At 71.5% G+C, this 115,343-nt stretch carries 81 protein-coding genes (2 of these 81 cut by a window edge); 35 read left to right on the top strand and 46 right to left on the bottom strand.

Annotated elements, in window-relative coordinates; genetic code table 11:
• On the bottom strand, window positions 1–2,181 hold the 5' portion of the coding sequence (locus VAB18032_RS20160) for a CHAT domain-containing protein (protein ID WP_013734753.1). Its footprint begins 495 nt before the window's first position; only the first 2,181 of its 2,676 coding nucleotides appear in the window; the start codon lies at window positions 2,179–2,181; the stop codon falls past the left edge of the window.
• Between the two features lie 146 nt (window positions 2,182–2,327).
• Between VAB18032_RS20160 and VAB18032_RS20155 the strand changes: the two genes are divergently transcribed.
• A complete protein-coding gene (locus VAB18032_RS20155; protein ID WP_013734752.1) occupies window positions 2,328–3,743 on the top strand; it encodes a S8 family peptidase in 1,416 nt (471 codons plus the stop codon).
• Window positions 3,744–3,783: 40 nt separating this feature from the next.
• Here VAB18032_RS20155 and VAB18032_RS20150 read toward each other — a convergent pair whose 3' ends face one another.
• The 4 genes from VAB18032_RS20150 to VAB18032_RS20135 form a co-directional block, all read right to left on the bottom strand.
• Window positions 3,784–4,302 carry a hypothetical protein gene (locus VAB18032_RS20150; RefSeq protein ID WP_013734751.1) on the bottom strand — a complete coding sequence of 173 codons (519 nt, stop codon included), beginning with the start codon at window positions 4,300–4,302 and terminating at the stop codon, window positions 3,784–3,786.
• Window positions 4,303–4,337: 35 nt separating this feature from the next.
• Window positions 4,338–4,967, bottom strand: a complete 630-nt coding sequence (locus VAB18032_RS20145; RefSeq protein WP_013734750.1) for an RNA polymerase sigma factor — start codon at window positions 4,965–4,967, stop codon at window positions 4,338–4,340.
• Window positions 4,968–5,153: 186 nt separating this feature from the next.
• Complete coding sequence (locus tag VAB18032_RS20140; protein ID WP_013734749.1) at window positions 5,154–6,470, bottom strand: ATP-binding protein; 1,317 nt, start codon at window positions 6,468–6,470, stop codon at window positions 5,154–5,156.
• 245 nt (window positions 6,471–6,715) lie between these two features.
• Window positions 6,716–9,742 carry an AfsR/SARP family transcriptional regulator gene (locus VAB18032_RS20135; RefSeq protein ID WP_013734748.1) on the bottom strand — a complete coding sequence of 1,009 codons (3,027 nt, stop codon included), beginning with the start codon at window positions 9,740–9,742 and terminating at the stop codon, window positions 6,716–6,718.
• A 362-nt stretch (window positions 9,743–10,104) separates the two neighbouring features.
• On the opposite strand from VAB18032_RS20135, the gene VAB18032_RS20130 reads away from it, so the two are divergent.
• Window positions 10,105–10,488 carry a nuclear transport factor 2 family protein gene (locus VAB18032_RS20130; RefSeq protein WP_013734747.1) on the top strand — a complete coding sequence of 128 codons (384 nt, stop codon included), beginning with the start codon at window positions 10,105–10,107 and terminating at the stop codon, window positions 10,486–10,488.
• 90 nt (window positions 10,489–10,578) lie between these two features.
• Here the strand turns inward: VAB18032_RS20130 and VAB18032_RS20125 are convergent, their stop codons facing one another.
• The 21 genes from VAB18032_RS20125 to VAB18032_RS20030 form a co-directional block, all read right to left on the bottom strand.
• The gene (locus tag VAB18032_RS20125) at window positions 10,579–11,994 is read right to left on the bottom strand and encodes an MFS transporter (protein ID WP_013734746.1); all 1,416 of its coding nucleotides are present in this window, start codon (window positions 11,992–11,994) and stop codon (window positions 10,579–10,581) included.
• On the bottom strand, window positions 11,991–12,458 hold the full coding sequence (locus VAB18032_RS31865; RefSeq protein ID WP_013734745.1) for a hypothetical protein: 468 nt from the start codon (window positions 12,456–12,458) through the stop codon (window positions 11,991–11,993). The genes VAB18032_RS20125 and VAB18032_RS31865 overlap by 4 nt, the downstream gene beginning before the upstream one ends.
• The gene (locus tag VAB18032_RS30205) at window positions 12,455–13,294 is read right to left on the bottom strand and encodes a 4'-phosphopantetheinyl transferase family protein (RefSeq protein WP_013734744.1); all 840 of its coding nucleotides are present in this window, start codon (window positions 13,292–13,294) and stop codon (window positions 12,455–12,457) included. Before VAB18032_RS30205 ends, VAB18032_RS31865 begins: the two co-directional genes overlap by 4 nt.
• Complete coding sequence (locus tag VAB18032_RS20115; protein ID WP_013734743.1) at window positions 13,278–14,432, bottom strand: acyl-CoA dehydrogenase family protein; 1,155 nt, start codon at window positions 14,430–14,432, stop codon at window positions 13,278–13,280. The genes VAB18032_RS30205 and VAB18032_RS20115 overlap by 17 nt, the downstream gene beginning before the upstream one ends.
• The gene (locus VAB18032_RS20110; protein WP_013734742.1) at window positions 14,429–15,091 is read right to left on the bottom strand and encodes an acyl-CoA dehydrogenase family protein; all 663 of its coding nucleotides are present in this window, start codon (window positions 15,089–15,091) and stop codon (window positions 14,429–14,431) included. The genes VAB18032_RS20115 and VAB18032_RS20110 overlap by 4 nt, the downstream gene beginning before the upstream one ends.
• A complete protein-coding gene (locus VAB18032_RS30200; protein WP_013734741.1) occupies window positions 15,088–15,984 on the bottom strand; it encodes a hypothetical protein in 897 nt (298 codons plus the stop codon). Before VAB18032_RS30200 ends, VAB18032_RS20110 begins: the two co-directional genes overlap by 4 nt.
• Before the next feature lie 2 nt (window positions 15,985–15,986).
• Window positions 15,987–16,253 carry an acyl carrier protein gene (locus tag VAB18032_RS20100; protein WP_013734740.1) on the bottom strand — a complete coding sequence of 89 codons (267 nt, stop codon included), beginning with the start codon at window positions 16,251–16,253 and terminating at the stop codon, window positions 15,987–15,989.
• An 85-nt stretch (window positions 16,254–16,338) separates the two neighbouring features.
• Window positions 16,339–17,607 carry an alanine racemase gene (locus VAB18032_RS20095; RefSeq protein WP_013734739.1) on the bottom strand — a complete coding sequence of 423 codons (1,269 nt, stop codon included), beginning with the start codon at window positions 17,605–17,607 and terminating at the stop codon, window positions 16,339–16,341.
• Window positions 17,600–18,982 (bottom strand): preATP grasp domain-containing protein, encoded by a 1,383-nt coding sequence (locus tag VAB18032_RS20090; protein WP_013734738.1) that lies wholly within the window; start codon window positions 18,980–18,982, stop codon window positions 17,600–17,602. The genes VAB18032_RS20095 and VAB18032_RS20090 overlap by 8 nt, the downstream gene beginning before the upstream one ends.
• Before the next feature lie 34 nt (window positions 18,983–19,016).
• Entirely contained in the window at window positions 19,017–20,003 is a 987-nt protein-coding gene (locus VAB18032_RS20085; RefSeq protein WP_232510830.1) for a 3-oxoacyl-[acyl-carrier-protein] synthase III C-terminal domain-containing protein, read from the bottom strand.
• Window positions 19,937–21,256: a glutamate synthase-related protein gene (locus VAB18032_RS20080; RefSeq protein WP_013734736.1), complete on the bottom strand. Its 1,320-nt coding sequence runs from the start codon at window positions 21,254–21,256 to the stop codon at window positions 19,937–19,939. The genes VAB18032_RS20085 and VAB18032_RS20080 overlap by 67 nt, the downstream gene beginning before the upstream one ends.
• The gene (locus tag VAB18032_RS20075) at window positions 21,253–22,269 is read right to left on the bottom strand and encodes an asparagine synthetase A (RefSeq protein WP_013734735.1); all 1,017 of its coding nucleotides are present in this window, start codon (window positions 22,267–22,269) and stop codon (window positions 21,253–21,255) included. The genes VAB18032_RS20080 and VAB18032_RS20075 overlap by 4 nt, the downstream gene beginning before the upstream one ends.
• Before the next feature lie 296 nt (window positions 22,270–22,565).
• Complete coding sequence (locus tag VAB18032_RS20070; protein WP_013734734.1) at window positions 22,566–22,772, bottom strand: MbtH family protein; 207 nt, start codon at window positions 22,770–22,772, stop codon at window positions 22,566–22,568.
• A 34-nt stretch (window positions 22,773–22,806) separates the two neighbouring features.
• Window positions 22,807–36,354, bottom strand: coding sequence for a non-ribosomal peptide synthetase (locus tag VAB18032_RS20065; protein ID WP_013734733.1), 13,548 nt, complete (start codon window positions 36,352–36,354; stop codon window positions 22,807–22,809).
• A gap of 220 nt (window positions 36,355–36,574) precedes the next feature.
• Window positions 36,575–41,380, bottom strand: a complete 4,806-nt coding sequence (locus VAB18032_RS30195) for a condensation domain-containing protein (RefSeq protein ID WP_232510899.1) — start codon at window positions 41,378–41,380, stop codon at window positions 36,575–36,577.
• A 149-nt stretch (window positions 41,381–41,529) separates the two neighbouring features.
• Entirely contained in the window at window positions 41,530–43,341 is a 1,812-nt protein-coding gene (locus VAB18032_RS20055) for a non-ribosomal peptide synthetase (protein WP_013734731.1), read from the bottom strand.
• Window positions 43,342–43,348: 7 nt separating this feature from the next.
• Entirely contained in the window at window positions 43,349–44,383 is a 1,035-nt protein-coding gene (locus tag VAB18032_RS20050) for a TauD/TfdA family dioxygenase (RefSeq protein WP_013734730.1), read from the bottom strand.
• A 29-nt stretch (window positions 44,384–44,412) separates the two neighbouring features.
• On the bottom strand, window positions 44,413–45,237 hold the full coding sequence (locus tag VAB18032_RS20045; RefSeq protein ID WP_198408914.1) for a thioesterase II family protein: 825 nt from the start codon (window positions 45,235–45,237) through the stop codon (window positions 44,413–44,415).
• Window positions 45,238–45,294: 57 nt separating this feature from the next.
• Window positions 45,295–51,618 carry a non-ribosomal peptide synthetase gene (locus VAB18032_RS20040; protein WP_013734728.1) on the bottom strand — a complete coding sequence of 2,108 codons (6,324 nt, stop codon included), beginning with the start codon at window positions 51,616–51,618 and terminating at the stop codon, window positions 45,295–45,297.
• Between the two features lie 146 nt (window positions 51,619–51,764).
• Window positions 51,765–52,001, bottom strand: a complete 237-nt coding sequence (locus VAB18032_RS20035) for an acyl carrier protein (RefSeq protein ID WP_013734727.1) — start codon at window positions 51,999–52,001, stop codon at window positions 51,765–51,767.
• Window positions 52,002–52,095: 94 nt separating this feature from the next.
• Entirely contained in the window at window positions 52,096–53,148 is a 1,053-nt protein-coding gene (locus VAB18032_RS20030) for a beta-ketoacyl-ACP synthase III (protein WP_013734726.1), read from the bottom strand.
• 311 nt (window positions 53,149–53,459) lie between these two features.
• On the opposite strand from VAB18032_RS20030, the gene VAB18032_RS32135 reads away from it, so the two are divergent.
• The 3 genes from VAB18032_RS32135 to VAB18032_RS20020 are packed head-to-tail and all read left to right on the top strand — an operon-like array spanning window position 53,460 to window position 55,953.
• Window positions 53,460–53,633, top strand: coding sequence for a hypothetical protein (locus tag VAB18032_RS32135; protein WP_013734725.1), 174 nt, complete (start codon window positions 53,460–53,462; stop codon window positions 53,631–53,633).
• Between the two features lie 59 nt (window positions 53,634–53,692).
• Window positions 53,693–54,550 carry a 2OG-Fe(II)-dependent halogenase WelO5 family protein gene (locus tag VAB18032_RS20025; protein WP_013734724.1) on the top strand — a complete coding sequence of 286 codons (858 nt, stop codon included), beginning with the start codon at window positions 53,693–53,695 and terminating at the stop codon, window positions 54,548–54,550.
• A 50-nt stretch (window positions 54,551–54,600) separates the two neighbouring features.
• Window positions 54,601–55,953 carry an aldehyde dehydrogenase family protein gene (locus tag VAB18032_RS20020; RefSeq protein ID WP_013734723.1) on the top strand — a complete coding sequence of 451 codons (1,353 nt, stop codon included), beginning with the start codon at window positions 54,601–54,603 and terminating at the stop codon, window positions 55,951–55,953.
• Window positions 55,954–55,972: 19 nt separating this feature from the next.
• On the opposite strand, the gene VAB18032_RS20015 is transcribed toward VAB18032_RS20020, so the two are convergent.
• On the bottom strand, window positions 55,973–56,692 hold the full coding sequence (locus VAB18032_RS20015) for a helix-turn-helix transcriptional regulator (RefSeq protein ID WP_050814769.1): 720 nt from the start codon (window positions 56,690–56,692) through the stop codon (window positions 55,973–55,975).
• A 551-nt stretch (window positions 56,693–57,243) separates the two neighbouring features.
• Here VAB18032_RS20015 and VAB18032_RS20010 point away from each other — a divergent pair.
• From VAB18032_RS20010 to VAB18032_RS19995, 4 genes are all read left to right on the top strand, one after another.
• Complete coding sequence (locus tag VAB18032_RS20010; protein WP_013734721.1) at window positions 57,244–57,735, top strand: peroxiredoxin; 492 nt, start codon at window positions 57,244–57,246, stop codon at window positions 57,733–57,735.
• A 61-nt stretch (window positions 57,736–57,796) separates the two neighbouring features.
• Window positions 57,797–58,255: an SgcJ/EcaC family oxidoreductase gene (locus tag VAB18032_RS20005; RefSeq protein WP_013734720.1), complete on the top strand. Its 459-nt coding sequence runs from the start codon at window positions 57,797–57,799 to the stop codon at window positions 58,253–58,255.
• Window positions 58,252–58,737, top strand: a complete 486-nt coding sequence (locus tag VAB18032_RS20000; protein WP_232510829.1) for an SgcJ/EcaC family oxidoreductase — start codon at window positions 58,252–58,254, stop codon at window positions 58,735–58,737. Before VAB18032_RS20005 ends, VAB18032_RS20000 begins: the two co-directional genes overlap by 4 nt.
• A 31-nt stretch (window positions 58,738–58,768) precedes the next feature.
• Window positions 58,769–59,254 (top strand): SgcJ/EcaC family oxidoreductase, encoded by a 486-nt coding sequence (locus VAB18032_RS19995; RefSeq protein WP_013734718.1) that lies wholly within the window; start codon window positions 58,769–58,771, stop codon window positions 59,252–59,254.
• Window positions 59,255–59,464: 210 nt separating this feature from the next.
• On the opposite strand, the gene VAB18032_RS19990 is transcribed toward VAB18032_RS19995, so the two are convergent.
• Genes VAB18032_RS19990 through VAB18032_RS19980 form a run of 3 tightly spaced genes read right to left on the bottom strand, consistent with a single transcriptional unit; the run spans window position 59,465 to window position 67,331 of the window.
• Window positions 59,465–61,102, bottom strand: a complete 1,638-nt coding sequence (locus tag VAB18032_RS19990; RefSeq protein WP_013734717.1) for a (2,3-dihydroxybenzoyl)adenylate synthase — start codon at window positions 61,100–61,102, stop codon at window positions 59,465–59,467.
• Window positions 61,099–66,270, bottom strand: coding sequence for a type I polyketide synthase (locus tag VAB18032_RS19985; RefSeq protein WP_013734716.1), 5,172 nt, complete (start codon window positions 66,268–66,270; stop codon window positions 61,099–61,101). Before VAB18032_RS19985 ends, VAB18032_RS19990 begins: the two co-directional genes overlap by 4 nt.
• A gap of 11 nt (window positions 66,271–66,281) precedes the next feature.
• Entirely contained in the window at window positions 66,282–67,331 is a 1,050-nt protein-coding gene (locus tag VAB18032_RS19980) for a methyltransferase (protein ID WP_013734715.1), read from the bottom strand.
• A 155-nt stretch (window positions 67,332–67,486) separates the two neighbouring features.
• On the opposite strand from VAB18032_RS19980, the gene VAB18032_RS19975 reads away from it, so the two are divergent.
• From VAB18032_RS19975 to VAB18032_RS19965, 3 genes are read left to right on the top strand one after another with little or no spacing between them, the layout of a single operon-like run.
• Entirely contained in the window at window positions 67,487–68,821 is a 1,335-nt protein-coding gene (locus VAB18032_RS19975; RefSeq protein ID WP_013734714.1) for a nucleotide disphospho-sugar-binding domain-containing protein, read from the top strand.
• 4 nt (window positions 68,822–68,825) lie between these two features.
• Window positions 68,826–70,154, top strand: coding sequence for a nucleotide sugar dehydrogenase (locus VAB18032_RS19970; protein WP_013734713.1), 1,329 nt, complete (start codon window positions 68,826–68,828; stop codon window positions 70,152–70,154).
• Window positions 70,151–71,140, top strand: coding sequence for an NAD-dependent epimerase/dehydratase family protein (locus VAB18032_RS19965; RefSeq protein WP_013734712.1), 990 nt, complete (start codon window positions 70,151–70,153; stop codon window positions 71,138–71,140). Before VAB18032_RS19970 ends, VAB18032_RS19965 begins: the two co-directional genes overlap by 4 nt.
• A gap of 54 nt (window positions 71,141–71,194) precedes the next feature.
• Here VAB18032_RS19965 and VAB18032_RS32950 read toward each other — a convergent pair whose 3' ends face one another.
• The 4 genes from VAB18032_RS32950 to VAB18032_RS19950 form a co-directional block, all read right to left on the bottom strand.
• Window positions 71,195–72,046, bottom strand: coding sequence for an SAM-dependent methyltransferase (locus VAB18032_RS32950; protein ID WP_013734711.1), 852 nt, complete (start codon window positions 72,044–72,046; stop codon window positions 71,195–71,197).
• Window positions 72,043–73,545: a class I adenylate-forming enzyme family protein gene (locus VAB18032_RS32945; RefSeq protein WP_013734710.1), complete on the bottom strand. Its 1,503-nt coding sequence runs from the start codon at window positions 73,543–73,545 to the stop codon at window positions 72,043–72,045. The genes VAB18032_RS32950 and VAB18032_RS32945 overlap by 4 nt, the downstream gene beginning before the upstream one ends.
• A 6-nt stretch (window positions 73,546–73,551) precedes the next feature.
• A complete protein-coding gene (locus VAB18032_RS19955; RefSeq protein WP_013734709.1) occupies window positions 73,552–73,821 on the bottom strand; it encodes a phosphopantetheine-binding protein in 270 nt (89 codons plus the stop codon).
• 73 nt (window positions 73,822–73,894) lie between these two features.
• Window positions 73,895–74,818: an alpha/beta hydrolase gene (locus VAB18032_RS19950; RefSeq protein WP_013734708.1), complete on the bottom strand. Its 924-nt coding sequence runs from the start codon at window positions 74,816–74,818 to the stop codon at window positions 73,895–73,897.
• A gap of 159 nt (window positions 74,819–74,977) precedes the next feature.
• Here VAB18032_RS19950 and VAB18032_RS19945 point away from each other — a divergent pair, with 159 nt between their 5' ends.
• The 14 genes from VAB18032_RS19945 (at window position 74,978) to VAB18032_RS19880 (ending at window position 91,197) form a co-directional block, all read left to right on the top strand.
• Window positions 74,978–76,048: an alpha-hydroxy acid oxidase gene (locus VAB18032_RS19945; protein WP_013734707.1), complete on the top strand. Its 1,071-nt coding sequence runs from the start codon at window positions 74,978–74,980 to the stop codon at window positions 76,046–76,048.
• Between the two features lie 16 nt (window positions 76,049–76,064).
• Window positions 76,065–78,167 carry a glycosyltransferase family 2 protein gene (locus VAB18032_RS19940; protein ID WP_013734706.1) on the top strand — a complete coding sequence of 701 codons (2,103 nt, stop codon included), beginning with the start codon at window positions 76,065–76,067 and terminating at the stop codon, window positions 78,165–78,167.
• Window positions 78,164–79,432: a nucleotide sugar dehydrogenase gene (locus tag VAB18032_RS19935; RefSeq protein WP_043721370.1), complete on the top strand. Its 1,269-nt coding sequence runs from the start codon at window positions 78,164–78,166 to the stop codon at window positions 79,430–79,432. Before VAB18032_RS19940 ends, VAB18032_RS19935 begins: the two co-directional genes overlap by 4 nt.
• A 114-nt stretch (window positions 79,433–79,546) precedes the next feature.
• On the top strand, window positions 79,547–80,254 hold the full coding sequence (locus tag VAB18032_RS19930; protein ID WP_013734704.1) for an alpha/beta fold hydrolase: 708 nt from the start codon (window positions 79,547–79,549) through the stop codon (window positions 80,252–80,254).
• A gap of 9 nt (window positions 80,255–80,263) precedes the next feature.
• Window positions 80,264–81,331, top strand: a complete 1,068-nt coding sequence (locus tag VAB18032_RS19925; protein ID WP_013734703.1) for an ABC transporter ATP-binding protein — start codon at window positions 80,264–80,266, stop codon at window positions 81,329–81,331.
• Window positions 81,331–82,107, top strand: a complete 777-nt coding sequence (locus VAB18032_RS19920) for an ABC transporter permease (RefSeq protein WP_013734702.1) — start codon at window positions 81,331–81,333, stop codon at window positions 82,105–82,107. Before VAB18032_RS19925 ends, VAB18032_RS19920 begins: the two co-directional genes overlap by 1 nt.
• A gap of 151 nt (window positions 82,108–82,258) precedes the next feature.
• Window positions 82,259–83,179 carry a hypothetical protein gene (locus VAB18032_RS19915; protein ID WP_043721367.1) on the top strand — a complete coding sequence of 307 codons (921 nt, stop codon included), beginning with the start codon at window positions 82,259–82,261 and terminating at the stop codon, window positions 83,177–83,179.
• Between the two features lie 80 nt (window positions 83,180–83,259).
• Complete coding sequence (locus VAB18032_RS19910; protein WP_013734700.1) at window positions 83,260–84,096, top strand: alpha/beta fold hydrolase; 837 nt, start codon at window positions 83,260–83,262, stop codon at window positions 84,094–84,096.
• Window positions 84,097–84,244: 148 nt separating this feature from the next.
• A complete protein-coding gene (locus VAB18032_RS19905; RefSeq protein WP_013734699.1) occupies window positions 84,245–85,051 on the top strand; it encodes a hypothetical protein in 807 nt (268 codons plus the stop codon).
• Window positions 85,048–85,977, top strand: a complete 930-nt coding sequence (locus VAB18032_RS19900; protein WP_013734698.1) for a 3-oxoacyl-[acyl-carrier-protein] synthase III C-terminal domain-containing protein — start codon at window positions 85,048–85,050, stop codon at window positions 85,975–85,977. Before VAB18032_RS19905 ends, VAB18032_RS19900 begins: the two co-directional genes overlap by 4 nt.
• A gap of 33 nt (window positions 85,978–86,010) precedes the next feature.
• On the top strand, window positions 86,011–86,904 hold the full coding sequence (locus tag VAB18032_RS19895; RefSeq protein ID WP_013734697.1) for a hypothetical protein: 894 nt from the start codon (window positions 86,011–86,013) through the stop codon (window positions 86,902–86,904).
• Between the two features lie 179 nt (window positions 86,905–87,083).
• Complete coding sequence (locus tag VAB18032_RS19890) at window positions 87,084–88,382, top strand: aminotransferase family protein (protein WP_327039829.1); 1,299 nt, start codon at window positions 87,084–87,086, stop codon at window positions 88,380–88,382.
• Between the two features lie 26 nt (window positions 88,383–88,408).
• Window positions 88,409–89,602 carry an acyl-CoA dehydrogenase family protein gene (locus tag VAB18032_RS19885; RefSeq protein WP_013734695.1) on the top strand — a complete coding sequence of 398 codons (1,194 nt, stop codon included), beginning with the start codon at window positions 88,409–88,411 and terminating at the stop codon, window positions 89,600–89,602.
• A gap of 14 nt (window positions 89,603–89,616) precedes the next feature.
• The gene (locus VAB18032_RS19880; RefSeq protein WP_013734694.1) at window positions 89,617–91,197 is read left to right on the top strand and encodes a GMC family oxidoreductase; all 1,581 of its coding nucleotides are present in this window, start codon (window positions 89,617–89,619) and stop codon (window positions 91,195–91,197) included.
• Window positions 91,198–91,266: 69 nt separating this feature from the next.
• Here the strand turns inward: VAB18032_RS19880 and VAB18032_RS19875 are convergent, their stop codons facing one another.
• Window positions 91,267–92,481 carry a class I SAM-dependent methyltransferase gene (locus VAB18032_RS19875; protein WP_013734693.1) on the bottom strand — a complete coding sequence of 405 codons (1,215 nt, stop codon included), beginning with the start codon at window positions 92,479–92,481 and terminating at the stop codon, window positions 91,267–91,269.
• Window positions 92,482–92,611: 130 nt separating this feature from the next.
• On the opposite strand from VAB18032_RS19875, the gene VAB18032_RS19870 reads away from it, so the two are divergent.
• The 3 genes from VAB18032_RS19870 (at window position 92,612) to VAB18032_RS19860 (ending at window position 95,347) form a co-directional block, all read left to right on the top strand.
• Complete coding sequence (locus VAB18032_RS19870) at window positions 92,612–93,754, top strand: DegT/DnrJ/EryC1/StrS family aminotransferase (protein WP_013734692.1); 1,143 nt, start codon at window positions 92,612–92,614, stop codon at window positions 93,752–93,754.
• Window positions 93,754–94,602, top strand: a complete 849-nt coding sequence (locus VAB18032_RS19865; RefSeq protein ID WP_013734691.1) for an alpha/beta fold hydrolase — start codon at window positions 93,754–93,756, stop codon at window positions 94,600–94,602. Before VAB18032_RS19870 ends, VAB18032_RS19865 begins: the two co-directional genes overlap by 1 nt.
• 133 nt (window positions 94,603–94,735) lie before the next feature.
• Window positions 94,736–95,347, top strand: a complete 612-nt coding sequence (locus VAB18032_RS19860) for a copper resistance CopC family protein (RefSeq protein ID WP_013734690.1) — start codon at window positions 94,736–94,738, stop codon at window positions 95,345–95,347.
• Window positions 95,348–95,447: 100 nt separating this feature from the next.
• Here VAB18032_RS19860 and VAB18032_RS32130 read toward each other — a convergent pair whose 3' ends face one another.
• The 3 genes from VAB18032_RS32130 to VAB18032_RS19850 are packed head-to-tail and all read right to left on the bottom strand — an operon-like array spanning window position 95,448 to window position 98,229.
• The gene (locus VAB18032_RS32130) at window positions 95,448–95,624 is read right to left on the bottom strand and encodes a hypothetical protein (protein WP_013734689.1); all 177 of its coding nucleotides are present in this window, start codon (window positions 95,622–95,624) and stop codon (window positions 95,448–95,450) included.
• On the bottom strand, window positions 95,621–96,991 hold the full coding sequence (locus VAB18032_RS19855) for a TfuA-like protein (protein WP_013734688.1): 1,371 nt from the start codon (window positions 96,989–96,991) through the stop codon (window positions 95,621–95,623). The genes VAB18032_RS32130 and VAB18032_RS19855 overlap by 4 nt, the downstream gene beginning before the upstream one ends.
• Entirely contained in the window at window positions 96,988–98,229 is a 1,242-nt protein-coding gene (locus VAB18032_RS19850; protein WP_043721363.1) for a YcaO-like family protein, read from the bottom strand. The genes VAB18032_RS19855 and VAB18032_RS19850 overlap by 4 nt, the downstream gene beginning before the upstream one ends.
• Window positions 98,230–98,397: 168 nt before the next feature.
• Between VAB18032_RS19850 and VAB18032_RS19845 the strand changes: the two genes are divergently transcribed.
• Window positions 98,398–99,666, top strand: coding sequence for an MFS transporter (locus tag VAB18032_RS19845; protein ID WP_148272320.1), 1,269 nt, complete (start codon window positions 98,398–98,400; stop codon window positions 99,664–99,666).
• Window positions 99,663–100,706, top strand: a complete 1,044-nt coding sequence (locus tag VAB18032_RS19840; protein ID WP_013734685.1) for a class I SAM-dependent methyltransferase — start codon at window positions 99,663–99,665, stop codon at window positions 100,704–100,706. Before VAB18032_RS19845 ends, VAB18032_RS19840 begins: the two co-directional genes overlap by 4 nt.
• On the opposite strand, the gene VAB18032_RS19835 is transcribed toward VAB18032_RS19840, so the two are convergent.
• Both VAB18032_RS19835 and VAB18032_RS19830 read right to left on the bottom strand, forming a co-directional pair.
• The gene (locus tag VAB18032_RS19835; protein WP_081476163.1) at window positions 100,666–101,337 is read right to left on the bottom strand and encodes a MerR family transcriptional regulator; all 672 of its coding nucleotides are present in this window, start codon (window positions 101,335–101,337) and stop codon (window positions 100,666–100,668) included. The two genes, VAB18032_RS19840 and VAB18032_RS19835, sit on opposite strands and share 41 nt — an antisense overlap.
• Window positions 101,338–101,486: 149 nt before the next feature.
• On the bottom strand, window positions 101,487–102,374 hold the full coding sequence (locus VAB18032_RS19830; protein ID WP_043725077.1) for a helix-turn-helix domain-containing protein: 888 nt from the start codon (window positions 102,372–102,374) through the stop codon (window positions 101,487–101,489).
• 585 nt (window positions 102,375–102,959) lie between these two features.
• On the opposite strand from VAB18032_RS19830, the gene VAB18032_RS19825 reads away from it, so the two are divergent.
• Window positions 102,960–104,531 (top strand): DUF4139 domain-containing protein, encoded by a 1,572-nt coding sequence (locus VAB18032_RS19825; RefSeq protein WP_013734682.1) that lies wholly within the window; start codon window positions 102,960–102,962, stop codon window positions 104,529–104,531.
• Window positions 104,532–104,534: 3 nt separating this feature from the next.
• Here VAB18032_RS19825 and pdxR read toward each other — a convergent pair whose 3' ends face one another.
• Complete coding sequence (pdxR, locus tag VAB18032_RS19820; RefSeq protein ID WP_013734681.1) at window positions 104,535–105,956, bottom strand: MocR-like pyridoxine biosynthesis transcription factor PdxR; 1,422 nt, start codon at window positions 105,954–105,956, stop codon at window positions 104,535–104,537.
• Window positions 105,957–106,003: 47 nt separating this feature from the next.
• Here pdxR and VAB18032_RS19815 point away from each other — a divergent pair, with 47 nt between their 5' ends.
• Window positions 106,004–107,356 carry an FAD-binding oxidoreductase gene (locus tag VAB18032_RS19815; RefSeq protein WP_013734680.1) on the top strand — a complete coding sequence of 451 codons (1,353 nt, stop codon included), beginning with the start codon at window positions 106,004–106,006 and terminating at the stop codon, window positions 107,354–107,356.
• Window positions 107,357–107,400: 44 nt separating this feature from the next.
• Here VAB18032_RS19815 and VAB18032_RS19810 read toward each other — a convergent pair whose 3' ends face one another.
• Window positions 107,401–107,706, bottom strand: a complete 306-nt coding sequence (locus VAB18032_RS19810) for a hypothetical protein (protein WP_013734679.1) — start codon at window positions 107,704–107,706, stop codon at window positions 107,401–107,403.
• 128 nt (window positions 107,707–107,834) lie between these two features.
• On the opposite strand from VAB18032_RS19810, the gene VAB18032_RS19805 reads away from it, so the two are divergent.
• A complete protein-coding gene (locus VAB18032_RS19805) occupies window positions 107,835–108,710 on the top strand; it encodes an alpha/beta fold hydrolase (RefSeq protein WP_013734678.1) in 876 nt (291 codons plus the stop codon).
• A 181-nt stretch (window positions 108,711–108,891) separates the two neighbouring features.
• Complete coding sequence (locus VAB18032_RS19800; RefSeq protein WP_043721360.1) at window positions 108,892–110,064, top strand: alcohol dehydrogenase catalytic domain-containing protein; 1,173 nt, start codon at window positions 108,892–108,894, stop codon at window positions 110,062–110,064.
• A 50-nt stretch (window positions 110,065–110,114) separates the two neighbouring features.
• On the opposite strand, the gene VAB18032_RS19795 is transcribed toward VAB18032_RS19800, so the two are convergent.
• From VAB18032_RS19795 to VAB18032_RS19780, 4 genes are all read right to left on the bottom strand, one after another.
• Window positions 110,115–111,299, bottom strand: a complete 1,185-nt coding sequence (locus VAB18032_RS19795) for a serine hydrolase domain-containing protein (protein WP_013734676.1) — start codon at window positions 111,297–111,299, stop codon at window positions 110,115–110,117.
• A 77-nt stretch (window positions 111,300–111,376) separates the two neighbouring features.
• Entirely contained in the window at window positions 111,377–113,902 is a 2,526-nt protein-coding gene (locus tag VAB18032_RS19790; protein WP_013734675.1) for an FtsX-like permease family protein, read from the bottom strand.
• Window positions 113,903–113,905: 3 nt separating this feature from the next.
• On the bottom strand, window positions 113,906–114,679 hold the full coding sequence (locus VAB18032_RS19785) for an ABC transporter ATP-binding protein (protein ID WP_013734674.1): 774 nt from the start codon (window positions 114,677–114,679) through the stop codon (window positions 113,906–113,908).
• Window positions 114,680–114,791: 112 nt separating this feature from the next.
• A protein-coding gene (locus VAB18032_RS19780; RefSeq protein ID WP_013734673.1) for a response regulator crosses the window boundary here: on the bottom strand, window positions 114,792–115,343 show its 3' portion. The gene runs 108 nt beyond the window's last position; only the last 552 of its 660 coding nucleotides appear in the window; its start codon lies off the right edge, out of view — the gene reads right to left on this strand; it ends in the stop codon at window positions 114,792–114,794.

Below are 115,343 nucleotides of genomic sequence, written 5' to 3'. Positions count from 1 at the left end.
GGCCTGCACCTCGGCTACCGCACCGTCCAGGTTGGGGCCGGCCACCAGCGCGACCCGCTGTCCCGCTGGCCGGGACTCGGCCGCTCGTCGGCTCCGCGCCCACATGGTGGCCGACGGCGCGCCGCACACCGGACCCGGGTGCAGCGGGGACCAGGGCACCCGCAGCAGCTTCGCGGGCGGCACCACGACCAGCGGTGCCCCCGGTGGCACCCCGAGTGGCGCGATGAGCAACTCGGCGAGGGTGTCCAGGCAGGTCCGGGCGGCCGAGCGGGCCTGGTCGGTGTAGCGGCCGCCGTGCAGCAGCCGCCGCAGCGCGAAGTGCAGCGCGACGGTCTCCTGTTCCACCCTGGACAGCGCGCCGAGCTGGATCCGGCGGGTCCGGTGCGGACCGACGAGGACCGCGACGATCGTGTCGTCCACCGTCGCGAACTCGGCGAGCCACTCGCCGTCGAGCAGATCACGGAGTTGGCCCGCGGTCACGATCTCGGCCGACCGCGTCGTCTTCCCGTCGCGGCCCCACGATCGTCGCCGGATCTGCGCCTCCAACGCGGCCTGACGGGCCAGCAGGGTGCGCGGTAGTGGGCCACGTTCGCGCCGCGCCGCCCGCAGTTCCTGCTCGACCGTACGCAGCGCGATCACGAGGTCGTCGAGGTCGTCGTGAGCCGCGGGTTGCACGGTCAGCAGGGCAGCGGCCCGGGTGCGTTCCAGCCAGTGCAGCACCCGACTCGGGGGAGCGGTGCGCAGCAGGTGACGCAGACCGAGGTCGCCGAGTTCCACGCCGTGCCCGGCGGCCAGCACCCGCAGTTCCACCGAGGGCAGCGCCGCGCGGTGGCGGGCGAGGTCGGCCAGGCCGGCCCCGCAGTGCCGCACCACGGCACCCGCGTCGGGCGCTGCCCGGCGGGTCGCTGCTTTCTGGCGGTACGCCGATGTCGTGCGGGGTCGAGCGGTGGCGTCGGCCAGCAGGGCCAGCGCCAACCGTCCGCGTAGCCGCACCAGCAGCGGTTGCCCGTCCGCCAGGGCACCGGCCGCTGCCAGGTGGCGTCTGCCTCGCCGCTGGTCGTCCGTGGCCAACGCCGCCCGTCCGGCCACCAGATGCGCCTCCACCGCGTTGGCCCGTAGACCGAGTCGATGCAGGGTGGCCGCCGCGTGACCGAGTCGACGTACCGCGATGGTGGTGAAACCGTCCGCGACGGCGTCCGCCTCCACGGCGGTGACGACGGCCCACGCCGCCCAGGCGGTGCGGCGTTGCCGCCGGAAGTCACGCACGGCGCTTGTCGCGTCGGCGCGGGCCGTGTCGATGTCGCCCAGCGCCAGCGCCAGCCGGGCACAACGCAGCCGCGCCTCCGCGGCCATCAGCCGGGCACCGTGCCGTTCGAGGTCGGTGGCGGCCAGCCGGGCTACCGTCGCGGCCTCGTCCAGCAGACGCAGTTCGGCAAGCGCGTCGGTGTAGTCCAGATAGTGTTCGCCGAGCGGCAGCCCGGCCGCGGTGTAGAGCCGGCCGGCCTCGGCGAACCGGCGCAGACTCTCGGTGAACCTGCCGGCATGGAAGCTGGACCAGGCCCGACTGTTCTCGATGACCGCCGACAGCATCGGTCCCAGCTCGCTCGCCAGCGAGGCCGCCCGGTCCAGGTAGGCCAGCGCCGCCTGCGGACGACCGAGCTGGGTCTGCGCGTACGACAGGTTGTTGGCCGCCTTCACCCAGATCACCGGCGGGCAGGCGGACTCGGCGAGCACCACCCGGTACTGACGCGCGGCCGAGCGCACCCGACCGGCGTTGTGGTCCAGGATGGCGAGCTGCATGAGCAGTTCGGGACGCTGCTGCGGGGACACCAGGCCCGCCGCCCGCCGCAGATCCCGGGTTGCCGCGGGATACCGGCCGAGTTCCTGCAGCGCCACCGAGCGGGTGAGGAGCACCTCCCCGAGGCGACGGTGCAGGCCACGGCGGGTGGCCAGCCGGGCCGCGGAATCCAGCAGACGCTTGGCCGTCTCGTTGTCCAGTACCGCGTGGCGGGTCCAGGCCAGCGCCCGCAGACCCACGATCAGCGCCTCGTCGTTTCCCGCCCGGCGGGCGAGGTCGACGATTTCCCTCGCCGTCGCGGTGTATCTCGCGGGGTCGAGGACGACTCTGGAGTACGCGGCATCGGCCTCTGCCACGAGATCCGCGCAAAGCTCAGCGGTCATCGTGGGACCGCTCGTCGCCGTACGTCAATGTCCGCAGTCTATCCGTACCCAGCGTCGGGTTATTGCTGGTGGTACCGCGAGCCGTGACCGAATCTGATTGCCGTCACCGCACCGGGACCACCACGATCCTCAATAGGAGCGTCACTGTGACCATCAAGCCCAGGCATCCTTCGGCATCGGCCCCGGACGAGTTCCCGGAGCACCGCTCCGGGAAGCAGCTGAAGATCGACGCCGCCCACGTCCGCCGGCAACTACAGGTGATGCTCGTCGACGCGAGACGCGGGCGCACCAGCGAGATCATCGACCAGATGCGGGAGCGGCAGGAGCGGGCGCCGCGGCAGTTCGCCCTGCCGTTCGACAGGTATCCGGTGACCGACCTGGCCGGACGACGGACCTACGTCCTCGTCGCGCGGGGTCAGCTGGTGGTCGACTTCGAAGCGAGCCGACCGGAATCCGACCCGCAACGAGTGCTGCGCCGGTTGGGCTACCGGCCGTGGCAGCGCGGCTGGTCGCCGGAGCGGCCCACCAGGGTGTTCGAAGGTCGCAAGACCCCACAGGAGTTGGCCGGTGACGTCGGCCAGTTGACGAAGCTGGGCATCACCGCCGCGCCGCACCTGGTCGTACCGCTCGGACACATCATCAAGGGCGACGACTATCCGTTCGCCACCGCCGCCCTCGGCGACTTCCCGCAGACCGCGGCTGCCGGCAGACCGGGCGCCCCGGCGGTACGGGTGGCGGTCATCGACACCGGCATCACCCCGGAGGACCGGACCGACAGCTGGCTGGACAGCATCGACCGGCGGTCGGACAACACCGAACTGCTCGACGTACTGCCGGTCGTCAACGGCCGCGCGGGGGACGGCCGGCTCGACTGGTCGGCCGGGCACGGCAGCTTCGCCGCCGGCATCGTGCAGCGGGTGGCGCCCCGCTGTGAGGTGCGGGCGTACCGGTTCACCCGCAGCGACGGGCTGGGCACCGACAAGGACGCCGCCGAGGCGATGTTGCGCGCCGTGCACGAGGCCGCCGCCGACGGCGTACGGTTGATCATCAACGCCTCGATCGGTACGCCCGCGGTCGACGGTGTGCCGCCGCTGGCCCTGCAGAGCGCGGTGCGGACGATCGTGGACCGGTTCCCGGAGGTCCTGATCGTGGCGAGCGCCGGGAACAACGGCAGCAAGGATCCGATGTATCCGGCGGCCTTCGACGGTGTGGTCGCGGTCGGTGCGCTGACCGCGGACCTGCAACCGGCCCCGTTCTCCAGCCACGGCGACTGGGTCGACTGCTCCTGCGTCGGCGTCGGCGTGGTCGCCACGTTCGTGACCGGCACACTGCCGCCGGTGCCGGACCCGGCGGTGGCCGACTACACGTTCCCGGCGAACTCCTGGGCGGTCTGGAGCGGCACGTCGTTCTCCGCCCCACAGATCAGCGGTCTGGTCGCCAGGGCCTGCCTGAACGATCCCAAGCTGACTCCCCGGGACGCGTGGGACGCGTTGCTGGCAGGGCGGCACACCCTCCCCGACTACGGGCGGGTACTGCGGGTGCTGCCGGGCACGCCGCTCTGAGGACCACGGCTGCCGGCCGGCGTCACGCCGGCCGGCACCGTCAGTCCAGTCTCACCCAGGCCGTGGCGATCGCGCTGCGTCCGGGGCGATGCCAGGTCAGCCGCATCAGCCCGACAGCGACCGCCGCCACGACGAACCGACCCTGGTCGTCGGCGTCCACCGGGGCGGCGGCGTCACCTCCGGGCTGCCGTACCTCGATCCGGGCCGCCCCCGGCGGATGCAGCTGGCCGAGCAGCCGCCGGTACCGGCCGGAACCGCTGACCTCCACCTCGACCGCCTGCGGGGTGTCGTCCGTGCCCTCGACCTCGAAGGTGAGCAGCCGGGGGAGGGTGCCCTGCTCACCGGCGCGTACCGCGGACCCGACCGGGTCCAACGCCGAGTCGGCCACCAGCGCCGCCAACTCGGTGTCGACCTGGCGCAGACCGAAGCTCTGCTTGGCCAGCTCCACCGCCGTGGCCGGCGGTGGGTCCGCCGCCCGGATCAGCTCGCCGAGGGGGGCCAGCAGCCGATCGTCCGCCCCCGGCGCCGGCGTCTGCGGCCCCGTGTGCTCGTCGTCCACGATTCCTCCCTCAGTGCTCGGGTTGCCGTTTCCTCCTACGAGTCGCGAAGCGCGTCACTGATACCCTCCGCGTCGAGGAGGCGGCGTAGTCGTGCCAGGCACCGCCCCCGGATCGGGCCGAGACTACCCACCGGCATCTCCAGCGCCGAGGCCACCAACTCGTAGGAGACCCGGTCACCGTCCGGATCGATCAGCAGCAGTCGCAGGATCCGTTGGCAGCGGGCGTCGAGCCGGCCGAACTCACGCCACAGCCGGGCGTTGCGGTCCGCGATCAGCACCGGCTGGTCGGCTGACGAGGACGGTCCGCGCAGGCGATCCAGCAGCCGGTCGTCGTCCGTGGGCCGGACCCGCTTGGTGGGCCGCAGCAGACCCAGGCACTCCCGGCGGCAGGTGGTGCCGAGCCAACCGGGCAGGCGAGCCGGATCCTGGATCGTGTCGAGATTCTCCAGCAGTCGCAGCCAGGTGAGTTGGAACGCGTCCGCCGCGTCGGCCGAACTCAGCCCGAACTGCCGGCAGATGGACCAGATCAGCGGGCTGAACCGGTCCACGAGGTCGTTCCAGGCCACCTGATCGCCGGCGGCGGCGAGCTGCAGCTGGTGCGCGATGTCCTGCTGCCCAGCGGCCACCGGTCGGGGCGAATCCGCTTCGGTGTGCCGCTGTCTCATGCGAAGCCTTCCGACGTGCCGGCCGCGCAGCTGTCAGTGGGCGAGCGGGACTCCGGCCGCACACACGTCGAGGTGAGAGCTGAGCAGACCAGCGGATCCTATCGGATGCAATGGATGCGACGAGGACAGGTTGCGGACGGGCCGGGGGCACGCCGGGTGGCGTGCCGCCGCGGCCGCACCGCACCGTCAGACCCGGACGTCGAGAGCGCAGAGCTGGGCCGCGCGTACCAGGTGCAGGATCCGGAACCGGGACTGGCCGCCGGTGTACCAGGGGCGGACCAGACCGCGCAGCACCAGAGCGCGGACCGCACGGCCGCTGTCGGGCAGGCTGCGGCCGGTCAGCGCCATCACCTCGGCCAGGTCGAAGGTCTCACCCTGGCCGCAGAGCGCGTCGAGCAGGTCGCGTTCGGCGGTGGGCAGGGTGCTCAGCCGGCGTTCCAGGGCGTCGCGCAGGCTGGTGCCGCCGTCGGGGCCGGCGAGGTGGTGCAGCAGTCCGGACGGACCGTCGTGCAGGCAGTGGTGCAGGGTCGCGATGTCGTAGACGACGAGCCAGGAGGCGGCGGCGTGGATGGCCTGCGGTATCCCGTCGAGGCGGCGGCAGATCTCCGCGATCAGGGCGGTCTCCCGGGCATCCGGGTCGACGTCGGGACGGTACCGGCGGGCCCGCTCCATGAAGATCCGGACGGCGGGCGCGTGCGCGTCGAAGGGTTCGCCTTCGTCGGCGACGGCCAGCGGGTTGAGCAGGAAGTGTCGCTCACCGGGCACCCCCAGCGGGAACGCGGCGGTGACCAGGATGCGCAGGCCGGGGCAGTCGCGCAGCAGCTGCACCAGGCGGCCGGGGTGGGCGACCTCCCGCACCCCGTCGAGCACCAGCAGCGGCGGCCGGTCGGCGACGATCTCGACGAGGGCGGCGATGGCGTCCGTGCCGTCCGCGGGGTGCGTACTGTCGCCGAGCAGTTGGTCGGCGGCGGCGCGTACCAGGGTGGAGAGCCGGTCACCGCTGGTCGGGCCGGTCACCGGACACCAGAGCACCGGGGTACGGTCCGCCGCGTGCATCCGGGTCGCCACCTCGATGGCCAGCCGGGTCCGGCCGACCCCGTCTATCCCGACGACGGTCACCAGCCGTTCGGCGCCGGTGGCGAGTTCGTCGACGATGACGGCGGTCTCCGGTTCCCGCCCGAGCTGCACGTCGATGGCGAAGGGGGGCGCCGGCGGGTCGGCCTCGTAGCCGGCCTTCACCGCCCAGCTGGTCCGACCCTCCCCGGCGGCCGACTCCAGGTCGGCGCGGGCCCGTGCCCCGAGCCGCAGGCCGTCGGCGATCAGCCGGACGGTGTCCTGGCGCGGTCGGCGGGCCCGGCCCTGTTCGAGGTCGCGGATCGCCCGGACGCTGACGGTGGACAGGTCCGCCAGTTCGCGCTGGGTCAGCCCGATACGCATGCGATGTTGGCGTACCAGTAATCCGAACAGTGGCACGGTGTCGCCGGTCGGCAGGTCGATGCTCATCTGGTGTCCCACTCCCTATCACGATGTCGTGGCGCGGGGGTAGCGCGCCTGGAAGCGCCGCCCGGCACCGCTCACGACACCGGGACAACCGCCGTCACACACCATGGTCGGGATCTCACTATCGGCCGGCCATCATGCCGCCAATCGGCAGCATTTTCGCAGCTCAGGGTGGATTTCCCAGGGGTTTGTCGAGGGTGGGCGCGCCGCTGGTGCGCCGCGCCGTGATAACCGTGATAGCGGCGAGGTCAGCCGGCGGACGGGTCCGCGGCGGTCAGCTCCTGCGCCAGCCGTTCCGCCTCACGCAACTCGGCCCGCATGCCCCGGGCCCGGAAGGTCTCCGTGGCCTGTTCCAGCAGCCCGCCGGCCTCGGCGAACTCGCCGGTGTGGAACAGCAGCCGGGCCAGGTCGAGGCGTACCAGCGCCGCACCGCCGAGGTCGATGATCTTCTCCCGTACGGTCAGTGCCTGCGTGTACGCCTCGCGGGCCTGCTCGTGGCGGCCACTGGCCTCGTACACCTCACCGAGGTTGCGCAGCAGGTGCCCCTCGCCGATGATGTCGCGGCTGCGGCGGACCATTTCCAGCACCCTGGTCAGCACCTGTTCCGCCTGCGCGTGTTCACCCCGGCGCAGCAGCACCTGCCCCGCACGGCGCAACGCGTGCGCCTCCCCGTGCGAGTACCCGACGGAACGGAAGGCGGCCAGCGCCTCGTCGAGCTGCTCCTGCGCCATGGCGGTGTGACCGCGGCGCATCCACACGTACGCGCTCTGGGTCAGCACCGTCGCCCGGCCGATCACGTCCCCGACCCGATCGAAGTCACGGGCCGCCTGCTCGTAGAGCACGAGCGCGCGGTCGTCCTCACCGATCTGCCGGTCCAGCAGGGCGAGATCCCGGCGGCACAGGGCGAGGCCGTGCAGATCCTCCAGGTCGTCGAAGATCTCCAGCGCCGCGGTCAGCGACTGCCGCGCCTCGTCCGGCTGCTGCCGGCTCAGGTGCATCGTGCCCAGCGACGCGAGGACGGCGGCGATGCCGCGTCGGTTGCCCGCGTCCCGGGTGGCCTCCAGTGCCCGCTGGTGCGTCCGTTCCCACTGGTCGAAGTAGCCGCGCGCCTCGAACAGGGTGACAAGCGTGGTGGCCAGGTTCCAGGAGAGCTCGTGCAGACCCGCGTGGGCGGCCTGCTCGACGGCCAGGCAGAGGTTGGGCTGCTCGCTGTCGAGCCATTCGAGCGGATCGGTCAGCAGGTTCTCCACGTAACCGGCCGGCGGATGCCACCGCATGCCGTCGCCCTGCAGCAGCGTGTAGGCGCCGCCGTAGATGCGGGCGTGCGCCTGCTCGGCGATCGACAGCCAGCCGCCGATCATCCGTTCGGTCGCCGCGCGCTGCACGGCTTCGCCATCGTGCAGGGTGAGCTGTTCGCGGGCGAACAGCCGGATCACCTCGTGGAACCGGTAGCGGAACTCCCCGGTGCGCTCGATCGCCACCGCGTCCAGCATCTGCACGTCGACCAGGGGCTCCAGCAGGTCGGACGGGAACGGCCGGTCGTCGTCGAGCAGGGCACCCGCGATCCAACCCGGCACCGTCGGCCCCTGCGCCAGGCTGAACAGCCGCAGCAGCCGCCGGTCGGGGCGGCGTAGACCGTCGTGGGTCAGCGACAGGCTGGCCCGCATCGTCATCTCGCCGTGCGCGAGCTCATCGAGCCGGTGCCGCTCGTTGGCCAGCCGGTGCACCATCGACGCGAGGTTCCAGTGCGGCCGGGCGGCCAGCCGCGCGGCCACGATCCGCAACGCCAGCGGAAGCCCGCCGACCGTACGGACCAACGCGATGGCCGCCTCCTTCTCCTGGCTCACCCGCTCGACGCTGATCACCCGGCCCAACAGTTGCAGGGCCTGCTCCTGGTCGAGCACGTCCAGCTCGACCCGCTGGGCGCCGGGCAGCGCGGTCAACCTCGACCGGCTGGTGACCAGGACCGCACAGCTGCTGCTGCCCGGCAGCAGCGGCATGATCTGGGCCTCGTTCGCGGCGTCGTCCAGGACCACAAGCATCCGGCGGGAGGCCAGCAGCGTCCGGTACATCTCGGCGCGTTCGTCGGTGCTGTCCGGTATCACCGGGCCGGGAATGCCGAGGGCCCGCAGGAACCGGCCGAGGGCGTCCTTCGCGCTGACCGTGTCGACGCCGACCCCCCGCAGGTCGCAGTAGAGCTGACCGTCGGGGAACCGCTGGGCGCCGAGCCGGTGCGCGACATGGGTGGCCAGTGCGCTCTTGCCGATGCCGGGTTTGCCGGCGATGACCACGAGCCCGAGTGCCCGCTGCCCGTCGCCGCCGACCAGCGCGGCCTCGATCGTACGCAGGATCGGCTCGTTGACGACGAAGTCCGCGGTGTCGGCGGGCAGCTGGTGCGGCTGCTCCTCGCCGTACGGGGACAGCGGCGCGGTGGGAACCTCGGGGACGCGCGGTGCCGCGGTCACCGGGGCCGGCGTCGCCGGCAGGTGCAGGGCGGGATCCCTGGTGAGAATGGCGGTCTCCAGTTGCCGCAGCTCCTCACCCGGCTCCAGCCCCAACTCGTCGTTGAGCAGCTGCCGGCCGGCCCGGTAGATGTCGAGCGCCTCCGCCTGCCGGCCGGAGCGGTGCAGCGCCAGCATCAGCTGTCCGCGCAGCCGCTCGCGCAGCGGATGCTCGTGCAGCAACTGGCTGATCTCACCGACCAGCTCGTGGCCGCGCCCGAGGTTCAGTTCCAGACCGAGGTACGTCTCGATGGCCGCCAGCCGCTCCTCGTCCAGCCGCAGCCCCCGGGTGCGCAGGGCGTCACTGGGTACGCCGCTGAGGCAGGGTCCCCGCCACAGTGCCACGGCGGCGCGCAGCCGCTCGGCCGCCTCGGCGAGCCTGCCTTCCTTGACCAGCACCCGCGAGGCCATCACCTGCCGGTTGAACACCTGCAGGTCCACGCTGTCGTCGTCGGTGCGCAGGAGGTAGCCGGGGGCGCGGGAGATCACCGAGGCGCTGACGCCCGCCTCGGTGAAGCTCTTGCGCAGGCGTGACACGCAGATCTGGATCTGGGTGCGGGCGGTGTCCGGTGCCTCGTCCGGCCAGACGAGGTCGAGCAACCGGTCGGTGTCGACGAGTCGGCCCGCTTCCATGAGCAGGCAGGCGAGGATGACTTCCTGACGCCCCGGTGGGATCCGAACCGTCTTGGTCGGCCCGTCGACCTGTAGCGGACCGAGAACGCGGAAGACGATTCCAGCCTCAGCGACCGGGCTGGCGAGGATCAGGTTGCGCATGGTACTCCCGGGCCGACACTGTTTCTGTCGAAACAGTGCACTCCATTGAGGATGCATTTGTCCAGCAGTCGAAACGAATGCGCGATGCTTCTATTGCTATCTATGGATATTGCCCGTTTCTGTTGTATTTCTGCAGCTCTGCAGGCTGTCGCCCCGCGGGAACGGCGTGAAAATGCAACTCCCGCACGGCGTGCCGCCGCCGTTACCGTAGGCGGAACCACCCGGACCACCCGCCGGCACGGATAGACACGACGGCGAAGAAAGCGCCGTGATAGGCGGGAGTTGTCCGTCTCGTGGAGATTGTGTTCGCCGGCCGCACACACGGGTGGGGGCCAGCTAGCCAGACAAGAGGAGACCGCCGGATGACCTGCCATGGGGGTTCGCTGAAGTACAGTGCCGCCACTGCGGTCGGGGTCGACCACGTGCGCCTGTCGTACCACTATCTCAACATCGGCGACATTGACGGATACGGCTCACTGCTCGACGAGAACGTGCAGGTCCAGCGACCGGACATGGCGCACGGCTGCGGGCGTAACGAGGTGCTGCGTACCCATGCCCTGGTAGCCGGGCCGCCGAGCCACCACCAGATCTACAAGGTGATCGCCGACGGTGACGGTGTCGCCGTCACCGGCCGGTACACCGATCTGCCGGGTCGGACCACGCTGGACTTCGTCGACGTGTTCACCCTGACCGACGAGGGGATGCTGCTGGGCTACCGGCGCTTCTACTACGTCGCACCGGACTGACGGGTCAGCGGCCGGGATCCGGGGCGTCAGCCCACGGATCCCGGCCGCTTCACCATGCGGGGCACCAGGTCACGGTGCACCCGCGTCGGGTCATGCGGTGCGACTCGCGGCGACCAGGACCTGGTCGGCAGGGTCGCGATCGGACCCCTCGAAGGCCACCGGCACCGGCTGGGCCTCGGGCGTCGGCTGCGAATCCGGAGTCGGCTGCGCCTCGGCGGTGGCCGGCTCGGGCTCGGGGGACGGTGCCGCCGTGTCGGTGCCGCCCAGGCTCTCCGGTCCGGGCGGCGGCTGACGCAGTGCCCGCAGCGCCGCCACCGGCGCGGCCAGGGCGACGAAACCGCACACGAACCAGGTGGCGGTCACCCCGATCACGGCGGAGAGCGCGCCGAAGACCACGATCGACACCGGAACGGTGCCGATGCCGGCCAGCGTCAGCATCGACATCGCCGTGCCCATCCGGGCACGCGGAGAGGCCTGCTGGTAGACGGTGACGATCGCCGGGCCGTTCAGGCCGGCCATCAGACCGACCAGCGCGCCGACCGCGGCGAGGGTGAACACCGAGTTCATCGCCGCCATCGCCAGGATGCCCAGACCGATGCCGACGCCCGTGACGACCAGGCGCACCATCAGCGGGATGCGGTGGGCGAGCAGGGCACCGGTCACCCCGGCGGCGATCGCGCCGCAGCTGAACGCGACCACGACCACGGCCACCGAACCGACACCCCAGCCCCGGCCGTCGACGATCAGCGGCAGGGCCACCTCGATCGGCCAGCCGAAGGCCATGTCGAGCAGGAACGCGCAGATGAACAGCCAGCGCAGGCGGCCGTACGTGCGCAGCAGGCGGATGCCGTCGCCGGAGCGTCGGAGCATGTTCTCGCCCGGCGTCCGGTCACCACCGGCCATACCACGGGTGACCACCCACATCGCGGCGAACGAGACACCGCAGGTCGCCGCCACCACCGCCATCGCCTCCCACAGCTCACCGGTGGCGATCAGCCAGGCGCCGATCGGGGTCCCGATGATCGGCGCGAGCCGGGTGACCAGGGACGACAGTGAGTTCGCCCGGGCCAACTGCTCGCCCTGGGCCAACCGGGGCATCAGGGTGCCGGCGGCCGGGCTGCCGATGCCCAGCAGCACCCCCTCGATGGCGGCGACGACCACCAGCGGCCAGAACCACGGCGTGGTGAAGACGACCACCGCGCCGGCGGCGAGTAGCACAGCGCGGGCGGAGGTGGTGCGCAGCAGGACGAACCGGGCCCCCAACGAGTCGGCGATGGGGCCGGAGAAGACCAGCGTCAGGGCGCGGGGGACGGTGCCGGCCAGCATCAGGGTGGTGATCGCGCCGACGCCGCCGAGTTGGACCGCGGTCCAGGCCAGGGCGACGAGCAGGACGTAGTCGGCGGTCAGCGACAGGCCCTGGCTGGCGGTCAGGGTGATGACCTTCCGCCACTGCACCGCCGCCTGGACTCCGTCGGGTGCGGTCTTCGGCAACTCGGTTGATGTCATCGGAGTTCCTCGCTCTGGTAGGGAGTCGCTGGTCGGGGCCCGGGCGGTGGCGTGGTGTCCCGGCTTTGCCGGTCCGGCGGGTAGGGCGGCGGGAGCAGCACGCTTCCGCAGCCGCCGTGCAGCGCGTTCTCGACGGCCCGCCGTGCGGCGAGGCGTTCGGCGGCGGCGTCCACCGGACCGGGAGCGCTGACCCTCAGACTGCCGCCCAGATCCGAGCGCCCCAGGCGGGCCAGTGCCTCCGCGGCACCCCGCAGCGCCGCTTCGTGCCGAGCGGGCGTACAGGTCAGGACGGGTATCGCCGAGGGGGTGAAGCGGACCCGCGGCGCAGCGCTCGGCGGGTACGGTCCACCGGCGGGCCGTCGGGTGCCGCACCGGTCGTCGTGCTCACCGCAACGGCTCCGGCCCGGCCTGGTGGAGTTGGTCGGCCGGCATCGCCGGCCGGTGGGTTCCGGATGGTGTCTCATGCGGCCCTCCTCGAAAGGTCGGGCGGGGACGAGTCCTCGTCTCCCGGTGGTCGGGTGATCTCGGGTCGGTCCGGCGGTTGGCCGGTCGGTCCATCGGTGCGGGCGCCGTACGGGTAGCCCCGCCAGTCCCACTCGAACATCCGTAGCCGCCGGGGCCGGTCACCGACGGTGGCCAGGGTGGCGACGAAACCGGGCGGGGCGGGCAGGTCCCGCAGCGACCAGCGCTGCCCGACGAAGGCGCCGGAGCCCTCGACGATCCCGGGTACCAGGACGCCGAGGCGCAGCCCGTCCAGCAGTCGCCCGCCGCTGGCCTTCACGCACGCCTCCTTGCGGGACAGCAACCGGTGATAGGCGGCGTTGCGCGTCGCGTCGTCGGGCTGGGCGGCGACCTCGGCGGCCTCCTCGGGCGGCATGAACCGGGCCGCGAGGGCACCGGCCCGCACGTCGTCGCGGATCTGCTCCACGTCCACCCCGACCGGCTCGTGCAGGCGAACGGCGAGCAGGGCGTGCCCGCCGGACCGGCTCAGACTCCACTGCCACCGACGCCACTCGCCGTCGAAGTACGGCTTGCCGTTGGGACCGCGCGCCCAGTGCAGCGCGTAGCCCGCGACGTCGAGGTAGCTGCCCAGCACCGACCGCACCGCCCCGTGCGCCGCCACGAAGCGGTGCGCCGCCTGCTCGTCGCGCAGCCGGTGCGCGCGCCGCATCTCGTCGGCGTCGAGCAACGCGATGAACGGGTCGACGATCTCGCGTTCGACGTCCAGGACGATGTGCCACACGTCGGTGCCCGGCGGCGTCCCGACGTCGACCCAGACGGGCTTACCCGGCGCGGACATCGGTCAGCCGTCCCTGGAGATAGCCCTCGGCGAGGGTGAGTCGCTGAATGTTGCCGGTGCCCTCCATGAACTCGAAGGCCCGCGCGTCGCGCAGGAGCTTGTCCAGCATCGGGTGCTCCCAACGGGCCCCCGGTCCGAGCAGCCGCACCGCCGTGGTGGTGATCTCCTCGGCCAGCCGGGTGGCACGCAGCTTCGCCGCGGCCGCGAGTGTGCCGTCGCGTGGATCCGCGTCCACGGCGCGGGCGGCGGCCAGCACCAGGGCGCGGGTGCCGGCGAGGCGTTGCTCCCAGCCGGTGAGCAGGTGGCGCTCGTCGGTCCGGTACCGGCGGCGCTGCGTCACGACCAGGTCGTACGCGGCTTGGGCGACGCCGAGCGCGAGGCAGGACACCACCGGGCGGTACCGGTTGAAGGTGCGGGTGGCCGCCCACATGCCCTGCCGGGTGGCGGAGCGCTGCCGGCCGAGAATGTCGGCCTCGGTGAGCGGTACGTCGACCATCCGCAACTCGCTGAGCTGCAAGCCGCGTAGACCCAGCGTGGACAGCGGTGCGGCGGTGAACCCGGGCAGGTCGGTGTCGACGAGTACCGCCACCACACCCAGTGGACCGGCGTTGCGGCGGGCGAAGACGACGCCGAGGCGGGACCGCACACCGTTGCCGACGTACCGCTTCGTGCCGTGCAGCCGGAAGTCGTCGCCGTGGCGGCGCAGCGTGGTGTGCATGCTGCCCGGGTCGGAGCCGTGCGCCGGCTCGGTCATCGCGAAGAACGTCCAGGTGGGTTCGGTGGCGACCGTCTCCCAGTACCGTTGCTGCTGGTCGTCGTCGGCGAGGTCGGCGATGACCGACGCGGACATCGACGGGCCGGGCAGGGCCAGCACCGCGGCGGCGTCGGCCCGGGCCAACTCCTCCAGGACGACGACCCGTTCGACGCAGGTGTCCAGCAGGACGGGCCGGCCGTCGACCCGCAGCGGGTCCGGGTTGTACTCGGCGGGCAGGCCGGCGAAGCGGCGCCACGGCAGTCCGCAGCCAGGTGCCGAGACCGCGAGATCCGGGTTCCGGTCGAGATCCAGTGCGGTGGGGCGCAGCAGGTCCGCGTGGGCGCGGGCCTGCGCACGCAGGTCGGTGAGAAAGTCGGTGCTCATGGCGCCTCCTCGTGCGGGGGCGGGTAGGTGTCGGCGAGCAGTTCCGACACGCGCAGGTGGCTGCCGGGCCCGTCGGTCAGAAAACCGGCGGCACCGAACAGGTGCAGGCAGCTACGACCGGTCTCGTCGAGCGCGCGGTGTACCTGGTGCAGATCGGCCCGGGTGTCCAGCAGTGCCTGCGCTTCGGCGATGCCGGTGGCCGCGTCGGCGAGGATCCCCCGGACCATCGGCAGGTTCAGCGTGACGACCCCGGCGACGGTCCGGCCGCGCAGGTGCGCGGCGGCCAGGTCGAGCAGCCGGGTGGTCAGGCCGAGGCGGATCCAGGCGATCCCGGCCGTCCAGGCCGCCCCGGTGTCCGGGTCGGGGCCGCCGTCCGGCACCCGCCAGGCGATCAGCTCCCCGTCGCTGGTGACGACCCGGTCCAGTACCGTCTGCCCGTACGGCTGCGGCCGTGGACCGTCCGGTGTGGCGCACCGGTCGCTGGCGGCGTAGACGGCGGCCGGTAGGAACGTGTGGCCGCCCGGTCCGACCGGCACCACCCCGGGGCTGGTGTCCGCGTGGAGCGCGCCCAGTGCCGTGACCGCCCCTGCGGTGTACGCGAGTGTGCGGTACCGCCGCAGGTCGGCGGCGGTGGCCGGCGTGCTGACGGTGATGGTCATCGGACCAGTTCCCTCACCTTCTGGGGACGGTGCCGCAGGGCGGGCGGCGCGACGACGCCGGCCGGTTGCCACGGCGTCTCGGGGCGTTGTGCCGGCAGGGTGACGGTGACGGCGCACCGGTACGGCAGCACCGGATCACGGTCGGCGACCAGGACGTGGCCGCCGTCCGGCGGGCTGTCGAGCAGGTCGGCGAGGGCCAGCCACACCCCGGCGCAGGGGTGCCCCGGTTCGGCCCACCGGACAGGTACCCCGGCCGGCAGGTCGGCCAGGCCGGTGCCGGCGACGAGCAGGTCGACGTCGGTCTCCATCGCCGCAGCCGCCCCGGTACGGGTGACCATCACCGTCGGTACGCCGAGCCCGATGGTGCCCTCTGCTCCGAGTAGCAGTGCCACCACGACGTCCTGCACCGGCCGGACCGCCGCGTCGTCGGGCGGCAACGTCGACTGCTCCATGATCAGGATCAGGGCTCGGGTGGCCGCGCCGGAGCGCAGGTACCGGTGGGCGATCCGCAACGCGGTGAACGGGCCCGCCACCCCCTGCTCCGACACCCCGAGCATGATCGGGTCGCCGGTCAGGACGTGTGACAGGACCGGCCCCGGGAAGCTCTGGTGCCGGCAGTCAGGACTGGCGTCCACCGTGATCGCCAGGTCGACGCCGACGAGTTCCGGGCCGAGTTCCGCGACGACCGTACGGACCATGTCGTGGTAGCTGACCATCGGACCGTCGGTCAGCCAGGACACGTCGGTGAAGTCGCCGTACAGCGCCGACATGCGTTCCAGCAGGTTGCTCCGGTCGTCCGGATCGCACGGGATCTGCGGCGGGGTGAACGTGCGGGTGACGATGCGTTCCAGCGTCGGGCCGGCTCGTCCGTCGGGTTGTCGCAGGGCCGACATGGTCAGCGGCTCTCGGCGAGGAAGGCGGCCAGCGATCCCACCGACTCCAGGTGGGCCTGTTCCAGGCTCTCCGGGTCGACCTGGGTGTCCAGGGCGTCCTCCAGCGTCATCAGCAGGGCGAGGACGCTGGTGGAGTCCAGGTTCAGGTCGTCGAAGAGTCGGGTCTCGACGGTGACGTCGGTGAGTTCCTGGCGCAGCACCTCCTCGAGCGCGGTGACGATGACGCTGACGATCTGCTCGTTGCCGGTCTCGACGGTGGTGGCGTTCATTGCGGGCCTGCCTTTCGGGCGTGAGGTTGGGGAGATGACGCGGTAGGAAAGAGGGCGGTGCAGGTGGTGCGGAGTCGAGCCGGGGTCAGCGGAAGTCGTGCAGGATCTGCGCGGCGAGCATGCTCTCCACGTCGTCGCGGGTGCGGACCAGCCGGGGCTCGCCCTCGTGGATCAGCACCTCGGCCGGGTAGCCGTGGCTGAGGAAGTGCACAGGCGAGGCGGTCGGGCCGTACGCGCCGGAACGCTCCACCCCGATCACGTCGCCGGGGCGGACGTCGGCGGGAAGCTCGACGGCCTTGCCGATCGTGTCGTTGGGGGTGCAGAGCGGCCCGGTGACGTTCCACTTCACCGGCTCGGCGGTGCTGTCCCGGTTGAGCAGCCGCATCGGGAAGTTGCGTTTGACGAACGAGCCGATGCCGACCGCGGCCATGTGGTGGTTCGTGCCGCCGTCGGCGACGGCGAAGCGCTCGCCCATCGATTCCTTCACGTACCGCACCTGCACGGCGTAGGTGCCGCTGTGCCCGACGAGATAGCGGCCGAGCTCCATCACCAGGACGGTCCGCGGGTGGCGGGCGTGGAACGCGGCGAAGACGGGGTTGAGCTGGTCGGTCAGTGCGGCGACGTCGAGGTCCTGCTCGCCGGCGAAGTACGCCACGCCGAGCCCGCCACCGACGTCGACGACCTCCAGGTCCACCGCGAGGTGTTGGCTGAGCCGTTCGGCCAGGTCGAGGATCCGCGCGGTGTTCTCGACGATCATCGCCTCGGAGAGGAACCGGGTGCCCAGGTACGCCTGGAAGCCGCACAGCCGCACCGACGGGTGCCGGCCGGCGAGGTCCGACTCCGCCAGCAGGGCGGCCTCGTCGATGCCGAACTGGCGGGGCTTGCCGCCCATGGTCAAACCGCTGCCCTTGACCGCGAAGCTCGGGTTGACCCGCAGCACCACCCGGGCGGTGGTGCCCAGCTCCGCGGCCAGCTCGTCGATCAGGGCGAGTTCGCCGAGCGACTCGCAGATGAGGGTGACCTCACCCTTCAGGCACGCGGTGAGCTCGGTGCGGCTCTTGCCGGGGCCGAGGAACATGATGTCCTCGGCGGGGACACCGGCGCGCTCCGCGGTGACCAGTTCGGTCAGGGAGGAGACCTCGGCGCTGGCGCCCAGCGAGTGCAGCAGCGCGCAGACGCTGATGTTGGGGTTGGCCTTCAGCGAGTAGAACATCCGCACCGCCGGATGCAACCGCTCGCGCAGTTGCTGGTACCGGTCGGTGATCGTCGCGCCGTCGTAGACGTACAGGGGTGTGCCGAACCGTTCCACAAGTTCGGTGACGGGGACACCGCCCAGCGCGGTCGACTCAGACATGGACGGTCTCCTTCTGGACAGCCGCGACAACGGCGTTGTCGAGGTCGGTCAGCTCCTGTTGGGTACGGGCCAGCAGCAGCCCGTACAGGCGTCCCACGTACGGGCGGGTGTCGCCGGGTTCGGGGGTCGCGGCGTTGACCGTGGCGAAGTTGTTCACCACCAGGCCGGTGCCCCGGTCCCGGTCGAACAGCAGGTCACCGAGGCGGTCGCGGAAACGCGCGAAGGTGACCGGCCCGGTCAGCCGTAGGTCGTACTGGCGGGCCAGAGCGACGCTGTCCGGGCCCATGAAGCGCTCCTGCAGCCCGGTCTGGTACGTCGACATGTTGTTCCGGGCGTTGATCTCCAGCACCGGCAGCAGTCCGCCGTCGGTGGTGGTGATGGCGTCCACCCCCACCACGCCGTGGAAGCCGTCGGCGGCCAGCCGCGCGCCGAGCCGTTCACCGGCGATGACGAGTTGCGCGGCGTGCTCGGTGGAGAGTCGGGCAGGGAAGCGGTGCCCCTTGTGGACTCCGTTCTCGGTCAACGCCTCCTTGACGAAGTCGAACCGGACCGAGCCGTCCCGGGCGACGGTGAAGTGGTAGTTGAGGTCGAGCGCCTTGTCCGCCCACTCCTCGATGACCAGGGCGACGCGCTGGTCGCCGGTGCGGTCCGCCCGTCGGGTGACCATCCGGACGAGCTGGTCCATCCGACGGGTGTCATCGACGACCATGATGCCCTTGCCGGAGACCCCGTACGCGTCCTTGACCCCGACCCGGCGGCCGGCGGCGACGGCGCGCGCCGCCTCACCGGCCGCGGCGACGAACTCGTCCACGGTCTCGCACTCCCAGCCCACGGCCTGGGGAAGCCCGAGGTCGGTCGCCACGCGGCGGCTGTAGATCTTGCTGTTGACCGCCTTGACCACCGACACCGCCGGCAGTGCCGGGGCAAGCCCGGTCAGCTCGCACAACTGCTGCTCCAACGCCGACATGCCGTGCGGCAGCAGGTACGCCCCCTGCCCGGCCAACGACCGCAGCGCGGCCAACAACCGGGGCGAGCGCAACGCGTCCTCGCTGACCGTGGCCGCCGGGTCGTACGCATCGGTGAGCAGGATCCCGGGAAGCTCGATGCCCAGCCCCTCCAGGTAGTCCAGGTAGTCGGGGTCGGGGGCGGACTTCAACACGACGTGATCGCCAGGGCCGGCCAGGAGGACGGCGAACTCGTCCATCCGATTGACGATCGCCGTGGACGCCCGACCGCCGAAGACCGGCAGCCCCACCTCGTCGCGGGCCCACTCGTCCTCGACCTCGAAGTTGCCCAGCAGGACGAACGGAGTGCCGGTGGCTCCGGTGCAGGCACTCTTGACACCCTCGAGGAACGTCGGATCCGGAGGTGACATCGGCTGTTTCCCTTTCTGCCGGCGGGTCGACGGCTCAGTGCCGCAGTACGGCGGCGGTGAACGTCGCGCCGAGCCCGACGGCGGCCATCAGGTACAGATCGCCCGGGCGCAGCCGGTCGGCCGCGCGGGCATGGACGTAGTTGACGAATGGATCGGCACCGAAGCAGTGCCCGGTGACCGCGATGTTGTCCAGGTAGACCCGTTCCAGCGGCACGTCCAGCAGGCGGCAGGTCCACGACCAGGACAACATGTTGACGTTGTGGGGCAGCAGCAGTGCCAGGTCGTCGATGTCGACCCCGGCGTTGCGGCACGCCTGGCGGATCACCTCGGCCAGCACCTCGTTGTGGTCCTTGACGAAGTCCGGGTGCAGGGGCTGCGGTGGGACCGACTCGGCGAACTGGCCCAGGGTGCGGGTGGCGACGCCGAGCAGCCGGTCCCGTTCACCGTTCGCGGTGACCAGGCAGGCGGCGGTGGCCTCGCCCATCACGGTGCTCTCCGGGATGGTCTCCAGGATCGGGGCGAAGGCCTTCTCGCCGGTGAGCACCAGGGCCAGGGCGTCCGGATCGCCGTCTGCGGCGAGTAGCTGTCCGGCGAGATCCACGGCGAGCAGACCCGCGGCGCAGGCGTGCTGGGTCAGGGTGAACGCGACCGCGTTCGGTAGGCCCAGCGTGACGCAGACATCCTCCAGCAGGGTCTCCCCGGCCCGGACCGCCGGCACGATGGTCCGGCCCAGCACCACGTAGCGGACCCGGTGTTCGTTGCCGCGCAGCTCCGTCAGCGAATCGACCGCCGCGACCAGCAGCGGTCGCAGGTCCTGCCCGGGGTCGCGGAGCACCTTCTGCAGCCCGAACAGGCGCCGGTAGGTCCACAAGCGTTTCGGGTCGGCGTCGACGCAGATGTCACCGATGTCCACGCTGCGTGCCGGCAGGTGGCATCCGACGTCCAGCAGCGCGGTCATGCCGCACTGCCGATCGGTGCGGTACGCGCCGGCCACGCGGCCGTCGGGGCGGCTGTCGGCCACCACAGATCCTCTGCCGTCAGGGCGTCGGCGCGATACTTGCCGACCGCGCTGACCAACAGCCGGGCCTCCAGCGCCAGGGCCTCGACCAGGCGGATGAGCCCGTTCTCGGGGTCCTCGTCGACGGCGAGCAGCGCGGCGCGACCCAGCCCGACGGCGGTGGCGCCCAGCGCCAGCGCGCGGACCGCCCGGCCGCCCTCCCAGATCCGGCCGGTGGCCAGCAGACAGCCCTGGGGGTGGCCGATACGGCGCAGGCACTCGCCCAGCGGCAGTCCGACCTGGTCGAGGAACGCCCGAGGCGCCCACCCCGTGCCGCCCTGCGCGCCGTCGACTGTCACCGCGTCACTACCGGCCTGCCAGGCGGTCGTCGCGGCCTGCGCGACGTCACGTCCGGGGTGGAACTTCACCCACACCCGGGCCCGCGGGAAGTTGTTGCGCATGAACCGGACCTGCTGGCGCAGGATCTCCTCGGTGAAGGTGCCGGGGGTGGCGCAGCGCAGCCACCGATCCGGACCGAGGACGTCCCGGACGGCGAACTGACCGGCCAGCCGGGCGGCTTCCTCGGCGTCCACCGCGGTCATCCCACCCAGTCCCGGCTTCGCACCCTGACCGGTCTTGAGTTCGAAGCCCAACCGACCCGAGTCGCGCAGCTCGCGCACCGACGTGTCGCTGTAGACGAGGTTCCACACCTCGGAGTCGGCGTCCTCGGTGCTCTGCTGCACGACCACCCCACCGACGCCGGGCGGGCACTCCTGCGCGTAGGCGCGCAGCCGGGCCAGGATCGGCGACTGCGCGGCCTCGGCCCGCCGGTACCCGCCGACCGGCACCATGTTCTCGCCGATCACCATCGGGATGCCGAGCCGGCCGGCCTGCCGGCTGGCCGCGATCCCCGCGTCACCGGAGGCGACCCGGGTCGAGCCGAACGCCGAGACGTACACCGGCAGCGGTGACCGGAAGCCGCCGATGACGGTGTCCAGGTCCACGTCGTCGTGCAGCGGCTCCCGGCCCAGATCGATCAGCTTCTCCAACCGCCGGGGCATGAACACCGGCGGCACCAGGCGGGCCTGGTCCAGGTCGTCGGAGACGGAGGCGGGGCCGGGCGATTCCTCGTCGCCGGCGCCGTGCAACTGTCGGCCGTACGTGTCGACGGGCGGGAACACCGCGGCCACGCCCTCGCGGGCCCGCTGCCGGATCAGCCCCTCGGGCAGCCCCGGCGCGTAGACCCCGCCCCGCTGCGTTGCACCCTCAGCGCTCACGGCGAGACCACGCCGGGAAGCTTCGGGTACGCGCTGACCTGCCAGAGCGCGTCCAGGCCGGTCAGGAACCGGACCAGGCGCTGCAAGCCCATGCCGAAGCCGGCGCTGGATGGCAGGCCCTCCCGCATCAGCCGCAGGTACCAGTCGTACTTGGCCGGGTTCTCGCCGCTCTCCCGCATCCGGGTCACCAGGGTGGCGTAGTCCGCCTCCCGCTCGCTGCCGCTGACCAGCTCCCCGAAACCGCCGTGGGCGATCAGGTCGAAGTTGCGCAGCACGCCCGGGTCCTGGGGGTTCTCCCGGTCGTAGAAGCCCCGCGATCCCTTGGGGTAGTCGGTGATGAAGAAGGGCCGGTCGGCCTCCCGGGACAGGATCTCCTCACCCGCCCAGTTGATCTCGGCGTCCGGGCTCTGCGGGTGACCCTGGTCGCGCAGCCGCTGGACCGCCTCGGTGTGGGTGCAGCTGTCGAACTTGCCGGTCAACAGTTCGGCGAAGTCGAGCGGGTCACGGCCCAACTGCCGCAGCACGTCCGGCACGGTGTCGAACACGTGCGCGACGACGTGGGTGAGCAGCCCGGCGGCGGTGTCCATCGCGTCCTCGCGGGTACCACCGGCGATCTCCACGTCGATCTGGTGGAACTCCACCAGGTGCCGGCCGGTGTCCACGGTCTCCGGCGGTTCGACCCGGATGTTCGGAGCGATGTAGAACAGCTTCGGGAAACCGCGCAGCGACGCCTGCTTGTAGAGGATCGCGCTCGTCATGATCTTGTACGTGTGGCCGTAGAAGTCGACGTCGAGGGCCTTGGCGCCCCGGGCGCCCGGGTCGGTGACCGGCCCGATCAGCGGGGGCAGCAGCTCGGTGAAGCCCTGACCACGCAGAAACTCCCGCGCGGCGTACAACGCCTCCTGCTGGACCGCCATGGCGGCCCTGGTCTTCTCGGCGATCAGGTGCTCGCCGAGGAGACCGGGATAGGCGGCGGCTTTTCTCACCGCCACCGTTTGCTCTGCCTGGTACATCTCGCCTCCCGGGGTCTTTGCTCGTACCTGGTTACGACGGCCGGCAGCGCCGACAGCAGACGTGTCGAAGTGTGCGAATCACGCACCGGAGATTTGCGCCGGCTCGCGGTCGACCCATTCGGTCGCGCTATTTCCCACACGTCGAATATAGGAGTGCCCGGTGGCGGCAGACGGTAGTTGGACGGGCAGAAAGGTGGGCAGTCGAAGCGGCAGTGACCGGCGTGTGGACACGACTGAGCGGCCCCTGCTCACGAGGTGAGCAGGGGCCGCTGGAGGTGATCTGACCTGGCGTTTCCTTACGCGTACTGGGCCACCAGGCTCCGCGGTCGGATGTCGGTCCAGGAGCTCTCCACGTACGCCAGGCACTCCGCCCGGCCGGCCGGCCCGAAGGCCGTCTGCCAGCCGCCGGGTACGGCGGCGAAGACCGGCCAGAGGCTGTGCTGGGCCTCGGCGTTCACCAGCACCAGGAACGTGCCGTTCTCGTCGTCGAACGGATTCGCCATGTCATTTCCCTTCTCGAAGGTTTCCGGAGTTCTCTTATGCCAATTCGGCAAGTCTTGCGGCGAGCTTCTCGCCGATTTCCGCGAGTGGTTCCCGTTCGGTCATCCGAAGATGAGTGGTGGCCACGTCGTGCCACTCGATGACGCCGCTGAAGTGCTCTTCCCACAGTTTCGGTGCCGGGCCGTCGGCCACGCCGGCCCGGCCGGCGGAGAAGAACAGCAGGTCACCGGCGACCACCCCGGGCCGGTACGCGGCCATGATGTCGGCGTGATTGACTGCGGCCCGGACCAGGGCGTGGACCTCGCCGGGGGTGAAACCGGCGAGCACCGGGTCGCGACGGCGCAGGACCTCGACCACCGCCGCCGGGTCGTACCGGTCGAGGAGCCCGTCCGGCAGCTCACCGGTCTCTCCGTCGTCGTCGCCGAGCAGCATCAGCATGGTCTCGCGCTCGGTGCGCGGCCGGGCCGCCTCCTCGACGGACACCGGGTAGGCGTCCATCATGGCCAGCAGTTCGACCTCTTCGCCGGTCTGTTGCAGCGCAGTGGCCATCGCGTGTGCGACGACCCCGCCGAAGGACCAGCCGAGCAGCCGGTACGGGCCGTGCGGTTGCACCCGACGGATCTCCGCCAGGTACTCCTCGGCCAACTCGGGTACTCCTGCGGCCCGGTAGCCGGGCAGGCTCAGCGCCCGGGTCTGCAGGCCGTAGATCGGCTGCTCCGGGCCGAGGTGCCGGGCGAGTCCGGCGTACGACCAGCTCATGCCGGCGCCGGGGTGGACACAGAACAGCGGGCGGTGTCCACCGGACGGTTGCAGCGGCACCAGGACCTCGGAGGTTTCCCCGCGCCGCGTGCCGTCGAGCAGCCCGGCGGCGGTCGGCCGGTCGAACAGGTCGCGGACCCGGATGTCGAGGCCCAATGTGTCGCGGATCCGGCTGACCAGCTTGGTGGCGAGCAGTGAGTGTCCGCCGAGTTCGAAGAAGTTGTCGTCGACGCTGACCGCTGCGACGTCGAGGGCTTCGGCGAACAGGCCGCACATCAGGTGTTCGTCGGGGGTCCGGGGGGCTCGTCCGCTGCGTTGTCCCTGCTGGGGGGCGGGTAGGGCACGCCGGTCGAGTTTGCCGTTCGCGGTGACGGGGAGTTGGTCGAGTACCACCACCGCGTTCGGCACCATGAAGTCGGGCAACGTGCGGGCGGTGAGCTGACGTACGGTCGCCTCCCAGTCGCGTGGGGCGGCCGCCTGGGTGGGGACGACGTAAGCGACGAGTCGCTTGTCGCCTGGCCGGTCCTCGCGGACGATGACGGCGACCTGCCCGATGCCGGGGTCCTCGCCGATGGTGGCTTCGATCTCGGCCGGTTCGATGCGGAAGCCCCGGATCTTGACCTGACCGTCGGCTCGACCGATGAAGCGGAGTCGTCCCTGGCTGGTCCAGGCGACGAGATCGCCGGTGCGGTACATGCGAGCGCCGTTGGGGTCGTACGGGTCGGCGACAAAGCGCTCGGCGGTCAGCCCCGGCCGTCCGAGGTAGCCGCGGGCGACCTGGTCGCCGGCGAGATAGAGCTCGCCGGTGGCGCCGGGGGGTACGGGGTTGAGGTGTTCGTCCAGGACGTAGGTGCGGTTGTTGTCGAGGGGACGGCCCAGGTGGATGCCGGGGAACTCGCTGCGGTTGGTGTCGAAGCGCTGGTGGTGTGAGGCGAAGGTGACTTCGGTGGGGCCGTAGCTGTGGACGACGACGGTGTTGGGGCAGTGGTCGAGGACTCGCTGCATGGCGGCTGGTGAGGCGGTGTCGCCGCCGGTCCAGACCTCTTCGAGTCGGGCCAGGGTGTCGAGTCCTTCGTCGGCCATGATGTGGAACAGGCCCATGGTGAAGTAGGCGGCGGTGATCTGGTGCCGGGTGATGGTGTCGGCTAGTTCTGCCAGGTCGGCGCCTTCTCCGGAGGCGATGACGAGTTCGCCGCCGAGGAGTAGTGGTACCCACATCTCGTAGGTGGAGGAGTCGAAGCCGTAATTCGAGTGGACGAGCATCCGGCGGTGGTGGGCGGCGTTCCAGCACCGGTCGGCGGCGAGTTCGCGGACGTTGTGGTGGGTGACTCCGACCCCCTTGGGCCGGCCGGTGGAGCCGGAGGTGAACATGACGTACATCAGGGAGCGGTCGTCCAGGGGCAGGTTCGGGTCGTCGTCGCGGCCACCGGTCGGGCCGTCGAAGGGCACGATCACGGTGCCGTGCTCCCGCTCCGCGTCCAGGGCCGGGTTGGTCTCGGCGTGCCGGTCGACCAGCAGCACCGGAGCCGCCGAGTCCGTCATGATCGTGCGTACCCGGGCCGGTGGGAGGGTGGTCCCGACCGGCACGTACGCCGCACCGCACTTGAGGACCGCCAGGCTGGCCGCGATCAGGTCCGCACCCCGGTGCATCAGGACACCGACGGTGGACTGGGGTGTGACGCCGGCCGCGATCAGACGGTGGGCCAGCAGGTTGGCGCGTCGGTTCAGCTCGGCGTAGCTGATCCGCTGCTCGCCGAAGGTGACGGCGATGTGGTCGGGGGTGCGCCGGGCCTGCTCCTGGAAGGCTTCGTGGACGCAGCCTCGGGTGGCGGGGACGGTGGTGTCGTTGTAGGCGATGAGGAGTTGGTGGCGTTCCTCAGCGCTGAGGAGGTCCAGTTCACCGACGCGCTGTTGCGGGTCGGCGACGGCCGAGTGCAGCAGTCGGGTGAGTCGTCCGGCGAGGAGTGCGGCGGTGTGCTCGTCGAACAGGTCGGTGGCGTATTCGAGGGCGCCGTCGAGTCCGGCGGGTGCGCCGGTGGCATCGGTCAGCTCACCGACGGACAGGGTCAGGTCGAACTTGACGGTACCGATGGCCAACGGGATGTCGCTGCCGGCGAAGGGTGAACCCGTGGTGTCGGTCGGAGCGGTGTTGTTGACCATCAGCATGATCTGGAACAGGGGGTGGTGTGCGGTGGTGCGGGTGGGGTTGAGTTCTTCGACGAGGCGTTCGAAGGGGAGGTCCTGGTTGTCGTAGGCGGCGAGGTCGGTGTCGCGGACGCGGGTGAGTAGTTCGGTGAAGGTGGGGTTGTCGGTGAGGTTGGTGCGTAGGACGAGGGTGTTGACGAAGAAGCCGACGAGGTTGTCGAGGGCTTCGTCGGTGCGTCCGGCGACGACGGTGCCGATGGGGATGTCGGTGCCGGAGCCCATTCGGGACAGCAGGGCGGCGAACGCGGCCTGCAACACCATGAACACCGACGTACCGGTGGTGCGGGCCACCCGCAGCAGCGCCGCATGGCCGGCCGCGTCCAGGGTGAACCGGACGGCGTCGCCACGGTGGCTGGCGCGGGCCGGCCTCGGCCGGTCGGCCGGGAGGTCCAGTACCTGCGGCGCGTCGGCGAGGGTGGTGCGCCAGTAGTCGAGTTGCCCGGCGAGCAGGCTGTCGGGGGCGTTCGCGTCGCCGAGGAGATCGCGTTGCCAGCGGGTGTAGTCGGTGTAGCTGACCGGCAGCGGAGTCCAGTCGGGTGCGTGGCCGGCGGTGCGGGCCTGGTAGGCGATGGTGAGGTCGCGCAGCAGGGGCGCCATGGAGGCGCCGTCGCCGGCGATGTGGTGGAGGACGACGACCAGCACCTGGGGAGCGCCGGTGGGTCGGAAGAGCCAGGTCTTCAGCATCGGATCGGTGCTGAGGTCGAAGACGTGTCCGACAGCGGCCTCGACGGCCGCGGGTAGCTGGTCGGGGGTGAGGTCCCGAACGGTCAGTCCTGATCCGGGGTCATCGAGGATGACCTGGTGGGGTTCGCCGTCGATGGTGCGGAAGACCGTACGCAAGGCGTCCTGGCGGTGCAGGACGTCGGTCAGGGCGGCGGCCAGGACGTCCGCGTCAAGATCGTGCTCCAGTTGGAGTGCGACGGGGATGTTGTAGACAGCGCTGGGGCCGTTGAGTTCGTTGATGAACCAGAGCCGGTGCTGGGCGTACGACAGCGGCACCGGACCGGTCGACTCGGTTGCCACCAGCGCGGGCCGTACGGGCGTGCCGGCCAGCTCCCGGATGCGGTGCAGCAGTCCGGCCGGGGTCGGAGCTCCGAACACGTCCCGCACCCCGATCTCGGTGCGGAAGACCACCCGGATCCGGTTCACCAGTTTGGTGGCGAGCAGTGAGTGTCCGCCGAGGTCGAAGAAGCCGTCGTCGACGCCGACTGCGGGGACTACCAGTGCCTCGGCGAACAGGTCGCACATGAGGTGTTCGTTGGGAGTACGGGGGGCACGTCCGGTGCTCCGGCCGTATTGCGGTGCGGGCAGGGCGCGACGGTCGAGTTTGCCGTTGGCGGCCAACGGCAGCCGCTCCAGCACCACGAAGGCGGCCGGCACCAGATGGGCGGGGAGTGTCTCGGCGGCGGCGCGGCGCAGCTCGCCCTCGTCCAGCTCCGACCCCTCCGCAGCGGGCGTCAGGTACGCCACGAGCCGTTTGTCGCCGGGCCGGTCCTCACGGACGATCACGGCCACCCCGCCGACGCCAGGCTGTCGGGCGAGCACCGCCGCGATCTCACCGGGCTCGATGCGGAATCCCCGGATCTTGACCTGGTCGTCGGCCCGTCCGACGATCGCCACCGCGCCGTCGCGGGTCCAGCGGGCCAGGTCGCCGGTGCGGTACATCCGGGCGCCGGCCGGATCGAACGGGTTGGCGACGAAGCGCTCGGCGGTCAGCGCGGTCTGGCGCAGGTACCCGTCGGCCAGCCCGGTACCGGCGACATAGATCTCGCCGGTGACGCCGACCGGGACCGGCCGCAGCTCATCGTCGAGGATGTAGCAGGCGCGGTTGACAAGTGGCGCACCGACCGGGACCGGCGCATGGTCAGGCGGTGCCTGGACCTGGTGGCAGTTGGTGAAGATCATGCTCTCCACCGGCCCGTAAGCGTGGATCAGGCGCTGTCGGGGCAGCAGGCGGCGGGCCCGGGCCAGGTGCTCCACCGAGGGCGCCTCACCACCGGTCATCACCTGCCCGACGGCGGCGAGCGTGTCGGGGTACTCGTCGAGCATGACGTTGAACAGCCCGGCCGACAGCCACATGGTGGTGATCCCGTGGCGGGCGACCAGTTCGGCGATCCGGGCCGGCTCCGGCCGCTGGCCGGGGTGCAGCACGCAGCTGGCGCCGTGCAGCAGCGGGCCCCAGAAGTCGAGCGCGAACGCGTCCCAGGAGACCGGCGCGCTCTGCAACCACACCTGATCCGGTCCGAAGTCGACGAAGTCCTGGCCGGTGAGGGTTCCGACGATGGCCCGGTGGGACGCGAGCGCCCCCTTGGGCGTTCCGGTGGATCCGGAGGTGAACATGATGCAGGCCGGGTCTGCGGGGTCGCCGGCAGGTAGGGCGGGCTGATCCGCAGGTGGCACACCGGGGACGGCGCCCGCCTCGTCGACCAGCACGGTGACTGCGGGACGCGCGGTGCCGAGCCGACCGGCCAGGTCGTTCGCGGTGACCAGCGCGGCCGGTGCGGCGTCGTCGGCCAGGGCGGTCAGCCGGGCGTCCGGAAATTCCGGATCGAGCAGGGCGTACGCGGCACCGGCGCGCAGCGTGGCGAGGACGGCGACGGCCATCGGCAGGCCACGCTCCAGCAGCACACCCACGATGTCCCCGCGCCGTACGCCGACCGTCACGAGATGCCGGGCGAGCCGGTCGGCGGCGATGTCGAGTTCGGCGTACGTCATCCGGGTGTTGCCGTCGATCAGCGCGATCCGGTCCGGGCCGGCGGCGACCTGGTGGGCGAACACCTCGGTGACCCGCAGGTCCGGTGCGGAAACCCCGGTGTCGTTGAAGGCGCTCAGCAGGGTGTGACGCTGGTCGGCGGTGAGCAGGTCGTGCCGCCCGACGGGGGCGTCGGGTTCGGTGGCGAATGCGCCGAGCAGCCGGATGAAGGTGGCGCAGAGGTCGTGGACCGTCTCGGTGTCGAAGAGGTCGGAGGCGTACTCGAGGATGCCGTCCATCCCGTCGGGGCCGCCGGTGGGGTCCTGCCGTTCGGCGACGGAGAGGGTCAGGTCGAACTTGACGGTGCCCACCTCGAACCCGACCTCGGTGCCGGCGAACGGGGATCCGTCGGAATCGGCCCCGACGGCGTTCCGGACCATCAGCATCACCTGGAACAGCGGGTGATGCGCGGTGGTGCGGGCCGGGTTGAGCTCCTCGACGAGACGCTCGAAGGGAATGTCCTGGTGCTCGTATGCGGCCAGGTCGGTCTCCCGAACCCGGGCCAGCAGTTCGGTGAAGGTGGGGGCACCGGAGACATCGGTCCGCAGCACGAGGGTGTTGACGAAGAACCCGACCAGGTCGTCGAGGGCCTCGTCGTCCCGACCCGCCACCACAGTGCCGATGGGGATGTCGGTGCCGGAGCCCATCCGGGACAGCAGCACCGCGAAGGCGGCCTGCATCACCATGAACATCGACGTGCCGGCGGCACGGGCCACCTGACGCAGCGCGGCATGGGTAGCCGGGTCCACAGTGAACGGGACGCCGTCGCCCTGGTGACTGGCCCGCGCCGGGCGGGGCCGGTCGGCGGGCAACTCCAGCACCTGCGGTGCGCCGGCCAGGGTGTGCCGCCAGAAGTCGAGCTGCCGGGCCAGGAGGCTGTCCGGGTCGTCGGCCGCGCCGAGCAGATTCCGCTGCCAGAGGGTGTAGTCGACGTACCGTACCGGCAGGGGCGCCCACTGCGGTTGCTGTCCCACGGTCCGCGCTGCATACGCCGTCGACAGGTCCCGCAGCAGCGGTGCCATCGACATGCCGTCACCGGCGATGTGGTGCAGGACCACCACCAACACCTGGGGCGCACCGGCCGGGCGCAGCAGCCAGACCCGTACGGGGATCTGCGTGGCCAGGTCGAAGACGTGGCCGGCCGCCGCATCCACCGCCGCCGGCACCTCGTCGGGGGTCAGGTCCCGCACGGTCACCTCGGGGCGTACCCCGTCGAGAACGACCTGATGGGGCTCGCCGTCGGTGACCTGGTAGACGGTGCGCAGCACCTCCTGCCGTTCGACGACGTCGGCGAGGGCCGCCGCCAGGACGTCCGGGTCGATTGCCTGGTCCAGTCGGATGGCGACGGGGATGTTGTAGATCGCACTCGGGCCGTCGAGTTCCCCGAGGAACCAGAGACGGCGCTGCGCGTAGGACAACGGCACCGGGCCATCCGGTGCGGACGCCACCAGCGCAGGCCGCACGGGCGTACCGGCCAGCTCACGGATCCGGTCGAGAAGCCCCAGCGGGGTCGGCGTTCCGAAGACGTCCCGGACACCGATCTCCGCTGCGAAGACCGCCCGGATCCGGTTCACCAGTTTGGTGGCCAGCAGGGAGTGTCCGCCGAGAGTGAAGAAGCCGTCGTCGATGCCGACCGTGGAAACTCCGAGGACCTCGGCGAAGAGGTCGCACATGAGCTCCTCGTTCGGGGTGCGGGCGGCACGGCCGACGCGCTGCTGCTGCTGGGGGGCGGGCAGGGCGCGGCGGTCGAGTTTGCCGTTGACGGTGACCGGTAGCTGATCGAGGACCACCACCGCCGAGGGGACCATGTAGTCGGGCAGGGTCCGTGCGGTTCGTTGCCGTACGGCCGCCTCCCAGCCGGCGTCGGTCCGGGCGGCTACCCCGTGAGCGGGCGCGATGTACGCGACGAGCCGCTTGTCGCCGGGCCGGTCCTCGCGGACGATCACGGCGACCTGACCGATGGCCGGGTCCGCGGCGATGGTGGCCTCGATCTCGGCGAGTTCGATGCGGAAGCCGCGGAGTTTGACCTGTCCGTCCGCGCGGCCGACGAAGCGCAGCTCGCCCCGGCCGTTCCAGGCGACGAGGTCACCCGTGCGGTACATCCGGCCGCCGGCCGGGTCGAACGGGTCGGCGACGAAGCGTTCGGCGGTCAGTCCCGGCCGGCCGAGGTAGCCGCGGGCGACCTGCTCGCCGGCCAGGTACAGCTCGCCGGTGCCGCCCAGGGGCACCGGGCGCAGCCGCTCGTCGAGCACGTACGTGCGGTTGTTGTCCAGCGGCCGGCCCAGGTGGACCCCGCCGAACTCGCCCCGGTCGGTGTCGAACCGCTGCTGGTGGGAGGCGAAGGTGACCTCGGTCGGGCCGTAGCTGTGCACCAGCACCGTGTCCGGGCAGTGTTCCAGCACCCGCGCGACGGCGGCGGGGGAGGCCACGTCACCTCCGGTCCAGACCTCCTTCAACCGGGCCAGGGTGTCCAGCCCCTCGTCGGCCATGATGTGGAACAGGCCCATGGTGAAGTAGGCGGCGGTGACGTCGTACCGGGTGATGGTGCGCGCGATCTCCGCCAGGTCGGCGCCTTCCCCGGCCGCGATGACGAGTTCGCCGCCGAGCAACAGCGGCACCCACATCTCGTAGATGGAGGAGTCGAAGCCGTAGTTGGAGTGCACAAGCATCCGCCGATGGTGTGCCGCGTTCCAGCAGCGGTCGTTGACGAGTTCGCGAACGTTGTGGTGGGTGACACCCACGCCCTTGGGTCGACCGGTGGAGCCGGAGGTGAACATGACGTACATCAGGGACTGGTCGTCCAACGGCAGGTTCAGGTCGTCATCGCGACTGCCCGTCTGATCATCAGTGGGGCTGTCGAAAGGGACGATGACGGTGCCGTGTGTGTGCTCTTCGGCCAAGGCGGGGTTGGTGCTGGCGTGGCTGTCGACCAGGAGTACGGGGGCGTTCGCGTCGGTCATGATGGTGCGTACGCGGGCTGGTGGCAGGGTGGTGCCGACCGGTACGTAGGCGGCTCCGCACTTGAGTACGGCGAGGCTGGCGATGACGAGGTCGGCGCCACGGTGCATGAGGACGCCGACGGTGGACTGTGGTGCGACGCCGGCCGCGACGAGTCGGTGGGCCAGCCTGTTGGCGCGTCGGTTCACGTCGGCGTAGGTGAGTTGTTGTTCGCCGAAGGTGACGGCGGTGTGGTCGGGGGTGCGCCGGGCCTGTTCCTGGAAGGCGTCGTGGACGCATCCCCGGGTGGGCGGGACGGTGGTGTCGTTGTAGGCGACGAGGAGCTGATCACGCTCCTCGTCGCTGAGCAGGTCGAACTCGCTGACGCGTCGGCGCGGGTCGGCCACGGCGGCGGTCAGTAGCCGGGCGAACCGGTCGGCCAGCATCGCGGCGGTGTGCTCGTCGAACAGGTCGGTGGCGTACTCGAGGGAGCCGTTCAGTCCGGCGGGGGCGCCGCTGGTGTCCACCTGTTCGCGGATGGAGAGGGTCAGGTCGAACTTGACGGTGCCGATGTCGAAGGGGATCTCCGTACCGGCGAAGGGCGATCCGTCGGGATCGGGCTGGGCGGTGTTGCCGACCATCAGCATGATCTGGAACAGGGGGTGGTGTGCGGTGGTGCGGGTGGGGTTGAGTTCTTCGACGAGGCGTTCGAAGGGGAGGTCCTGGTTGTCGTAGGCGGCGAGGTCGGTGTCGCGGACGCGGGTGAGTAGTTCGGTGAAGGTGGGGTTGTCGGTGAGGTTGGTGCGTAGGACGAGGGTGTTGACGAAGAAGCCGACGAGGTTGTCGAGGGCTTCGTCGGTGCGTCCGGCGACGACGGTGCCGATGGGGATGTCGGTGCCGGAGCCCATTCGGGACAGTAGGGCGGCGAACGCGGCCTGCAACACCATGAAGATGGTCGTGCCACTGCCATTGACGAGTCGCAGCACCGCCCGGTGCAGGTCCGCGTCGAGCCGGAACGGCACCGCACCCCCGCGGTGGCTCGCCCGGGCCGGGCGGGGCCGGTCGGCGGGCAGGTCGATGACCTGAGGGGCCCCGGTCAACGTCTCCCGCCAGAAGGTCAACTGCCGATTCAGCAGGCTGTCGGGGTCGTCGGCGTCGCCGAGGAGGTCGCGTTGCCAGAGGGTGTAGTCGGTGTAGGTGACCGGCAGTGGGGTCCAGTCGGGCGTGCGGCCTACCAGGCGGGCCTGGTAGGCGGTGGTGATGTCACGCAGCAGGGGAGCCATGGAGGAGCCGTCCCCGGCGATGTGGTGCAGGACCACGACCAACACCTGGGCGGCGTCGGCGGGGCGCAGCAGCCAGGTCTTCAGCATCGGGTCGGCACTCAGGTCGAAGACATGTCCGACGGCGGCTTCGACGGCTGCGGGTACCTCATCGGCGGTGAGGTCGAGGACGGTCAGCCCTGAAGCGGGGTTGTCGAGGACGACCTGGTAGGGCTCGCCGTCGACGGTGCGGAAAACGGTACGCAGCGCCTCCTGGCGGTGGATGACGTCGGCCAGGGCGGCGGCCAGAACCTCCGCGTCGAGGTCGTTGTCGAGTTGGATCGCGACGGGGATGTTGTAGATGGCGCTGGGGCCGTTGAGCTCGTTGATGAACCACAGCCGGTGCTGCGCGTACGACAACGGCAACCGCTCCGTCGGCGCCGCGGCCACCAGCGCGAGCCGCTCCCGAGCGGTCAGCTCGCCGAGCCGGTGACCCAGCGCGGCAGGGGAGGGGGCGAGGAAGATGTCGCGGATGCCGACCTCGACGTCGAGTACCGACCGGATCCGGTTGACCAGCCGGATCGCGAGCATGGAGTGTCCACCGAGGGCGAAGAAATCGTCGCCCGGGGCCACCGTGGTCAGGCTCAGCACCTCGGCGAACAGGTCACACAGGACCGGGGTACGGGGAGAGCCGTCGTGCCCGCCGACGAATGCGGGGACCCCGACCGGGCGGGTACGGGCGGCGCGGCGCCGCTCGTCCAGGCCCGCCTGCTCGGCGTCGGTGAGCACGTCGAGGGTGCTGACCGGGGTGCTCGGGTCGGTGGTGGCGGCCCGCAGCAGCCGCAGGTACGTCTCCAGCATCAGGGCCGCGGTGTCGGCGTCGAACAGGTCCACGTCGTACTGGAGCCAGATTTCGACCTCGGCGTCGTCGGCGGTGGCGATGCAGGAGAAGCTGAGGTCGAACTTGGCGGTGTCGAGGCCGGCCGGGGCGATCCGGCCGTCGAGGTCGAGGATCCGCAGCTGGTCCGGGGTGGACGTGTTGACGGTCAGCATCACCTGGAAGAACGGATGGTGCGCCAGCGACCGGACCGGGTTGAGTCGCTCCACCAGCAGGTCGAACGGGACCTCGGCGTGCGCGTACGCGGCGAGATCGTTGTCGCGTACCCGGACGACCAGGTCGGCGAAGCTGGGGTCGTCGGAGAGGTCGGTGCGCAGCACGGCGGTGTTGACGAAGAAGCCGATGAGGTCGTGCAGCGCCTCGTCGCCGCGTCCGGCGACGGGGGTACCGACCGGCACGTCAGGGCCGACGCCGAGCCGGGTGAGGGTGGCCGCGAGCGCGGCGTGGAAGAGCATGAACGCGCTGGCCTGGTGGGTGTTGCCGAGGTTGCGCAGGCGCTGGTGGGTGTCGGCGTCGAGGACCGCGCACAGCGAGGCGCCCCGGTGGCCGAACTCGACCGGGCGGGGCCGGTCCAGTGGCAGATCGAGCACGGCCGGCAGGTCGGCGAGGGTTTCGCGCCACCAGGACAGGTGCCGCGCCATCAGGCTCTCCGGCTGGTCGGCGTCGCCGAGCAGTTCCCGCTGCCAGAGGGCGTAGTCGGCGTACTGGACGGGCAGCGGCTCGAAGTCCGGTTCCGTTCCGGCCAGGCGGGCCCGGTAGGCGATCTCCAGGTCGCGCAGCATCGGGGCCAGTGACCAGCCGTCGGTGGCGATGTGGTGCACCAGCACCACCAGCACCGAGCGCTGCGGCGTGTCGACGAGCAGCAGGGACCGCAGTGGCGGCTGCGTCGCGATGTCGAAGGTGCCGTCGACGAACTCGGCCAACCGGGTGTCGACGTCGTCGCCATGGCAGTCCTGCACGACCAGCAGCCGGGGGTCGGGGTCGTCGAGGATCCGCTGGACGGGTGTGCCGTCGACCGAGGGGTACACGGTGCGCAGCACCTCGTGCCGGGTCACCAGGTCGGTCAGCGCAGCGGCCAGTGCCTGCTGGTCCGGCACCCCGTCCAGTTCGATCACCAGCGGCATGTTGTAGGTCGCGGTCGGGCCCTCCATGGCGTGGAGGAACCACAGCCGGTGTTGGGAGTAGGACAGCGGGATGAGTTCCTCGCCGGGCTCGGGCAGGTACTCGGCCGACCCCGAGCCGGCGTACGGCTCGGCGGCGGTGGGGCCACCCGGCCCGGACGCCGGAGTGGCCCGCAGCGTGCCCCGGTCGATCTTGCCGGTGCTGCTGCGGGGCAGGGCACCCACGAGCCGGACCACGCCGGGCACCGCAGCGGCGGGCAGCCGCTGCGCGAGATAGCCGCGGACCTCGTCCGCGCTGACCGTGCCGGCCACGTACGCCACCAGGCGCTTCATGCCGTTGCCGAGGTCCTGGGCGACGACGGCGCATTCGCGCACCCCGTCGAGGCCGAGCAGGACCGACTCGACGGCCGCCGGATCGATCCGGTGCCCGTTGATCTTGACTTCGTCGTCGAGGCGGCCCAGGTAGTCCAGTTGACCGTCGTCCCGGACCCGGACCCGGTCACCCGTGCGGTAGGCGGGCTGCCCGCCGAGGGTGGTGAACCGGTCAGCGGTCAGTTCCGGGCGACCCAGATAACCGTCAGCGAGCGCGCCGCCGAGCAGCCACAGCTCACCGTCCACGACGGCGGCCCGCACCCCGGGCAGGGGCAGCCCGATCGGAACCTCGTCGGCGTCGTCGTGCCCGGACAGGTCGGCCACCGTCGCGACCACGGTCGCCTCGGTCGGCCCGTACGTGTTGAGCAGCCGTACCCGGTCGCCGACGGCCTGCCGCCAGCGGGCCACCCGCTCGGGTAGCGCCGCCTCACCACCGATGATCACGGTCCGCAGGGTCGGGGGCAGTTCGGCGACCCCGGTGGCGAGCGCGTACGCCAGCTCGTGCCAGTACGCCGTCGGCAGGTCCAGCACGGTGATCCCGTGGCGGACACAACCGGCCAGCAGCGCCGGTACGTCGAGCATGTCGTCGTCGCGCAGCACGAGTGTGCCGCCGGCGGTGAGGGTCAGGAAGATCTCCTCGACGCTGGCGTCGAAGTGCAGGGGGGCGAACTGGAGCATCCGGTCGTCGGCGGTGACACCGTACCGGCAGGTCGCTCCGGCGACGAAGTGTGCCAAGGCGGCCTGTCCGACGAGGACGCCGTTGGGCGTTCCGGTGGAACCGGAGGTGTAGATGACGTAGGCCGTACCGGCTGGCACGCCTGCCCCGCTGAGCACCACCTCGCCCTGCGCGATCACCTGGGCCAGGGCCGGCGGCGTCCCCGCGCAGGCGTCGGCGAGGATCGCCTCGTTGCGGGCGGCCGGCGCGGCCGGGTCCAGCGGCAGGTACGCGGCCCCGGTACGCAGCACGGCCAGGACCGAGACGATCGCCTCCACACTGCGGGCCCGGCAGACGGTCACCAGCCGGCCAGGTCCGGCACCCTCGGCGTGCAACAGTTCGGCGCGCAGCGCGACAGCCGCGTCCAACTCCGCGTAGCTGAGGCGGGTCGCCCCGGCGACCAGGGCCGGGCGGTCCGGGTCGACGGCGACCCGCTGCGCGAACGCCTGCGACACGCCGACGACCGGCCCGGTGAGCGGCCCGCCGTTGAGGACCGTGCTCGCCCGACGGTCGTCGCGGCCCGGCCCGGCCTGGACAACCGGTTCCGCGTAGTCGATCGATGGCATTGCACTTCCTCCTGCGGTTTGCGGACGGGGTGGGCCCCGGACGGTCGCGTGTCTAACTCCAAAGTGGACAGAACTGGTGCCGCGTCCGGCCGTCGACTGCCGGCGGAGAGGGCCCGCCGGAAGGAAAAAGCCCCGGCGGTGCGCTGACATCAGGCTAGTCAGCACACCACCGGGGCAGCGGCAGTCGGCGCGGCAGGATGCTCCCGCCGCCGGGGCAGGTCTACCGCACGCCGGCTCGACGGCGCAGGGTCGGCCGGGCCGGCGTCACGGTGGCCGTCAGCCGTTCCACGAGCGCCGCCACGGTCGGCGCCTGGAACACGTCCCGGATCGTCACCTCGACCGACAACGTCGACCGAATCCGGTTGACCAGTCGCACCGCCAGCAGCGAGTGCCCGCCGATGCGGAAGAAGTTGTCGTCGAGACCGACCGGACGCCCACCGAGCAACTCCGAGAAGATGTCCCGCAGCACCTCCTCGCGCGGATCCCGGGCGGTCTTCCCGGCACCGGTGTCCTCCGGGTCGGGCAGCCCACGGTGATCGAGCCGACCGTCTCCGGTGAGCGGAACCGTCGTCAACACCACGACCCGCGCGGGCACCAGGTGCTCCGGCAGAAGCTGCGCGACATGCCGCCGCACCTGCGCGACATCGACCGACGACGTCGTCGGCACGACGTGCGCCACCAACTGCTCGCCACCATCGGCGTCTGCCCGGACGGACACCACCGCCCAGCGCACCGACGGATGGCTGATCAACGCCGTACTCACCCGCTGCGGGTCGACCGGCACCCCGTTGCAGGTCGGCGCGGCGACCGGCCCGTGCACCCGCAGGCCACCCTCGGCGGACCAACTCGCCGAGGTGCCGGTGGCGAACATTCGGCCACCGCCCGCATCGGCGACGAAGCGGGCGGCGGTGGCACCGGGCCGGTCCGGGTAGCCGTCGGCGAGTCCGGGACCGCACAGGAACAGCTCGCCCCGGACCCCGGCGGGCACCGGCCGCAGCCGATCGTCGAGGACGTGACAGCGCAGCCCGTCCTGCGCCACCGGCACATCCGGACCGACCGGCGGTGTGTCGACCACCCGGCCCAGCGCCCACCATCCGCCCTCGACGCCGCCGTACCCGTGCACCAGGCGCAGCGTGGGATGACGATCACGGGCCAGGGCCAGGTGGGCCGCCGCCGTACGACCGGTGACGAGGATCTGCCGTAGCCGGGTCAGCACCTGTGGGTGTTCCTCGACGAGCAGCGCGAACAGCTCCGCGGTGACCGTGAGGCTGGTGACGCCCTGCTCGGCGACCAGCCGCGCCAGCCGGGCGGCGGACGGCGGGGCCGGTGCCGGCAGCACGCATGTCGCTCCGGTGCTCAACGCGGACCACAGCGGCATCATGAACTCGCCACCGGCCGGTGCGGCCCATCCCAGCCAGACCTGAGCGGCGTCGGTGTCGAGTCCGGCGCGCCGTGCCGCGCCGACCAGTGCCCGATGCGGATATCGCACCGCACGCGGCCCGTCCGCGTCATCGACCACCAGTACGACGGCCCCGTCGCCGGGGTCGCGTGGCCCGGGCGGTGGGGCGGCCGGCCGCTCACGCCAACCATCCACGTCGGTCAGCACCGTACGGCCGACCCGCAGCCCGGCCAGCCGGGTCGCCTGGTCCGACGTGGTCACCACCGCGGCGAGCACGACCGTACGGATGTGGGCGGCCAGCCTGTCATCGCGTGCCGCCGGGTCGAGCGGCAGGTACGTCGCCCCGGCCCGCAGCGCGGCGAGCACGGCCACTGCCAACGTCGGACCCGCCTCCAGGAGCACACCGACGGTGTCCCCCCGACGTACGCCGCGCGCGGCCAGGTGCGCGGCGAGCCGGTCGGCGTCGGCGTCCAGTTCGGCGTACCGGATCCGGTCGGACCCGGACACCACCGCGACGGCCTGCGGGTTGTCGGCGGCGTGCCTCGCGACCAGGTCGGCGAGCCCGACCGACTCGGCCCGGCAGCCGTGTTCGGCCGCGGGGCCGTAGCGTCGGCGCTCGGCGGGGGTGAGGACGTCGAGGTCGTCGATCCGGGTGCCGGGGTCCGCCGTCACCGCACGTAGCAGCTGGACGAAGCGGTCGGCCAGCAGCTGCGCCGTGGCCGGGTCGAACAGGTCGGCGGCGTACTCCAGCGCACCCTTGAGGCCCTTGGGCGTACCCCCGTCGAACTCCTCCCGTACTCCCAGGGTGAGGTCGAACTTCGCGGTGCCGGTGTCGAACGGGACCTCGGTGCCGGCCAGCGCGCTCGGCCCGGCCGCGCCGTTCTGCACGCTGCCGGTGTTCTGCAGGACCAGGGTGACCTGGACCAGCGGGTGGTGTGCGGTGGACCGGTTCGGGTTGAGTTCCTCGACGAGGCGTTCGAAGGGGAGGTCCTGGTTGTCGTAGGCGGCGAGGTCGGTGTCGCGGACCCGGGCGAGCAGCTCGGTGAAGGTGGGGTCGCCGGAGACGTCAGTACGCAGGACGAGGGTGTTGACGAAGAAGCCGACGAGGTTGTCGAGGGCTTCGTCGGTGCGTCCGGCGACGACGGTGCCGATGGGGATGTCGGTGCCGGAGCCGATTCGGGACAGCAGGGCGGCGAACGCGGCCTGCAACACCATGAACACCGTCGTACCGCTGTCGCGCGCCGTACGCAGCACCGCACGGTGCAGATCCGCGTCCATTCCGAACGGCACCACGTCACCGCGGTGGCTGGCCTGGGCCGGGCGGGGCCGGTCTGCGGGCAGGTCGAGGACCTGCGGTGCCCCGGCGAGCGTGGTGCGCCAGAAGCCGAGCTGCCGGGCCAGCGCGCTGTCCGGATTTCCGGCACCGCCGAGCAGATCACGCTGCCAGAGCGTGTAGTCGGCGTACTGCACGGGCAGCGGCTCCCAGCCCGGCGCCGTACCGGCCAGCCGTGCCTCGTAGGCCACGGCGAGATCCCGCAGCAGCGGGCCGGTCGACCAGCCGTCACCGGCGATGTGGTGCACCAGGACCACAAGCAGTTGACCGCCGTCGGACAGGCGCAGCAGCCACACCCGGAACGGGATCTGGGTGCCGAGGTCGAAGACGTGTCCGGTCACCGCGTCGATCACCCCGGGCAGGTCGGCGACCGGCACGTCCAGCACGGTCACCTCGGGCTGGGCCCGATCCAGTACGACCTGGCACGGCTCACCGTCGATGACCGCGTACACGGTCCGCAGCACCTCGTGCCGGTCCGCCACGTCCCGGACCGCCTCGGTCAGCGCCGACGCCTGCACCGGTCGGTGCAGGCGCAGCACCACCGGGATGTTGTACATCCGGCTGGCCCCACCCATCTCGTCGAGGAACCACAGCCGGCGTTGCGCGTACGAGAGCGGCAGCAGGTCCGGCCGGACCGCAGGAGCCAGGGGCGGGCGCGCCCCGGTCCCGGCCAGGGTCCCGATCCGGCGGTCCAGGCCGGCGACCGTGGGGTCCACGAAGAAGTCCCGCAGCCCGACCTCCACGCCCAGCACCGCCCGGACCCGGTTGACCAGTTTGATGGCGAGCAGGGAGTGCCCGCCCCGGCGGAAGAAGCTGTCGTTGCGGCCGATGCGGTCCACGCCCAGCGCGTCGGCGAACAGGCCGCAGAGGATCTCCTCCCGCAGGCTCGCCGGCCCGTCGTCCGGCAGGTCCGGTCGGCGTACCCCTGCGGGGGCGGCCCGGGCGATCCGCTCGGCGAACCCGGCACCCTCGGTGTCGGTGACGACCTGAAGGGCCCCGACCGTGCTGGTCGGGGCGAGGGCCACGGCCCGAAGTAGCCGCAGGTAGACCGCGAGCATCGACTCCACAGTGGCCCGATCGAACAGGTCCACCGGGTACTGGAACTCCACCTGCACACCTGTCGGTGTGCTGTCGGAGTCGCGCAGCTCGGTGCAGTAGACGGTCAGGTCGAACTTGGCCACCTCGAGATCGACCGGGAGGGTCCGGGCGGGCAGGTCACCGAGGCGCAGGTCGGTCGGGGTGTGCGCACCGACGGTCAGCATCACCTGGAAGAACGGGTGCTGTCCCGGTGCCCGGACCGGGTTGAGCTGCTCCACCACCAGGTCGAACGGCACCTCCTCGTGCGCGTACACCGCCAGGTCCGCGTCGCGGACCCGGGCCAGCAGGTCGACGAAGGTCGGGTCGCCGGCGACGTCGGTGCGCAGCACCACCGAGTTGGCGAAGAAGCCGACGAGATCGTGCAGGGCCTCGTCGGAGCGACCGGCGACCGGAGCGCCGATCGGTACGTCGGTGCCCGCCCCGATCCGGGTCAGGGCAGCGGCCAGGGCGGCCTGCATGGTCATGAAGGTGCTGGCCCGCTGGGACCGGGCGAGGTCGACCAGGCGGCGGTGGGTGTCGGCGTCGAGGTGGCCGGTGACGGTGCCGCCGCGCCCGGAGGCGCCCGTCGCGCGGGGTCGGTCGAACGGCAGCGGCAGCGCCGACGGGGAACCGGCCAGGTTCTCCCGCCACCAGGCCAGTGACCTGGACAGTTCGCTGTCCGGGTCGTCCACCTGCCCGAGCAGTTCCCGCTGCCAGAGGGTGTAGTCGGCGTACTGCACCGGCAGCGGTTCCCAGTCCGGCGCGGCACCGGCCAGCCGGGCCCGGTACGCGGTGGACAGGTCCCGCAGCAGCGGGGCGATCGACGCCCCGTCGGTGGCGATGTGGTGCAGCAGCAGCACCAGCACCGACTCGTCGGGGCGGGCGACGAACAGCCGGACCCGCAGCGGGCCCTGCTCGGCCAGGTCGAAGGTGCCGGCGCAGAAGCGCCGCACCTCGGCGTCGACCTCTTGCGGTGCGCACCGCTGGACCGGGACCGCGACGGTGGCCGTGGGCAGGACCCGCTGCACCGGCTCGCCGTCGGCCATCGCGAAGGCGGTACGCAGCACCTCGTGCCGGTCGACCACGTCGGTGAGCGCCGCCGCCAGCACCTCGGGGTCGGGCACCCCGGACAGGGCCAGCACCACCGGCGCGTTGTATGTCGACGACGGGCCTTCCAGCCGGTTCAGGAACCACAACCGGCGTTGCGCGTACGACATCGGGATCACGGGAACTCCTCCTGCTCGGCCACGACCCGACTACCGCCGCGCAGCCGTGGAACTCACGAAAGTCAATGTCCGGTTAGGGGTCGGCGTGCGAGCCGTCCGAGCAGCGCCGGTACGGCTCGCACGCCGGTGGTACGTGCCGGTCAGGCCGAGGCCGACGGCTCCAGCCGGGCTTCGATGGCCCGCGCCAGGTCCCGCAGTCGCGGGTTCTCGTAGACGGCGCGGATGGGCAGACTCAGGCCGAGTTCCGCGCGGACCCGGGAGACCAGCTTGATCGCCAGCAGCGAGTGGCCACCGAGCTTGAAGAAGTTGTCCTCGGCGCTGATCGACGGCTGCCGCAGCACCTGGGACCAGACCCGGGCGATGAGCTCCTCGACCGGGCCGGTCGGGGACACACCGGTCGGCACCTGCGGTGCGGGGGTGAGGGTGGGGGCGGGCAGGGCCGCCCGGTCGAGCTTGCCGCTGTTGGTCCGCGGGAAGCGGTCGACGGCGACGAACGCGCCCGGCACCATGTAGCCGGGCAGGCTGCGCGCCGTCCACTCGCGCAGGGCGGCGGCGTCCACCGGCGCGGACGGCCGGTAGTAGGCGACGAGCAGTTGCCCGTCCTCCTCGTGCACCAGCACGGCCGTCTCGGCCACCGCCGGGTGGGCGCCGACCACCGACTCGATCTCACCCAGTTCCATTCGGTGGCCGCGTACCTTCACCTGGCTGTCGACCCGGCCGAGGAACTCCAGCCGGCCGTCGGGCAGCTGTCGGCAGCGGTCCCCGGTGCGGTACATCCGGGTGCCGTCATCGGAGTCGAGGTCGGCGACGAACCGCTCGGCGGTCAGGCCGGGGCGGCGGCGGTAGCCGCGGCCGACCCGCGACCCGGCCAGGTAGAGCTCCCCGACCTCGCCGGGGGTGACCGGGGCCAGGGCGTCGTCGAGCACCCGCAGCCGCAGGCCGGGCAGGACGGTGCCGATGTGCGGGGCCCGGTCCGAGGTGATCCGGCCGACTGTGGCGTCGACTGTGCACTCGGTGGGCCCGTACGCGTTGACCGCGCGCAGGATCCCGGCGTCGACCAGCTCACCGAGCCGACCCCACAGGGTCGGGCTGATCGGTTCGCCACCGACGATCAGGGTCAGCGGCCGACCCTCGGCACCGCGCGGAGAGGCGGCCAGGTGCTCCAGCAGCAGCTCCAGATGCGACGGAGTGATGTCCAGGTCGGTGAGGGGATGCTGCTCGACGAGTGCGCCGAGCAGCGCCGGGTCGGTGCGGGTCTGCTCGTCGAGCAGCACCACCGTGTCGCCCCGGCACAGCCGGATCCACTGCTGCACGGAGGCGTCGAACGACGGCGAGGCGTTCCAGCCGACCGCGCCGGGGCCGGGGCGTACGACCCCGGTGGACTCCAGTTCGGTCAGCAGCGACGCGAGCGCGCCCCGGCTGATCTCGACGCCCTTGGGTCGGCCGGTGGAGCCGGAGGTGTAGATGACGTACGCGAGGGTGGCCGGGCCGACCGGCACGGGCGCGTACCCGCCGGTCGGCGTGTCGTCCGGGGTGGTCAGCGCCGCCAGGGACACCTGCGGGGTCGACGCGGTGAGGGGCTCGGTGTCCCCGTCGACGATCAGCAGGTCGGCGCGGGCGTCGTCGACGAGATAGCGGCGCCGGTCGACGGGCAGCTGCGGGTCGACCGGCAGGTACGCCGCGCCTGCGGTCATGGTGCCGAGCAGGGCCGCCACCAGGTCGACGCCGCGGGGCAGGCCGAGCGCGACGACGCTCTCCGGACCGACGCCGCGGGCGGCGAGTCGGCCGGCGACGACGCCGACGCGCTCCCGCAGCTGGCCGAAGGTGAGGCTGGTGTCGCCGTGGACGACGGCCACCCGGTCGGCCGGCACGTCGGCCAGCCGGTCGAGCAGGTCCGCTGCCGCCGCGACGGTGGGCTCGGCCACCGGGGCGTTGATCAGTGCGCTGGTCATCGTCGGCTCACTTCCCGTCCGACACGGTGGTGGACGGGGGAGTCTGCGGGGCGCAGTCGGCCAGGGCGACCGGGTCGCCCATCGCCACCAGGATCTTGCGGGCGCCGGAGAAGGCCTCCCGCCCGTGCGCGTTGAGGATGTTGTCGACCATCAGCAGGTCGCCGACCTGCCAGGTCTCGCGGACGGTCACCTGCTCGTACACCGCGGCGATGCTCTCGACCTCCTCCCGGGTCAGCGCCGAGCCGTCACCGACGTACGTGTCGAAGGGCAGCCCGTCGTCGCCGTAGGTGTCCAGCAGCACGTCGCGCACGTCCGCGTCGAGGGTCCACCGGTTCCAGAAGGCGTAGTGGTTGAACCAGGACTGCTCGCCGGTGACCGGGTGGGTGACGATCGCCGAGCGACGCTGCCGGGTGCGCAGCTCCTCCTCGTCGAGCCACTCGTAGCCGATCACGTTCTCGTCGCAGTAGGACTGCACGTCGGCCGGGTCGTCGCTGGCGAAGCTGGTCTGCCAGGGCAGACCGGCCAGCTCCGAGTAGTTGCGTACCAGCAGCCAGCCGTGCGCGGCGAAGCGCTCCCGCAGGTCGGCGGGCATCAGGCGCAGCGCCTCGCGCATGTCGCCGACGGTCGTCGCGCCGCCCTCCTCGGGCGCGACCACACACCCGAACAGCAGGGTGCCGGGGAAGTCGAGGGTGTAGCTGTTCTCGTTGTGCAGCCGGATCGGCTGGGCGGCGGGCAGGTCGGTGGAGGAGAAGACGCCCTGACCGAAGTCGGTACGCGGGGTGGCCTTCTCCCGGTAGCCGGTCTGCTGCGGCATCAGCACGTCGCGGACCCGGGCGAAGTCGGTGGTGTCCCCGACGGGCAGGCCACGGATCATCAGGCTGCCGCAGTGCAGCAGTTCGGCGCGGATCGCCGCGCGTTGTGCGGTGAGCCACCCGACGGCGTCGTCGAGGTCGTCGAACGACGGGGTGACGAGGATGGTCGGCTTGCCCGGTTCGTGCCGTACGTCGAGGTGGGCTACGGGCGCTTGGGCGGTGAGGGACATCGAGATCCTCCTGAACGAGGTGGAGTGGGTCAGGCGAATTCCGGCCGCACGGCGCAGCCGTCGAGGACACCGGTGACCAGGGTGAGAAAGTCTTCGAGCTGGTCGTTGAAGTAGAAGTGGCCGCCGGGCAACACGTGCGTGGTGACCGGTCCGTCGGTGATCTCGGCCCAGCGGCCGAGGGCGTCGGCCGGCACCACCGGGTCGGTGCTGCCGCCGAAGACGACCACCGGGCAGGCAAGCGGTGCCGCCGGTGGGCTGTGGTAGGCGTCGTCGATGGCGAAGTCGGCCCGGATCGAGGGCAGCACCAGTTCCCGCAGCTCCGGCTCGTCGAGGATGCCGTTCTCCGTACCGCCCCGTTCCTTGATCGCGGCGACCAGCGCTTCGTCGTCGAGGTTCTCCGGATGCACCGGGCTCGGGTTGACCAGGAACGGTGCCCGGCAGGCGGAGACGACCAGGGCGCGGGGCGGGCGGCCGGCCTCGGTCAGGGCGCGGGCCACCTCGTACGCGACGAGGGAACCCATGCTGTGTCCGAGCACGACCAGGTCGTCGGTGTCGGCGGGCAGGCTGGCCAGGACCGGGTCGACCAGGTCGGCCATCGTCTCGGGCAGCGGCTCACTGAACCGGGCACCACGACCGGGGTACTGCCCGACGAGCAGGCGTACCCCCTCGGGCAGCAGGTCCCGCCAGGGTGCGTACGCGTGTGCGTTGCCACCGGAGTGCGGCAGCACCAGCAGCGACGTGTGGTGCGGGGCGTCCCCGGTGCCGCCGGGCAGCACCCAGACGACGTCGTCGGGGGCGGGCGACGGATGCCGGTCCGGCATCGCGCCGGCCGGGTCGAAGTGGGCATGGTCCACGATGCGCTCCATTCCTGGACGGCTTCACGGTCGGTGGTGCAGGGAATGCAGGTGCGGTCAGGTGCTCTGCGGGCTGCTCGGCAACGCCCTGCCCGCTTCGGTGCGCCGGCGCAGCGTGGGTCGGCTGCGGGCCGGTGCGGCCGAGGGCAGTTGCGCGGCCAGGGCGGCGATGGTGGGGGCCTGGAAGATGTCGCGGATGGTGAGTTGGGTGCCGAGGATCGCGCAGACGCGGGCGGCGAGTTTCGCGGCGAGCAGGCTGTGCCCGCCGAGGTCGAAGAAGTCGTCGTCGATGCTGACGGTCGGTACGCCGAGGATCTCCGCGTACACCCCGCAGAGGATCTCCTCGCGGGCGTCGCGGGCCGCCCGACCGGTCCCGGCGGTGAACTCCGGCTCCGGCAGGGCCCGCCGGTCGAGCTTGCCGTTGGCCGTCAGCGGCATCCGGTCCAGCGGGATCACGGCGGCGGGCACCATGTGCTCGGGCAGCCGCTGCCGCAGCCACGGTCGCAGGCCGGCCGGGTCGGTGTCGCCGACGACGTAGGCGATCAGGCGCATCGTCCCGGTCGGGTCGGGTACGGCGATGACGGCGGCCTGCGCCACCTGGTCGTGGCCGCGCAGCACCGACTCGATCTCGCCGGGCTCGACCCGGAAGCCGCGCACCTTCACCTGGCCGTCTAGGCGGCCGGCGAACTCCAGTTGCCCGTCGACAGTCCACCTGGCCAGGTCGCCGGTGCGGTAGAGCCGGTCACCCGGCGCACCGAAGGGGTCGGGGACGAACCGCTGCGCGGTGGTGCCGGGCTGGTTGAGGTAGCCGTGCGCGAGGCCGATCCCGGCCAGGTACACCTCGCCGACCACACCGACCGGTGCCGGCCGCAGTGCGTCGTCGAGCACGTACGTCCGCTTGTTCGCCACCGCCCGACCCACCGGCAGGCTGCTCGTGTCGGTGAAGTCGTCGGGCACCGGGTACACGGTGCTGAACCCCATCGACTCGGCCGGCCCGTACGCGTTACCGACCCGCAGGTCCGGACACCGGGCCAGGATGCGGGCCACGTGCGTCACCGACGACGTCTCGCCGCCGGTGAAGGCGTACCGGACCCCGTCGAAGGCCTGCGGGTACTCGTCGACGAGCAGGTTGAACAGGCCCGAGGAGAGTTGGAGCATGGTGACGCGGTGCTCGCGCACCAGGGTGGCGATCAGGGCCGGTTCGGGGCGCTGCCCCGGTTGCAGCACACACGTTCCGCCGAACAGCAGCGCGCCCCAGAACTCCAGCGAGAACGCGTCCCAGGACACCGGTGAGCACTGTAGGAACACCTGGTCCGGGCCGAAGTCGGCGTAGCTCTGGCCGGCGAGGGTGCCGACCAGGGCGCGATGCGAGGTCAGGATGCCCTTCGGCGCACCGGTGGAGCCGGAGGTGAACATCACGCACGCCACGTCGTCCGGGCCGACGGGGACACCGGGGTCGGTGGCCGGCTGCGCGGCGATCAGCGCGGCGTCGGTGTCCACCCGCACCACAGGCGCGTCGGTGGTGATCCGCTCGGCCAGCGCGGCGCGGCTGACAAGCGCGGCGGCGCCGGTCTCGGTGACGATGCGGTGCAGCCGCTCGTCGGGGAACTCCGGGTCCAGCACCGCGTACGCCGCACCGGTCTTCACCACCGCGACGACCGCGACCGCGAAGTCCGTGCCGCGTTCCAGCAGGACGCCGACGAGGTCGCCGCGACGCACCCCGGCCGCGCTCAGGTGCCGGGCCAACCGGTTCGCCGCGGCATCCAGCTCGCCGTAGGTCAGGGCCATCGTCTCGTGGCGCAGCGCCACCGCGTGCGGGTCGGCCGCCACCTGGGCGGCGAACCGGTGCGCCAGCGACTCGTCGGCCACGTCGACGGCGGTGGTGTTCCAGTCGTGCAGGACCGCCGACCGTTCCACCGGGTCGAGGGCGTCGACCTCGTCGACCGGGCGGGACGGGTCGGCCAGCACCTGCCGCAGGGTGCGCTCCAGGGCGGCGACCAGCCGTTGCACGGTGGCCTCGTCGAAGATGGCCGTGCGGTAGACCAGGCCGCCGCCGATGCCGTCGGCGCCCTCGTCGCGCAGCAGGAACTCCAGGTCGAACTTTGCCGCGCCGGTGACGACGACACTGCCGCGTTCGCAGCGCAGACCGGGCAGGTGCAGCTCGGCGTCGGTGGCGTCGTCGAAGCCCAGGCAGATCTGGAACAGCGGGTGCCGGGCCAGCGAGCGTACCGGGTTGAGATCCTCCAGCAGCAGGTCGAACGGAAGTTCCTGGTGGGCGAAGGCGTCCAGGTCGGCACCGCGTACCCGCACCAGCAGGTCGGCGAAGGAGGGATTGCCGGAGGTGTCGGTGCGCAACACGATCGTGTTGACGAAGAAGCCGACAAGTGGGGCCAGGTCCTCGTCGGAGCGGCCGGCGACCGGGGTGCCGATGGCGATGTCGGTGCCGGCACCGAACCGTCGCAGGGTCAGGGCCAGCGCGGCCTGCAGCACCATGAAGGCGGTGCAGCGCTGTTCCCGCGCCACCTCGCGGACCCGGCGCGCCACCTCGGGGTCGATCCGTACCGCCACGGCGTCGCCGCGGTGGTCGGCCACCGCCGGTCGGGGCCGGTCCAGCGGCAGCCCGGTCTCCTCGGGCAGTCCGGCGAGCGCCTGCCGCCAGTAGCGCAGATCGGCGTGGTGCGTGCTGTCCTGGTCGTCGCGGTCGCCGAGCACGGCCCGTTGCCAGAGCGCGTAGTCGGCGTACTGCACCGGCAGCGGCATCCAGTCGGGAGCCCGGCCGGCCCACCGGGCGGCGTACGCGGTGGCTAGGTCACCCAGGAGTGGGCGCAGCGACTGTCCGTCGGTGGCGATGTGGTGCAGCAGGATCAGCAGCTCGTACTCCTCGTCGCCGAGCGCGAAGAGGGTGACCCGCAGCGGCGCTTCGGCGGCCAGGTCGAAGACGTGCCCGGCGGCGGCGACGAGCTGCCGGTCGAGGTCCTCGGCGGTCGCCTCGCGCCGCGTCACGGTGACCGGCGCCGGTGCCAGGAGCTGTTGGTACGGCCGGCCGTCGACCGCGGCGATGACCGTCCGCAGCACCTGGTGCCGGTCGACCAGGTCGCCGAGCGCCGCGGTGAGGGCGTCGACGTCGAGGGCCCCGCGCAGGCGGAAGGTCATCGGCACGTTGTAGGTGGTGCCCGGTCCCTCGATCGAGTCGATGAGCCAGAGGCGGCGCTGCGCGTACGACAGCGGCAGCTGATCGCCGTGCGTCGCGGCGACGAGAGGGGGTCGGGTCCGGGCCGTGCCGGTGGCGGGCAGGCCGGCGGTCAGGGCGGCGACGGTGGGGGACTGGAAGATGTCGCGGATGCTCAACTCGACGCCGAGCACGGCGCGTGCCCGCGCGGCGAGCCGGGCGGCGAGCAGCGAGTGCCCGCCCAGGTCGAAGAAGCTGTCGTCCACCCCGACCTCGGTGATCCCGAGGACCTCCGCGTAGAGGCCGCACAGGATCTCCTCCCGGGCGTCGCGGGGGGCCCGACGGGTCGTCGCGGTGGCACCGAACTCCGGCTCCGGCAGGGCCCGCCGGTCGACCTTGCCGTTGGCGGTCAACGGAATCCGGTCCAGCAGCACCACGACGCTTGGCACCATGTGCTCCGGCAGCCGCTGACGCAGCCACCCGGTCAGGGCGGTCCCGTCGGTGCCGGTGCTCCTCGGCACCACGTACGCGATCAGGCGCAGGGTGCCGTTGCCGTCCGGCGATGCCAGCACCACGGCCTGCGCGACGTCGGCGTGGCCCAGCAGGGTCGCCTCGATCTCGCCGGGTTCCACCCGGAAGCCGCGCACCTTCACCTGGCCGTCGATCCGGCCGACGAACTCCAACTGGCCGTCGGCCGACCAGCGGGCCAGGTCGCCCGTGCGGTACAGGCGTTCCCCGTCGCCACCGAAGGGGTCCGCCACGAACCGCTGCGCGGTCACTGCGGCCTGGTTCAGGTAGCCGTCGGCCAGCCCCACCCCGGCCAGGTAGATCTCGCCCGCAACACCGACCGGTACCGGTCGCAGGTGACGGTCCAGCACGTACGCTCGCTTGTTCGCCACCGCCCGACCCACCGGGACACCCACGCCGGTGATATCCGCCGGCACGTCGAACGTGGTGGTGAAGCCCATCGACTCCGCCGGCCCGTAGGCGTTGGCCACCCGCAGGTGCGGGTGGCGGGCCGCCACCCGGGCGACGTGCGGACCGGAGGAGGGCTCACCTCCGGTGAACGCCACCCGGACCCCGGCGAAGACCTCGGGATACTCGTCGACCAGGACGTTGAACAGCCCGGAGGACAACTGGAGCATGGACACCCCGTGCTGGGGCACCAGCGCGGCGATCACGGTGGGATCGGGACGCTGCCCGGGATGCAGGACGCAGACGCCGCCGAACAGCAGCGCCCCCCAGAATTCCAACGAGAACGCGTCCCACGACACCGGTGAGCACTGCAGGAACACCTCGCCGGGCCCGAACGACGCGTACCGCTGACCCTGCACCGTCCCCACCAGGGCCCGGTGCGGGGCCAACACCCCCTTCGGTGCCCCGGTCGACCCGGACGTGAACATCACGCACGCCACGTCACCCGGGTCGATCCGCGGCTGAGGGTCGCCGGTGGCGTGACCGGCGATGGCCGCAGCATCGGTGTCCACCCGCACCACCGGGCAGGCCGCGTCGATGCGCGACGTCGACGCCTCGCGGGTCACCAGCGCCGAGGCGGCCGTCTCCCGCAGGACGAAGCTCAGCCGCTCGTCGGGAAAGTCCGGGTCCAGGATCGAGTAGGCGGCACCGGTGCGGGTCACCGCGACCACGGCGACCGCGAAGTCGATGCCCCGCTCCAGCAGCACCCCGACCACGTCGCCCCGGCCGACCCCGATCGAGAGCAGGTGGTTCGCCAGTTGCCCGGACCGCTGCGCCAACTCCCCGTACGACAGGACGACCCCGCCGCAGACCAGGGCCGGCGCCTGCGGACTCGCTGCCGCCTGCGCGGTGAACAGCTCCGCCAACGACCGGTCAGCCACCGGCACGGCGGTGGCGTTCCACTCCCGCAGCACCAGCTCGCGATCCGCCGCGTCCAGTGCCTCGATCTCGGCGACCGTGACGCCGGGGCGACCGGTCATGTTCGCCAGGATCCGGTGGAAGGTGCGCTGGTACGCGTCGAGGTCCAGCGTCTGGGTGTACGCGGTGTCGGTGCTGACGTCGATGCGCAGACCGCCCTCGGGATGGTGGGTGACGGTCAACCCCACGTCCTCGATGGTGCCGCCGGTGGACAGCAGGTGGTACCGGGCGGGCAGACCCGCGAAGTCGTCATGGTCGTCCCCGGCCACAAAGTTGATCACCGGCCCGAACTGGCGTCCCTGATCGGCGGGCCAACCCAGGTCGCGTCGCAGGTCATCGCCGTCGTACCGCTGGTGCCACTGGGCACGCAGGGCCAGCGCAGCGACCCGGGCCGCCAGTTCCTCAGCGGTCTGCGCCGGGTCGACGCGGCAGTAGAGCGGGAGGATGGTCGCCATCATCCCGGGTGTGGCGGCCGATCGGGGGTCCAGCCGTCCCGGTAGCGGCAGCCCGAGCAGGACGTCGTCGTCGCCGGTCCACATCCGCCGGTGCAGCACTGCGGCGGTGATCAGCGCCTGCTGCCAGGTGGTGCCGGCCCGCTGCGCGAACTCTCGGAGCCGGTCGAATCCCGGCCCGTCCAACCGGGTCACCTGCCGGGTGACCCGGTTGGCGGGTTTACCTGCCGGTGCGGGCGGGGCGTACGCCACGTCGGCCATCAGCTTGCGCCAGTAGGCGGCGTCCCGCTGCTGTGCCCGGGATCCGACGTACCGGTCCTGGTCGTCGAGCATCGCGGTGAACGAGCCGAGCGGTGCTCCAGCCCCGTCACGATCGGTCACCAGAGCGGTGTACAGCTCGGCGGCCCGCCGCCGGAGGATCGTCGCGCTGTAGCCGTCCTGGACAAGGTGGTGTGCCCGCAGGTACCAGAGGTGGTGCTCCGGGCCCAGCCGGTAGATCTCGTGCTGGAACAGGCGGTCGTGCTCCAGGTCGAGAGGCCGGTTCAGGTCGTCGTGCATGTGCCGCAGCGCCACGGCCCGGGGGTCGGCTTCGGCGCTGAGGTCCACCAGGCGGGGGGCGAAGTCCGGTGCCGGCCCGAGCTGCTGTGTCGGCGTGCCGTCCACCTCGGTGAAGCGCAGCCGCAACGTCTCGTCCTCACCGACCAGCACGCACACCGCGGCGATCAGCGCGTCCGGGTCGAGTGGCCCCTGGATCTCCAGGTAGCCGCCCATGTTGTGGACCGGATTACCCGGATCGATCCGTTGGGCGTACCAGACGCCCAGCTGCGCCGCGTTCAGCGGTCGCGAGCCGGCGGACGGATCGGACATGGTGAAACCCCCATCTGGACACGGAATGCGGAAACGGAACGGACGACGACCGGCGACCGTCCACCGCGACCGCCCCGATACGTGCGGAGGCGGGCGGGGTCACCGATGCCATTGCGGCCTGCGGTGGACGGTGTCGAGAGACCCGGTCACCGCGTCTTGTGCTCCACGAGATCGAGGATGTCCTGGACGCTCTGCACGGTGGCGAGTTCGTTGTCGCTGAATTCGACGTCGAACACTTTCTCGATCTTGACGAGGATGTCGACGAAGGTCAGCGAGTCGATGCCGAGATCCTGACTGATCCGCAGGTTCGGGCCGATGGCAACCTCGACGTCCGGCACCTGCTCCAGGACGATCTCGCTGACCTTCTCCAGGGTGTTGGGCATGTCTCTTCCTTTCTTCGGGGCCACTTTCGTGAAGTGCCTGTTCACGTGAAGGTGGTACGGCCGCCGTTGGCACGACGGCCCCGCGCGGCTGTGCTCAGCGGACCGTCTGCGTCGGGGCCAGGGTCAACTCCGGCCAGGTGAGGCCGGCCGCCGCCCAGGTGGCCCCGCCGCCGAACGCCGCGAGCAGCACCTTGTCGCCGGCCGTCAACGCGCCGGACTCCACGGCGTCGACCATGGCCAGCGGGATGGAGGCGGCGGAGGTGTTCGCGACCCGGTCCACGTTGATCACCGCTCGCTCAGGTGCGATCCCGATCTCCTCTGCGGTGGCGGTCAGGATGCGCCGGTTGGCCTGGTGGGCGATCAGCCAGTCGACGTCGTCGGGGGTCCAGCCCAACCGCTCCAGCACCGAACGGGAGACGGTGCTCATCCGGTTGATCGCGTGCTTGTAGACGGCCCGGCCGGACATGGTGAAGTAGCTGCTGTCGATGTCGACGGGCACCCCGGCGGCGCGTTGCCGCGAGCCACCGCCCGGCGTCTTCATGATGTCCAGCAGGTCACCGTCGCTGCCGAGCTGCTGGACGGAGACACTGCCCGTCTCGCCGAGGTGGCCGGCCCGCACGACCACGGCGCCACCACCGTCACCGAAGATCGGCCCGGTGATCTCGTCGTCATGGTTGAGGATCGACGAGATCGCGTCGGCGCCGATGACCAGACCCGTGCGGTACGCCCCGGTGGCGAGCATCCCGGTGCTTACCGACAGCGCGTAGACGAACCCGGAGCAGGCGGCGTTGAGGTCGAAGGCGGCGATCCCCTTGAACCCCAGCCGGGAGGCGACCGACGGTGCGGTCGACGGAAACAGGTGGTCCGGCGTGCAGGTCGCCAGAATCAGAAAGTCGATGTCCGGGTTGCCGCAGGAGTCGAGGGCCCGTCGGGCCGCCTCCACGGCGAGGTCTGAGGTGGCGCCCTCCGGATTCAGGACGAACCGTTGCTCGATTCCCGTGCGGTCCCGGATCCAGTCCGTGGTGACACCGAGTCTTGCAGCTATCTCCTCGTTCTTGACCACCTGATCCGGCACGTACGCACCGAGCCCGGCGATGACGGCCGTCCTGGTGGTGCTCTCGTACTCGACATGCGACGACAAGGCCACCCCTCCTCTACTGTCGTCCGGTGAGCCGGCCGGCTCCCGGCGGCCACGCCCTGCTGGGTCGTGTTGCCAGTGAACCCGCGGTCGGTGCCGTCGAGCGGCAGTTGTCCCGGCACCCTCGCAGCAGCTACGTCACCGTCCCCGCCCGACCGCAGTGTCCGCGTCGTCGGCGCCCCCCCCGATGGCCGGCCGCCGTGCCGGCGGTCGGTGAAGGGGGTGATAGCGCCGGGATAGTTCCGGGGATAAGGCCAGGATTCCGACCGTTGTTAGCTTCTTTTCAACGCCACAGGGAAACACCGAAAAAGGAGCCGACAATGGGCCGCACCGTCAAGATCTTCGCTCTCGCCGCCACGACCGCAGCCCTCGTCCTCTTCGGTGCCTCGGTGGCACAGGCCGACACCACGGCCCCGGCCACCGCCACGGTGGTTCCCTCGTCCCCGTCCCCGTCGCCCACCGCCACCACCGCCGGCAACAACCCCTGGGACTGATCCCGGTATCAGCGCCCCTCACCGATCCGTCTACCCCCACACAATCGAGGAGTACAGAAATGACGAGCTCGCTGAGCCTCCGCCCCATTACCGGCTGGTCCGGAAACAAGGACTACTTCACTTTCCGGGAATACGACAAGTTCGACCCGGAAGCGGTAATCGACGTTCTCGACGGTAAAGTCGCCGGTGTCATGTTCCGCGGCATGGTCGCCCCGGAGGTCGCCGCCAACATCTCCCAGCGCTTCTGGGACAGCCCGCACCGCAAGGTCCGCGGCGTCGAGGCGCCCGGCTACTACATCGGCGCGTACACCTGGAACAAGCCCACCGGGCAGTACCTGGACGAGGCCGAGGAAGCCAACCCGATCCTGCGCGACCTGCTGGACGTGCCGAACGACCCGATGAAGGAGTTCTACGCCGGGCTCGGCAGCTCCCTGGCCAAGCGCGGCGCCGTCGTCCGGCCCGCCGAGCACGAGGGCCGCAGCGCGGCGATCGCCCTGTTCCGCTCGTGGCACGGTCGGGGCGCCTTCGCCCTGGAGCCGCACGACGACGACTCGCAGTGCTCCGACCCGCAGATGGCGGACTTCGAGCGCAACCGGGTGTTCGGCAACCCGATCGCCGCACTGAACATCTGCCTGGAGAACGAGGGCGGCGGTGGCCGGCTCGTGTACTGGAACATCCAGCCGGACCTGGAGAGCAAGCGTCGGCTCGGCGTGGAGTACACCGGCTCGCCGTACCCGCACGAGTGCCTGGTCGACGTCGAATCCAAGTGGATCGACGTGCACGCCGGTGACGTGTACGTCTTCAACGGCGCGCACGTGCACGCGGTCGAGCCGAACACCACCGAGCGGCAGACCCGCACCACGCTCGCCGCGATGATGGCGTACGCGGACCCGCAGAACGTCGTCACCTGGAGCTGAGCCGACCCCTGCTCCGTCCGTACGAAATGGCCGTCCGTGAGGTGAGGAAGATGTCAGCTGTCCACGACCCCAGAACCGGTGACGTGGTCGGTCACCTCACCCTCCTCACCTCCGACGGCGTACCCGAGATCGCGAACCGAGCGTCAGTGGCGTTGCCCGGGTGGTCCGCCGTTGCGGTGACCACCCGGTGCACCATCCTCAGGGAACTGGCCCGGCTGATCGCGCAGCGCCCCGCCGACCTGGGGGCGCGGTTCGCCCTGGAGACCGGCAAGACCGTCGCCCAGGCCGAAGCCGAACTGGACCGCGCCGCGGAGACCTTCGCCTGGACCGCCGAGGCGGCCGTCCGGGCGACGGCCGGGCGGACGATCGCAGCCGGCGACGGGCTGCACCGGCAGGTCCTCGTCGACCCGGTCGGCCCCGTCCTCGCCATCGTGGCGAGCAACTTCCCCGCCGTCGTGCTCGCCCGCAAACTGGGGCCGGCGCTCGCGATGGGATGCACCGTCGTGGTCAAGGCCCCGGAGACGACCCCGTCGGTGGTACGGGAGATCGCCGACCTGGCCACCAAGGCAGGGCTGCCTACCGACGTGTTGCAGGTGGTGCACACCGACCCGGTCGGCTCGGCGGCGCTGGTGGCCCGAGCCGAGTTCCGACTGATCACCTTCACCGGCTCGCACCGCACCGGGCAACTGGTCGCCGCCGGTGCGGTCGGTCACCTGGCCGAGTGCGTCCTGGAGTTGGGTGGCCACGCCCCCGCCATCCTGCTCGACGACGCCGACCTGGCCACCGCCGTACCGGCCCTGGTCGCGTCGAAGTTCAGCTCGGCCGGGCAGAGCTGCGCGGCGCCGAGCCGATTCCTCGTCCACGAGCGGATCCACGCGGAGTTCGTCGACCGGTTCAGCGCGGCGGTACCCGGCCTGGACCACGAACCCGGCGGCACCATGGGACCCCTGCACACCGAGGCCCGGCGGGACGAGGTGCACGCGCTGGTCCTCGATGCCGTGGACCGGGGTGCCACCGTGATCACCGGTGGCCGGCGTCCCTGCGGACCGGGCTGGTACTACCCGGCCACCGTCCTGACCGACGTGCCGGCGCAGGCGCGGGTGCTGCACGAGGAACCCTTCGGCCCGATCGCACCGGTCCTGCGCTTCACCGACGAGGACCAGGCGGTGGCGACGGCCAACGCGACACCGTTCGGCCTGGGCGCATTCGTCTTCGGTGGCCAGGCGCGGGCGACCGCCCTGGCAGAACGACTTGACGCGGGCCGGGTGTCGATCAACTGCGCCACCGGCGCCGACCCGATGTCACCGCTGTCCGGTCGCGGACTGAGCGGGTACGGCTACGAAGGCGGACTGGAAGGCCTGGCAGCGTTCGGTCGACTCAAGGTGCTCCAGCGTCCGGTGTGACCCGTCGCCTGCCCGTCGGCTATCCGGCGCGGCGGGCGAGCACCTCGCGGGCGGCCTTGCGGGCGTCCAGCAACGCCATCAGCACCGGCGGGTCGAGCAGGGTCATCGGGCGCAGCCCCAACTCGGCGTGGACCGCGCGGCCGCGTACCCGCAGCGGGCCGTAGACCCCCACCGCCAACCCGTCGGCGCCGGTGTACGCGTGACTCGCCGCCTCGTCGAGGTCGGTGGTGCCGACGAAATGGGCGAGAAGATACCAGTCACCGTCGGGTACGTCGGTGAGCGCGAACCGGCCGGGACGGTCGAGGAGTGTGCAGCGCACCGGCCAGCCGGCGGGCATCCGGTCGGCGAAGAGACCGACGAAGATCAGACCGGGCGGCGATCCCGGAGAGCGGATCTCGCCGTGCACCTGCCCGCGCCCGCCGCGTGCCGCGGTGGTGCCGATGACCGGCGTGAAGCCCTGCTGGCGGCGGAAGGTGGTGGGGGACAGGCCGACGTGCTGTGTGAAGCGGGTGCTGAAGGTGCCGACGCTGTTGTAACCGACCTGCAGGCTGATGTCGGAGACGTAGAGCGAGGTGTCCAGCAGCAGTCGCTTGGCGTGCTGCAGGCGCAGGGCGGACAGGAAACGACCCGGCGAGACGCCCGTGGCGCGGTGAAACATCCGCGCAAAATGGAACTTGCTGAACATCGCGGCCCGGGCCATGTCGTCAATGGTGACGGGGTCGGCGAGATTGTCGTACATGACGGCGATGGCCCGCTCGACGCCCTTTTCCGCGGGGCTCTCCGTGACGTATCGGTAAAGTGACCGGCTCGGGATGTTCACTGCGCGTGAGCTCCTCACTGTAGCGATCACTTAATGATGTGTTTATAGATCATTAGGCCGCCCGATGCTACCGGTCGTCCCTACCCGGGTCAATGTCCACACCGGCGTCACGCTCGGCGTGGTGGGCCGGTTGGTGTCCTGCTCGGTGCGGGCCGTGGCGGTTGCCGCCGCCCATCTTGCCAGGGTCGAGCGCGCGGAGAGCACGAATCAAGGAGACTTCGGGCGTCCTCACCGGCAGGATGCTGATAGCACAGCATCGATTGTCAGGAATGTCGTTGCGTGCCGGGCCGAGTCTTCCCTGACGCGCGATTTACGGCGGGCGTCCGTGCGCCGTTCGGAAAGGGAATTCCTTGCCGTCGCAAATATCGGTCCGGTGTGCCGGCTTTTCGTCGAAGATCGTGCCCGTGCCGGTCGGTGTGCCGTTCCCGATCACCCACATACCGACCCTCCCTGACCGACGAGGAGCGACGATGACCATCGAAACGGGTACCGCTGCACCCGACTTCACCCTGCCCGACCAGCGCAACCAGCCGGTCCGTCTGTCCGACTTCGCCGGTCGACGCGACGTCCTGCTGGTCTTCTTTCCGCTGGCCTTCACCGCCGTCTGCGAGGGCGAACTGTGCGCGGTCCGGGACAACCTGACCGACTTCCTCAACGACCAGGTCCAGGTGTTGACCGTGAGCGTCAGCCCGGCGCCGGTGCACGCCGCCTGGGCAGCGCAGGAACGCTTCGAGTTCCCGATCCTCTCCGACTTCTGGCCGCACGGCGCGGTCTCCACCGCGTACGGCGTCTTCAACGAGCAGATGGGGATCGCCAACCGTGGCACGTTCGTCATCGACCGCGAGGGGATCGTGCGCTTCGCCGAGATGAACGGACCCCGTGACGCCCGCGACCAGGCGGGCTGGCGTCGGGCGTTGGCCGCGGTGAACGACGCCCGGCCGACCGCGCAATCGAAGAGATGAGACCCGGCCGGTGACACCGGACGATGAGTAAGCAGCCTCCCGACCTGCTAAGGAGACTCCCATGCCGACAAGTACCGAGTCCGCCCTGGACGCCTACTACGGCTCATTCACGAGCGAGCGGGAAAAGGCGGCACTGAGCGTGCCGCTGCGTCTCGTCGCGGCCTGGGCGAAGAACGACGCGGACGGTGTCGCCGCGGTCTTCACCCCCGACGGTTCCATGATTCTCCCCGGCGACGTGTACAAGAAGGGCCGCGACGAGATCCGCGCCTTCATGGCCGCCGCCTACGCCGGCCCGTTCAAGGGCACCGGAGTCACCGGCGCCCCGGTGGACGTCCGGCTGATCAACGACGACGTCGCCCTGCTGCGTACGCACGGCGGAATCCTCGCCCCCGGCGAGACCGAGATCGCCCCGGAGCTTGCGGTGCGCTCCACCTGGGTCGTCGTGAAGCGCGACGACCAGTGGTACCTGGCCAGCTACCAGAACAGCCCGCGTGGCGAGGGCGCCACCCTGCGCTGGTGACAGAAGGACCGGAGGAGGACCACCGAATGTCCAACAAGGCCGCATCTCTGGTCGACCAGGCCAAGAAGTGGGCGACCAACTACGGCGACTTCCCCAACGGCGCGGAGGGTGCGGCCTTGACCGCGTCGTTGCGGGTACGGGCGGCGTGGGACGACAACGACGCGGACGCCGTCGCCGACATGTTCGCCGAGAACGGGAGCCTGCTCCTCGGCGACGAGCAGCTCAACGGCCGCGAGCGGATCCGGGCGTACCTGACCGACTGGTTCGCCGGCGCCTACAAGGGCGTACGCATGGTGGACCGGCCGATCGACGTCCGACTGCTCACCGACGAGGTGGCGGTGGCCGTCACCGAGGGTGGCCTGGTTCTGCCCGGTGAGGACGAGCCGCTCCCGCATCACAAGAGCCGGTCGACGTGGGTGTTAGTCCGCTCGGACGGTGACTGGACGGTCATGTCCCTGCAGAGCAGCCCGATCGGCAGCTGATGAACCGACAGGCGGAGAAGAGGACGACAGAATGACCACTGTGGCCACGACGACGTGGGGATCCGCTGCGGCACTGCTCGCTGCGACCGGCACTCGTGAGGACACCGACTACTACCGCGGTTTCACCGCCGAGGACGAGAAGGCGGTGCTCACCGTACCGATGCGCATCCAGGCGGCCTGGGCCGCCAACGACGCCGACGCCTTCGCCGACGTCTTCGCCTCCAACGGCAGTCTGCTGATGGGGGACCGTCAGCTGACCAGCCGGGAGGAGATCCGTTCCTACATGGCCGAGGCGTTCGCCGGCGGCTTCCGGGGCGCCCGCGTCAAGGGGTGGCCGATCGAGGTCCGGTTCCTCACCGCGGACGTCGCTCTGGTGATCACCGAGGGTGGGATCATCCCGCCCGGCCAGGACCAGGTCGCCCCGCAGGACCTCATCCGCGCCACCTGGGTGGTCGTGCGGCGCTCGGACGGCACTCTGGAGCTGATGTCGCACCAGAGCAGCCCGGTACGGAACTAGCTCGACACGGCGGTGACGCCGTCGGGGAGACCCGGCGGCGTCACCGCTTCGTGTGCCCTGACCGTGCCGCGGGGGAGCGGCCGGCTGACCGGTGTCGACCAGGTGTGGGAGCGGCCGACCGTCCAGTGTCGACCGGGATGGGGGCGGCCGACTGGCCGGTGTCGACCGGGAGTGGGAACCGGCGGGTGCCCGGTGTCGAGCGGGGTGGGGTCAGGCGGTGGCGACCAGTCGGCGCAGCGCGGCCTTGTCCGGCTTGCCAACCGGGGTGTGCGGCAGCTCGTCGAGGACGGCCAGCCGCTCCGGCACCTTGAAGGCGGCCACCCCGCGCGCCGCGAACGCCTCGGCGACGTCGGCCAGACCCAGCTCGTGGCCCGGCAGGAGCCGGACGAACAGGAAGGCCCGCTCGCCGACCTCCGGGTCCGCGACCGGCACCACGGCCGCCTCGGCCACCGCCGGCAGCTCCTGGACGAGGGTCTCCACCTCGGCCGCCGAGATCTTCTCACCGCCCCGGTTGATCAGGTCCTTCACCCGGCCGCAGACCACGACCTCACCACCCGGCGTACGGCGCACCAGGTCCCCGGTGCGGTACCAGCCGTCGGGCGTGAACGACTCGGCGTTCTGTGCGGGGACCCCGTAGTAGCCCCGCGGCGTGTACGGACCCCGGGTCCACAGCTCGCCGATCTGCCCGGAGGGCACGGCGACCCCGTCGGCGTCGACGATGAGCAACTCGTCGTACTCGCTGATCGGGGTGCCCTGCGTCCGGTGGGCCACCTCGTCGGGGGCGTCCGGCCGGGTGTAACAGATCAGCCCCTCGGCCATGCCGTACACCTGCTGGAGTCGGCAGCCCAGCGCGGGGCCGATCCGCGCCGCCACCTCGGGCGCCAGCGGGGAGCCGCCGACCTGCACGTGACGCAGGCTCGACAGGTCGTACCCGCAGTCCGCGGCGGCCTCCATCCAGCGCAGGGCGACCGCCGGCACCGCCGAGGTGACCGTGACCCGTTCCCGCTCGATCGCGGCGAAGACCGCCTCCGGGCGTGGCGAGGGCAGCAGCACCACCCGACCACCGACGCTCAGGGTGCCGAGAATGCCCGGGTTGGCCAGCGGGAAGTTGTGCCCGGCCGGAAGCACGGTCAGGTAGACCGTGTCGGGGCCGAACTCGCAGGCCGCGACGACCTGCCGAATGTTGTACTCGTAGTCGTCGTGGGTCCGGCTGATCACCTTCGGCACGCCCGTCGTCCCACCGGACAACAGGAACAGCGCCACCTCGGCCGAGTCGGGGGCGGCCCGGTCCAGCCGGTCCCGGCGGGCCGCGACGTCACCGGGGGGCGTGGCGGGTCCACACAGGTCGATCCGCCCCGGTACGGTGTCCCCGCCGGCCACCAGCACATGCGCCGGATGCGGCCAGGCGGCCACCACCCGGTGGGCCAGGGCCTCGTGGTCGTAGTCGCGCCACCGCGCGGGCACGATCAACGCCCGGGCCTCGACGTGCGCCCCGATGGCGGTCAACTCGTACTCGCGGTGCGGCGGCAACATCATCACCGGCACCACGCCGAGTCGGAAACAGGCGAGCGTGGTGAGCACGAACTCGGCACAGTTGGGCAGTTGGACGAGCACCGCGTCACCCCGACCGAGTCCGAGACCGGCCAGGCGCTCGGCGAGCTGGTCGGTGCGGACCGCGAGTTCGTGATAGCTCAGTCGGCGGTCGCCGTCGACCACCGCGATCCGGTCACCGTGCCGCTCTGCCCACTCCCACAGGTAGGACCCGAGCGGCCGGCCGCGCCAGCAGCCCGCCGCCCGGTACACCTGCGCCACCTCCGTCGGCCACGGCACCACCCCGGACGGGTTCACTGCGCCTCCTCCGCCACCGCGCCGACCAGATCGGCCAACAGTTCGGTCACCGCGTCCACGCTCGGCCGCTCCCAGAAGATGGTGGCCGGCAACGACATGGCGAGCCGGCGTTCCAGGTTCCGTCGGATCCGGACGGTCATCACCGAGTCCAGGCCGAGTTCGGTCAGCGGCTGCCGGTCGTCGATCTCCGCTGCGGACAGGCCGGTGGTCGCGACCACCTCGCCGCGTACCGTGTCGGCCAGGAACTCCCGCAGCGTCCCGCCGGCCAGCTCGCGCCAGGCCTCGCTCTCCGTCGGCGGCGCGGCGGCGGCCGGCGCGGTCAGCTCGCTGAGCAGGGCCGGCCGCTGCGTCCCGGGGGCCGGTGGCAGCGTTCGCAGCACCACGGCGTGCTCCCGGTCCTGCCGGGCGGCCAGCTCCCAGGCGCCGAGGGCCTCGGCGGCGCTGATGTCGCCGGTGCCACGCGCGGCCAGCTCCAGGTCGATCACCTCGCTGGAGGTGGACATGCCGAGCCCTCGCCACGACGTCCAGGCCAGGCTGAGCGTGCCGACGTCACCGGCCGCGCGACGGTGGGCCGCGAGCGCGTCGAGGAAGGCGTTGCCGGCGGCGTAACTCGCCTGACCGGGCAGCCCGAGCAGTCCGCCGCAGGAGGAGAAGAGCACGAACAGGTCCAGTTCGCCGGGCGGGAACCGGTGGTGCAGCGCCAGCGCCCCGTCGACCTTGGGACGCAGCACCGCGCGCAACGAGGGCTCGTCGAGTTCCAGCAGGGTGCGGTTGTCCAGCACCCCGGCGGCGTGCACGACGCCCCGGATCGGCGGCAGCCCGAGCGGTGCCGAAGACGACAGTTCCGCGAGCGCCGTCGGATCGGCGACGTCCACCTGGGCGGTCACCACGGTGACCCCGAGTCGTTCCAGCGCGTCGATGGCGTCGACCACGGCCCGATCCCGCGCATCGGTGAGCGTGTGCCAGGTGTCCCGGGGCGGCGGGGTGTGGCGTCCGGCCAGCACGAGCCGACGTGCGCCACGGTCGGCCAGCCAACGGGCCACCGTCAGGCCGAGGGCACCGAGCCCACCGGTGATCAGGTATGTCGCCTCGGGGCGGCAGACCAGCGGGGGACGGGTCGATGGTTCGGTGAGCGGGCGGAGCCGGGGCACCGTCACCCGGCCGTCCCTGACCGCGACGAGCGGGTCGGCGGGCCGGCCGCCGAGCAGGCCGACGAACGTGCCGAGGTCGGCCGGATCGGTGCCGACGTCGACAAGCGCACCCCACAAGGTGGGATGCTCGCCGGCCACGATGCGGCCCAGCCCCCACAGGGCGGCGTGGCCGAGCGCCGACGGGTCCACACTCTCCCGGACCCCCTCGGTCACGCACCAGAGTCGGGTGCCGTCCGACCGGGCCTCGGCGAGACGCTGCGCGGTCTGCGCGAGCAGCCAGGCCGCCTGGGCGGCCGGCTCGCCGCCGACACCGGGCCCCGGTACGACGATCACCGTGCCGGCAACTGTGGACGGCAGCTCCGCCGGCCCGCTGACCGTGCTCCAGTGCACCCCGGCCACCCGCAGTGCCGCGGCCACCCGGTCCCGCAGGGCGCTCGGCGGGCCGACCAGCAGCACCCGCGCCGGTGGCCGGTGCCCGCCCTGGTGTGTTTCCGCAGGTGTCCAGGCGACCTCGTGCAGCAGGTTGCGGGGATCGGTGACCGCGTCGCTGTCCTGGTCGAGGGTGCCGTACCGCAACCGGTGCAGCCGGCCGAGGACCACCCCGCCGAGTTCGGCGATCTCGACGGTCAACGTGTCGTCGTCGGCACGATGGACCACGACCCGGACCCGCTGCGGGGCGACCGGGCCGAGGCTGACCCGGCCGATGTGCGCCGGCATGCGCAGGATGGGCGGCCCGTCGAAGGCCACCGAGGCGATCGACAGCGCGGCGTCGAGGACCGGTGCCCAGCCTCCCGCCGGATCTCCGGCGTCCACGAGGGCGGTAAGCGTCCGGCCGTCCCGGCGCAGCTGCTCGACCCGCCAGTGGAAACCCATCGCGGCGACACCGAGTTCGGCGAGGCGGTCCACCACGTACGTGGTGGGCAGCCGCCCGCCGGTCGGTACGGACAGCACCGGCTCGGGGTCGACGACGGCCGGCGCTGCCACCACCACCGCCGTCGTGTGGGTGGTCCAGGCGGACTCGTCGCCGTCGGCGATCCGCGAGGACAGTCGGACGATCCCGTCCTGATGCACCACCTGCAGGTACCGGGCGGCCGTCACGCTGACCGGCACCCGCAGGGCCACGTCGGTCAACTCGGGGCGCGCCCCCACCAGCGTCTCGGCGGCGGTCAGGAAGGTGTGCAGCAGCACCGCGGCCGGCAGGATCTCCACCCCCCGGACCGGGTGGTCGCCCGGGTACGGCCGGGAGTCCCGGTCGAGGTAGGTCATCCAGGCGTGCGCCGGTGTCGCCCCTCGCACGGTGATCCGGCCGCCGAGCACCGTGTGGCCCTCGGGGTCGTGCTGCTCGGTCAGGAAGGACCGCACCGACGGCTCGTCGTACCAGAACGGGCGATGCTGCCAGGCGATCGGCGGCAGGGCGGTCGTCGACCCGGTCGGCCACGGTCCCGCCCAGTCCAGCGGTGCGCCGTGCCGCCACAGCCGGCCCACCGCGCCGAGCAGGCTCTCCCGTTCCGGGCGGTGCCGGCGCAGCGTGTGCGCCACCAGGGTGTCCTCGACGCCGAGCAGGTCGAGCGTCTCGGCGATCGAGTGCGTCACGACCGGGTGCGCGGACACCTCCAGGAACAGTCGGTACCCGTCGGCCGCGGCGGCCTCGACGGCCTGCGCCAGACGCACCTGCTCGCGCAGATTGGCCGCCCAGTACGCGCCGTCGCGCGGTGCGGCGGTGCGGCTGTCGGTCGACGCCGTGGAGTAGACCGCGACGGTCGGAACCTCGGCCGGCGGCAGGTCGGCGCAGGCGGCGGCGAGGTCGGCGGTCAGCTCGTCCATCTGCGAGCTGTGGAAGGCCACGTCGGAGTCGACCATCCGGACGTCGAGGCCCTCGTCGGCCCACCGGCGACTGACCGCGCGGACCGCTGCCGCCGAACCGGAGATCACCGTCGCGACCGGCGAGGCGGCGATCGCCACGCAGACGTCGCCGTCGTCGGTGAGCCGCTGTTCGGCCTCCTCGGGTGGCAGGTCCACCATCGCCATCGCGCCCTGCCCGGCCACCCGACGCAGCAGCACCGAGCGTCGGCAGACGAGCCGGGCCCCCTGTTCCCGGGTGAGCAGGCCGGCGGTGACCGCCGCGGCGATCTCACCCACCGAGTGTCCGAGCACCGCGGCCGGGTGCGCGCCGTGTGCGCGCAGCACCGCGGCGAGCGCCACCTGGACCGCGAAGATCAGCGGCTGGATCACGTCGACCGGGTGGGCGGTCTGCGCCCGCAACGCCGCGCCGGGCGAGACGTCCAGCTCCGCCTGGAAGATCGGTTCGAGTTCGTCGAGCACCTCCGCGAACACCGGTTCGGCGTGCAGCAGCTCGCGACCCATCCCGATCCACTGTGAGCCGTGACCGGAGAAGACCCAGACCACGCCCCGACCGGCCGGTGCGGAGGCGCGGCCGATCTCGCCGACGCCGCTCGGGGCGGCCAGCGCGCGCAGCCGCTCGACCAGTTCGGTGCGGTCCGCGGCGACCACGGTGGCCCGGTACGGCAGCTCGTCGCGGCGGCGGGCCAGGGTGTACCCGACGTCGGCGAGGGCGGGCGGGTGCGGGCGGTCGAGCCGGTCGGCCAGGCGGGCGGCGTACTGGCCGACGGCGGCGGCGGACGCGCCGGAGAGGGGGTACAGCGCCGGCTGCGGTGTCGCCGGGTCGGGCACGTCGGTGGCCGATTGCTCGTCGGCGGCTGGCTGCTCGTCGGCGGCCTCCAGGATGACGTGGGCGATTGTGCCGCCGTACCCGTAGCCGCAGACGCCCGCGCGCCGGGGACCCTCGGTCTGCACCCAGGGGGTGAGTTCGGTGACCACCTTCAGGCCGGCGGTGTCCCACGGGATGGCCGGGTTCGGGGTGTGCACGTGCAGGCTCGGCGGGATGACGCCGTGTCGCAGCGTGAGCACTGCCTTGATCAGTCCGGCCACTCCGGCGCCGGCCTCCAGGTGCCCGATGTTCGTCTTGGCCGAGCCGATCAACAGGGGTCGGTCGGCGGGGCGTCCGGCCCCGAGCACCGCCGACATCGCCTGCGCCTCCAGCGGGTCGCCGGCCCGGGTCCCGGTGCCGTGCGCCTCCACGTAGCCGACGGTCGACGGGTCCACCCCCGCGTTCTGGTACGCCCGGCGGAGCAGGTGGGCCTGGGCCTGCGCGCTCGGGGCCATGATCCCGTCGGTGCGGCCGTCCTGGTGCACCGCGCTGCCCCGGAGCACGGCCAGCACCCGGTCACCGTCGCGCCGGGCGTCGGCCAACCGCTTGAGTACGACGACCCCGCCGCCCTCGCCCCGGCCGTACCCGTCGGCGGCGGCGTCGAACGCCTTGCTGCGACCGTCGGGGGCGGTGGCGCCGGCGGCGTCGAGCACCAGCGACAGACCCGGTGCGGCGATCACCAGGACCCCGCCGGCGAGCGCCACCGGGCACTCCCCGTTGCGCAGCGCCTGCGCGGCCAGGTGCACGGCGACAAGCGACGACGAGCAGGCGGTGTCCAGCACCATGCTCGGGCCCCGCAGATCCAGCAGATAGGAGACCCGGTTGGCCACGCCGCAGTAGCCACCGCCGACGCCGGTCCACGCCTCGATCCGGGGCAGGTCCTCCAGCATCCGCCGGCCGTAGTCGTCGGCGCCGACGCCGACGTAGACGCCGGTGTCGGTGCCGGCCAGCTGTCCCGGCGGAATCCCCGCGTGTTCCAACGCCTCCCAGGCCAGCTCCAGCACCATCCGCTGCTGCGGGTCCATCAGCGTGGCCTCCCGTGGGGTGACGCCGAAGAAGTCCGCGTCGAAGCCCGCGATGTCGTCCAGGAACGCGCCCCGGCTGGTCGCTGACCGCACGGCCGTGGCGTGCTCCCGGCCCTGCTGGGCGTACCAGTCCCAGCGGCCCGCGGGCAGGTCGCCGACGGCGTCGCGCCCGTCGCAGAGCATCTCCCAGAAGGCGTCCGGGGAGTCGATCCCGCCGGCGAAGCGGCAGGCCATTCCGACGATGGCGATCGGTTCCAGCGACACCGGGTCACCGCCTACTTGCGGCCGACGACGAGAGCGTGACTGAAGCCGAGGTCGCGGTGCTCCTCGACCTGGCGGAAGCCCGCGTCGCGGACGGCCTGTGCCATGTCCCGCGCCGAGTACGTCATCCCCTCCCCGGAGGCGAGCGTCAGGAAGTACGGCGACACCAGCCCGGCGCTCATCGGCCCGGTGCCGTCGTCGCGGGAGACGAAGCTGTAGACCAGGCAGACTCCGCCCTCCGGCAGCGCCTCCCAGCACCGCCGTAGCAGCTCGGTGTTGCGCTCCAGCGACCAGATTTCGAAGATGTGCAGGTAGCAGATCGCGTCGGCGTCGGTCGGCAGCGGGTCGGTGAGCAGGTCCGCCGGTTGGAAGGCCACCCGCGACGCGACGTCGGGATCGTCCACCCGTTCGGCGGCCAGGGTGGTGACCGTCGGCTGGTCGAAGACGGTGACCCGCAGGTCCGGATACCGCTTGGCGATCGCGACGGCATTCGTGCCGTCGCCGCCGCCGAGGTCGACGACGTGGCGCAGGCCGGAGAAGTCGTAGAGCCCGAGCAACTGCTCCAGCGCCTTGGCCGAGGCGTCACCCATGTTCGCGTAGAACACCTGCTGGAGTTCGGGGTACGCGGTCAGCCGCTGGTACAGCGTGTCGCCGGGTGAGTCGAAGTGACGCAACCCCACGTTGCGGTTCTCCCGTACGGCGTCGGCGAGATCACCCATGGCGGGATTGATGACCCGGGCCTGGATGTCGACAAGCGGGCCGAGGAACCGGTGCGAGTCGCGCAGCAGCTTGCGGCGGACCATCGGCGTGTTGACGTGCCGGCCCTCGTGCACCTCGACCAGCCCGAGGCTGCTCAACCCGAGCAGCAGCACGCGGGCGGCCTGCGGCTGGACGTCGAGCGCGGTGGCCACCTCGTCGACGGTCAGCCCGATCGCCGTTTTCTCCAGGCGCTCGAACAGCTCCAGTTCCAAGGCGGTCCGGAGCAGCTCGAAGGCCGTCGTGCCGTGCACGAGCAGCCGCACGTAGTCGGCCTGGGAAAGCGTGATCGTGTCGCTGGTTGGCATGGCGCTCATCGTGGTGGCGGGGCCGCGACGGGCGCACCTTCAAGAATGCGCGGCTGGCCGACCAGGCTTTCCGCAATATCGAAGGTGCCCACGGTGGAGGGCCAGCCGAGACTGACATGCGATTCATGTCTGCACTGCGACCAGAAGGAGCCCCGATGCGCGTCGCGTTCGTGGTCTGGCCCGCCCCGGCCCACCTCTATCCCGTCGTACCGCTGGCCTGGGCCCTGCGGTCGGCCGGGCACGAGGTGTACGTGGCCTCCCACCCCTCGATCGGCGACGCCGTCACCGGCCAGGGCCTCCCGTTCGCGCCGCTGTGTGCCCCGGACGCGATGCCGCATCCGCTGGGACCGGGCGGGGTCTGGGGGCGGGAGCGGGCGGACGTCGGCCAGATCACCGCGGCCCTGGACCTGCCGGTCCAGGACATCGGCACCTGGATGACCTTCAGCCAGTTCCTGCTTCCCACCATGTGGGACTTCATGCCGTACAAGGCGTCACCGGAGACGCCGATGCCGGCCATGGACGGCCTTGTCGAGTTCTTCCGCGGGTGGCGTCCCGACCTGGTGATCTGGGACCCGTGCATGCCGGGTGCGGCGGTGGCGGCCCGCGCGGTCGGTGCCCGGCAGGCCCGGTACACCGGCCCGGACCACGTCGGCTGGAGCATGGACACCTTCATCCGGCTCGCCGGCGACCTGGGCGCGTCGCGGGTGGACAACCCGCTGGTCGAGACGGTACGGCCGATGGCCGAGCGCTACGGCGTCGACGTCGACCGGGAGCTGCTGCTCGGCGAATGGACCATCAACCCGATGCCCTCGTCGATCAACATGCCGGTCGACACCCGGGTGCTGCCGGTGCAGTGGATCCCGCACGTCACCCAGGAGGCCATTCCGCCGTGGCTGTACCCGGTGCCGGAGCGGCCCCGGATCGCGGTCTCGCTCGGGGTGTCCACCCGCGCGTACATGGCCGCGGACTGGAGCCACGTCGGGTTGCTGCTCGACGCGCTCGGCGAACTCGACGTCGAGGTGGTCGCCACGCTCAACGACGTCCAGCTCGCCCAGGTGACCCGGGTGCCGGAGAACGTACGGCTGATCGACTACTTCCCGCTGGACCAGCTGATGCCCACCTGCTCGCTGCTGATCCACCACGGTGGTCTGGCCAGCATGGTCACCGCGGCGTACTCGCGGGTGCCGCAGCTGGTGGTCGACTTCCTCGACCTGCAGATCGGCGTGACCACCTCGGAGGACGGTGTGGTCACCGGCTCGCGGTACCCGCTGGCCCCGGTCACCGGCGGCTTCGTCACCGCGCACGGCGCCGGCGAGGTGCTCGACCTCAGCAAGCCCGGCGTGGACGTGATCCGTGACCAGGTGGCCCGGGTCGCCACCGAACCGGCGTTCCGCGAGGGCGCCGCCCGACTGCACGAGGAGCTGATGCTCTCGCCGACACCCGGCGGCATCGTACCGATGCTGGAGCAGTTCGCCGCCCGGCGGCGGTGACGCGATGTCGGAGGTGACGGTCGGGGTTCTCGGCCTCGGATACGTGGGCCAGTGCGTCGCGGCCACCCTTGCCGACCGCGGGATGCGCGTACGCGCCGTGGACATCGACGAGCAGGTGGTGGCGGAACTCAACGAGGGATACAGCCGCTTCGCCGAGACCGCGCTGCTCGACCGGGTGGCCCGGTCGGTGCAGTCCGGTCGCCTGACGGCGAGCGTACGGGCCGAGGACCTGACCGACACCGACGTGGTGCTCATCGCGGTGGGCACCCCGGTACGCCCCGACGGGACACTCGACGACACGCAGCTGCGCGGCGCCTGCACCACCCTCGGGCAGCACCTGCGGCCCGGGCAGCTGGTGCTGCTCAAGAGCACCGTGCCACCGGGCACGACACGCCGCCTGGTGCGTCCGCTGCTGGAAGCCGGTGGCCTGACGGCAGGTACGGACTTCGACCTGGCGATGACCCCGGAACGCCTGGCGGAGGGGAACGCGCTGGCCGACCTGGAGAGCATCCCGATGATCGTCGGTGGGCTGACTCCCCGGGCCACCCGCGCCGCCGCGACCTTCTGGCACGACGCTCTCGGTGTGCAGGTCATCGAGCAGGACTCGCCGGAGGCGGCCGAGATCGCCAAGCTGGCCGACAACTGGTGGATCGACCTCAACATCGCCCTCGCCAACGAGCTGGCTCGGTTCTGCGCGCTGTACGAGGTGGACGTGCTCGACGTCATCTCGGCGGCAAACACCCTGGCCAAGGGCGGTGGGACGGTCAACATCCTGCTGCCCAGCATCGGGGTGGGTGGCTCCTGCCTGACCAAGGACCCGTGGATGGTGCACCGGTCGGCCGCGGATCACGGGCTGGAACTGCGTACCCCGGCGGTGGGTCGGCAGGTCAACGCGGAGATGCCCGGCTGGACGGCACGGTTGCTCATCGACGAGCTGGCCGCCGCCGGCCGGCAGGTGGCCGGCGCCCGGATCGCCGTGCTGGGGCTGGCGTTCAAGAACGACACCGGTGACCTGCGGTCCACCCCGGTCCAGCCGCTGGTCGCGGAGCTGCAACGGGCCGGCGCCGAGGTGAGTCTCTACGATCCGCTGATCGACGAGGCCCGGATCAAGGAGACGTTCGGCGTCCGTCCGGCGAGCAGCCTCACCGAGGCGGTGCAGGACGCGGTCTGCGTGGCCGTCCTGGCCTACCACCGTCCGTTCCGGGACATCGACTTCGCGGCCCTGCCGGTCGCCCCGTCCTGTCTGGTCCTCGACGGTCGGGCCTACTTCCCTAAGGAGACCGTCGTGCGGCTGCGTGAACTCGGCTACCGATACCGCGGTGTGGGGCGATGAGCGGCGCCCGCGCGGTCGTCACCGGCGGCTGCGGGTTCCTCGGCAGTCACCTGGTGGAACGGCTGGTCGCCCAGGGTGACGAGGTGACCGTCTTCGACGCGGCGCCCCCGCCGCCGGAGCAACGGATCGCGCGTCAGCACAGCCGGCACGTCACCGGCGACGTCCGCGACCCCGAGGCGCTGGCCGCCGCGATCCGACCGGACGTCGACGTGGTCTACCACCTGGCCGCTGTCGTCGGCGTCGACCAGTACCTGTCCCGCCCGCTCGACGTCATCGACATCAACTTCACCGGCACCCGGCGTGTGCTGGAGCGGGCCGCCGAGGTCGGCGCGCGGGTGGTCGTCGCCAGCACCAGCGAGGTCTTCGGCCGCAATCCGGCGGTCCCCTGGGCCGAGGACGCCGAGCGGGTGCTGGGCCCGACGACCGCCGACCGTTGGACGTACTCGACGAGCAAGGCCCTGGCCGAGCACCTCACCTTCGCCTTCGTCCGCCAGCACGGCCTGGCCGCGACCGTGGTGCGGTACTTCAACGCGTACGGCCCCCGCCAGCGGCCGGCGTACGTGGTCAGCCGGACCGTGCACCGGGTGCTGAACGGACGTTCCCCGGTGCTCTACGACGGCGGTCGGCAGACCCGCTGCTTCACCTACGTCGACGACGCGGTGACCGGCACCCTCGCCGCCGCGGCGAGCGCCGACGCGGTGGGGGAGGCGTTCAACATCGGCAGCATGACGGAGACGACCATGGCCGAGGTGGTCGCGGTCATCCTCCGCCTCACCGCGAGCACCGTGCCGGTGACCGAGGTCGACACGGCGCAGCGGCTCGGCGCGGCGTACGAGGACCTGTCCCGGCGCATCCCGGACAACGCCAAGGCGCGCAAGGTGCTCAACTGGTCGTGCGACACGCCGCTGGAGGACGGCCTGCGTCAGCTGGTGGCCTGGGCCCGGGCGAACCCGGACTGGCTGGCCCTGCCCGACCAGGGCGCCTGATCGGACCGACGAAAAGGGGCCGGGCATCGTCGCCCGGCCCCTTCGTCGTGCGTCCTACTTGACGCCGCTGACCAGGTAGATCCGCGGCAGGATCGAGATGTTCGTGGGCGAGGCGTGCTCCGGCCACCGGCCGTAGTTGGCCGACGGGTTGCCCGGCTCGACCACCTCGACGCCGCTCCAGCCGGCCGACCCGAGGAAGGCGGGCAGGTCGTCCACCCCGAACTGCCAGGGGCTGTTGGCCTCTTCGAGCCGCTTGAGGAACTGCCGGGTGTACGGGAACTTGAAGATGCCGGTGCCGACCAGGTCGGCGGCGACACGGCTGCCCGGGGCGGACAGCTCGGCCGCGTCGCGCAGCACCTGCCGGGCACCCTCCTCGGGCAGGTAGAACAGCACCCCCTCGGCGAACCAGGTGGTCGGGCGGGAGGGGTCGTGACCGGCGGCGGCGAGCGCGCTGACCCAGTCGTCGCTGAGGTTCACCGGGATCGTCCGGCAGTCGACCCGCCGCTTCGCGCCCGACCCGGCGAGCCGGCTCTCCTTGTACGCCAGCACGGCCGGCTGGTCGATCTCGTAGAGGGTGACGCCCTCCGGCCAGTCCATCCGGTACGACCGGGTGTCCAGTCCGGCGCCCAGCCCCACGGCCTGCGAGCCGGGCGGCAGGTTGGCCAGCAGGTCGTCGAACCAGCGGGTGCGGATGGCCAGGTACGGGTTGCCGTCGTCGTTGGCGTGCGGGGTGTGGAAGTGGGTCAGCAGGGACCGCCCCTTGTCGCCGGCGAGCAGCTCCGCGTACGGGTCGTCGTACAGGCGGTCGGGGCGGCGGCTCTCCCGGGCCCGGTAGGCGGCCATCCACAGTGCGGTGTCGCCGACTCCGCCGAGGTCGTACGCCTGCTCAGACATGGTGCTCGTCATCGTGTGCTCTCCTGTCGGGTGATTGGGGATGGGGTCGGCGGCTGACGGGTCGCCGCCAGCACCTCCTGCCGGTCGACCTTGCCCATGCCGGTGCGCGGCATCCGCTCCAGCACGTGCAGGTGGTGCGGCACCTCGTAAGGCATCAGCGCACCGGCCCGGCAGTACGCCAACACCTCGTCGACGCCGGTGTCGGGGTTGAGGACGACGGCCGCCTGGATCTCCTGCTCGCCGTCGTCGCGTTCCATGCCGAAGACGAAGACGTCGCGGACCGCCCGGTGCTGGCCGAGCAACCGCTCGACCCGCTGCGGGCTGACCTTGCGACCGCCCACGTTGATGAAGGCGCCCTTGCGGCCGAGCACGGTGAGGAAACCGTCCGGGTCCAGCCGCACCATGTCACCGGTGTCGTAGTAGCCGTCCGGGGTCAGGTGTGGTGTGTCGCTGCCCGCGTAGCCCTCGAACAGGGCCGGCCCGCGGACCAGCAGCCGACCGGTCGTACCAGGCTCGGCGTGCGCCGGCTCCTGGTCCGTCGGGTCGGTGATCGCCTCGACGCGCAGGCTCACGCCGGGTGCCGCTCGGCCCACGCTGCCCGCCGGCCAGTCCTGCACCGCGTACGGCACGCAGGCGACCAGACCGGCCTCGGTGATGCCGTAGATCTGCCGCACCGGCACCCGCAGCGCGGCCCGGGCCTCGGCGTCGGCGGCGGCGTTCATCGGCCCTCCGGCGGAGAGCGCGATGCGCAGCCGGGGCGGCGCGGGCCGGGTCCGCAGCACCGGTGACAGCAGCCGGTACACCATGGGCATGCCGAGCAGCACCGAGGCGCCCTCGTCGAGACCGGCCAGCACCGACCGGATGCTGAACCGCGACAACGTCATGAGCGTCGCCCCGGCCAGCAACGCGCAGAGCGTCCCGGCCAGCCCGTACGAGTGCGGTAGCGGCACCGTCACCAGGACGATGTCGTCCGCGGTGACCTCGAACAGATCCCGGTACGCCACCGCGCCGGCCAGCACACCGGGCAGTGTCTGCCGGGCCGCCCGCGGCTCACCCGTCGAGCCGGAGGTCAGCTGGTAGATCCGGCTGGACCGGCTCGCGTGGGGACCGGCCGGGCCGGTGTCGGCCCGGTATTCGGTGTAGTGCCACCGGTACGCGAACTGGTCCCCGGCGGCGGTGAGGGCCGCCGGTGGGCCGATCAGCGTGTCCGCGCCGAGCAGGTGGACCGCGGAGCGTGGGTCGGCCAGGTGGGAGGTCTGCTCCTCCAACAGGACGATGTCCACGCCGGCCTCCAGGAGCCCGAGGAGGGTGGCGATCCCTGCCGCGGTGCCGTCGAGCACCAGCACCACAGGGGTCTCGGGCGCCTGCCACCCGGCACGTCGGGCCGCCGCCATGGCGTCCGCGGACAGCTGCGCCCAGGTCGTGTCGACCCAGGACCCGCGGGTGGTGGCGGTCCGCACGGCCACCGCGTCCGGTGCGTCGGCGCGGATGCGGCACAGGTCGCTGAGCATCGTGGGTCAGCTCGCGGAGGCGTACGCCGCTGCGGCGAGAGCCCGCGGCGTGGCCACCTCGAACACCTCCTCCAGCAGGCGCGCTTGAGTCTCCGGCGTGCCCAGCCGGTCGGCCCAGCCGTCCAGGCGGGCCAGACGCTGGAGCATCTCCACCGCGCGCAGCGAGTCGCCGCCGCTCTTGAAGAAGTCCTCGTCGGCGCCGAGTGGCTCGCGGACCAGTACCTCGCCCATCACGCGGCCGATCCGGGCGCTCAGTTCTGCCGGGTCGTTGTTCATGACTCGTCCCTTCGATGCGTGGTTGCCTTGGGGGTGCCACCAATCTGCCCTCCGCCGTGCGGCGAGGGAATCTTCAGACGTGCGCATCCCCACGTAACGCGGCGCGCAGGCCGGCGACCGCGAGGGTTTCGGCGCGGCGGCCCACCGGCACCAGGTCGCCGAGGCCGAACAGGCCGTGGAAGAGGCCTTCGACGAGGTGCGTCTCGACGGGCACACCGTGTTCGGCGAGCCGGACCGCGTACGCCTCACCCTCGTCGCGCAGCGGGTCGTGCTCGGCGAGCAGGACCAGGGCGGGCGGCAGTCCACCGAGGTCGGGGGCGCGCAGCGGCGACGCGTACGGGTGCTCCCCGTCGCTTGGGTGCCGCAGGTACCGGGCCACGTACCAGCGCATGTGCTCGGCGGTGAGCAGGGAGTGGGTGTCGTCCCGGGTGCGGGGTGCCAGGCAGTCGGTCACCGGGTAGACGAGCAGCTGGTACGCGATCCGGGGAAAGTCGAGGTCGCGGGCGCGCAGACAGGTCGCGGCGGCCAGGGCGCCGCCCGCGCTGTCACCGGCCACCGCGAGCCGGTCGGGGTCGCCACCCCACTGCGCCACCCGCCGCTGCACCCAGCAGGTGGCCGTGTAGGCGTCGTCCGGCGCGGCCGGGAACGGATGCTCCGGTGCCAGGCGGTAGTCCACCGACACCACAAGCATTTTCGCCCGGTCGGCCAACTGCCGGCACACCCCGTCGTGCGTGTCGAGACCGCAGAGCACCCAGCCGCCACCGTGCAGGTAGACCACCACCGGCAGCGGCCCCGTCGGCCCGGCCGGGCGATAGATCCGGACCGGGACGCCGTCCGCGGTCAGGTTCGTCACCTGGGCCATCTGGGGCCCACGGGGATAGCGGGCGCGGTCCTGGATCCGGCGTGCCTGATCCGGATCGGTCACCGTGGCGCCCAGGTCGGGATGGGTGGCGCGCATCCGGCGGAGGAACGCGGCCGTGTACGGATCGAGTGTCACCGAACACCTCCGCCGTCCACCGTGGCAGAACCGCAGCCGTGCGGACACTGCGCGGGCTGCGCATTCTCGGAGAACAAGAGCAACGCCGGGGCAGGCACAGTCGTCGGTAACGATCCCGGTGGCACCGCGCCGGGACCGGGTCTCCGACCGGAGGACACGATGCCAGCCGTACCAACCCGTTTCGTCCGCGCCGAGGACTTCGCCGCCGTCGCCCAGGCCGTGCTCCCCACCGACGTGTGGGACTACGTGGCCGGTGGGGCGGGGGACGAGCGCACCGTACGGGCCAACGAAGAGGCATTCCACCGGCTGACGCTGGTGCCCCGGATGCTGATCGACGTCGGCACCCGGACGCTTCACACCACGGCGCTCGGCGTGCCGCTCGCCGGTCCGATCGGTGTCGCGCCGACGTCGTACCACACCATGGCGCACCCCGACGGGGAGCTGGCGGTGGCCCGCGCCGCCGGAGCGGCCGGGCTGTTGAACATCGTGAGCGTCTTCTCCAGCACCACGCTGGAGGACGTGGCCAAGGCGGCCACCGGTCCGCTCTGGTTCCAGCTCTACTGCCTGCGCGACCGCGGCCTCACCCGCAGTCTGATCGAGCGCGCCGAGGCGGCCGGCTACCGGGCGATCGTGCTCGGCGTCGACCTTCCGGTGATCGGCTACCGCGACCGGGACATCCGCAACGCGTTCCGCCTCCCGCCGGGCGTACGACCGGTCAACCTGCCCGTCGGCACGGAGCAGGACCCGACCCTCGCCGACCTCAACGCCGTCCTGGTCGACCCGCGGCTGACCTGGCAGGACGTCGAGTGGATCCGCAGCGTCACCGATCTGCCGCTGGTGGTCAAGGGGATCGTCGCGCCCTCGGACGCCGAGCGTGCGGTGCAGCTCGGGGCGAGCGGAGTGCTGGTCTCCAACCACGGCGGGCGTCAGGTGGACGGCTCGGTCGCCACCATGACCGCGCTGCCCGACGTCCTGGACGTGGTGGGCGGATCGGCCGAGGTCTACCTCGACGGCGGGGTCCGGCGCGGCACCGACGTGCTCAAGGCGGTCGCGACAGGCGCCCGGGTGGTCTTCGCGGGCCGCCCGGTGCTGTGGGGTCTGGCCGTCGACGGCGAATCGGGCGTACGCGCCGTGCTCGACCTTTACCTGCGCGAACTCGATCTGGTCATGGCCACCTGCGGATGCCCGGACGTGGCGAGCATCGGCCCTCATCTACTGCGCAACCCCTGACGTCAACGGAGGTCTGGTGAACCCGTTCCTGGGCAACCCTGCTGAACCCCTTTACCACCGGATGTGGACGGAGCTGAACCGTCGGCAACCGGCCGAGACCGCGACCGAGAGCCCGCTGCTGGCCCTGGGCCGCAGCTCCGATGTGGACCCGCTGCTGCCGGAGCAGGTCGACGACGCCCGTCGGGTCCTGCTGGACCGGGCGGCACTGATCGATGACGGTCGCACCGAGCTGCGCGACGACGTCCTGGCCGGCCAGCGCCGCGTCGTCGAACGGTTCCTGCGCGGCCGGCGGGCCCGCTTCGGCGAGGAGCAGAGCCGGCCGCTGCCCGACATCGACGCCCTGATCCGAGAGGGCCGGGACATCTTCATCGTCATCAAGTTCATGGACGAGGCGCCGCACCTGGCCGCCACCATCGACTCGCTGCTGCACCAGGAGGGCATCGACCTGCACCGGCTGGTGGTGGTGATGGTCGACAACAACTCGTCGGACGGCTCGGACGCCATCGTGGCGAAGGCGATCGAGACCAACCCCGGTCCGGCCCGGCTGGTCAGCCTGCCCCAGCAGATGCCCGGTGCCGGCAACGCGGCCCGGTTGGGAGTGGACACCTGCATCGCCACCGTCTACGAGATGTGCCGGCGGGACCAGCGCTGGGAACGGTTGCAGACCGCCACGATCGCGGTGTCCGACGGGGACACCGTCTACCACCCGGACACCCTGCGGTCGATCGCGGCGATCTTCGACGACAGCCCGACCGTCGACGGCGTCATGCCGTTCCTGACCTACAAGTTCACCGCCGCGCTGCGGCTGTTCCGGCACTACCGGCCGGCGTTCGCCGAGCCGCTCCGGCTGCGCGCCGCCGGCCTGGACCCGTGCGCGGTGCCGGTCGACCTGGCCACCGTACGCGCCCACGCGGAACTGCCCCGGGGTAAGCGGCGGCGCACCGGCGACGCGATGACGGTGACGACGGCGGACGGGACGACGATCACCGTGCCGCTGGCCGGCGTCGACGAGCACGGTCGACGCTTCGGGGCGCTTGTCGACCCGTCCGGCCGGCGGGCCTACCTGTTCGAGGATCGGACGCTGGTGCTGGACCGGGCCCCGGTGAGCGGGTTCGACGCGGCGCTGGTCTTCCTGGAGAACGGCGGGGTGGACCGGGACGAGAAGTGGCGGTGGCACACCCTGATCGGGCACGACCTGTTCCTGTTCTGGGCGTTCGCCGGGATGGGTCTGCCGGAGACCATGGTCTTCCCGGACAGCAGCGACGCGCTCAAGACGTTCCGGGTCTGGAGCTTCGCCATCGGCGGTCAGCACCAGTTGCGCCGCCCGGGCCTGCGGATCGCGACCGGCAGCGACTACCAGTCCGGCCGGGTGCTGCAGGCGGTCGGTTGCTGCCTGCGACTGGGCCCCGCCGAGGTCTTCGCGGAGACGGAGACCGACCGGCTGATCAAGATGGTGCGCAACTTCTTCCACCGGCAGACGGTCTTCTACGGCGAGACCCGCAGCGCCGCGTTGGAACGAGCCACCGGCCTCTACCTGCACATGACCCGGATCCAGGGTGAGATCGAGGAGGAGATGCGGGCCTACCCGGACGTCATGTTCGAGCAGACCGCGTTCCCGGAGCGGGTGCTGTTCCCGCTGCGCTGGATGTTCCAGAACGCGATCCGGTTCTACGCCCACGGCCCGCAGCAGCGCGACATCGTGCGCGAGCGGGTGCTCCGGCGGATCTTCACCCCGGAGACGGTCGAGAGCATCGAGCGTGAGGTGCTCACCGAGGCGACCCTCACCGAGCTGGCCACGGCGGCGTTCAGCGACAAGCAGGTGGTGGCCGAGCAGGCCGCCGAGCGGATCATCGCGGCCCACTACCCGGAGATCATGGCGTTCTACGTGGCGACCCTGCGCGACTTCTGCGAGGCCGAGCAGGTCCGACCGGAGCACTACGAGTGGCTGCTCGACGGGCTGACCGAGTCGCGTAACGCGGTGGTGGAGCAGCCCCAGCCGGTGGACCCGGCCGACGTGTGGAGCGGCGCGGAGTTCGACATCGACGTGGCCCGCGGCCAGGTCGTCCGGATGCACCAGGCAGGTGGGACCGTGCCGGCCGAGGAGGGATCGCTGGCATGAGAGCGGACGTGACGGTGTGCGGCCTGGGTTACGTCGGGCTCGCGCTGGCCCAGCAGATGAGTACCAGCGGCATGGTGGTCATCGGTTACGACGTGGATCCGGTGGTGACGGCCGAGCTTGCCGCCGGCCGCTCGCACATCGACGACGTGCTGGACGACGACCTGACCGCGATGAGCATCGCGGGATTCACGGTCAGCAGCGACCCGGCCGCGCTCGGCGCGTCGGACGCGGTGGTGATCTGTGTCCCGACGCCGCTGGACGCCGAGGGCGCCCCCGACCTCGGGGCGGTACGGTCGGCGGCCGCCGCGGTGGGCGCCCGACTGCGTCCCGGCATGCTTGTGGTGCTGGAGTCGACCTCCTTCCCGGGCACCACCGACGAGGTGGTGCGGCCGATCCTGGAGCAGACCTCCGGCCTCACCGCGGGAGTCGATTTCCACCTGGCGTTCTCCCCGGAGCGGATCGACCCCGGCAACCGGGTCCGCACCATGGCCAAGACTCCGAAGGTGGTGGGTGGCTACACGCCCGGCTGCCGGACCCGGGCGATCGAGCTGTACGGCAGGTTCGTGGAGAAGGTGGTCCGGGCCCGGGGCACCCGCGAGGCCGAGATGGCCAAGCTGCTGGAGAACACGTACCGGCACGTCAACATCGCGCTGGTGAACGAGATGGCGATCTTCTGCCACCGGTTCGGCATCGACATCTGGGACGTGGTCGACTGCGCCGCCACCAAGCCGTTCGGCTTCGAGCCGTTCCGGCCGGGGCCGGGCGTGGGCGGCCACTGCATCCCGGTGGACCCGCACTACCTCGCGTTCAAGGCGCGCTCGGTGGGGCTGGAGAGCACGCTTATCGACGCGGCCGAACGGATCAACGCCGGCATGCCCGCGTACGTCGTCGAACGCTGCGCGGACCTGCTGCGCACGCACGGCGGCGAGTTGGCCGGGGCGCACGTGCTGCTGCTCGGGGTGACGTACAAACCGAACATCCGCGACGTGCGGATGTCGCCGGCGTACGACGTGGTGCGTGACCTGCGGGCGCGCGGCGCGCGGGTGAGTTACCACGATCCGTTCACCCCGCGCTTCACCGTCGACGGCGAGCCGGTGCCGGCGACCGCCGACCTGACGGCGGCGCTGCGTGCGGCGGATCTGAGCCTGCTGCTCCAGGACCACACCGCCCACCAGCCCGAGGTGCTGACGGCCCACGCCCGGCTGCTGTTCGACGCGCGTGGCGTGCTGGCCCACGCCGGGGACCCGCACGTCGAGGTGCTGTAGTGGCTGCCCCGGCCCCTTCTTCCAGGTTGCTCAGTGTCGTGGCTGTCCTTTACCCCGCCACCCGCCTCTGATTACGTGGTTTCGCTCCGGCATGCCCGCAAAGAGAGGACCGGCATGGCCACCTACGTCTTGCTCCACGGTGCGGGCTCAGACTCCTGGTTCTGGCACCGGGTGATCCCGCTGCTGCGCGCCCGCGGGCACGACGTGGTGGCCCCGGACCTGCCCTGCGACGACGACTCGGCCGGGCTCGACCGCTACGTGGACGTGGTCGTGGAGGCGATCGGCGAGCGTCGGGACCTGGTCGTGGTGGCACAGTCGCTGGCCGGCTTCGTCGGGCCGTTGGTGTGCGCCCGGCTGCCGGTCGACCTGCTGGTGCTGCTGAACGCGATGGTGCCGCGACCCGGCGAGTCCGCGGGACAGTGGTGGGCAGCCACCGGCGCCGACGCCGCCCGGCGCGCCCAGGACGTGCACGACGGCCGCGACCCCGACGCGCCGTTCGACCCGATCACCACCTTCCTGCACGACCTGCCACCGGATGTGCTGGAGGAGGCGCTGCGGCACCCACCGCGTGAGCAGTCCGACGGGTTGTTCGCCGATCCCTGGCCGCTGTCCGCCTGGCCGGACGTGCCCACCCGGTACCTGCTCTGCCGCGAGGACCGGTTCTTCCCCGCCGAGTTCCAGCGCCGTCTCGTCCGCGATCGCCTGGGGATCGTCCCCGACGAGATGGACGGCGGGCATCTCGCCGCCCTGAGTCGGCCGGACGAGGTCGTCGAGCGACTCGAAGCGGCCCGGGCCCCGCGCCCCACCGTCTCCCATCCGTAGGAGGACAGCGTGTCCGTCACCACCCGCAACCAGACCGAGCCACCCGGTGCGAGGGCCGAGGTCGGGACCGGCATCGAGGCGGTCGATCTGGTCAAGAGCTACGCCCCGCCGGCCGCCCGGGGTCGCGGCCGTAACGCCCCGCCGCCGGTGCCCGCCCTGCGCGGGGTCAGCTTCGCCGCCCCGCAGGGCACCATCCTGGGCCTGCTGGGTCCCAACGGCGCCGGCAAGACCACCGCGGTCAAGATCCTGACCACCCTCTCCACCCCGGACTCCGGCACCGCCCTGGTGGCCGGCATCGACGTCGCCAAGAACCCGACAGCGGTACGCCGGGTCATCGGCTACGTCCCCCAGAAGCCCAGCTTCGACCCGAACCTGACCGGCCGGGAGAACCTCATCCTCCAGGCGCGCATCTACGGCGCGAACCGCGCCGACGCGGGGCGGGACGCCGACGCGATCCTCGCCCGGTTCGGCCTGTCGGAGGCGGCCGGACGGATCACCCGCAAGTGGTCCGGGGGCATGCAGCGCAAGCTCGACGTGGCGATGGCGTTGATCCACTCGCCCAAGGTGCTCTTCCTCGACGAGCCGACCACCGGCCTCGACCCGGAGGCACGCAGCGAACTGTGGACGGCGATCGCCGACCTGACCCGCGCCGGTGACCTGACCGTTCTGCTCACCACCCACTATCTCGAAGAGGCCGACCGGCTCGCCGACCACCTGGTGATCGTGGATCGGGGCACGGTGGTGGCCAGCGGCTCGCCCGAGCAACTCAAGGACGGGCTGGCCGGCGACACCATCCACGCCGGAGTCGCCTCGCCCGACCTGGTCGAGTCGGCGCGGGCGGCGCTGCTGGGCGTCGACGGCATCGACGAGGTCACCGTGGACGGCACCGACCTGTACGCCCGTGCGGCCAGCGCCAGCCGGGTGCTGGCCGGCGTGGTCGCCGCGTTCGAGGCGGCCGGCGTACCGCTGGCGACCGTGACCGCCGCCCGGCCGTCGCTGGAACAGGTGTATCTGCACCACGCGGGCCGTTCGTACCGGTCCGCGCAGGAGGACCGGCGCGAGGAGGAGTCAGCCTGATGATCACGACGTTGCGCCACTCCAACTACCTGACCGGCCGCTCGATGCGGATCCTCGCTCGGCAGCCGGCATACCTGTTCTTCACGCTCATGCAGCCGATGGTGTGGCTGCTGCTGTTCAGTCAGCTCTTCAGCAGCGTCAGTGACATGCCGGGGTTCGGCGGCGGCTCCTACATCACCTTCCTGACGCCGGGCGTGATCGTGATGACCGCGATCATGTCGGCGAACTGGGCCGGGACGATGTTCATCGACGACATGAAGACCGGCGTGATGGACCGCAGCCTGACCTCGCCGGTGAGCCGGTCCGGCATGATCAACGGGGCGCTGTCGTACTGGGCGGTGGTCACCGTCGTGCAGGCGCTCATCGTGTTCGGGGTGAGCCTGCTGATCGGCGCCCGATTCGACGGCGGCGTGGTCGGCGTGCTGCTGGCCATCGTCTCGGCCACCCTGTTGGCGCTGATCTTCGCGGCGTTCTCCTGCGCGATGGCGCTTGTGGTGCGCTCCCAGGAGACCCTGATCGGCATGTCCATGTTCCTGGTGCTGCCGTTGACCTTCCTCTCCACCGTACTGATGGCGCCGGCCCTGCTGCCGGGGTGGATGCAGACGGTGGCGAAGTTCAACCCGGTGGACTGGGCGGTGACGGCCGCCCGGCAGGCGCTCGGCGCGGACCCGCAGTGGGGTGTCGTCTTCGGCCGCCTCGGTCTGCTGCTGCTCCTGCTCGTCGTGATGGCTCGGCTAGCTACCGGTGCGTTCCGCGCCTACCAGCGCGCGGTCTGATCCGCGCTCGTGCCGGATATCCCGGTCGCCGTGTCGGGCGCGACCGGGATATCCGGCTGCCTCCGGCACGGCGACACTCGGGCGTCTTCCAGGGTGCTCTATGCGTCCCGGCCTCGTGACGCACGCCGCGCGGCTGCCCGAAACTCGGAGCATGACGCTCACCTATCTGGGCAACAGCCCCTACTGCGCAGCGAACTCGCTGTCGATTCTCTTCGGCGACGAGGGTCCCGGTCCGGCGGTGCTGGAGATCGCCGGCGGCTCGCCGTTCGGCCTCGCCATCCACGGCGACGACATCATCTACTTCTCCTCGCCGGCCTGGCGGCCCGAGTTCGGCATCAACAACGCGATGGAGCTGGCCGGCTGGGAGTGCGACCGGATCCACGGTTCGCCGACCGACGCGGTGGCGGTGCTCCGCCAGGCCACCTGGGACAAGCCGGTGCTGGCCGGCCCGGTGGAGATGGGCCTGCTGCCCTATGTGCCGGGCCTGGGTCAGGCCGTCGGCGCCGACCACAACATCGTGGTCATCGGTGTCGAGGGCGACACGGTGCGGGCGCACGACGTGATCGGGTGGCCGTTCGTCACCGTCGGGGTGGACGCGCTGTTGAAAACCTGGGAAGGCAACACCTTCGCGTACGAGGCCGACGCGTACGCGGTGCGGTTCAACTTCCGGCGGGTCCGCGAGGTCGACCGGGAGACGGTGCTGCGGGCGGCCATGCACACCGCGGTCGACCTGCTCTCCGCGCCGGGCATCCCGGAGGCGGCCGAGCGGGCGGCGCAACTGGTCGAGGGGGACCTGAAGTCGATGCAGTACAAGTACCTCGTCGAGTTCCAGGTGCAGGCGGGCGCGCGGCGGCTGGCCGACGCCGCGATGCTCTACCGTCGACTGGGCAGCCACGGCCCGGCCGAGATCCTGGAACGCCAGGCGCTGCTGGTGGGTTCGCTGCAACTCGACCTGATGACCCAGGAGTACGGCCGTGCGGCGGCGACCTTCCGCGCGCTCGGGCCCACCTACGCCGAGCTGCGGCAGGCCTTCGTCGAGGCGATCGATGACCAGCCCGGCCCGGCCACCTGAGTAACACCAGCAAATCGGTCGGGGTCGAGGATCCCGGCGTTTCCGTAGCGTGCCAAGGCGGCACTGATCAAGGAGTCAACATGTCGAACGGCGAGAAGATCATCGAAGCGAACGGGGTCGACCTGTGTGTGCAGACCTTCGGCAAGCCCGATGATCCGGCCATCCTGCTCATCCATGGTGCCTCGGCATCCATGCTCTGGTGGGAGGCGGAGCTCTGCGAGCGGCTCGCCGCCGCCGGTCGGTACGTGATCCGGTTCGACAACCGCGACACGGGGCACTCGACGAACTACCCGCCCGGCCGCCCGGAGTACTCGCTGCCCGACATGGCCACCGACGCCATCGGCATCCTGGACGCGCTCGGCGTCGACCGTGCCCACCTGGTGGGCCGGTCGATGGCCGGAGCGATCGCCCTGGTCGCCGCAGACCGGTACGCCGACCGGGTCGCCTCCCTGACCCTCGTCTCGACCACCACCGGCGACCACGACCTGCCGCCGATGTCGTCCGACTTCATCGAGTACACCAGCTCCGGCGGCCCGAACCCGGAGGACCACGAGGCGGTTGTCGAGTTCATCGTCGGTCTCCAGCAGCGCTACTCCGGCCCGTCGGTCTACTTCGACGAGAACGCCGCCCGCGCCCTCGCCGAGGCCGACGTCGACCGCACCGACAACGTGGCGGCGTGCCTGGTGAACCACTTCGTCATCGACACCGGCAGCCGCATCGACTTCGGCAGCGTCGCCAAGCCGACCCTGGTCGTGCACGGCGAGCTGGACCCGATCTTCCCCGTCGAGCACGGCCAGGCCCTGCAGAAGGCGATCCCCGGGGCGAACCTGCTGGTGCTGGAGAAGGCCGGCCACGAGGTGCCGCCGCAGACCTGGGACGTGTTCGTCGCGGCGCTCGTGGAGCACACCGCCGGCTGACCGGCGTCACCAGCAGCGCGGGCCCCGGGAGTCCTCCCGGGGCCCGTCGCCGTCACCCCGTGCGTAGCAGCGCAATCCGGAAGTGGATCCGGCCGGTCCGACGGCGGGATGCTGAGGCCCGATCCGGCACGCACGGAAGGAGCATCACGTGACACGCCCACTTGGACGGAACTTTCTGCTCTTCAGCGGGCTGCTCCTGCTGGCCGGGAGCATGCTGCAGATGAACGGCGGCCGGCGGCATCCGGCCATCACCGAGGAGATGGGCACGTTCGGCAGCGACGAGTTCATGCTGTCGTTCGCGAAGCTGATGGTGAACGAGAAGGACTGGCAGCTCTACCACGAGCAGATGCTCGCCGGGCCCCTGCTGTGGGCCATCGGGTGCTGGGCGGTCATCCTGCTGGCCCGACAGGTCGGCGACAGCCGCTGGACCCCGATGGGTTTCATCGCGCTGGCAATGGGCGCGGTGCTGTGGGTGCTGACCTACATGTACGACGGCTGGGTGTCACCCGAGACCGCCAAGGCACTGCTCGCCGCCCAGGGCGACGAGACACTGGCGGCGGCGATCACCCAGACCTACGCGTCGGGGCAGTGGTTCACCATCCGGGTCGGCATCTACTCCTGGCTGCTCGTCGCCTTCGGCACGGCCCTGCTCTCGATCGGCGTGATCAACCTCGCCCGAAGCTACTCGCGCGGCATCGGCAAACCGCTGGCCTGGTTCCTCGGCGGGTTCGGCCTCTTCCTCGGCCTCTGGTCGCTGGTCGGCTGGCTCAGCGGAAACTACTACCCCGGACCGATGGTGAGTCTCTGGTGGCTGCCGGCCAACATCGCCACGCAGTTCTGGTTCACCGGCCTGTCCATCCTGGTCCTGCTGCACGCCTTCGGTCTGCACCAGCGCGGTGACGCGACCCCGGTGTCGCCGGCACCGACCGAACAACCGGTCGCGGAGCGCGCGTGACGTCGATCCTCGCCGTCGCCAGCTATCTGCCACCGCGCAGCGTCGCGGTGGCAGATCACCTGGCGGAGCTCGGGATCGAGGTCGACGCAGGGCTGTACCAGCAGTACTACGGCTTCGGTCGGATCCGCCGGGACCCACCGGGCAACCTCGCGGAGCAACTGGTGGCGGCGGGGCGGCGGCTGGACCGCCTCGCCACCGACGCGCCGCGGGTGCGGTACCTGGTCCACGCACCGACCATCGCGCACACCGCCCCCTATCCGCACACCCCGCTGTGGCAGGCACGCGCGGAACTGGGCCTGCACCAGGCGCTGCCCTTCACGCTGAGCCAGCACGCGTGTGCCTCGGCGCTGCTCGCGATCGACACCTGCGGTCGCCTGCTCGCCGCCGACGGCGACCCGGACGCCCTCGCGCTGCTGCTCACCGGGGAGAAGACCTTCACCGGCGTGGCCCAGTTCATCGCGGACTCCGCGGTGCTGGGCGAGGGGGTGGCGGCCGTCCTGATCGGTCCGGGCGGCGACCGCGACCGCGTGCTGTCGTACGCCACCCGCACGCTCGGGGAATTCCACGAGGCGCCCGAGCTGAGCCCTCGGCTCCAGGAGGAGTTCCAGGGGCGCTACACCGAGGTGCTGGCCGAGGTCATCCTCGCCGCCACCCGGCAGGCCGGGCTGACCACCGCCGACATCACCCTCGTCCTGCCGCACAACGTCAACCGGATCTCCTGGTGGCGGGTGCTGACCCGGGCGGGACTGCCGAAGAGCCGGCTCTTCCTGGACAACCAGGCCGAGCTGGGCCACTGCTTCGGCGCCGACCCCTTCCTCGGCTACCAGGCGGCGCTCGCCTCCGGCCGGCTGCGCCCGGGTGACCACTACGTACTGACCGCCGCCGGGTTGGGGGCCACGCTGGCGGCGACGGTCGTCCGGCACTGACCAAGGAAGGCCCCGGATGATCAGGACAGCACCGTGTACGTGACCGGGCCGCCGACGGCGGGACCCGGCGGCCCGGACGAGCGTTTCCCGCTGCCGCTGGCCGGGGTCGTCACCCGCTCGTACCCCCAGGGGCGGCCGTTTCGCGCGCCGGGCGTACGGATCCTCACCGACCTGGGCGTCGCCCACGGGCTCACCGTCGACGTCGCCGACTACCAACGACGCACCCGGAGCACCTATACCGAGATGGTGGCCGACCTGGCCGGCGAGCTCGCCTCCGCCGACCGGCCGATCGGGCTCGTGGTGCTGGCCCACGGCACGCCGGACGCCGAGACCCAGTGGCCGTCCTGCTGGCTCGCGGCGGCCTTGCCGGGGGAGCCGCTGAGCTTCGCGGTGGCCGACCACGGGATCGTCACCCCGTTCCTGGCCCTGCGGGTGGCCGCGGCGTACGTCGGGTCGCACGACCTGTCCCGGGCGGCGGTGGTGGTCCTGGAGCAGACGGCGCTGTTACGCGATCCGGCTGCCGGCGAGGCGCCGGAACCGACCGAGAACCGCGCCACCGCGTTGATCTTCGACCGGGCCGGGGACCTGGGCGAGCTGCGGGTGCAGCTGCGCACCGGGGTCTGCACCGAATCCGCCACCGGGCTGGTCCGGGCGCGACTGGCCAACGGTGACCCCGGCGAGGCGCTGGTGGTCGGCGGCGCGTTGGCGCGGGGCGTACCGGTTTCGGCCGCCGGGGCGGGCAGGGCCGTGGCCGCCCCGGCCGGGCTGCCGTGCACCGGACCGTGGACCGCCTTCGCCGCCGGGGTGGCCGGCTGGCGCCGCGCCGCCGTCGACCGGGTCCGCCTGGTCGATCACGAGCCTCGGCTCGACACGGTGGGCGAGTGTGTCGTTGACCTGGCCCGGCCGCAACAGGTTCGGCACGCATAGACAAGCGCATGTTCGAAGAGGACCGGGATATCCGGCCGTTGCCACCATGTCGGTCAGCCCACTCATGTGAGGAGAAGGGTGTGACGATCACTCCCAACAAGCTCGCCCAGCCCACCATTGCGGGCGGGGCCACCGCGGCCGAACTGGCCGACCTGGACCGCCGCCACCTGATCCGCTCCATGCCCAACGGTGCTGTCACCGAGCGCGTCGTCATCGTCCGCGGCGAAGGCTGCACGGTGTGGGACGCCGACGACAACGAGCTGCTCGACGCCGCGGGCGGCGGGGTCTGGCACTCACCGATCGGCCACGGCCGACGGGACATGGCCGAGATCGCCGCCGCGCAGATGTCCCGGATCGAGTTCTTCACCAGCCTGTACGAGTTCAGCAACGATCAGGCGATCCGGCTCGCCGCCCGGCTGGCCCAGCTGGCACCCGAGGGCATCGAACGGGTCGCCTTCAGCAGCGGCGGCTCGGAGGCGGTGGAGACCGCCATCAAGGCGGCCCGGCTGTACCACCACCGGCGGGGCGAGCCCGACCGCACCTGGATCCTGGCCCGGCACTACGCCTTCCACGGCGCCACCTACGGCAGCGGTACGGCGACCGGTTTCCCGCCCATGCAGTTCGGTGTCGGGCCGAACCTGCCGCACGTGGAGAAGCTGTCGCCGCCCTACCTCTACCGGGCCGACCAGCTCTACCCGGATCAGGACCCGACCGACTTCCTGATCGCCGAGCTGGAGGAGACCATCGCCCGGATCGGCGCCGGCAACATCGCCGCGATGCTCGGCGAGCCGGTGATGGCGGGTGCGGGTGTGCTGGCGCCGCCGGCCGACTACTGGCCACGGGTGCGTGAGGTGCTGAGCCGGCACGGCATCCTGCTCATCGCCGACGAGGTGGTCACCGCCCCCGGCCGGCTGGGTGAGTGGTTCATGTCGGACAAGCTCGGCATGCAGCCCGACATGATCACCATGGCCAAGGGGATCGCCGGCGGTTACGCGCCGCTCGGGGCCACCCTGATGCGCGACGAGATCGCCGACGCGCTGCTGCGCGACGGCGGCTTCTTCCACGGCTACACCTTCCAGGGCCACCCGGTGGCGTGCGCGCTGGGCCTGGCCACGCTGGACATCATCGAGCGGGAGGACCTGCTGGGCAACGCCCGTCGCATCGCCGGCTGGCTGCGTTCCGGGCTGGCACCGGCGGTGGACCTGCCGGTCGTCGGTGACCTGCGGGTGGAGGGCACGCTGGCGGCGCTGGAGCTGATCAGCGAGCCGGTGCACCGTACGCCGATGGGCTGGGACCAGGTCATCGCGGTCGCCTTCGAGGTCCGTCGGGCGCACGGTGTGATCGTCCGGCCGTACGGCTCCAACCTCGTCCTGGCCCCGCCCCTGGTGCTCACGGAGGCGGAGGCCCGCCGGGCGACCGCCGCCACGGTGGAGGTCCTGCGTCGGCTGCACCCCGACGGCACGCTCGCCCCGTGCTGACGCGAGCCCACCCACCGAATCGACCGATGGAGGACGCCGTGACCCTGGCCACCGCACCCACGCATGCGGAACTGGTCCGCCGGACCGCTGAACTCGTTCCCCTGCTGCGTCAGCACGCGCCGTGGGCCGAGGAGCATCGCCGGCTGCACGAGGAGACAATCGAGGCGATGGCCGCCGCCGGGCTGTACCGGATGCGGGTGCCGGCCCGCTACGGCGGCTTCGAGTCGAGCGCCGAGACCCTGGTGGAGGTGGCGGCGGAGCTGGCGCGCGGCGACGGCGCGGCGTCCTGGACCGCCTCGGTCTGGTGGATCCCCACCTGGATGGTGGGTCTGTTCCCCGACGAGGTGCAGGACGAGGTGTTCGCCACCCCGGACGTGCGGATCTGCGGGACGTTGAGCCCGAGCGGGATGGCCGCACCCACCGATGGGGGCCTCACGCTCAACGGCCGGTGGCAGTTCATCAGTGGCGCCTGGCACAGCCACTGGCAGGAGATCATCGCGATGTCGCCGACACCGGACGGCGGCATGCAGCCGCTGATGATGCTGGTGCCGATGTCCGACCTGCAGATCGTCGACGACTGGCACACCTCGGGCATGCGCGGCTCGGGCAGCGTGAGCACCGTGGCCCAGGACGTCTTCGTGCCCCAGCACCGGGTGATGCCGCTGGGCGCGATCCTGCAGGGCCAGTACGCCTCGAAGGCCAACGCGGACTCGCCGATGTTCCGGGCGCCGCTGCTCGGCGTCGCCAACGCCTCCTCGGTCGGCACCGTGATCGGTCTGGCCCGGGGCGCGATCGAGCTGTTCCTCGAACGGCTTCCCGGACGGAAGATCACCTACACCGGGTACGAGAGCCAGGCCGAGGCGCCGATCACCCACCTGCAGATCGCCGAAGCGGTGATGAAGAAGGACGAGGCCGAGTTCCACGGCCACCGCATCGCCACGTTCGTCAACGAGCGGGGGCGCACCGGCGAACCGTGGACGGTGCTGGACCGGGCCCGCTCCCGGGCCGACGTCGGCTCGGTGTGCCGCCTGGGCCGAGAGGTGGTCGACCTGCTCAACCAGGCCAGCGGCGGCTCCTCGATCTACCTCGACGTGCCGATCCAGCGGATGGCTCGGGACATGCACGCCGTCACCATGCACGCGCTGCACTATCCGCCCACCAACATGGAGCTGTACGGCAGAGTCCTGTGTGGACTGTCGCCGAACACGCTCTACATCTAGAGCTGGAGGACACCATGTACGACTATGTGGTGGTCGGTGCGGGCTCGGCCGGCTGCGTCATCGCGAACCGGCTGACCGAGGATCCCGACGTCACGGTCTGCCTCATCGAGGCGGGCGGCGACGATTCGGCCCCCAACATCAAGGTGCCGGCCGCGTTCAGCAAACTCTTCCGCACCGAGTACGACTGGGACTACTCCACCCACGACGAGCCGGCTCTGGCCGGTCGCCGGGTGTACCTGCCGCGCGGACGCGGGCTCGGTGGTTCCAGCTCGATCAACGCGATGGTGTACGTGCGGGGCGACCGCACCGACTACGACGGCTGGGGCCAGCCGGGGTGGTCCTACGACGAGTTGCTGCCGTACTTCCTGCGCTCCGAGGACAACGAGCGCGGCGCGTCGCCGTACCACGGTGTCGGTGGCCCGTTGCGGATCTCCGACGGCCGGTCCCGCAACGTCAGCTGTGGTGCGTTCATCGAAGCCGCCACCGAGGCGGGCTACGCCGCCAACGACGACTTCAACGGCCCGCAGCGGGAGGGCTTCGGCTTCTTCCAGGTCACCCAGCGCGACGGGCGCCGGTGGAGCACCGCCGACGCCTTCCTGCGGCCCGCGCTGGACCGGCCCAACCTGGTGGTCGAGACGAATCTCCAGGTGCACCGGGTGCTGATCTCCGGCGGGCGGGCCACCGGGGTGACCGGGCGACGGCACGGCGCCGAGGTGACCATCGAGGCCGGGCGCGAGGTGATCCTGGCCGCCGGGGCGTACAACTCGCCACATCTGCTGATGCACTCCGGGATCGGGCCGGCCGACCTGCTGCGGGCGTTGGGCATCGAGGTCGTCCTCGACCAGCCGGAGGTCGGGCAGAACCTCCAGGACCACGTGCTGATCCCGCTGAACTACGTGCACTCCCAGCCGGTGAGCCTGCTGGTGTCGGGTGCGCCGGAGAACGTGCAGCTGTTCATGGAACAGGGGCAGGGGCCGCTGTGCTCCAACGGCCCGGAGGCGGGCGGCTTCGTGCGTACCCGTGCCGACCTGCCCGGACCGGATGTGGAGTTCTTCGCCGCGCCGATCATGTTCGTGGACAGCGGCCTCGCGCCGCCCACCGCGCACGCGTTGTCCTGCGGCCCGGTGCTGCTCACCCCGGCGAGTCGGGGAGCGGTGACGGTGGCCTCGGACGACCCGACCGCGAAGCCCCGCATCCAGCACAACTACCTCACCGATCCGGCGGACGTCGAAACCGCGGTCGCGGCGGTCCGGATCGGCATGGAGATCGCCCGGCAGCCGGCGATGCGACCGTACGCCGAGTCGTTGGACCGGGCGCCGGCCTCGGAGTCGGACCGCGACCTGGCCGACTACGCCCGCCGGTACGCGCACTCGATCTTCCACGCCGCGGGCAGCTGCGCCCTGGGCCGGGTCGTCGACCCGCAACTGCGCGTGCTCGGCATCGACGGGCTGCGGGTGGCGGACGCCTCGGTGCTGCCGACGGTCACTCGGGGCAACCCGCACGCGTCGGTGATCATGGTGGGGGAGAAGGCGGCCGACCTGATCCGGGGCGGCGCCACGGTGCCGGTACCGGCGACGGCGGCGGCCGCCGGCTGACCCCGGTCGCCCCACACGTGAGCGGTCACCCCCGAGGGATGACCGCTCACGTCGTGGTGGGTACGCCGCTCAGTCGACGCGGACCCGCGGCACGTACCGGATCCACCGGCCGCCACGGTCGCGGAACGCCTTCTCCTTCGCCATGATCTCCTCGGCGTGGTTCCAGGCGAACAGCAGTGCGTAGTCCGGCCGGGCCGCCTCGAACTCCGCCGGCGGTAGCACCGGAATGTGTGACCCGGGAACCAGCAGGCCCTGCTTGGCCGGGGTCGAGTCACAGGTGAACGGCAGCAGGTCGGGACCGATGCCGCAGTACGTCGTCACGGTCGCGGTCTTGCCCGGCGCGCCGTAGCCCACCACCGTGCGACCCTCGGCGCGCAGCCCGCGCAGCAGGTCCACCAGATCCTCGCGGATCTGCGCGACCGCGCGGGCGAACCGGGCGAGGGTGTCCCGCTCGATCAACCCGCTGCTCTGCTCCCGGGCCAGCATGTCCGCCACGGCGGGCCGGATCGGACGCCGACCGGGCCGCGCCAGGGTGTAGCGGATCTCGCCGCCGTGCAGCGGGACGTCTTCGACGTCGACGAGCTCGAACCCGAAGGTACGCGCCATCGCCCGCACCGAGTGCGCGGTGAAGTAGTAGACGTGCTCGTCGTAGATCTGGTCGAAGGCCATGCCGTGCACGATGGTGCCCAGGTACGGCTCCACCATGACGAAGACGCCGTCCGGCGCCAGCAGGGTGTCCACGCCGCGGAACAGCGCGTCCTGGTAGGCGATGTGGCAGATGGTGTTGGCGCCGTAGATGACGTCGGCCCCGCGCCCGGTGCGAATCTCGGCCGCGGTGACGTCGTCGAAGAAGCTGTTGCGGACGGTGACCCCCTTGGCCTCGGCCAGGGCCGCCACGGAGGCCGCCGGTTCGACACCCAGATGGCGTACGCCGGCCTGGGCGATGTGCTCCAGCAGCACCCCGTCGTTGCAGCCGATCTCCACGATGAACGGGTCCGGCCCGGTCAGTTCGGTCTCCAGCAGGCGTCGGGCCTCGCCGGCGAAGAACTTGCGGTGCAGCGCGGAACCGGAGGCCAGGTAGCGGTACGCGGGGTGGTAGCGCACCTCCTGCGGCACGTCTTCCATGAGCTGCACCATCGTGCACGTGTCGCAGGCGCCGATCGCCAGGCGGAACAGGTATTCCTGCGGCGCCTCCTCGGGACTCAGGAACCGGTTGGCCGACGGCTGCCGGCCCAGGTCGAGGAGTTCTCCCACGGCGCCGCCGCAGATCCGGCATGAAGTCATGCGGGCAGCGTAGGGAGCCCTCCGGCGAGGGGCTTCTTCGACGTTGCGGAACGGCTCGGCTGCGCAAAACCGAAGATGTGACGCCGTGGTCCTCGCGTGAGGATGTCGCTACCACCGACGAGGGGACCTTATGATCAACATCTTTCAGCCGTCGCTGGGCGAGGCCGAACTCGCGGCGGTCGCCGAGGTCTTCGCGACCAACTGGATCGGCAAGGGTGCTCGCGTCGACGGGTTCGAGACGGCCTTCGCCCAGCACATCGGGGTGCCGCGCCCGTTGGTGACCTCCTTCAACTCCTGCACCGCGGCCACTTTCACCGCCGTCGAGCTGGCCGGGATCGGCCCGGGTGACGAGGTGATCATTCCGACGGTGTGCTTCGTCGGCGTGGCCAACGCGGTGGCGGCGGCCGGTGCCCGACCGGTCTTCTGCGACGTGGCCACGCGCACCCTCAACCCGTCGGTCGCCGACCTGGACGCCGTACGCACCGAGCGCACCCGGGCGGTGATCGTGCTGCACTACGGCGGCCACCCCGGCGACATCGTGGCGATCGCGGACTGGTGCCGGGACAACGGGATCCTGCTCATCGAGGACGCGGCGATCGCCATCGCCTCCCGGGTGGACGGACGAGCCTGCGGCACCTTCGGTGACATGGCGGCGTGGAGCTTCGACCACGGCAAGATCGTGGTGACGGTGGACGGTGGAATGCTCTACGTGCGCGACCCCGAGCTGGCCGAGCGCGCCCCCACGCTCGCCTACCTCGGCCTCGAACAGTCCAGCGGCTACGACTCGGCGCTGCGGCAGCGTACCCGGTGGTGGGACTTCGAGGTCTCCTCGTTCTCCGGCCGGTCGGTGACAAACGACGTGCTCGCCGCCATCGGCGCCGTGCAGCTGCGCCGCCTGCCCGAGTTCATCGCCCGGCGACGGGAGATCGCGGCGCACTACGACGAGGCGTTGGCCAACGTCGGGGGAGTGGCCTGCCCACCGCCGCTGCCCGCCGGACACGAGACGTCGTACTACATGTACTGGATCCAGTTCGACGGCGACATCCGCGACGAGATCGCCCGGGACCTCTACGAGGAGGGCATCTACACCTCCTTCCGGTACCCGCCGCTGCACCGGGTCAAGGCGTACGGTTCGGACGCCCGGCTGCCGTGCGCCGAGGAGGCGGCCGAGCGGACCCTGCTGCTGCCGATCCACCAGGCGCTCACCGACGCCGAGGTCGAGCGGGTCGCCGAGACGGTGCGCCGACGCGTCCAGGTCCGGTCGGCCCGCTGATGCGCGTACGCGAACGCACCGGCCTGCTCGACGTTCCCGGCGCCCAGCTGTACCACGAGGTGCGCGGCGAGGGTCCCGGCCTGGTGATCGTGCCCACCGGCAACGGTGACGCCACCCCCATGCGCCCGCTGGCGACCAGCCTCGCCGATCAGGGCTTCACTGTCGTCACCTACGACCGGCGCGGCTTCTCCCGCAGCCCCATCGACCTGCCGTTCGACGTCGATCGGCGGCCCGACGACGACGCCGACGACATCGGCCGGCTGATCGAGCACCTGGATCTGGCCGGGGCGCACGTCTTCGGCGGCAGCTCCGGCGCCATCGTGGCACTGGGCACCCTTCAGCGGGTGCCGGAGCAGGTCGGCACCGTCGTCGCGCACGAGCCACCGCTGGCCACCGCCCTGCCCGACGCCGAGGAGTGGCTCGCCTTCTACACCGACCTGTACGACAGGTACCGCCGCGAGGGCGCCGCCGCAGCCCAACGACACTTCCGCGCCACCATGGGCATGACCGCCTCGACCCGGCCGCCGCCCGAGGTGGAACTGCCCGGACCACAGCTCGCCGAGCTGCTCGACCGGCTGCGCCGAAACCAGGACTTCTGGTTCGAGTACGAGATCCGCACCTATCCGTCGGTCGTCTGCGACCTGAAGGTGCTGCGGGCGAATGCGAGCCGGTTGGTGCTGGCCGGCGGCACCGACTCGCGGTCGACCTGGCCGTACCGTCCGGGCCTGGCGTTGGCGGAGCAGCTCGACGCGTCGATCACCCATTTCCCGGGTGGCCACGTCGGCTACGTGACCCACCCGTTCGCCTTCGCCGACCGGCTCGCGGAGGTCCTGGCGGGAGCACGCTGAGAGATGAGGCAGGCATCGGTCCTTCCTAGGCTTGCCGTGGGCGTGTCCGGCAGGCAAGGAGGACCGTTATGGCCACGGCGTCCCCGGGTTCGACACCGCGCGAGGACCTCCTCCGGCCGGTGGAGGCGGCGACGTGACGGCCCGCCCCGGCCGGCTGCGTGCTGCGCTGCTCACCGTGTTCGTCGCCGCGGCGCTCGCCGCGACCCCCGGTGTCGGGCTGGCCGCCGGTGACCTGACCGCCACCGATCCGCCCGACGGCGCCGCGCTGGACGCGCCGCCGTCGGCGGTGACGCTTACCTTCTCCCGCCGACCGGACGTGGACGAGTCACACGTGTCGGTGCGCAACGACGCAGGTCAGGACCGCACCGCCGGCGCCCTTGCCGGAGACGACGGGAACAGCCTGCGGATGCCGGTGGCGCTGAAGCCGGGCGGCGACTACACCATCGCCTTCCACGTGGTCTTCGCCGACGGCAGCGACCTGACCGGCATCAAGCGGTTCAGCGTCGGCACCGGGGCGCCGCCCGCACCGTTGAGCGCCGAGGTGGCCCAGCGGACCCGCGAGTCGGTGCAGCAGCGGCACTCCGGCCACGGCCCCGACTGGATCAGGTCGAGCATGCTGATGCTGAACGGGCTGGTCCTCGTCGGCGTGGTGGTGCTGCTCGTCGTGCGCCGCCCCAGGAAGACGACGACGGGGGCCCGCTGGGTGTTGCGTGAGCCCGAGGACGAGTCCGACACTCGCGGTTAGGGCCGGTGTCGACGTCCTCGGCCCAGTGCCGGGCAGGCCCAGCGCCAGAGCGAGATCAGGGCCCGAACGCTTGTGCGTTCGGGCCCTGACCGTTGGTGCCTCAGCTCAGCGGTGCCATCAGCGCCGCGGCGCTCTCGGCACTGAGCATCGTGCTCTGCGGCGACGTGCGCAGCCGGGCGATGTTGCCCTTGCCCGCGACCAACGCGTAGTTGCCGTTGGCGGCGATCATCGTGGCCGGCTTCTCCGCCGAGAGCTCGAGATCAGTGATCCCCTTCATATTCCCCTCCTCTCTGTCCTGTCAGCGAGCGTCCGGTAGTGGTATTCACTCCGTACCGCTCGCAGGAAATCCCGCTGATCGACGAAGCCGAGGGGCCGCCAGTGGCTCTCCAGCGACTGCGGCATCGGCCGGCCGATCATGTCGAAGTACCACCGCAGCTGCTGCAGGGTGGTGTCGCCGTCCGCGGTGGGTCCGGACCCGTCCAGGCCGTGCTCGGTCAGGGCCCTGCGCTTGGCGGCGATGTGCTGGCACAGCGGGGCGTACTCGCCGTCGATGCGCAGCACGTCGAGCACGGCGAGCGGCATCATCTCGCTCAGCTGCTCCATGGTCTCCTCGACCTGCTGCTCGATACCGACGAGCGTGCCGAAGTGGTTGACGTCGATACCGTTGGTGTCCAGCCACGCCTGGGTCTCCGCGGTGCCGGTCAACCCGTGCAGCCGGCGGAACCGGGCCGCCGCCGCCGGCAGATCGGCGGGCGGCTCCGGGTGCGCCGCGTCGACGGTGGCCCGCAGCGCGGCCCGTTCCCAGACCGTGCGATAGCGGACCGGGTCCAGGCGCAGCTCGTCCAGGATCTCCAGGGCCGTGACCGAGGCCGGGTCCCCGTCGTCCGTGTTCGCCGCCGCGCCCGCCACCCCACCCAGCTCGCCCGCGGTCTGGCGGGCCTGCTCGAAGAAGGCGGTGTGCTCGAAGGTGAAGTTCGCCGGGGGGACGTCGGCACCGCGTTCCTGCGCCATCAGCCGAAGCATGGCCTCGGCGTCGCGCGCCTTGCGGTCGACGCGATTACCGGGCAGCCATGCCCGCAGGGCGGCCAACTCGTCGGCGGGCAGACCGGCCGCCTCGCCGGCGGCCAGCAACTGCGGATAGCTGCGACCCAGGTAGTACGTCTGTTTGGCCAGCTGCACCAGATCCGTGGCGGTCCGCTCGGCGACGATCCCGGCGTTGGCCGCCGCCGCCAGGGTGGCCCGTACGTTCACCATGGCCTCGTTGACCGGCCGGTACCCGTCGTCGGCGTCGGCGTGCGCGACGGCGACCTCGTCGTCGTCGTTGAGGCTGCCCTCGTGGTACGCCGTGAAGATCTCACCGACGCCCCGCATCCCGAAGGCGGCCAGCTCCGCGGCGCGGAGGGCACCCATGCTGGCGCTGCCGTAGACCGGGATGCCGCGGCTGATGGCCCAGAGGATCTCCTTGTGCCAGACCGCCGGCACGTCGTGGAACCGGCCGTCGATGATGCCGATGGCGCTGGGCCGGCGCGCGACCGACCGCAGTACGTCGCCCTGGCTGACCGGCGGGAGGAAGGTCGCCTCCGGTAGCAGCTCCTGGGCACGCTCGCGCGGCAGCGTGGGGCCCAGGAAGACGTGGATCGTCATGCTCCGGCCTCCCGCAGTCGGCGGGCCCGCGGGCCCGGGTGGTAGGTGTCCGGCGTCGGGGCGTGCTCGGCGCCGGGCAGCATCACCCGGACGACGGAGATGCCGAGCTGCTCACCGCCGAGCGGCACCTGGATGGCTTCGGTGATGCCGGCCTGCCGCAACGCCGCCAGCTCGTGCTCGATGTCCTCCTGGAAGGAGCCGTTGTCCCGGGTCGGCACGTCGGTGAAGTGGCGCGGGGCGTTCCCGGCGGCGCACGTACGCCAGGCCGCCTCGCGGTTGTCCAGGTCGTTCGCCCGTGCGTAGAGGGAGCGGTAGAAGTCGTCGCGGGAGCCGGCGATCACCGTCAGCCGGCTCTGCACCGCCTCGGTCAGCGCCCGCAGCAGTGCGATCTCGCGCCGGGGGTGACAGCCCTGCCCCTGCGCCACGGCGACCCGGCTGATCGACACCCGGGGATCCTCGGCGATGTCGACGGTGAAGCAGGGCAGGCCGATGTCGGTGGTCATGTCCCAGCAGGCGGCGGCGACCCCGGCGGCGGCGAGCGTGTCGAGCACGTACCGGCAGGCCGGATCATCCACGGTGTCCGGATCGACGCGCAACTCGTCCTGCCGCTGTTTGGGAGTGGCCAACCAGAGCGCCTCGGCGTCGCGTTCGATCACCTCGCAGATGGCGTGGCTCGTCGCTTCGAGCAGGTGGTTGCCGGAGGCGAGACCGTTCGACGTCACCGCGAACGGCGACTGACCGGCCTGGGAGGCGCCCGTGTAGTCGTTGTGCACCAGGTCGAAGGGGAGCCAGACGGGCTCTCCGCTCATCAGGTCGGTGCCCTCGATCCAGAGCAGTCGACGGTCCCGGCGCAGCGGCTCCCCGGCGGCGGTGATCAGGAACGAGGTGTCCACGAGCCGGCGGTGCCGGGCCAGTTCGTCCCACGAGCCCAGCAGCAGGGGAGCCTCGATCCGTTCGGCGTGGTACGCCTCGATCGACTCCATCACCGCAGACACCCGGGCGGCGTCCACGCTGAGACCCTTGCCCTGGGCGACGGTGAGGCCGCGGGAGTTCGGGCGGACGGCCATGAAGACCGGAACGCCGATGTGGTCCAGACCGGTGACGTCGGCGACCCGGGTGATGCCCATCTCGGGGAGCCGGGGGAGGACCCGTTGCCACGTCTCGGCCGGCGCGATCGCCCGGTCCGTACCGTCGCGGTACGTCTTGTCCGTACCGGCTTCCACTGCCGTGCTCAGCACAACCACCCCCGAAGACGTCGACGCGTCCGGTCCGAGGCCGGGCCCGCGGTACATCGATGACCATCCTGTTGGGCCAGGTCGGAGGGCCGCACCTTCGAGGTTGCTGTGCTACCGGCCACAGCCGGGCGCACTCTTGACCCGCCACTGTGGCTGACGCACGCTGCCTGCGTGAGATTTCGGGCGGGTCTGTTGCGCGAGCACGACTTCCGCCAACTCTTCGTTGCCGACGCCGTCAGTCAGCTCGGCATCCAGGTGAGCCTGATGGCGTTGCCGCTGGTGGCGGTGCTCGCGCTGCAGGCCGACCAGTTCGAGGTCGGCCTGCTGGCGGCGTGCGAGACGGCGGCTTTCCTGTTCATCGGGTTGCCCGCCGGTGCCTGGGTCGACAGGTGGCGTCGCCGGGGGGTGCTGATCGCCGGTGACCTGGTCCGCGCGCTGGTGCTGATCACCGTGCCGCTGGCCTGGTGGGGTGGCTGGCTCACCATGCCGCAGCTGTACGCGGTCGCGCTGCTGATCGGTGTCGGCACGGTGTTCTTCGACGTGGCCTACCAGAGCTACCTGCCGCACCTGGTCCGCCCCGATCAGGTGATCGAGGGGAACTCCCGGCTGGAGGCCGTCCGCAGCGTCAACTGGGTGGCCGGGCCCGCCGCGGGTGGTCTGCTGGTGCAGTGGCTCACCGCGCCGTACGCGCTGGTGGTCAACTGCGTCACCTACCTGGTCTCGGCGTTGTTCGTCGTGCGGATCCGCCGCCGGGAGCCACTGCCGGTGCCGTCTCCCGGCGCCAGCCTGCGGCGTGAGATCGTCGAGGGCCTGCGGTTCGTGATCGGCCATCGGCTGTTGCGGGCGACCGCCAGTTGCACGAGTCTCGCCAACTTCTTCGGCGCCATGACCACGGTGATGCAGGTGATCCTGCTGGCCCGGGTCCTCGAACTCGCGCCCGGTGCCATCGGGGTCTTCCTCTCCGTCGTCAGCGCCGGCGCGGTGCTCGGTGCCGTCGCGGTACGACCGATCGTCGCGCGTCTCGGTCAAGGGCCGACGATCTGGATGGCGATGGCGTTCAGTGCCCCGTTCGGGCTGCTGCTGCCCCTGGCCGAGCGGGGATGGCTGCTCTGGCTCGCGGCGGCGGGCTCAGCGGTCAGCTGGTTCGGCTGTGTGGTCTACAACATCACCCAGCTCAGCTTCCGGCAGCTGCTGACCCCACCGCGACTGCTCGGCCGAATGAACGCGACGATGCGCTTCCTGGTCTGGGGCAGCATGCCGGTGGGCAGCATCGTCGCCGGTGTGCTCGGTCAGCACCTGGGCGTACGCCCGGTGCTGTGGATCGCCGCCATCGGTCAGATGCTGGTCTTCCTGCCCACCTTCCTGTCCCCACTACGGCACATGCGGGTGTTGCCGACGGCGGCGTCCGACTCCCCGGCAAAGGAGCTGAGCACGGCATGAACCAGCGCACCTGGGGTGACCGGCGGCATCCGGCGATCCTGCTGTTCGCCGCGGACCTGCCTGTCGGCCTGTCCGGTGACGACGTGTGCCGCCGGCTCGCCGCAGCCACCCGGTTCGTGATCCGGCTCGACGACGAGACCGACGGCACGGCCGACGACGACCACAGGCCGACCACCGCCGCGCTGGCGGCGCTGGACCGCTGGGAGGTGCGTCGCGCGCATCTGGTGGGCGGCGCCTCCGCCGCGCGGATGGCTCGTCACCACGCCGACCGGGTCGAGTCGGTGTCCGTGCCGGCCGGCACCCACCCGGGGCAGCTGCCGGTGCCGACGATCCCGCTCGACGGACCGGACCCGGTGCTGGCCCTGATCCGGCTGACCAGCGGTGGCTGGGATCCGCAGGGCGACCGGTTGGCGGCGCGGGCGATCGCCGCCGGGGACACCACCGGCTGGTTCGAGGAGCTGTACGCCGGTGGGGTTCGCGGCGAGGTGGACATGCCGTGGGACCGGACCTTCCCACATCCGTTGCTGGCCGAGTGGGCCGAGCGGGAGGGCGTACGTGGTGCCGGCCGCCGGGCGGTGGTGACCGGGTGCGGCCTCGGCGCCGACGCGGAGTTCCTCACCGGCCTGGGGTTCCGGGCGCTGGGCTTCGACGTGGCCGAGAGCGCGATCAAGGTCGCTCGGGACCGTCATCGCGGTTCGGGAACCGAGTACGCGGTGGGTGACCTGCTCGACCCGCCGGCGGACTGGATCCACGCCTTCGACCTGGTCGTCGACGTCATCACCGTGCAGGCGCTACCCGAGCCGCCCCGGCACACGGCGATCGTCAACGTCGGTCGACTGGTGGCGCCGGGCGGGACGCTGCTGGTCATCGCGTACCGGTCGGACGGGTCCACCTATGTGGTGCCGCCCTGGCCACTGACCCGCGCGGAGATCGACGCGTACGGCACCGACGGGCTGGTGCCGGTGCGGATCGAGGAGTTGACCATCGACGGTGGCGACCTCACGGCCCGGTGGCGGGCAGAGTTCCACCGTCCGCACTGATCGGCTGTCCGTTGAGGCGTTCCTGCACGAGGTGTTCCCGGGCCATTCGACGCAGTGCAGCGGAGGCGACACCGAGCAGCACGGACCGCACCGCCGCGGCGGCGCGGTCGTCGCGCTCGAACTGCTCCGGCACCTGGGCGAGCTCGTGCGCGGCGAGCCGCTCGGCCACTTCCGCGTACGGGGTCAGGAAGTCGGTGCCGCACGCGCAGCCCAGCAGCCGCAGGGCCGCCAGCACCTGCGCGAGCCGGATGGCGGCCGGGGTGTCGGCGGGAAGCTGCCAACCGAGTTGATGAACGAATTCGTCGACCTCGGCCTGCGCGTCTTTCAGGTGCGCCGATTCCGGGGGCTCCGATTCGAGGCCGAACACCGCACGATCGGTGACGGCATAGAGGCCGGACAGGGACATATCGTCGTCCGCGATGGCGGAGAGCACGTCCCGAACCGACGAAAGATCGAGGTGGGCGATCGTGGTGAGGGAACGGATCAACAGCAGTTGTCGCAGGTGCTCCTCGCCGTAAACGGCCTGGTTGCGGCCGGTGGGGGTGCCGGCTGGAAGGAGCTTTTCCCGCAGATAGAACTTAATGGTCGCAACGGGTGCGCCCGATCTCCTGCTGAGATCCGAGATTCGCATGCATCCCCCAGGCGATCGGCAACTTGCCCTCCGCAGTATTCCACAGAGGAGCCTGGGTCAAATCTCCCAAATCCTGTCGGATGGGAATTGTGGGTGCCGCGCCCTCGGGCGGATGAAAAAGCTCGGACCGGTCCGGCTGGCCGCGCCGTTCAGGCGGCGGGCCGGTGGTTCTGGGCCGAGGCGAAGTGTCGCTGGGGGCGCAGCTCGGTCGGCGCGGTCTCCGTCCGCCCGATCTCCTCCCGCCCGGTCTTCTCCCGTCCGGTTTCGTCCCGCCCGGTCATGGACAGGGCCAGCTTGCGGGCGTCGAGCAGGGCCAGCAGCACGGGTGGGTCGAGCGCTCCCGCCGGTTGCAGGGTCAGCTCCGCCTCGGTGTCGGTGTCCGGGCGTACGGTCAGCGGACCGTAGGACGCCACCGACACCTGCTGCTCGGGTTGGGAGGCGTCCCACACCGACTGCTGCGGATCGCCCGTCACCGACTGCGCCAGCAGGTACCAGCTGCCGCTCGGCACCTCCTCGAAGGTGAAGTGGCCCGGCTCGGGCAGCACGGCGCAGCGCACCGGCCGGCCCTCCGGGATGCGGTCGGCGAACATGCCGACGAAGATCAGACCGGGCTCGACGTCGGGCCCGGGAAAAATCTTGCCTCGGACGCGGGCCGCCGACGGTTGGCCGAGTCTGCCGGAGCGGTCGATCGGGATGTGCGTCGCGAACCCGGCGAGCCGCCGGTAGGTGGTCGGTGGCATGCCCACGCTGCGGGTGAAGCGTGAACTGAAGGTGCCCACGCTGTTGTAGCCGACCCGCAGGCTGATGTCCGCGACGTTGAGTGACGTCGACTTGAGCAGGTGCTTGGCCCGCTGAAGCCGCAGAGCCGACAGGAACCGAGCGGGCGAGACCCCGGTGGCCCGCTGGAAGATCCGCGTGAAATGGAACTTGCTGAACATGGCCGCGCGGGCCAGGTCGTCCACGGTGAGCTGCTCACCGAGGTTGTCGTGCATCATTCCGATGGCGCGCTTCACCGCAAGCTCAACTGACTCTTCCATTTGCTCCACCTCGGTCCCGATGGCGAGCGGGATCAGGCACGATCCCATACCTGGTGTCACTGCAATTACTGGCGATTTCTGCGTGGGCGACAATTCGGGAGCGCTTTTTCAAATGGTCGGCGCTTCCAATTGTGGCGGTTTGCCGTTTCCGCCCGGCGCTGTGCCTGGCGTCGAGATTAGCGGAGCCGGTCATCTGGTCGCAATGACTGCGCAACCGCCTGCTCGCTGTGCGCAATCGGGAAGTAATGGCCTTCTGTGGGCGACGTTTTTGCAGCTCAAGCGCGTGAGCGGATAGTGGCACGCACTACTTCGGATAGCGCTGATAGCTATTCGGACAGCTGCCTGGACCACTGTTTCGATGCGGTGCGAACAGCCCGAAAGTGCACCATTCGACCGTCCGTCGCCGGTGGCGAAGTGCGAACAGTGTCGCGACCAGCGGCGATGTCCATTCGTACGAGAGTGGCTTGTCCTGTCGGCGGTCTCCACCGCGAGGTTGCGCAGCTGCGGCGCTTCTTCCGGCTCAACAACGGTTGGTCTGAATTGACCATAAGATAGGAGTTGTACCCCTCGACTACTCTCGCCGTCGTGGACACTGCGGAGATCGATGCACCGGTCGTCGGCGTCACCGTCTATCCGGACCGGGCGCGGGTCACCCGTCGCGGTGTCGCCAGGTTGACCGCCGGCCGACACCGGGTACGCATCGCGCCGCTGCCGCTCGGGCTGCGCCGGGACTCGGTCCGGGTCGGCGGTCGGGGTCCGGCCACTGTGCTCGGTGTGAACGTGACCACCTGGCGGCAGGCCCGCAGCACCGACACGCAGGTGGTCGGGTTGGAGCAGCGGCGCCGCGAGATCGCCGACGAACTGGCCGAGGTGGACGACGCGGACGGGATCGAGGAGCAGCGCGGACAGTTCCTCGCCCGGTTGGCCGAGCGGGCCGGTGGCACGTACGCCCGTGCCCTGGCCGCCGGTGACGCGGCCCCCAGCGACGTGGCCACCTTCACCGACGCGGTGGCCGCGCAGCTCGCCGACTCCCGGGCCCGCCGCCGCGGGCTGGCCCGTCGGCGCACCGAGCTGGCGGAGGAGTTGGCCGCGGTCGGCCGGGATCTCGATGCGGCGCAGGGCAAACGGACACCGGATCGGTTGGCCGTCGAGGTGATCCTGGCGGCGGAGGTCGACGACACCGACGTCGAACTGGAGCTGACCTACCTCGTGGACGGGGCTCGGTGGCAGCCCTCCTACGATCTGCGGCTGGTCGACGACACCATGACCGTGACCTGGTTCGGGGCGGTCAGCCAGAGCACGGGGGAGGACTGGCCGGAGTGTGAACTCCAGCTCTCCACCGCCCGGCCGGCGGCGACGACAGGCGTACCCGAACTGTCGCCGTGGTATCTCGACCGGGTGCGGCCGGTGTCGCCGGTCGCGATGTCGGGCATGCCGCTCGCGATGCCGCCGCCCGGGCCGGCACCGGCCGGCGGCGCTCCGGTCCGCGCCGCAGCGCGGCAGAAGCTGCAGGAGAGCGTCGCCGAGGTGGAGCAGGGGATCAGCGCAGCCACCTACCGGCCGGCCCGGCCGGTGGCGGTGCCGGCCGACGGCAGCGCGCACCGGGCCACCATCGCCGTGCTGGAGCTGCCGGCCCGACTGGACCACGTCACCGTGCCGGTGCGGGCCGCCGACGCCCATCTGCGCGCCACCGTCCGCAACACCTCCGAGCACACGCTGCTGCCCGGGCCGGCCGCGGTGTTCCACGACGCCGACTTCGTCGCGTCCACCAGGCTGCCGACGTGGGCACCGGGTGACGAGACCGAGTTGGCGCTCGGCGTGGACGACCGGCTGCGGGTGGAGCGGAAGCTGCACCGGCGCACCGAGACCAGGGCCGCCCTCGGCTCGACCCGGCGACGGGAGGTGGAATACCTGATCACCGTCGCCAACCACACGCCGCGCCCGGCGACCGTCGAGGTGCGCGACCAGCTCCCGGTCTCGCGCGACGAGGCAGTGGTGGTACGGGAGACGACAGTCGTGCCGCCGCCGATCGAGCGTACCGAGATGGGCGAGCTGACCTGGCGGCTGTCGCTGGCACCCGGCGACAGCGGCGAGATCGCGCTCGGTTTCCGGGTCGAGTTGGCCAAGGGGGTCGAGCTGACCGGCTGGCGCGAGTAGCTGTCAGCGCGACTCCCCACGAGCCTCGCTGACCGCGGCGGCGAGGGCCTGCACTCCGTCGGCGATGGCGCGTTCGGTGAGGGTGGCGTAGCCGAAGATCAGCCCGCCGGGCCCGGTGGGATCCAGCCGGTACCGGGAGATGCCCTGCACGACCAGTCCGTGCCGGGCGGCGGCGGCCACGACGGTGGCCTCGTCGAGGTCGGGCGGGAGCCAGGTGACGACATGTTGACCCGCCGCGACGCCGACCGCTTCCAGTTCGGGCAGTCGGGTACGCAGTGCGGCCACGAGCGCGTCGCGGCGGCGGCGGTAGATCGGGCGCATGCGCCGCAGGTGCCGGTCGAACTCGCCACGGGTGAGGAAGTCGGCGAAGGTCAGTTGGTCGATGACGCCGGAGCCCCGGTCGGCCAGCACCTTGGCCGCTGTGAGGTCGTCGACCAGATGTGCGGGTGCCAGCAGCCAGCCGAGTCGCAGCCCGGGGGCCAGGGTCTTGCTCGCCGTGCCGCAGTACACCACGGTGTCCGGTGCCAGCCCTTGCATGGCGCCGAGCGGTGACCGGTCGTAGCGGTACTCCGCGTCGTAGTCGTCCTCGATGACCACGGCGCGGCGGCGCTGCGCCCAGCCGATCACCCTGGTCCGCGCGGCGGCTGACAGGACCCCGCCGGTGGGCCACTGGTGCGAGGGGGTCAGCACGACGGCGTCCGCGTCGAGGTGTTCCAGTTCCTCGACGCGGATGCCGTCCGGCCCGACCGGGACGCCGACCACCTCCAGACCGGCGGTGATCGCGACGGGACGGGCGTCACCGTCGGAGGACGGGTCCTCGACCACCAGCCGGCGCGCTCCGCGCGCGGCGAGCACCTGGATCAGCAGCGCGACGCCCTGTCCGTAGCCACTGCAGATGACCACGTTCTCCGGGCGGGCCGCGGTGCCGCGAACCCGGTTGAGGTAGTCGGCCAGGGCCGCGTGCAGTTCGGGCACCCCGCGCCCATCGGGGTAGGCGAAACGTTCGCTCGGTGTGGTGGTGAGGACCGTGCGTACCGACCGCAGCCAGGCGGCCCGGGGAAACGACGACACATCGGTACGGCCGTACCCGAAGTCGATCCGGGCTGCCGGCGGGACCCCGGGACGGTGATCCTCCGGCGTCGCAGCCGGATCGACCGCGACCCGGGTGTAGCCGCCCGACCGACTGGTGAGGTAGCCCTCGGCGGCGAGTTGCTGGTAGGCCTCGACCACGACACCGCGGGACACGCCCAGATCGGCGGCGACGGTGCGGGTGGGCGGCAGAGACGTCCCGAGACGCAACCGGCCGGCTCGGATGCTGCGCCGGATGGAGGAGGCGATCTGCCGGTGCAGCGGTTCGGTCGCTGAACGGTCGACATCGATGAGCAGGTCCGCCGCCGTACTCGAATTGGTCCTGGACAGGCCCATGCAATTGGACCTTAACGGGTGTACCGATTCCTGTCAGGGTCGCAGACATGACGACAGCGAAGAGTCCCCGCCTCGACGGTTGCCTGCTCACTGCGGGCGACCCGGGCTACGACGCGGCCCGTACCGTCTGGAATGCCATGATCGACCGCCGGCCGCGGATGATCGTGCGGGCCGCGAGCGTCAGCGACGTGGTGATCGCGGTGCGGCTGGCCCGCGAACTCGATCTGGAGATCGGGGTGCGCTGCGGCGGGCACAACGTGGCCGGTTTCGCCGTCCCCGCGAACGGCCTGATGGTCGACCTGACCCTGCTGAACCGCGTCCGGGTCGATCCGGTCCGGCGACGTGCCCGGGTGCAGGGCGGCGCGCTGCTCGGCGCACTCGACCAGGCGACACAGCCGTACGGACTCGCCACGACCGCCGGCAACGTCTCGCACACCGGCGTCGGTGGCCTGACCCTCGGCGGCGGCATGGGCTGGCTCGCCCGCCAACACGGGCTGGCCTGCGACAACGTCGTCTCCTACACGATCGTCACCGCCGACGGGCAGGTGGTGACCGCGAGCCGGACCGAGCACCCCGACCTCTACTGGGGACTGCGCGGCGGTGGGGGCAACTTCGGCATCGTCACCGAGTTCGAATTCCGACTGCACCACACCGGTACGCAGACCCTGGTCGCCGAGTTCGACTTCCGCGCCGAGGACGCCGTTGCGGTGCTCGAAGGCTGGCGAGACCTCAACGCCGTCGCGCCGCGGCAGGCGACCTTCACCGCCGAGGTCAGCAGCACGACCAGCGGCCCGGTCGCCACCATCGGCTTCGTCTGGGTCGGCGATCCCGCCGCCGGGCATCGGCTGCTGCCGGCGATGCGCGCGCTCGGGCGCCCGATCGCCGAGCGGGTCACCATGCCGTCCTACCTCGCACTCCAGCAGCGCGATGACACCGTCGCCGGACCCGCCTACCGTCGCTATTCCCGCGCACACTACCTGCAGCAGTTCCCGTCCACGGCGATCGAGGCGTTCCTGCTGCGCGGCGCTTCGGACCTGCACGCCGGCACCCTGTTGCCCGGAGTCGGACTCCAGGCGCACGGTGGTGCCATCGCCGACGTCGCCGACACCGATGCCGCGTTCAGCCACCGCAGCACCCTGTTCGAGTTCGGCGCCGACGCACGCTGGACCGACCCGTCGGAAGACGACAACCGGATGGTGGCGGCCCGCGCGGCCGCAGCCACCCTCGACCCGTACGCCGGCGGCGTCTACGTCAACTCACTCGCCGCCGACGAGGGGCGACGCGGGGTACGCCGCGCCTACCCGGCCGCCAAACTCGCCAGGCTCACCACGGTCAAGACCCGCTGGGATCCGCAGAACGTCTTCCACCTCAACCACAACATCCGGCCCGGTCAGGCATGAGCCCGGCATCGAGCAGGCCGATCAGGAAGCGGCAGCGGGACTTCTCAGATGTCACCGAAGCCGTACGAGCCGACCACCGTGGCCTGCTCGAACTGGGGTGGGGCGGCGCAGCGCGAGCGGATGCCCTCCTGGAAGCGCTGGAACGCGGCCGTGTCGGTGAGCGCGGTCGAGCCTTCCTCGGCCACCAGCACGTGCATGAACTCGGTGCCGTCACCCAGCCGGAACGTCGCGTAGTGCAGCCCGGCCGGCCGGGTCTGCGCCAGTTCGGCGAAGACGTCCTCGACCAGCTTGGCGTTCTCGTCGGCGACCTCTGGCCGGGTGGTGTAGCGAATGACCGTGGTCTGGCGCATCGTCGTCCCTTCAGCGGCTGAAAGGCAAACGATCGCCCACCGTCGCCGGATGCGCATCTTCGGTCTTGCTCCCGATGGCAACCTGCGAGGTGCCGATTGACCTAGCCTGGATGTTGGGAGGCGGACACATGCAGGGCAGCCAGAAGGTCCGGCACCGGCAGGCCGATGTCGACGGCGTGACGGTGTTCTACCGCGAGGCCGGGCGTCCCGGCCGGCCGACCGTCCTGCTGCTGCACGGATTTCCCAGCTCATCGCACACGTTCCGCCAGGTCATGCCCATCATCGGCGACGCCGCACATGTCATCGCACCGGATCTGCCCGGCTTCGGCATGTCGTCGTCGCCGACCGTCGGCGACTACGACTACACCTTCGACAATCTGTCGCGTACGGTCGAGCGCCTGCTCGACCAGTTGGGCGTCGAGCGCTTCTTCGTCTACTTGCACGACTTCGGCGCGCCGGTCGGCTACCACCTGGCCACCCGCGCCCCGGCCCGCATCCGCGGCCTCATCGTGCAGAGCGGCAACGCGCACGACGACGGCTTGGGGGAGCAGTGGGACAGCGCCCGGGCGTACTGGGCCGAGCCGACCGACGAGCGGCGCGCCGCACTGCCGGACTGGTTGAACTTCGCGGGCACCCGCGACCAGTATCTCGCCGGGCTGCCCGAACACGTGCGAATCCTGCACGCACCCGAGTCGTGGCACCTCGACTGGGAGCGGATGAGCCGACCCGGCAACATCGACGCGCAGTTCGCGCTCTTCACCGACTACGCCAACCACGTCGCCCGCTTCGCCGAGATCGCCGAATACCACCGCGCGCACCAGCCGCCGGCGCTGGTGCTGTGGGGACGGCACGACCCGTACTTCGACGTCGTGGAGGTCCTCGCCTACCACCGCGCCCTCGATCGCATGGACGCACACCTCTACGACGGCGGGCACCTGCTGCTGGAGACCCACGCGATCGAGTGCGCCGACCTGATGCGCACGTTCGTGCTCGACAACAGCTGAGACCGAGCCGTCGCCGGGCGCGCCGACCTGCACGGGGTGGCGACCGACTGGCGTCGTTGGGGCAAAGCCCTGCGTGTGGTCAACGGCGGACCGTATGGTGCGAAACGTGCGCCCAGCCGCCCACGCTGCGCGAAGGCCGCGGTGCCGGCGGCTGTGCTCCCGCGACGAAAAGGGCGTGAGGATGAGGGCTGTCGTCTATCGCGACGTGCGCAGTGTCGACGTGTGCGAGGTACCCGACCCCGAGGTGCAGGAGGAGACCGACGCGGTCGTACGGATCACCTCCACCGCCTTGTGCGGCACCGATCTGCACATGTACGACGGCCGTACCGGCGCACAGCCCGGCCTTGTGCTCGGCCACGAGCCGCTGGGCGTGGTCGAACGGGTGGGGTCGGCGGTGCAGACCGTGCGCCCGGGGACCCGGGTGGTGATTCCCACCCACCTGTTCTGCGGTGTCTGCGCCATGTGCGCCCGTGGCCTGTCCGCGTTGTGTCTGCGCGCCCGGCCCGACGGACTCGGCGCCGCGTACGGCTATGTGGGCATGGGCCCGTATCCGGGTGCGCAGGCCGAACTGCTGCGGGTGCCGTGGGCCGACGCGAACTGCCTGCCCCTGCCGGGCGAGCCGGGGGACGCGTACGAGGACGACTTCGTGCTGCTCGCCGACGCCTTCGTCACCGGTTGGCACGCCGCCGCCACCCTCGCCGACGTACGCGCCGGGGACACCGTCGCCGTGTTCGGCGCCGGCACGATCGGACTGCTCGCCGCGTACGCCGCCGGCCTGCTCGGCGCCCGCACCGTGTACAGCGTCGACCACGTCGACGCCCGGCTGGGCAAGGCCGAGGAGTTGGGCGCGGTGCCGATGGACTTCCGGCAGGGAGATCCGGTCGAGCAGATCCGGGCCGACCGGGCCCGGCGGGGCCTGCCGTTGGGGGAGGAGAAGCTGCCCGGCGTGGACAAGGTCATCGACGCGGTCGGCTTCCAGGCCCACGACCGGGCCCACCCCGACCGGGAACGCGCCGACCAGGTGCTCGCCGACGCGGCCCGGCTGGTCAATCCGGGCGGCGCGGTCGCCGTCGCCGGTGTCTACCCGGAATCCGACAGCACTCCCCAAGCGGGCGGCAGCGCCGACGGGCACCTCGACGCACCGTGGGGCACCTTCTTCGCCAAGGCCGTCGCGCTGCGGTTCGGGCGTACCCACGATCGCCGCTACACCCGGCTGCTGCGGGACCTGGTGACCGCCGGTCGGGCCCGACCCGGCCGGATCGTCACCCACCATGGCAGCCTGGCCGACGCCCCCGGCTGCTACCAGCGCTTCGACCGGCGGCAGGACGTGATCAAGGCGGTCCTGCACCCGTGACCAGACAGCCGCCCCTGCGGGACCCGCAGGGGCGGCTGATCGGCGTACGGCTACCGGCCGGCGCACAACGCGGCGTCGAAGGCGTCGAGCACCCGGAAGACACCGTCCGGCACCGGACTGGAGTCGGCGGTCACCACGAGGGTCACCGCGCGACCGTCCGCGGTGATCGCGGTCCGGCTGGAGTACCCGTCGATGTCACCCCCGTGCCCCCAGGCCCGACCGCCACAGCTCAGGTCGAACCCGACGGTGCCCAACCCGTAGTGCCACACCAGGTCGGGCAGGGCCTCGCCGCCCGGATAGAACGGGTTGCTGGTCTGCATCTGCGCCAGCGTCGCCGGCTTGATCAGCTTGCCGTCCTGCAACGCCACCAGGAACCGGTTGAGGTCGCTCGGCGTGGAGATCATCTGCCCGGCGGCCCCGCCGATGGAGGGATCGAGCCGGGTGATCTCGGTCCACTTGCCGGTCTCGGGGTGGGGGAGGTAACCGTTCGCGTGCGGCTTGCGGATGCCCTGGTCGCCGACGCCCGGCCAGTAGGTCTTCCGCAACCCGACCCGGTCGATGATCCGGTTGGTGATCACCTCGCTGATCGGCCGTCCGGTCACCTTCTGCACGAGCAGGCCGGCCAGGATGAAGTTGGTGTTGCTGTAGTCCATCGTGGTGCCCGGCACCGGGCTCGTCGGCTCCTTCGCAAAGGCCGAGTCGAGCAGGTCGCGCGCCTCGAAGTATCTGTCGCGCCACTCGAAGACGTGCGGCAGATCGTAGTCCGGCAGGCCACTGGTCTGCTCCAGCACGTGCCGGACGGTGATGGTGCGCCCGTCGAAGCCATTGCCGCGCACCAGACCCGGCAGGTACGTCTCGACCGGCTCGTCCAGGCTGATTACGCCGTCGTCGACGAGTTGCAGGACGGCGACGGCGGTGAACATCTTGGTGTTGCTCGCCATGCGGATGTAGCCGTCGGTGGGCACCTTCGCCCGGGTACGCAGGTCGGCGACGCCGGCCGTGTAGTGGGTGACGCGACCGTTGCGGTCCCGTACCGACGCGAGCGCCCCGGGCGCGACCCCGGCCCGCACCAACTCGTTCAGGCCGGCCTGGACGGTGTCCGTTGCCGGCTTGGCGGCCGCCGGGTCAGCGAGCCGTACGCCGACCGCGGCGAACCCGACAATCGCGACGGCGGTCAGCGCCGCCGTCACCCGTCGACCGGTGCGGATCCCCGTGGATTTCCCGATGGTGTGCACAGAACCTCCCCTTGACTCTGCGGAGCGCATGCGACCTGCAGCGATCCGTGAAAATGTCGAACCGTCCCGACCCGCGTTCACTCCTTCACCCCGATGCCGTCGACCGGTGGGGTGCGCAGGAGCGCGCCGATGGGCAGGACGGTGGTGGCCAGCGCGAGCAGCGCCGTGCCGCCGATGATCGATATCCAGCCGGCGGTCGGGACGTAGGGCACCGGCTCGCCGGTAAGCGTCCGGACCACCGAGACCAACGTGATCGCGGCGATCGCGCCGCCGACCAGCAGCGACGTGCCGAGCAGACCGACCTGTTCGGCGTGCACCATCCGCTTGACCTGACGCCGGGTCACCCCGACCAGGCGCAGCAGGGCCAGTTCGCGACCCCTGGCCAGCGCCGCCATGACCATCGTGTTGGCCGCCGCCAACGCCGCGTAGCCGACCATGACGCCGATGAGCAGCTTGTTCAACCAGGCGCTGATCGCCAGATCCTTCGCCAACTCGCCGTTGATCGCCGCCGTGTCGATCAGGCTGCTGCCCGGGTGACGGTCGACCAGGTCCGTGAGGGCGGCGCCACCGCCCTCGGTGCGGATCAGGACCTGGTCGTCGAGGTTCGTCGCGGTGTGACCGTCGACCGTCTCCCGGTTCAGGGTCACGTCACCGAAACCGAGCCCCCGTTCGTAGAGGGCGACGACCCGCAACGTCACGGGCGTGCCGTCGCCCAGCCACATCGCCACCTGGTCGCCGAGCTCCGCCCCCTGCGAGGACGCCTGCAGGGTCGACAACGCCACGGTCGCGCCCCGCAGGTCGGCAAGCCGTCCCTCGGTGACTGTGAGATCGAGGGTCCGGTCGGCACCGTCGGGGTCGACGGCCTGCGCGCTGACCTCCTGCGGCTCACCCATCACGCGGGTGATCACCGAGGTACGTCGGATCCCGGTCGCGGCGACGACCCCGGGCACCGCGCGGGCGTCCGCCACGGCGCTCTGCGGCAACCCGACCGGTGACAGCAGCGCGTGCTGGGCCAGCATCCCGTCGCGGGTCTGTGCGACAGTCTGTCGTTGCAGGTTGTCCTGAAGGAACCAGACCGAGCCGCCGAAGCCCACCGCCAGCACCAGCGCGGTCAACACCGTCACCATGCCCTGCGCGTTCGCCCGCAGGTTCGCCGCGGCCAGGTATCCGCTGTCGCCCCAGACGGCCCGCAGCACCGGGCCGAGTGCCCGCGCGGCGTACCGGTTGATCCACGGGGCGAGCAGGGCGGCGGCGAGCACGAAGACGTACAGCATGCCGAGCGCCGCGCCGAGGGCGGCCGGGCCCCGAGCGACCGTGGTGACCATGGTGAGCGAGACGCCGGCGCCGAGCGTGACCAGCCCGATCACCAGCCGGGTCCGGCTGTTGCGCGACGGCTCCACGGCCACCTCGCCGAGCGCCTCGGTAGGCCGGATGCGTACCGTGCGACCGGCGGCGATCAATGCCGCCGTCACCGCCACCAGCAGCGTTACGGCGGTCACCGCCACGGCGGACAGCACGCCGCCGCTGATCGGGAAACCGTCCGGGACGAACCCCCGCGCGATCATCTGCCGGTGCACCCGGTCGGTCACGAACAGCCCGGCCGGGATGCCCACCACGACCGCGACGATGCTCACCTGCACGACTTCGGCGAGGAGCATCCCCCGGACCTGGCCCGGCGTCGCCGCGACGGCCCGCAACAGGGCGAGGTCGCGGCGGCGGTGGCGGACCGCCAGCCCGACGGTGCCGGCGACGACGAACACGACGAGCGCCACGACGTAACCGCCGAAGGCCGCGCCGACCTGGACCAGCAGGTCACGCGCCGCGAGGGCCTCGGACTGCGTCAACGTCCCGCGGTCGGCGCCGGTGTACACCCTCGCCCCGGCCTCGGACGACAGCCGGCGCACCTCGGCCACCACGGCGGAGGTGTCCGCGTCGGATGCCAGCACGATCCCGATCGCGTCGGCCCGCCCCGGGTGCGGGTTCAGCGCGGCGGCGTGGCGGTCGGTGAAGAAGAGGGCCGCCGGCCAGTCACCGTCGACGGCGCGTTCCACCACACCACTGACGGTGTACGTGCGGACCGCGCCACCGACGAGGACCGGAATCCGGTCGCCGGGGCGTATCTCGTCCTCGGCCGCCTTGGCGAGCCGCAGGTCGACGGCGACCTCGCCGTCGGCGCTGGGCTGGCGGCCGTCGACGATCCGGTACGGCGTGAGCGCGGCACTGCTCCAACCATGGGCGAGGGTGTGCGACGTCGCCGCGATCGGGACCACCGCCCGGATCGACCGGTCGACGGCGACGATCGTGATTCCGGGTACCCGCCGGAGCTGTTCGGCCAGGTCGACCGGAACGGTCCCCCCTTCGGGCAGCCGCACCCGCGTCGTGATGGTCGTACCGTCGAACTCCTTACCGGTGATCGTGATGTCGTGGTTCGCGACGACGATGTCGGCGGCGGCGTACCGCTGGGGCGCGGGCGTGTAGCGCAGCCCGGACTCGACAAGCAGACCCACCGACATCAGGATCATGACGCCGCAGGCGAGCGCGACGAGGGTGGCGATCGCGGTTCCGATCCGATGCCGCAGCATCCGCAGAGCCAGTCCCAGCATGATTCAGCTCCCCTGCGCGACGAGCTGACGACGCCCGAGCAGCGCCAACTGCTCGGCGATCCGCTCCGCACCCGGCTGCGGCAGGTCCTGCACGATCCGGCCGTCCGCGAGGACCATCACCCGGTCGGCGTACGAGGCGGCCACCGGGTCGTGGGTCACCATGATCACCGTCTGTCGCGTCTCGTCGACCACCGACCGCAGCAGGGCCAGCACCTCGGCGGCGGTCTGCGTGTCCAGCGCACCGGTCGGCTCGTCACAGAAGATCACCTCGGGGCGCATCGCCAGGGCCCGGGCGATCGCCACCCGCTGCTGCTGCCCGCCGGACAGCTCGGCCGGCCGGTGGTGCAGCCGATCGGTGAGCCCGACCCGGTCGATCACCTGCCCGAGCCAGTCGGGGTCGGGACGCGCGCCGGACAGTCGCAACGGCAGGTGGATGTTCTCCTCGACGGTCAACGCCCCGATCAGGTTGAAGGCCTGGAAGACGAAGCCGATCCGGCTGCGCCGCAGCTTGGTCAGCTTCGTCTCCGACAGCCGCGACAACTCCTGGTCACCGATCCACACCTGACCGGAGGTGGGCCGGTCCAGGCCGGCCGCGGTCTGCAGCAGGGTGCTCTTGCCGGAACCCGACGGCCCCATCACCGCGGTGAAGGTGCCGCGGTGAAATTCCACGTCCACCCCGGCGAGCGCGGTGACCGCCTGTGGGCCGGTGCCGTAGACGCGGGTGAGTTGTCCGACGCGGACCGCTGTCTCGGCGGATCCTCCAACGATGGCGGGCATGAATATCGGCCTCTCCGTGTTCTCGGCAAAATCGAGTGCACGGAAAAGCTATGGCGATACCGCTTTACGGACGATCTAGCGTACGGGCCGATCGAGGTACAGCAGGCTGTACTTAATTGCGGCCCTGGGTGTCCTTGAGATAGCGCAGCACCGCGGCCACCCGACGGTCGGCACGGTCGTCCGGAGCGAGGCCGAGCTTGGCGAAGATGCTGCGGATGTGCTTGTGCACGGCCCCTTCGGTGACGAACAACCGCTCCGCGATCGCGGTGTTGCCGAGCCCTTCGGCCATCAGCGCGAGCACGTCGCGTTCCCGTGCACTGAGCAGACTCAGCGTGCTGTCCGGGCGACTGCGGGCGAACAGTTGGCTGACCACCTCGGGGTCGATCGCGGTGCCGCCCGCGGCGACGCGGTGCAGCGCGCTGAGGAACTCCTCGACCCGGCCGACCCGTTCCTTGAGCAGGTAGCCGAGCCGTACCGCGCCCTCGGCCAGCAGGTCGGTGGCGAAGGCCTGCTCGACGTACGCCGAGAGGACCAGCACCGCGAGGCCGGGGTGGCGGCGGCGGGCCTCGACGGCGGCCACGATGCCCTCGTCGGTGTGCGTGGGCGGCATCCGGACGTCGACGATCGCCACGTCCGGCCGGAAGGTGTCCACTGCGGACAGGAA

This window comes from Micromonospora maris AB-18-032 (assembly GCF_000204155.1).
GTDB classification, from domain to species: domain Bacteria; phylum Actinomycetota; class Actinomycetes; order Mycobacteriales; family Micromonosporaceae; genus Micromonospora; species Micromonospora gifhornensis.
The sequence above is the reverse complement of the archived record's forward strand: the minus strand, read 5'-3'. Positions and strand labels throughout refer to the sequence as shown.

Excerpts from the sequence above, each read along its gene's own strand:
- VAB18032_RS19995 (WP_013734718.1), top strand. The coding sequence starts at position 58,769 with ATGACCACTGTGGCCACGACGACGTGGGGATCCGCTGCGGCACTGCTC.
- VAB18032_RS30195 (WP_232510899.1), bottom strand. The coding sequence starts at position 41,380 with ATGTCGTACGCGCAACGCCGGTTGTGGTTCCTGAACCGGCTGGAAGGC.
- VAB18032_RS19855 (WP_013734688.1), bottom strand. The coding sequence starts at position 96,991 with ATGACGATCCACGTCTTCCTGGGCCCCACGCTGCCGCGCGAGCGTGCC.
- VAB18032_RS20040 (WP_013734728.1), bottom strand. The coding sequence starts at position 51,618 with ATGTCCGATCCGTCCGCCGGCTCGCGACCGCTGAACGCGGCGCAGCTG.
- VAB18032_RS19920 (WP_013734702.1), top strand. The coding sequence starts at position 81,331 with ATGATCACGACGTTGCGCCACTCCAACTACCTGACCGGCCGCTCGATG.
- VAB18032_RS32945 (WP_013734710.1), bottom strand. The coding sequence starts at position 73,545 with ATGCTCAGCGACCTGTGCCGCATCCGCGCCGACGCACCGGACGCGGTG.
- VAB18032_RS19910 (WP_013734700.1), top strand. The coding sequence starts at position 83,260 with ATGTCGAACGGCGAGAAGATCATCGAAGCGAACGGGGTCGACCTGTGT.
- VAB18032_RS20125 (WP_013734746.1), bottom strand. The coding sequence starts at position 11,994 with ATGACATCAACCGAGTTGCCGAAGACCGCACCCGACGGAGTCCAGGCG.
- VAB18032_RS20115 (WP_013734743.1), bottom strand. The coding sequence starts at position 14,432 with ATGAGCACCGACTTTCTCACCGACCTGCGTGCGCAGGCCCGCGCCCAC.
- VAB18032_RS20130 (WP_013734747.1), top strand. The coding sequence starts at position 10,105 with ATGACCTGCCATGGGGGTTCGCTGAAGTACAGTGCCGCCACTGCGGTC.
- VAB18032_RS19915 (WP_043721367.1), top strand. The coding sequence starts at position 82,259 with ATGACGCTCACCTATCTGGGCAACAGCCCCTACTGCGCAGCGAACTCG.
- VAB18032_RS20065 (WP_013734733.1), bottom strand. The coding sequence starts at position 36,354 with ATGCCATCGATCGACTACGCGGAACCGGTTGTCCAGGCCGGGCCGGGC.
- VAB18032_RS19870 (WP_013734692.1), top strand. The coding sequence starts at position 92,612 with ATGATCAACATCTTTCAGCCGTCGCTGGGCGAGGCCGAACTCGCGGCG.
- VAB18032_RS20035 (WP_013734727.1), bottom strand. The coding sequence starts at position 52,001 with ATGCCCAACACCCTGGAGAAGGTCAGCGAGATCGTCCTGGAGCAGGTG.
- VAB18032_RS19810 (WP_013734679.1), bottom strand. The coding sequence starts at position 107,706 with ATGCGCCAGACCACGGTCATTCGCTACACCACCCGGCCAGAGGTCGCC.
- VAB18032_RS19890 (WP_327039829.1), top strand. The coding sequence starts at position 87,084 with ATGCCCAACGGTGCTGTCACCGAGCGCGTCGTCATCGTCCGCGGCGAA.
- VAB18032_RS20135 (WP_013734748.1), bottom strand. The coding sequence starts at position 9,742 with ATGCGCAACCTGATCCTCGCCAGCCCGGTCGCTGAGGCTGGAATCGTC.
- VAB18032_RS20090 (WP_013734738.1), bottom strand. The coding sequence starts at position 18,982 with ATGTCACCTCCGGATCCGACGTTCCTCGAGGGTGTCAAGAGTGCCTGC.
- VAB18032_RS20055 (WP_013734731.1), bottom strand. The coding sequence starts at position 43,341 with ATGACCAGCGCACTGATCAACGCCCCGGTGGCCGAGCCCACCGTCGCG.
- VAB18032_RS19945 (WP_013734707.1), top strand. The coding sequence starts at position 74,978 with ATGCCAGCCGTACCAACCCGTTTCGTCCGCGCCGAGGACTTCGCCGCC.
- VAB18032_RS19980 (WP_013734715.1), bottom strand. The coding sequence starts at position 67,331 with ATGCCAACCAGCGACACGATCACGCTTTCCCAGGCCGACTACGTGCGG.
- VAB18032_RS20145 (WP_013734750.1), bottom strand. The coding sequence starts at position 4,967 with ATGAGACAGCGGCACACCGAAGCGGATTCGCCCCGACCGGTGGCCGCT.
- VAB18032_RS19965 (WP_013734712.1), top strand. The coding sequence starts at position 70,151 with ATGAGCGGCGCCCGCGCGGTCGTCACCGGCGGCTGCGGGTTCCTCGGC.
- VAB18032_RS32135 (WP_013734725.1), top strand. The coding sequence starts at position 53,460 with ATGGGCCGCACCGTCAAGATCTTCGCTCTCGCCGCCACGACCGCAGCC.
- VAB18032_RS19865 (WP_013734691.1), top strand. The coding sequence starts at position 93,754 with ATGCGCGTACGCGAACGCACCGGCCTGCTCGACGTTCCCGGCGCCCAG.
- VAB18032_RS32130 (WP_013734689.1), bottom strand. The coding sequence starts at position 95,624 with ATGAAGGGGATCACTGATCTCGAGCTCTCGGCGGAGAAGCCGGCCACG.
- VAB18032_RS19840 (WP_013734685.1), top strand. The coding sequence starts at position 99,663 with ATGAACCAGCGCACCTGGGGTGACCGGCGGCATCCGGCGATCCTGCTG.
- VAB18032_RS19835 (WP_081476163.1), bottom strand. The coding sequence starts at position 101,337 with ATGCGAATCTCGGATCTCAGCAGGAGATCGGGCGCACCCGTTGCGACC.
- VAB18032_RS20070 (WP_013734734.1), bottom strand. The coding sequence starts at position 22,772 with ATGGCGAATCCGTTCGACGACGAGAACGGCACGTTCCTGGTGCTGGTG.
- VAB18032_RS20140 (WP_013734749.1), bottom strand. The coding sequence starts at position 6,470 with ATGAGCATCGACCTGCCGACCGGCGACACCGTGCCACTGTTCGGATTA.
- VAB18032_RS20100 (WP_013734740.1), bottom strand. The coding sequence starts at position 16,253 with ATGAACGCCACCACCGTCGAGACCGGCAACGAGCAGATCGTCAGCGTC.
- VAB18032_RS19935 (WP_043721370.1), top strand. The coding sequence starts at position 78,164 with ATGAGAGCGGACGTGACGGTGTGCGGCCTGGGTTACGTCGGGCTCGCG.
- VAB18032_RS20110 (WP_013734742.1), bottom strand. The coding sequence starts at position 15,091 with ATGACCATCACCGTCAGCACGCCGGCCACCGCCGCCGACCTGCGGCGG.
- VAB18032_RS19930 (WP_013734704.1), top strand. The coding sequence starts at position 79,547 with ATGGCCACCTACGTCTTGCTCCACGGTGCGGGCTCAGACTCCTGGTTC.
- VAB18032_RS31865 (WP_013734745.1), bottom strand. The coding sequence starts at position 12,458 with ATGAGACACCATCCGGAACCCACCGGCCGGCGATGCCGGCCGACCAAC.
- VAB18032_RS20005 (WP_013734720.1), top strand. The coding sequence starts at position 57,797 with ATGCCGACAAGTACCGAGTCCGCCCTGGACGCCTACTACGGCTCATTC.
- VAB18032_RS19830 (WP_043725077.1), bottom strand. The coding sequence starts at position 102,374 with ATGGAAGAGTCAGTTGAGCTTGCGGTGAAGCGCGCCATCGGAATGATG.
- VAB18032_RS19785 (WP_013734674.1), bottom strand. The coding sequence starts at position 114,679 with ATGCCCGCCATCGTTGGAGGATCCGCCGAGACAGCGGTCCGCGTCGGA.
- VAB18032_RS30205 (WP_013734744.1), bottom strand. The coding sequence starts at position 13,294 with ATGTCCGCGCCGGGTAAGCCCGTCTGGGTCGACGTCGGGACGCCGCCG.
- VAB18032_RS20020 (WP_013734723.1), top strand. The coding sequence starts at position 54,601 with ATGTCAGCTGTCCACGACCCCAGAACCGGTGACGTGGTCGGTCACCTC.
- VAB18032_RS30200 (WP_013734741.1), bottom strand. The coding sequence starts at position 15,984 with ATGTCGGCCCTGCGACAACCCGACGGACGAGCCGGCCCGACGCTGGAA.
- VAB18032_RS20015 (WP_050814769.1), bottom strand. The coding sequence starts at position 56,692 with ATGTACGACAATCTCGCCGACCCCGTCACCATTGACGACATGGCCCGG.
- VAB18032_RS19790 (WP_013734675.1), bottom strand. The coding sequence starts at position 113,902 with ATGCTGGGACTGGCTCTGCGGATGCTGCGGCATCGGATCGGAACCGCG.
- VAB18032_RS19800 (WP_043721360.1), top strand. The coding sequence starts at position 108,892 with ATGAGGGCTGTCGTCTATCGCGACGTGCGCAGTGTCGACGTGTGCGAG.
- VAB18032_RS19970 (WP_013734713.1), top strand. The coding sequence starts at position 68,826 with ATGTCGGAGGTGACGGTCGGGGTTCTCGGCCTCGGATACGTGGGCCAG.
- VAB18032_RS19880 (WP_013734694.1), top strand. The coding sequence starts at position 89,617 with ATGTACGACTATGTGGTGGTCGGTGCGGGCTCGGCCGGCTGCGTCATC.
- VAB18032_RS20095 (WP_013734739.1), bottom strand. The coding sequence starts at position 17,607 with ATGTCTGAGTCGACCGCGCTGGGCGGTGTCCCCGTCACCGAACTTGTG.
- VAB18032_RS32950 (WP_013734711.1), bottom strand. The coding sequence starts at position 72,046 with ATGACGAGCACCATGTCTGAGCAGGCGTACGACCTCGGCGGAGTCGGC.
- VAB18032_RS20050 (WP_013734730.1), bottom strand. The coding sequence starts at position 44,383 with ATGTCCCTCACCGCCCAAGCGCCCGTAGCCCACCTCGACGTACGGCAC.
- pdxR (WP_013734681.1), bottom strand. The coding sequence starts at position 105,956 with ATGGGCCTGTCCAGGACCAATTCGAGTACGGCGGCGGACCTGCTCATC.
- VAB18032_RS20025 (WP_013734724.1), top strand. The coding sequence starts at position 53,693 with ATGACGAGCTCGCTGAGCCTCCGCCCCATTACCGGCTGGTCCGGAAAC.
- VAB18032_RS19885 (WP_013734695.1), top strand. The coding sequence starts at position 88,409 with ATGGAGGACGCCGTGACCCTGGCCACCGCACCCACGCATGCGGAACTG.
- VAB18032_RS20010 (WP_013734721.1), top strand. The coding sequence starts at position 57,244 with ATGACCATCGAAACGGGTACCGCTGCACCCGACTTCACCCTGCCCGAC.
- VAB18032_RS19975 (WP_013734714.1), top strand. The coding sequence starts at position 67,487 with ATGCGCGTCGCGTTCGTGGTCTGGCCCGCCCCGGCCCACCTCTATCCC.
- VAB18032_RS19805 (WP_013734678.1), top strand. The coding sequence starts at position 107,835 with ATGCAGGGCAGCCAGAAGGTCCGGCACCGGCAGGCCGATGTCGACGGC.
- VAB18032_RS20075 (WP_013734735.1), bottom strand. The coding sequence starts at position 22,269 with ATGTACCAGGCAGAGCAAACGGTGGCGGTGAGAAAAGCCGCCGCCTAT.
- VAB18032_RS19875 (WP_013734693.1), bottom strand. The coding sequence starts at position 92,481 with ATGACTTCATGCCGGATCTGCGGCGGCGCCGTGGGAGAACTCCTCGAC.
- VAB18032_RS19955 (WP_013734709.1), bottom strand. The coding sequence starts at position 73,821 with ATGAACAACGACCCGGCAGAACTGAGCGCCCGGATCGGCCGCGTGATG.
- VAB18032_RS19815 (WP_013734680.1), top strand. The coding sequence starts at position 106,004 with ATGACGACAGCGAAGAGTCCCCGCCTCGACGGTTGCCTGCTCACTGCG.